General features: G+C 41.0%; 112 protein-coding genes, 2 tRNA genes and 4 pseudogenes (1 of these 118 cut by a window edge). 44 read left to right on the top strand and 74 right to left on the bottom strand.

Annotation, left to right across the window (positions count from 1 at the left end; translation table 11 throughout):
* Positions 1-129: 129 nt before the first annotated feature.
* Together FTT92_RS02670 and FTT92_RS02665 are read left to right on the top strand one after the other, a co-directional pair.
* Positions 130-579: a hypothetical protein gene (locus FTT92_RS02670; RefSeq protein WP_180171356.1), complete on the top strand. Its 450-nt coding sequence runs from the start codon at positions 130-132 to the stop codon at positions 577-579.
* A gap of 70 nt (positions 580-649) precedes the next feature.
* A complete protein-coding gene (locus FTT92_RS02665; protein WP_180023378.1) occupies positions 650-1,201 on the top strand; it encodes a DUF4385 domain-containing protein in 552 nt (183 codons plus the stop codon).
* A gap of 8 nt (positions 1,202-1,209) precedes the next feature.
* On the opposite strand, the gene FTT92_RS02660 is transcribed toward FTT92_RS02665, so the two are convergent.
* The 5 genes from FTT92_RS02660 to hemE form a co-directional block, all read right to left on the bottom strand.
* Positions 1,210-2,601, bottom strand: a complete 1,392-nt coding sequence (locus FTT92_RS02660; protein WP_180171355.1) for a diguanylate cyclase — start codon at positions 2,599-2,601, stop codon at positions 1,210-1,212.
* 107 nt (positions 2,602-2,708) lie between these two features.
* The gene (locus tag FTT92_RS02655) at positions 2,709-4,583 is read right to left on the bottom strand and encodes a DUF4105 domain-containing protein (RefSeq protein ID WP_373684092.1); all 1,875 of its coding nucleotides are present in this window, start codon (positions 4,581-4,583) and stop codon (positions 2,709-2,711) included.
* Between the two features lie 109 nt (positions 4,584-4,692).
* The gene (locus FTT92_RS02650) at positions 4,693-5,163 is read right to left on the bottom strand and encodes a DUF3015 family protein (RefSeq protein WP_078190276.1); all 471 of its coding nucleotides are present in this window, start codon (positions 5,161-5,163) and stop codon (positions 4,693-4,695) included.
* Between the two features lie 150 nt (positions 5,164-5,313).
* On the bottom strand, positions 5,314-6,105 hold the full coding sequence (locus tag FTT92_RS02645; protein ID WP_373684091.1) for a DUF817 family protein: 792 nt from the start codon (positions 6,103-6,105) through the stop codon (positions 5,314-5,316).
* A gap of 40 nt (positions 6,106-6,145) precedes the next feature.
* Entirely contained in the window at positions 6,146-7,216 is a 1,071-nt protein-coding gene (hemE, locus tag FTT92_RS02640; RefSeq protein WP_078191978.1) for a uroporphyrinogen decarboxylase, read from the bottom strand.
* A gap of 205 nt (positions 7,217-7,421) precedes the next feature.
* On the opposite strand from hemE, the gene FTT92_RS02635 reads away from it, so the two are divergent.
* Both FTT92_RS02635 and FTT92_RS02630 read left to right on the top strand, forming a co-directional pair.
* Positions 7,422-8,642: a L,D-transpeptidase gene (locus FTT92_RS02635; protein WP_078191979.1), complete on the top strand. Its 1,221-nt coding sequence runs from the start codon at positions 7,422-7,424 to the stop codon at positions 8,640-8,642.
* Between the two features lie 191 nt (positions 8,643-8,833).
* Positions 8,834-9,529, top strand: a complete 696-nt coding sequence (locus FTT92_RS02630) for a pirin-like bicupin family protein (RefSeq protein WP_180171352.1) — start codon at positions 8,834-8,836, stop codon at positions 9,527-9,529.
* Between the two features lie 28 nt (positions 9,530-9,557).
* On the opposite strand, the gene FTT92_RS02625 is transcribed toward FTT92_RS02630, so the two are convergent.
* From FTT92_RS02625 to FTT92_RS02550, 16 genes are all read right to left on the bottom strand, one after another.
* Positions 9,558-9,800, bottom strand: a complete 243-nt coding sequence (locus FTT92_RS02625) for a hypothetical protein (protein ID WP_180171351.1) — start codon at positions 9,798-9,800, stop codon at positions 9,558-9,560.
* A gap of 714 nt (positions 9,801-10,514) precedes the next feature.
* Positions 10,515-11,714, bottom strand: a complete 1,200-nt coding sequence (locus FTT92_RS02620; protein ID WP_218951549.1) for a hypothetical protein — start codon at positions 11,712-11,714, stop codon at positions 10,515-10,517.
* 102 nt (positions 11,715-11,816) lie between these two features.
* Positions 11,817-13,247, bottom strand: coding sequence for an aspartate ammonia-lyase (locus tag FTT92_RS02615; RefSeq protein ID WP_180083997.1), 1,431 nt, complete (start codon positions 13,245-13,247; stop codon positions 11,817-11,819).
* A 183-nt stretch (positions 13,248-13,430) separates the two neighbouring features.
* On the bottom strand, positions 13,431-15,071 hold the full coding sequence (locus FTT92_RS02610; protein ID WP_180171350.1) for a thiamine pyrophosphate-binding protein: 1,641 nt from the start codon (positions 15,069-15,071) through the stop codon (positions 13,431-13,433).
* Positions 15,072-15,119: 48 nt separating this feature from the next.
* Positions 15,120-16,586: an aldehyde dehydrogenase gene (locus FTT92_RS02605; RefSeq protein ID WP_180171349.1), complete on the bottom strand. Its 1,467-nt coding sequence runs from the start codon at positions 16,584-16,586 to the stop codon at positions 15,120-15,122.
* Positions 16,587-16,605: 19 nt separating this feature from the next.
* Positions 16,606-17,397, bottom strand: a complete 792-nt coding sequence (locus tag FTT92_RS02600) for an aspartate dehydrogenase (protein WP_180076850.1) — start codon at positions 17,395-17,397, stop codon at positions 16,606-16,608.
* A 9-nt stretch (positions 17,398-17,406) separates the two neighbouring features.
* Positions 17,407-18,201 (bottom strand): SDR family oxidoreductase, encoded by a 795-nt coding sequence (locus FTT92_RS02595; RefSeq protein WP_180171348.1) that lies wholly within the window; start codon positions 18,199-18,201, stop codon positions 17,407-17,409.
* A gap of 9 nt (positions 18,202-18,210) precedes the next feature.
* Positions 18,211-19,059: an alpha/beta fold hydrolase gene (locus FTT92_RS02590; RefSeq protein WP_180171347.1), complete on the bottom strand. Its 849-nt coding sequence runs from the start codon at positions 19,057-19,059 to the stop codon at positions 18,211-18,213.
* Between the two features lie 17 nt (positions 19,060-19,076).
* Positions 19,077-19,598, bottom strand: coding sequence for a cupin domain-containing protein (locus FTT92_RS02585; RefSeq protein ID WP_180076847.1), 522 nt, complete (start codon positions 19,596-19,598; stop codon positions 19,077-19,079).
* Positions 19,599-19,764: 166 nt separating this feature from the next.
* Entirely contained in the window at positions 19,765-20,988 is a 1,224-nt protein-coding gene (locus FTT92_RS02580; protein ID WP_180101931.1) for an MFS transporter, read from the bottom strand.
* 41 nt (positions 20,989-21,029) lie between these two features.
* On the bottom strand, positions 21,030-22,238 hold the full coding sequence (locus FTT92_RS02575; protein WP_180171346.1) for an NAD(P)/FAD-dependent oxidoreductase: 1,209 nt from the start codon (positions 22,236-22,238) through the stop codon (positions 21,030-21,032).
* Between the two features lie 25 nt (positions 22,239-22,263).
* Positions 22,264-23,193 carry a VOC family protein gene (locus FTT92_RS02570; protein ID WP_180171345.1) on the bottom strand — a complete coding sequence of 310 codons (930 nt, stop codon included), beginning with the start codon at positions 23,191-23,193 and terminating at the stop codon, positions 22,264-22,266.
* Positions 23,194-23,203: 10 nt separating this feature from the next.
* On the bottom strand, positions 23,204-23,968 hold the full coding sequence (locus FTT92_RS02565) for an SDR family oxidoreductase (protein ID WP_180076843.1): 765 nt from the start codon (positions 23,966-23,968) through the stop codon (positions 23,204-23,206).
* Complete coding sequence (locus FTT92_RS02560) at positions 23,961-25,025, bottom strand: aromatic ring-hydroxylating dioxygenase subunit alpha (RefSeq protein ID WP_180083981.1); 1,065 nt, start codon at positions 25,023-25,025, stop codon at positions 23,961-23,963. The genes FTT92_RS02565 and FTT92_RS02560 overlap by 8 nt, the downstream gene beginning before the upstream one ends.
* A gap of 15 nt (positions 25,026-25,040) precedes the next feature.
* Positions 25,041-25,340, bottom strand: coding sequence for a recombinase-like helix-turn-helix domain-containing protein (locus FTT92_RS02555; RefSeq protein WP_180076841.1), 300 nt, complete (start codon positions 25,338-25,340; stop codon positions 25,041-25,043).
* A 28-nt stretch (positions 25,341-25,368) separates the two neighbouring features.
* A complete protein-coding gene (locus FTT92_RS02550; RefSeq protein WP_078190446.1) occupies positions 25,369-25,674 on the bottom strand; it encodes a non-heme iron oxygenase ferredoxin subunit in 306 nt (101 codons plus the stop codon).
* A gap of 261 nt (positions 25,675-25,935) precedes the next feature.
* Between FTT92_RS02550 and FTT92_RS02545 the strand changes: the two genes are divergently transcribed.
* Positions 25,936-26,754, top strand: coding sequence for an IclR family transcriptional regulator (locus FTT92_RS02545; protein ID WP_180171344.1), 819 nt, complete (start codon positions 25,936-25,938; stop codon positions 26,752-26,754).
* Positions 26,755-27,289: 535 nt separating this feature from the next.
* On the opposite strand, the pseudogene FTT92_RS02540 reads toward FTT92_RS02545, so the two are convergent.
* From FTT92_RS02540 to atzF, 4 genes and pseudogenes are all read right to left on the bottom strand, one after another.
* Positions 27,290-27,700: pseudogene (locus FTT92_RS02540) on the bottom strand (guanosine-3',5'-bis(diphosphate) 3'-pyrophosphohydrolase); the annotation flags it as partial.
* Between the two features lie 160 nt (positions 27,701-27,860).
* A complete protein-coding gene (locus tag FTT92_RS02535; protein ID WP_180171343.1) occupies positions 27,861-28,550 on the bottom strand; it encodes a GntR family transcriptional regulator in 690 nt (229 codons plus the stop codon).
* A 2-nt stretch (positions 28,551-28,552) separates the two neighbouring features.
* Positions 28,553-32,152 (bottom strand): urea carboxylase, encoded by a 3,600-nt coding sequence (gene uca, locus FTT92_RS02530; RefSeq protein WP_180171342.1) that lies wholly within the window; start codon positions 32,150-32,152, stop codon positions 28,553-28,555.
* A 19-nt stretch (positions 32,153-32,171) separates the two neighbouring features.
* Entirely contained in the window at positions 32,172-33,986 is a 1,815-nt protein-coding gene (gene atzF, locus FTT92_RS02525; protein WP_180171403.1) for an allophanate hydrolase, read from the bottom strand.
* Positions 33,987-34,564: 578 nt separating this feature from the next.
* Between atzF and FTT92_RS02520 the strand changes: the two are divergent.
* The 4 genes and pseudogenes from FTT92_RS02520 to ribA form a co-directional block, all read left to right on the top strand.
* Positions 34,565-34,975, top strand: a pseudogene (locus FTT92_RS02520) (Fic family protein); the annotation flags it as partial.
* 360 nt (positions 34,976-35,335) lie between these two features.
* Positions 35,336-35,650, top strand: coding sequence for a transposase family protein (locus tag FTT92_RS02515; protein WP_026438152.1), 315 nt, complete (start codon positions 35,336-35,338; stop codon positions 35,648-35,650).
* A complete protein-coding gene (locus FTT92_RS02510) occupies positions 35,598-36,068 on the top strand; it encodes an IS5/IS1182 family transposase (protein WP_039254797.1) in 471 nt (156 codons plus the stop codon). Before FTT92_RS02515 ends, FTT92_RS02510 begins: the two co-directional genes overlap by 53 nt.
* Positions 36,069-36,351: 283 nt before the next feature.
* Positions 36,352-36,954: a GTP cyclohydrolase II gene (ribA, locus tag FTT92_RS02505; RefSeq protein ID WP_180171340.1), complete on the top strand. Its 603-nt coding sequence runs from the start codon at positions 36,352-36,354 to the stop codon at positions 36,952-36,954.
* A gap of 125 nt (positions 36,955-37,079) precedes the next feature.
* Here ribA and trpA read toward each other — a convergent pair whose 3' ends face one another.
* Both trpA and trpB read right to left on the bottom strand, forming a co-directional pair.
* On the bottom strand, positions 37,080-37,868 hold the full coding sequence (trpA, locus tag FTT92_RS02500; protein WP_180171339.1) for a tryptophan synthase subunit alpha: 789 nt from the start codon (positions 37,866-37,868) through the stop codon (positions 37,080-37,082).
* Complete coding sequence (gene trpB / locus FTT92_RS02495) at positions 37,865-39,076, bottom strand: tryptophan synthase subunit beta (protein WP_180171338.1); 1,212 nt, start codon at positions 39,074-39,076, stop codon at positions 37,865-37,867. Before trpB ends, trpA begins: the two co-directional genes overlap by 4 nt.
* A gap of 102 nt (positions 39,077-39,178) precedes the next feature.
* On the opposite strand from trpB, the gene FTT92_RS02490 reads away from it, so the two are divergent.
* From FTT92_RS02490 to FTT92_RS02475, 4 genes are all read left to right on the top strand, one after another.
* Positions 39,179-40,060, top strand: coding sequence for a LysR family transcriptional regulator (locus FTT92_RS02490; RefSeq protein ID WP_180171337.1), 882 nt, complete (start codon positions 39,179-39,181; stop codon positions 40,058-40,060).
* Positions 40,061-40,178: 118 nt separating this feature from the next.
* Positions 40,179-40,751 (top strand): nuclear transport factor 2 family protein, encoded by a 573-nt coding sequence (locus FTT92_RS02485; protein WP_171263815.1) that lies wholly within the window; start codon positions 40,179-40,181, stop codon positions 40,749-40,751.
* Complete coding sequence (locus tag FTT92_RS02480; protein WP_005177287.1) at positions 40,727-41,227, top strand: chalcone isomerase family protein; 501 nt, start codon at positions 40,727-40,729, stop codon at positions 41,225-41,227. The genes FTT92_RS02485 and FTT92_RS02480 overlap by 25 nt, the downstream gene beginning before the upstream one ends.
* Before the next feature lie 11 nt (positions 41,228-41,238).
* Positions 41,239-41,931: a response regulator transcription factor gene (locus FTT92_RS02475; protein WP_180024883.1), complete on the top strand. Its 693-nt coding sequence runs from the start codon at positions 41,239-41,241 to the stop codon at positions 41,929-41,931.
* Here the strand turns inward: FTT92_RS02475 and FTT92_RS02470 are convergent.
* From FTT92_RS02470 to nudC, 9 genes are all read right to left on the bottom strand, one after another.
* Entirely contained in the window at positions 41,928-43,250 is a 1,323-nt protein-coding gene (locus tag FTT92_RS02470; RefSeq protein ID WP_373683695.1) for a sensor histidine kinase, read from the bottom strand. The two genes, FTT92_RS02475 and FTT92_RS02470, sit on opposite strands and share 4 nt — an antisense overlap.
* Before the next feature lie 39 nt (positions 43,251-43,289).
* Positions 43,290-44,339, bottom strand: a complete 1,050-nt coding sequence (locus tag FTT92_RS02465; protein WP_180024884.1) for a cyclopropane-fatty-acyl-phospholipid synthase family protein — start codon at positions 44,337-44,339, stop codon at positions 43,290-43,292.
* An 8-nt stretch (positions 44,340-44,347) separates the two neighbouring features.
* Positions 44,348-45,127 carry a DUF1295 domain-containing protein gene (locus FTT92_RS02460; RefSeq protein ID WP_180024885.1) on the bottom strand — a complete coding sequence of 260 codons (780 nt, stop codon included), beginning with the start codon at positions 45,125-45,127 and terminating at the stop codon, positions 44,348-44,350.
* 25 nt (positions 45,128-45,152) lie between these two features.
* Complete coding sequence (locus tag FTT92_RS02455; protein ID WP_180171336.1) at positions 45,153-46,349, bottom strand: cyclopropane-fatty-acyl-phospholipid synthase family protein; 1,197 nt, start codon at positions 46,347-46,349, stop codon at positions 45,153-45,155.
* The gene (locus FTT92_RS02450) at positions 46,346-47,140 is read right to left on the bottom strand and encodes a DUF1365 domain-containing protein (protein ID WP_180171402.1); all 795 of its coding nucleotides are present in this window, start codon (positions 47,138-47,140) and stop codon (positions 46,346-46,348) included. The genes FTT92_RS02455 and FTT92_RS02450 overlap by 4 nt, the downstream gene beginning before the upstream one ends.
* Positions 47,141-47,149: 9 nt before the next feature.
* Entirely contained in the window at positions 47,150-48,433 is a 1,284-nt protein-coding gene (locus FTT92_RS02445; protein ID WP_180171335.1) for an NAD(P)/FAD-dependent oxidoreductase, read from the bottom strand.
* The gene (locus tag FTT92_RS02440; protein WP_180171334.1) at positions 48,430-49,416 is read right to left on the bottom strand and encodes an acyl-CoA desaturase; all 987 of its coding nucleotides are present in this window, start codon (positions 49,414-49,416) and stop codon (positions 48,430-48,432) included. Before FTT92_RS02440 ends, FTT92_RS02445 begins: the two co-directional genes overlap by 4 nt.
* 135 nt (positions 49,417-49,551) lie before the next feature.
* Positions 49,552-50,100, bottom strand: coding sequence for a lipocalin family protein (locus tag FTT92_RS02435; RefSeq protein WP_092819540.1), 549 nt, complete (start codon positions 50,098-50,100; stop codon positions 49,552-49,554).
* A 169-nt stretch (positions 50,101-50,269) separates the two neighbouring features.
* Positions 50,270-51,043 (bottom strand): NAD(+) diphosphatase, encoded by a 774-nt coding sequence (nudC, locus tag FTT92_RS02430; protein ID WP_180171333.1) that lies wholly within the window; start codon positions 51,041-51,043, stop codon positions 50,270-50,272.
* Positions 51,044-51,440: 397 nt separating this feature from the next.
* On the opposite strand from nudC, the gene FTT92_RS02425 reads away from it, so the two are divergent.
* Complete coding sequence (locus FTT92_RS02425) at positions 51,441-52,964, top strand: cryptochrome/photolyase family protein (RefSeq protein ID WP_180171332.1); 1,524 nt, start codon at positions 51,441-51,443, stop codon at positions 52,962-52,964.
* A gap of 3 nt (positions 52,965-52,967) precedes the next feature.
* Positions 52,968-53,120, top strand: coding sequence for a DUF2256 domain-containing protein (locus FTT92_RS02420; protein WP_180171331.1), 153 nt, complete (start codon positions 52,968-52,970; stop codon positions 53,118-53,120).
* Here the strand turns inward: FTT92_RS02420 and FTT92_RS02415 are convergent.
* From FTT92_RS02415 to FTT92_RS02405, 3 genes are all read right to left on the bottom strand, one after another.
* On the bottom strand, positions 53,117-53,371 hold the full coding sequence (locus FTT92_RS02415; RefSeq protein ID WP_078194347.1) for a TIGR03643 family protein: 255 nt from the start codon (positions 53,369-53,371) through the stop codon (positions 53,117-53,119). The genes FTT92_RS02420 and FTT92_RS02415 overlap by 4 nt on opposite strands.
* Before the next feature lie 158 nt (positions 53,372-53,529).
* Positions 53,530-53,931, bottom strand: coding sequence for a hydroxyisourate hydrolase (uraH, locus tag FTT92_RS02410; RefSeq protein WP_004981585.1), 402 nt, complete (start codon positions 53,929-53,931; stop codon positions 53,530-53,532).
* Between the two features lie 10 nt (positions 53,932-53,941).
* Positions 53,942-54,430, bottom strand: coding sequence for a heme-binding protein (locus tag FTT92_RS02405; protein ID WP_171263817.1), 489 nt, complete (start codon positions 54,428-54,430; stop codon positions 53,942-53,944).
* 105 nt (positions 54,431-54,535) lie between these two features.
* On the opposite strand from FTT92_RS02405, the gene FTT92_RS02400 reads away from it, so the two are divergent.
* Both FTT92_RS02400 and FTT92_RS02395 read left to right on the top strand, forming a co-directional pair.
* A complete protein-coding gene (locus FTT92_RS02400) occupies positions 54,536-55,207 on the top strand; it encodes a heavy metal response regulator transcription factor (RefSeq protein WP_005177241.1) in 672 nt (223 codons plus the stop codon).
* Entirely contained in the window at positions 55,204-56,586 is a 1,383-nt protein-coding gene (locus FTT92_RS02395) for a heavy metal sensor histidine kinase (RefSeq protein ID WP_180171401.1), read from the top strand. The genes FTT92_RS02400 and FTT92_RS02395 overlap by 4 nt, the downstream gene beginning before the upstream one ends.
* Before the next feature lie 13 nt (positions 56,587-56,599).
* Here the strand turns inward: FTT92_RS02395 and FTT92_RS02390 are convergent, their stop codons facing one another.
* The 3 genes from FTT92_RS02390 to FTT92_RS02380 are packed head-to-tail and all read right to left on the bottom strand — an operon-like array spanning position 56,600 to position 59,752.
* Positions 56,600-57,313, bottom strand: coding sequence for an ABC transporter ATP-binding protein (locus tag FTT92_RS02390; RefSeq protein ID WP_180022959.1), 714 nt, complete (start codon positions 57,311-57,313; stop codon positions 56,600-56,602).
* The gene (locus FTT92_RS02385) at positions 57,306-58,529 is read right to left on the bottom strand and encodes an ABC transporter permease (RefSeq protein ID WP_180171330.1); all 1,224 of its coding nucleotides are present in this window, start codon (positions 58,527-58,529) and stop codon (positions 57,306-57,308) included. The genes FTT92_RS02390 and FTT92_RS02385 overlap by 8 nt, the downstream gene beginning before the upstream one ends.
* Positions 58,526-59,752 (bottom strand): efflux RND transporter periplasmic adaptor subunit, encoded by a 1,227-nt coding sequence (locus FTT92_RS02380; RefSeq protein WP_120403239.1) that lies wholly within the window; start codon positions 59,750-59,752, stop codon positions 58,526-58,528. The genes FTT92_RS02385 and FTT92_RS02380 overlap by 4 nt, the downstream gene beginning before the upstream one ends.
* A gap of 590 nt (positions 59,753-60,342) precedes the next feature.
* Here FTT92_RS02380 and FTT92_RS02375 point away from each other — a divergent pair.
* Complete coding sequence (locus FTT92_RS02375; RefSeq protein ID WP_120403233.1) at positions 60,343-61,074, top strand: Fic family protein; 732 nt, start codon at positions 60,343-60,345, stop codon at positions 61,072-61,074.
* A 173-nt stretch (positions 61,075-61,247) separates the two neighbouring features.
* A pseudogene (locus FTT92_RS02370) lies at positions 61,248-62,179 on the top strand (IS5 family transposase).
* A gap of 68 nt (positions 62,180-62,247) precedes the next feature.
* Here the strand turns inward: FTT92_RS02370 and FTT92_RS02365 are convergent.
* The 7 genes from FTT92_RS02365 to FTT92_RS02335 form a co-directional block, all read right to left on the bottom strand.
* Positions 62,248-62,952 (bottom strand): nitroreductase, encoded by a 705-nt coding sequence (locus FTT92_RS02365; RefSeq protein ID WP_180171329.1) that lies wholly within the window; start codon positions 62,950-62,952, stop codon positions 62,248-62,250.
* A gap of 18 nt (positions 62,953-62,970) precedes the next feature.
* On the bottom strand, positions 62,971-64,161 hold the full coding sequence (locus FTT92_RS02360) for a hypothetical protein (RefSeq protein WP_180171328.1): 1,191 nt from the start codon (positions 64,159-64,161) through the stop codon (positions 62,971-62,973).
* Between the two features lie 55 nt (positions 64,162-64,216).
* Entirely contained in the window at positions 64,217-65,545 is a 1,329-nt protein-coding gene (locus tag FTT92_RS02355) for an MFS transporter (RefSeq protein ID WP_180171327.1), read from the bottom strand.
* A gap of 177 nt (positions 65,546-65,722) precedes the next feature.
* Positions 65,723-66,364 carry an N-carbamoylsarcosine amidohydrolase gene (locus tag FTT92_RS02350; protein WP_180171326.1) on the bottom strand — a complete coding sequence of 214 codons (642 nt, stop codon included), beginning with the start codon at positions 66,362-66,364 and terminating at the stop codon, positions 65,723-65,725.
* A gap of 12 nt (positions 66,365-66,376) precedes the next feature.
* The gene (locus tag FTT92_RS02345; protein WP_373684089.1) at positions 66,377-67,132 is read right to left on the bottom strand and encodes an Asp/Glu racemase; all 756 of its coding nucleotides are present in this window, start codon (positions 67,130-67,132) and stop codon (positions 66,377-66,379) included.
* A gap of 11 nt (positions 67,133-67,143) precedes the next feature.
* Positions 67,144-67,950: an alpha/beta fold hydrolase gene (locus FTT92_RS02340; protein WP_180171325.1), complete on the bottom strand. Its 807-nt coding sequence runs from the start codon at positions 67,948-67,950 to the stop codon at positions 67,144-67,146.
* Positions 67,947-69,089, bottom strand: a complete 1,143-nt coding sequence (locus FTT92_RS02335; protein ID WP_180171324.1) for an NAD(P)/FAD-dependent oxidoreductase — start codon at positions 69,087-69,089, stop codon at positions 67,947-67,949. Before FTT92_RS02335 ends, FTT92_RS02340 begins: the two co-directional genes overlap by 4 nt.
* A 231-nt stretch (positions 69,090-69,320) precedes the next feature.
* On the opposite strand from FTT92_RS02335, the gene FTT92_RS02330 reads away from it, so the two are divergent.
* Both FTT92_RS02330 and FTT92_RS02325 read left to right on the top strand, forming a co-directional pair.
* Positions 69,321-70,358, top strand: coding sequence for a 2,5-dihydroxypyridine 5,6-dioxygenase (locus tag FTT92_RS02330; RefSeq protein ID WP_180171323.1), 1,038 nt, complete (start codon positions 69,321-69,323; stop codon positions 70,356-70,358).
* 96 nt (positions 70,359-70,454) lie between these two features.
* The gene (locus FTT92_RS02325; RefSeq protein WP_180171322.1) at positions 70,455-70,913 is read left to right on the top strand and encodes a MarR family winged helix-turn-helix transcriptional regulator; all 459 of its coding nucleotides are present in this window, start codon (positions 70,455-70,457) and stop codon (positions 70,911-70,913) included.
* Between the two features lie 280 nt (positions 70,914-71,193).
* On the opposite strand, the pseudogene FTT92_RS02320 reads toward FTT92_RS02325, so the two are convergent.
* Together FTT92_RS02320 and FTT92_RS02315 are read right to left on the bottom strand one after the other, a co-directional pair.
* Positions 71,194-72,421, bottom strand: a pseudogene (locus FTT92_RS02320) (tyrosine-type recombinase/integrase).
* Positions 72,422-72,583: 162 nt separating this feature from the next.
* Positions 72,584-72,659, bottom strand: a tRNA-Arg gene (locus tag FTT92_RS02315).
* A gap of 188 nt (positions 72,660-72,847) precedes the next feature.
* Here FTT92_RS02315 and FTT92_RS02310 point away from each other — a divergent pair.
* The 7 genes from FTT92_RS02310 to FTT92_RS02280 all read left to right on the top strand — a co-directional run bounded on the left by FTT92_RS02310 (position 72,848) and on the right by FTT92_RS02280 (position 79,326).
* Positions 72,848-73,783 carry an ABC transporter ATP-binding protein gene (locus tag FTT92_RS02310; protein WP_180003219.1) on the top strand — a complete coding sequence of 312 codons (936 nt, stop codon included), beginning with the start codon at positions 72,848-72,850 and terminating at the stop codon, positions 73,781-73,783.
* Positions 73,780-74,553 carry an ABC transporter permease gene (locus FTT92_RS02305; RefSeq protein ID WP_111883995.1) on the top strand — a complete coding sequence of 258 codons (774 nt, stop codon included), beginning with the start codon at positions 73,780-73,782 and terminating at the stop codon, positions 74,551-74,553. The genes FTT92_RS02310 and FTT92_RS02305 overlap by 4 nt, the downstream gene beginning before the upstream one ends.
* Positions 74,553-75,371 carry an NADPH-dependent 7-cyano-7-deazaguanine reductase QueF gene (gene queF, locus FTT92_RS02300; protein WP_078191985.1) on the top strand — a complete coding sequence of 273 codons (819 nt, stop codon included), beginning with the start codon at positions 74,553-74,555 and terminating at the stop codon, positions 75,369-75,371. Before FTT92_RS02305 ends, queF begins: the two co-directional genes overlap by 1 nt.
* A gap of 17 nt (positions 75,372-75,388) precedes the next feature.
* A complete protein-coding gene (locus tag FTT92_RS02295; RefSeq protein WP_180171321.1) occupies positions 75,389-76,039 on the top strand; it encodes a hypothetical protein in 651 nt (216 codons plus the stop codon).
* Positions 76,040-76,814: 775 nt separating this feature from the next.
* On the top strand, positions 76,815-77,816 hold the full coding sequence (gene mltB / locus FTT92_RS02290) for a lytic murein transglycosylase B (protein WP_078191987.1): 1,002 nt from the start codon (positions 76,815-76,817) through the stop codon (positions 77,814-77,816).
* 286 nt (positions 77,817-78,102) lie between these two features.
* The gene (locus FTT92_RS02285; protein WP_078190310.1) at positions 78,103-78,717 is read left to right on the top strand and encodes a septal ring lytic transglycosylase RlpA family protein; all 615 of its coding nucleotides are present in this window, start codon (positions 78,103-78,105) and stop codon (positions 78,715-78,717) included.
* A gap of 153 nt (positions 78,718-78,870) precedes the next feature.
* Entirely contained in the window at positions 78,871-79,326 is a 456-nt protein-coding gene (locus FTT92_RS02280) for a DUF962 domain-containing protein (RefSeq protein ID WP_180023366.1), read from the top strand.
* A gap of 253 nt (positions 79,327-79,579) precedes the next feature.
* Here FTT92_RS02280 and FTT92_RS02275 read toward each other — a convergent pair whose 3' ends face one another.
* The 3 genes from FTT92_RS02275 to rpsB form a co-directional block, all read right to left on the bottom strand.
* Positions 79,580-80,089: a DUF3465 domain-containing protein gene (locus FTT92_RS02275; protein WP_180171320.1), complete on the bottom strand. Its 510-nt coding sequence runs from the start codon at positions 80,087-80,089 to the stop codon at positions 79,580-79,582.
* Between the two features lie 174 nt (positions 80,090-80,263).
* The gene (tsf, locus tag FTT92_RS02270) at positions 80,264-81,139 is read right to left on the bottom strand and encodes a translation elongation factor Ts (protein ID WP_180066391.1); all 876 of its coding nucleotides are present in this window, start codon (positions 81,137-81,139) and stop codon (positions 80,264-80,266) included.
* A 142-nt stretch (positions 81,140-81,281) separates the two neighbouring features.
* A complete protein-coding gene (gene rpsB / locus FTT92_RS02265) occupies positions 81,282-82,028 on the bottom strand; it encodes a 30S ribosomal protein S2 (protein WP_078190314.1) in 747 nt (248 codons plus the stop codon).
* Positions 82,029-82,235: 207 nt separating this feature from the next.
* Between rpsB and map the strand changes: the two genes are divergently transcribed.
* The 3 genes from map to FTT92_RS02250 all read left to right on the top strand — a co-directional run bounded on the left by map (position 82,236) and on the right by FTT92_RS02250 (position 85,321).
* Positions 82,236-83,063 (top strand): type I methionyl aminopeptidase, encoded by an 828-nt coding sequence (gene map / locus FTT92_RS02260; protein WP_168378021.1) that lies wholly within the window; start codon positions 82,236-82,238, stop codon positions 83,061-83,063.
* 269 nt (positions 83,064-83,332) lie between these two features.
* Positions 83,333-84,559, top strand: a complete 1,227-nt coding sequence (locus FTT92_RS02255; RefSeq protein WP_111883988.1) for a pyridoxal phosphate-dependent aminotransferase — start codon at positions 83,333-83,335, stop codon at positions 84,557-84,559.
* Positions 84,560-84,886: 327 nt separating this feature from the next.
* Positions 84,887-85,321 carry a PaaI family thioesterase gene (locus FTT92_RS02250; protein WP_111883987.1) on the top strand — a complete coding sequence of 145 codons (435 nt, stop codon included), beginning with the start codon at positions 84,887-84,889 and terminating at the stop codon, positions 85,319-85,321.
* 51 nt (positions 85,322-85,372) lie between these two features.
* Here the strand turns inward: FTT92_RS02250 and FTT92_RS02245 are convergent, their stop codons facing one another.
* On the bottom strand, positions 85,373-85,831 hold the full coding sequence (locus tag FTT92_RS02245; protein ID WP_180171319.1) for a hypothetical protein: 459 nt from the start codon (positions 85,829-85,831) through the stop codon (positions 85,373-85,375).
* 251 nt (positions 85,832-86,082) lie between these two features.
* Here FTT92_RS02245 and FTT92_RS02240 point away from each other — a divergent pair.
* Positions 86,083-86,158, top strand: a tRNA-Asn gene (locus FTT92_RS02240).
* Between the two features lie 87 nt (positions 86,159-86,245).
* The gene (locus tag FTT92_RS02235; protein WP_180171318.1) at positions 86,246-87,319 is read left to right on the top strand and encodes a hypothetical protein; all 1,074 of its coding nucleotides are present in this window, start codon (positions 86,246-86,248) and stop codon (positions 87,317-87,319) included.
* Between the two features lie 62 nt (positions 87,320-87,381).
* On the opposite strand, the gene FTT92_RS02230 is transcribed toward FTT92_RS02235, so the two are convergent.
* From FTT92_RS02230 to FTT92_RS02175, 12 genes are all read right to left on the bottom strand, one after another.
* The gene (locus FTT92_RS02230; protein ID WP_180171317.1) at positions 87,382-88,206 is read right to left on the bottom strand and encodes a DUF4198 domain-containing protein; all 825 of its coding nucleotides are present in this window, start codon (positions 88,204-88,206) and stop codon (positions 87,382-87,384) included.
* 136 nt (positions 88,207-88,342) lie between these two features.
* Positions 88,343-88,996: a tRNA-(ms[2]io[6]A)-hydroxylase gene (locus FTT92_RS02225; protein ID WP_180171316.1), complete on the bottom strand. Its 654-nt coding sequence runs from the start codon at positions 88,994-88,996 to the stop codon at positions 88,343-88,345.
* Between the two features lie 17 nt (positions 88,997-89,013).
* Entirely contained in the window at positions 89,014-89,739 is a 726-nt protein-coding gene (gene pdxJ, locus FTT92_RS02220) for a pyridoxine 5'-phosphate synthase (RefSeq protein ID WP_180171315.1), read from the bottom strand.
* A 9-nt stretch (positions 89,740-89,748) separates the two neighbouring features.
* Positions 89,749-90,465, bottom strand: coding sequence for a DNA repair protein RecO (gene recO / locus FTT92_RS02215; RefSeq protein ID WP_180007698.1), 717 nt, complete (start codon positions 90,463-90,465; stop codon positions 89,749-89,751).
* A gap of 8 nt (positions 90,466-90,473) precedes the next feature.
* Positions 90,474-90,668 carry an NF038104 family lipoprotein gene (locus tag FTT92_RS02210; RefSeq protein WP_078192000.1) on the bottom strand — a complete coding sequence of 65 codons (195 nt, stop codon included), beginning with the start codon at positions 90,666-90,668 and terminating at the stop codon, positions 90,474-90,476.
* Positions 90,669-90,699: 31 nt separating this feature from the next.
* On the bottom strand, positions 90,700-91,728 hold the full coding sequence (gene era / locus FTT92_RS02205; RefSeq protein WP_067765139.1) for a GTPase Era: 1,029 nt from the start codon (positions 91,726-91,728) through the stop codon (positions 90,700-90,702).
* Positions 91,728-92,426 (bottom strand): ribonuclease III, encoded by a 699-nt coding sequence (gene rnc, locus FTT92_RS02200; protein ID WP_111883979.1) that lies wholly within the window; start codon positions 92,424-92,426, stop codon positions 91,728-91,730. Before rnc ends, era begins: the two co-directional genes overlap by 1 nt.
* Positions 92,398-92,766: a DUF4845 domain-containing protein gene (locus tag FTT92_RS02195; RefSeq protein ID WP_078190327.1), complete on the bottom strand. Its 369-nt coding sequence runs from the start codon at positions 92,764-92,766 to the stop codon at positions 92,398-92,400. The genes rnc and FTT92_RS02195 overlap by 29 nt, the downstream gene beginning before the upstream one ends.
* Positions 92,767-92,788: 22 nt before the next feature.
* Complete coding sequence (gene lepB, locus FTT92_RS02190; RefSeq protein ID WP_180171314.1) at positions 92,789-93,616, bottom strand: signal peptidase I; 828 nt, start codon at positions 93,614-93,616, stop codon at positions 92,789-92,791.
* 21 nt (positions 93,617-93,637) lie between these two features.
* Entirely contained in the window at positions 93,638-95,455 is a 1,818-nt protein-coding gene (gene lepA, locus FTT92_RS02185) for a translation elongation factor 4 (RefSeq protein WP_111883977.1), read from the bottom strand.
* A gap of 195 nt (positions 95,456-95,650) precedes the next feature.
* Positions 95,651-96,100 (bottom strand): thioesterase family protein, encoded by a 450-nt coding sequence (locus FTT92_RS02180; protein WP_180034352.1) that lies wholly within the window; start codon positions 96,098-96,100, stop codon positions 95,651-95,653.
* Between the two features lie 119 nt (positions 96,101-96,219).
* Entirely contained in the window at positions 96,220-97,602 is a 1,383-nt protein-coding gene (locus tag FTT92_RS02175; protein ID WP_111883975.1) for a Do family serine endopeptidase, read from the bottom strand.
* Positions 97,603-97,831: 229 nt separating this feature from the next.
* Here FTT92_RS02175 and nadB point away from each other — a divergent pair, with 229 nt between their 5' ends.
* Complete coding sequence (gene nadB / locus FTT92_RS02170) at positions 97,832-99,478, top strand: L-aspartate oxidase (RefSeq protein ID WP_180132883.1); 1,647 nt, start codon at positions 97,832-97,834, stop codon at positions 99,476-99,478.
* A 51-nt stretch (positions 99,479-99,529) separates the two neighbouring features.
* On the opposite strand, the gene FTT92_RS02165 is transcribed toward nadB, so the two are convergent.
* The 6 genes from FTT92_RS02165 to pabC form a co-directional block, all read right to left on the bottom strand.
* Complete coding sequence (locus FTT92_RS02165) at positions 99,530-100,396, bottom strand: histone deacetylase (protein WP_180171313.1); 867 nt, start codon at positions 100,394-100,396, stop codon at positions 99,530-99,532.
* 11 nt (positions 100,397-100,407) lie between these two features.
* Entirely contained in the window at positions 100,408-101,376 is a 969-nt protein-coding gene (locus FTT92_RS02160; protein WP_180171312.1) for a hypothetical protein, read from the bottom strand.
* Positions 101,377-101,571: 195 nt separating this feature from the next.
* Entirely contained in the window at positions 101,572-101,991 is a 420-nt protein-coding gene (locus tag FTT92_RS02155; RefSeq protein ID WP_180171311.1) for a PaaI family thioesterase, read from the bottom strand.
* Positions 101,992-102,060: 69 nt separating this feature from the next.
* Complete coding sequence (gene tmk / locus FTT92_RS02150; protein WP_180171310.1) at positions 102,061-102,666, bottom strand: dTMP kinase; 606 nt, start codon at positions 102,664-102,666, stop codon at positions 102,061-102,063.
* A gap of 9 nt (positions 102,667-102,675) precedes the next feature.
* Positions 102,676-103,728, bottom strand: a complete 1,053-nt coding sequence (gene mltG, locus FTT92_RS02145; RefSeq protein ID WP_180171309.1) for an endolytic transglycosylase MltG — start codon at positions 103,726-103,728, stop codon at positions 102,676-102,678.
* 1 nt (position 103,729) lies between these two features.
* Positions 103,730-104,539 carry an aminodeoxychorismate lyase gene (pabC, locus tag FTT92_RS02140; protein WP_180171308.1) on the bottom strand — a complete coding sequence of 270 codons (810 nt, stop codon included), beginning with the start codon at positions 104,537-104,539 and terminating at the stop codon, positions 103,730-103,732.
* A 161-nt stretch (positions 104,540-104,700) separates the two neighbouring features.
* On the opposite strand from pabC, the gene FTT92_RS02135 reads away from it, so the two are divergent.
* From FTT92_RS02135 to FTT92_RS02100, 8 genes are all read left to right on the top strand, one after another.
* Positions 104,701-105,708: a sulfate ABC transporter substrate-binding protein gene (locus FTT92_RS02135; protein WP_180171307.1), complete on the top strand. Its 1,008-nt coding sequence runs from the start codon at positions 104,701-104,703 to the stop codon at positions 105,706-105,708.
* Between the two features lie 176 nt (positions 105,709-105,884).
* Positions 105,885-106,898: a sulfate ABC transporter substrate-binding protein gene (locus tag FTT92_RS02130; RefSeq protein ID WP_078192016.1), complete on the top strand. Its 1,014-nt coding sequence runs from the start codon at positions 105,885-105,887 to the stop codon at positions 106,896-106,898.
* Between the two features lie 33 nt (positions 106,899-106,931).
* Positions 106,932-107,537, top strand: a complete 606-nt coding sequence (locus tag FTT92_RS02125) for an alpha/beta hydrolase (RefSeq protein ID WP_180171306.1) — start codon at positions 106,932-106,934, stop codon at positions 107,535-107,537.
* 85 nt (positions 107,538-107,622) lie between these two features.
* The gene (gene cysT / locus FTT92_RS02120) at positions 107,623-108,456 is read left to right on the top strand and encodes a sulfate ABC transporter permease subunit CysT (protein WP_180007627.1); all 834 of its coding nucleotides are present in this window, start codon (positions 107,623-107,625) and stop codon (positions 108,454-108,456) included.
* Positions 108,453-109,340 carry a sulfate ABC transporter permease subunit CysW gene (cysW, locus tag FTT92_RS02115; RefSeq protein ID WP_078192018.1) on the top strand — a complete coding sequence of 296 codons (888 nt, stop codon included), beginning with the start codon at positions 108,453-108,455 and terminating at the stop codon, positions 109,338-109,340. The genes cysT and cysW overlap by 4 nt, the downstream gene beginning before the upstream one ends.
* Positions 109,341-109,351: 11 nt before the next feature.
* Positions 109,352-110,413 (top strand): sulfate/molybdate ABC transporter ATP-binding protein, encoded by a 1,062-nt coding sequence (locus FTT92_RS02110; protein WP_180171305.1) that lies wholly within the window; start codon positions 109,352-109,354, stop codon positions 110,411-110,413.
* Between the two features lie 55 nt (positions 110,414-110,468).
* Positions 110,469-111,392 carry a CysB family HTH-type transcriptional regulator gene (locus FTT92_RS02105; RefSeq protein ID WP_078190345.1) on the top strand — a complete coding sequence of 308 codons (924 nt, stop codon included), beginning with the start codon at positions 110,469-110,471 and terminating at the stop codon, positions 111,390-111,392.
* A 164-nt stretch (positions 111,393-111,556) separates the two neighbouring features.
* Positions 111,557-112,771, top strand: a complete 1,215-nt coding sequence (locus FTT92_RS02100; protein ID WP_180171304.1) for an OmpP1/FadL family transporter — start codon at positions 111,557-111,559, stop codon at positions 112,769-112,771.
* 59 nt (positions 112,772-112,830) lie between these two features.
* Here FTT92_RS02100 and carO read toward each other — a convergent pair whose 3' ends face one another.
* On the bottom strand, positions 112,831-113,541 hold the full coding sequence (carO, locus tag FTT92_RS02095) for an ornithine uptake porin CarO (RefSeq protein WP_078192021.1): 711 nt from the start codon (positions 113,539-113,541) through the stop codon (positions 112,831-112,833).
* Positions 113,542-113,915: 374 nt separating this feature from the next.
* Here carO and dapD point away from each other — a divergent pair, with 374 nt between their 5' ends.
* Both dapD and queE read left to right on the top strand, forming a co-directional pair.
* Positions 113,916-114,737, top strand: a complete 822-nt coding sequence (gene dapD, locus FTT92_RS02090) for a 2,3,4,5-tetrahydropyridine-2,6-dicarboxylate N-succinyltransferase (RefSeq protein ID WP_078190347.1) — start codon at positions 113,916-113,918, stop codon at positions 114,735-114,737.
* Positions 114,738-114,849: 112 nt separating this feature from the next.
* Positions 114,850-115,343: the 5' portion of a 7-carboxy-7-deazaguanine synthase QueE gene (gene queE, locus FTT92_RS02085; protein ID WP_180023340.1), read on the top strand. It continues 217 nt past the right edge of the window; the window shows 494 of its 711 coding nt (coding positions 1-494); it begins with the start codon at positions 114,850-114,852; its stop codon lies beyond the right edge, outside the window.

The raw sequence follows: 115,343 nt of genomic DNA, 5'->3' as shown, positions 1-115,343 counted from the left end.
TCATAAATTAAACATTTCATAACATGATTTCACCCCCCATATTCAAGATTAGTCCGTACATTGAAAACAAGATGAATCCTTTAGATTCATTGCTATTTTCTTTTTTTTTACTAACTAAGGGTGATCACTATGGTAGCCGCAAAAAAGACAACTGAAAAAGATGAGAAAAAGACAGCGAAAACTACGGCAAAAACTGCAAAAAAGAATGAGGATAAAGTAAAAAAATCAGCTAAAGCATCGAGTAAAGATTCAAACAAAGCAACAAAGAAAACTGCTGAAAACAAATCTAAGGACAGCACTTCTAAAAAAGAAGCTGCAACTAAAGATGAAAAAGTAAAAGCTAAAAAATCTGCGTCAACTAAAAGTTCGCCGAAATCTAAAGCTGACAAAAAAGAGGCCCCTAAAAAAGCCAGCACATCAAAAACAAGCACTAAAGTTAAAGATGAAAAGCCAAAAGCTGAGAAGAAAGCAACAAAAAAATCTTCAACAGCAAAGAAAACGGATGCTAAGGCAAGCAAGTCTAAGGGAGAAAGAACCAAGACGACCAAAGCCAAATCCACCAGCAAAAAGACAAAATAAAAAGTAGCCCCAACTGGGGCTACTTTTTTAGCTTAAGCTTGAAATAGAGTAAGGTTGTAATGGAGTGAATATGAATAATAAATCCATCCCCACACCTAAGCGTGTATCACGCGTTCATTCCAATAGTTTTGATTACAGTTTAGATTTTAAAAAGATAAATTTTCGCGAACACCCTGAACTTTATAGAATTGGACGTGGTGAACAAGGTGTATTACTCGTAGAGCCTTATAAATCTGAAATTTTGCCTTATTGGCGATTTGCTAATGAAGAAAAAGCCATCGAAAGCAGCACCAAAATTTGGCAACTTTTTGAAGAGTATTTGGACGCTGAAGATTTTGTCGGTGCAGATATGGCACGTAAATTTTTGCAGATGGGTTTTACACGTGCACGTCGCTATGCCAACCATAAAGGTGGTAAAAAATATGAGGGTCCAGTCCCTAATGATAAAAAAGGATTAAGTGGTGCACATGGACGCGAAGAGCTTCCAAGACAAAAAGAGGATCCCGTCAAAGCAGCTGCTGCACGAGTATTTAAACAAAAATGGGATGAAGCTAAAGTTCATCCCAAGTATGTAGAGCAAAAAGCAAAATTTTTAGATTTTCTACAAAGCAAAATTAAGTGAATATCCATTTAGGATGAAGATGATCTTGTTTGCTGATCAGTTTTAGCAACGTAAATACGGTTACGACCAGTATTCTTGGCAGCATAGAGTGCTATATCGGCAGCATCTAGTAAACGTTGATAGTCAGGATGACCATTATACTGCACACAACCAACGCTAACGGTTAAACTAAATTGCTGACCTTGTACTGTTCGGATCACTCCATTTTCAATATATTGGCGAATATTTTCTGCAACTTTCATCGCACGGTTTACATTGGTGTCCACCAAGAGTAACAAGAACTCTTCGCCACCAATACGGAATGCATAATCGCTACCTTGGCTGTAACGCTGCAAAGCTTCGGCAATAAATTTCAGTGCAAGATCACCTGCCGCATGACCAAACTTATCATTGATCATTTTAAAGTAATCCGCGTCAAAGGCTAGCAAAGACAAAGGCGTTTTATTTTGACGTGCAAAAGTAATTTCACGTGAAATAATAGTACTAAGATAACGACGGTTTAGGAGTTGCGTCAAAGAATCATTGCCTGACTCAATATATTCAGCCACCTGAAATAATTGATCGACTAAATGCTGAATTTCACGATTTAAGTCTCGAATCTGTTGAATCAAATGTTGCAGTTGATCTTTATCCGTTATTTGTGTGGTTTGCTGCGTTAGCTCATCCACTTGATAAATTCGATCAATAATTAATTGAACCTGATCTGAACCCGAAAAAGCATATGCCGCTTTATGAATAAACCACAATCCAAATTCTGATTTTGAAAGTAAGGAATGATAAAAACTGACATTTCCCGAAAAGATTTTAAACATCAATTCATTTTCCCAATTGAGCAATGAACCACGTTGTTTATCTTTATGCACTGCAACATCTTGCATCGCTGAAAATAAGCGATAATTATGCTTGGTTTCTTGCTTTTTTTCCGTATTGATCTCATAAGATCGGCACATAATTTCTGTGCTAAATCCCATAATTTGTACAATATAACTGCACATATGGAGAATATTTTGCGTATGGTTTAGCTCTAAAATTTCAAATATTTTACGTTCTATTTCACGTACACCACGCATAATCAACCATGACGGAATGCCGACACGCGCATGCACCATTCCAACTTTTTGCTGCCTTTTAACCGAAATTTCAAAATCATTATTTAGTGCAACATTAAATGTTTCTAATAACCATTTTCTTAAGGTGTCGATGAGCCTTTTTTGAATAATATCGTCTTTAAAAAATTCAGCTGACGCTGGTTCTCTCGACATTTGTTCATAAAAAACAGTAACTAAATGCTCAACATGCTTCTGGATAAATTGCAAAGCTGCAAGATGTTCATTTTCAGTATATTGATCACAAATATCTTTCCAAGTCTGACTTAGACCTGTAATACATTCTTGATTCATTCGGTGACACAAACCACAGCGATTACAAAGCTAGCAATCATACCTTGCTTTACTTACATAAAAAAACAAATTTATTTGATATTTCACATTTTATCTATTTTTAAAAATTAATAGAAAAATACATAACTCAATTTCAATTTATTCCAATCTTGATCATCTTGTTGCTGGTATTCGTATCCTAGTCTTAAAGCATTTTGTTGGTTGACGATATATTGTAATTCAGCATCGAGTTTCAGATTCCATTGATGTGTATCTTCCCAATACGGAAGCTCTGCCTGAATCAAACTATTGAATCTTTCTGACCAAATATTTTGGCAACCCAGTGTCGGCCCAAGGCCCACTCGCCATCCCTGATCAAGTGACTTGCCGCCCTGCACCTGCATTTGAGACTGTACATAACACAAATGTGTACGTTCCTGATTGGCCCAGCTATAACCAGATTGTGCTTTGAATTCAGCAACGCCATGTTGTTTCGTTTCGCTAAATTGACCTGCATCTACAGACACTTGCTGCCAGCCAAAATTAAAACCCCAAGTTAGCGGTGTTTTAAATGGCGTGATCGGATTGTAGGAGTTGACCGATAAAAAATCAAAATGATTGAGTTTGAGTTGGTCGTCACGATATTGAATCGAGCCATCCCAAAACATCAACTGCGTACCAATCCGAAAGCCACCTTGCGGATCGATCAAATCATGATAAGCCTGACGATGACCGAGTTCGATGTATTTTTCACCTTGAACTTCGCCTACTGTAGCTGAAAAATTTCGCGCATGATGTCCATTGACTGGGTCTAGACTTGGCTGCTTAGGTTCAGTCCGTTGTTTTGGTTGCGAAGATTGACTACGTAAGGCCAAGATTTGACGTAATTTAGGCTGCGTTTCTTCCGCACTCACCTTTCTCCCAATCAGTAATAAATACAGATGGTCATACGCCATTTCTAATATTTTCGCTTGCTCTACTTCATTAAACTGAGCGAGTGCTGTCGACATGTTCTCAGGTTCAATTTCAGCGAGCTTATGCGCTTCGCGTGCTAAACGATATCCATGTTGCTGCGCTTGTGACAAAAGCTGCGTTTCTAATGCAGGACGATAAACCGCTGCTTGAATCAGTTGTTCATCATTGATCGCTTTGATCGTCTCAACGGGAATGGAAGCGACTTTAAATTTCTGGGTTAAATTCAGTGTGGGGCGAACCAAATCCATTAAACCCAATAATCGATATGCACAGTTATCACTGGCGAAATAATAGGGAAAACTGACATTTTGCATTTCCCAAATATGTTTAACCAAATAACTGGTTTCTTGCTCGGTTAGTGCTAGCTCATATTCCCACAAATCACGACTTTCAAAATCACCATATTCTTTCACCTTTCGGTAGTACGGCATCAAGGAATATTCACCAGGATACTGTCCTGTTAAGCCTTTCCATGCATAAGACCAGTTATCTTCACCTGCAACTGTCGCTGCATAGTTAATGGCATAGGACACCAAATTTAGCTCTTTTTGATCTTTCGGATCGAGACGCAATAAGGTATGTCCAAACATAGAACTTGGATTACCCATAAAGTCTGTGGCGTAAATTAATGTCGCTTTATACGGCTTAATTTTCCCAAACCATTCATCAAACTCAGGGCAACTCACCACTGGTAACTGCTCTGAACGGATGGATAATTCTTGCATCAGCCACTGACTACGCGCAGGGAAACGACAACGAAAGGCTTGATTAGGTTCGGCGGGTTGAAACAGTGCAGCGACATCTGCCTCTAATTCAGCTTGAGCACTTTGGCGGCCATTTTCAGCTAAAAAATAACCTGTATAGGCAACTTCACTTTGTCCTTTATGATCTGTATATAAAAGTCGTTGCCAACTGATGTGTTCAGACAGTTTTTTTGATTGTGCAAGTTCAATATATCGCTGTAGCTCTACGGTTTTAGAGAGGTTTGGATCTACAACTTGCTGAGCATATAAGATGCTCGGAATCATAAAGGTACAAAATAAAGCAATTGATTTCATTCAGTTATATTCAAATCCATTTTTATATATTTTAGATAATAAAAAACCCTGCCAAGAGACAGGGTTTTGAAAGCATCGATTAAACGTATGCTTTAAGTACTTCATCTTTCGCCATTACGCTTTGTAATGAAGCAAGTACTTGTAGAGAAGACTGGTTTTCAGCTGAATAGATTTCAGCAAAATTTGCTTTAGACACAGCAAAGAAACGTGCTTTATCTGTTGATTGGATGTTTAAAAGCTCAGCCAAAACATTCAGGCTCTCACCTTGACCAACTGCCATATCACGAGCAAGTGATTCAGCATTTTCATTGGTAAATGTTACTGCTTGAGCAGTCACTGTACCTGTACCGCTACAACCTAAAGTACCAAAGGTAATACCAAGTAACTGGTTAGTAAAAATACCGTTGGTAGTCGCAGCTAAAATTTTAGGAATTTTACCTGATTGACCAGCCCAAACTTGAGAACCAACACCACAACCTACGTCACGGTCAGCAAAAGCAGCTGTAGAACCTAGTGCAACGACTGCAACTAAAGCTAATTTTTTTAACATAGCACTTCTCCAGGGAATTTTATTCCATTGTTTTTAATTATTAAAACATGTGTAATTTTGATTACACACCTGTAGATTAACTTGATCTTTCAGATAAGGCAAAACATTTTCATCTAAAACTTTTGGCTAAAAATAATACGTTCTTATTCACTATTTTTTGAGCAACCAAGTACCATTTTCATCACGTTTTCCAAGAATTTTGAGCACTAAAACCAAACTGAGTAATAGCAACAAATACCAAGAACCAAGTTTCCCCCAACCGACCATATGCCATGCATCGACCTGACTTGGATATAACCAAATTTGATAGAAAGTACTGATATTTTCTGCGATCCAAATCAAAAATGCCAAAATCAACAGTACTGGTAACATCGGCAACTGAATCACATGATTTTGTAATTGAAAACTGAGCTTAGTTTTCCAAAAGATCACCACACTCCAAGCAAACAAAAACATACGAATATCTGGCACAAAAAATTTGGTCATAAAATTAAGATATGACAAAACGGCTAAGCACAGCATATTGCCAAAACGCGGTAAGTTACTGAACGACACCTGATATAAACGTAACGAACGTGCAAAGAAACTCCCCACCGCCGAATACATAAAACCTGCAAATAATGGCACAGTCAGCAGTTTAAAAACCGCAGGCTGCGGATATTGCCATGAGGCAATATGTGGATGAGTCAGAAATATTTCCATCCCCATTGCAAGGATATGAAACAGTGCTATGACTTTGGCTTCCGCCCAAGACTCGAGTTTAAGGTAGAGTAAACACACTTGAATGATCAGTGCATAAAACAATAAATAATCATAACGGAAAAAGCCAAAATATTCCTGACTTCCCATTGCTGCAGTTAATGCAAAAGCGATCAGCAGTAATATCCCAAATAAGGCAGCCGAAGCTGCCTTATAAGAGAACTCAAAACATGATTTTATTATCTTGACCACGGTTGAATCCTAAACCAATTTCCCTAAAGCCTTATAAATACTTAGCACTATATTCATGTACCGTATCAATAAAGGCTTTTGGATTGGCTGGATCTACCCACTGGGTAATACCATGACCTAAGTTCGCCACATAACCGGTTTTTTCACCGTTGGCATATGCATCATCTAACATGGCACGTGTCGCTTTCGCGATTGCTTCAGGCGAACCATATAATGTTGCTGGGTCTAAGTTACCTTGCAAAGCTGCACGGCCTGCGACTGTTTGACGTGCTACATTTAATGGCGTAGTCCAATCTAAACCAAAAGCATCTGCACCCGTTGCAATCATTGGCTCTAACCATTGACCACCACCTTTGGTAAACAAAATCACAGGGACTTTGCGTCCATCCTTTTCACGCTGTAAACCTGCCACGATTTTTTGCATGTAGTTCAGTGAAAATTCAATGTATTCACGGTGTGCTAATGCCCCACCCCAACTATCAAAGATTTGTACGGCTTGCGCACCTGCATCAATCTGCGCATTGAGATATTCAGTTACCGCAACAGCCAAACGGTCTAATAAGGCATGCAGCACTTCAGGTTGTGCATACATCATTTGTTTCGTAAAACGAAAATCTTTGCTTGAACCACCTTCCACCATATAGGTTGCCAATGTCCAAGGACTGCCTGAGAAGCCAATCAAAGGAACTTGTCCGCCCAACGCTGAACGAATCGTAGTCACTGCATTCATGACATAATCTAGGTCTGATTTGGCATTAAACTTAGGTAAATTCAGTACATCTTGTTCGGTACGTACAGTTTTATGAAACTTCGGACCTTCACCTGCTTCAAAATACAGTCCCAAACCCAACGCATCAGGTACAGTCAAAATGTCTGAAAATAAAATGGCTGCGTCTAAGTCATAACGACGCAAAGGTTGTAAAGTAACTTCACAAGCAAATTCTGTATTTTTACAAAGGGATAGGAAATCACCTGCTTTGGCACGTGTTTCACGATACTCTGGTAAATAACGGCCAGCCTGACGCATCATCCAAACCGGAGTTGCATCTACCGGTTCACGTAATAAGGCACGCAAGAAACGATCATTTTTTAAGGTCGTCATTCACTTTCCCAACTTAATTCGATATTCGCATCATCATATCAAAAAGGTTGTAAATATAATAACTTCTCAAGCATTTAAAAACCGATCATGTTGAGTGCCAAAAATGATATTTACACAAAACAACTACTGCATCTCCACTTTTTTTCTGTAATACTTAGCCAGTTTTTAATACACAGTAAATGAATAATTCTTAAGGTTGAATTACATGTTCGTTCGCACCATGCTCGCACTGAGCCTAAGTTGCATATTTGCTGGTACAGCTATTGCCGCATCTACTGCTGAACAACCATTAACGCCAAAAAAAGTGACTAATGTTGCAGTTCAGGATCCCATTGATCCGTTAGCGACTGAAGCTTCATCTGCAACTAGCCAAATTAGCGCTCAAGAACAAGAAGATCTGAACCAAGCATCGCAAACTTTAGACAGCTTGCAACAATCAGAAGATGTTAAAGCCGACATCGGTGCTGCACCTGCTACAGCGACTGCTACAACTCCAACATCAACTTCGCCTGCTGCCAAAGTTGCTTGGGGTTTAAATGACCTAAATAATGCTCAGTGGTATGACAACATTGGTAAAGGTCAATTCCCTGTTTATGCACGTGCGCATGTCATGCTCAATAATGCACATGCTTCACCGGGTGCAATTGATGGTACCAGTGGTAAAAATACCCTAAAGGCGATCGCTTCATTCCAACAAATGAATGGGTTGAAACCTACAGGGACTTTAACTAAAGAAACTTGGGATGCGCTGATTGCGAAACAAGGTTCTAAACCTGCATTCATTGAATACACGTTGACTGATGCAGACTTGAAAGGTCCTTATGCAGCATCAATTCCACACGACTATGCATTACAAGCAAAAATGAAAGGCTTGTACTACACACGTGTGACTGAAATGTTGGGTGAAAAATTCCACATGGACGAAGACTTTTTGAAAAAGTTGAATCCAAAAGCGACATTTAAAAAAGCTGGTGAAAAAATCTTAGTTGCGAATATTCGTAACGAAGTTCCTGAAGATATTCACCTGATCGTTGCACATAAAGGCGCGAAACAACTTTACTTGTTTAATAGCCGCAACCAAATGATCGGTTCATTCCCGGCAACGATTGGTAGTTCAGATACACCATCGCCTACAGGTACATATAAAGTAACAGGTGTTGCACCAAACCCTTGGTACAGCTACTCACCGTCTAACTTTGTTCAAGGCAACAACAGAAAACCATTGTCTTTACCACCTGGTCCAAATGGTCCTGTTGGTAATATCTGGATTGGCTTGAGCAAAAAATCATTCGGTATTCACGGTACACCGAACCCATCTGCTATCTCTAAAACTGCGTCACACGGTTGTATTCGTTTGACCAACTGGGATGCAAATGACTTAGGTAAGAAAGTGAAATCTGGTGTGACTGTTAAATTCTTAGAATAATTTTAGTCATATTCAAAAAAGCCTGCTTCGTGCAGGCTTTTTTATAGTTGCGCCTTTATGCATAACAAAAGACTCAATCTTGGCTGAGCGTTGCAAAAATAGGATGAATTGTCGCTAAAAAACTATATATCCCTATTTAGTTCAATCCTAAAATAGGCATATGTTCAATAATTAAGATAAGGATGAATGCCATGAATGCTTTTTTACATCCAAGTGAAAACCGTGGTCACGTAAAAATGGGCTGGCTTGAGTCTAAACACAGCTTTTCTTTTGGTAACTGGTATGACCCTAAATATATGGGCATCAGTGCTCTTCGTGTAATCAATGATGATTTAATTGCTGCGCATGAAGGTTTTGGTCAACATCCGCACGACAATATGGAAATCTTAACCTGCGTGCTAAAAGGTACAATTACCCATAAAGACAGTATGGGTAATCATGGTGGGATTTCTGCTGGTGAATGGCAGCTGATGAGCGCGGGAACTGGTGTTCGTCACAGTGAAATGAACCAAGGTGATGAAGATGTTCATTTATTGCAAATTTGGATCATTCCAAACGAACGTGATGCAGAGCCGACCTATCAACAAATTAAATGTGATCCACGTGATCAACCCAATCAATGGCATTTAATTGTCGGTCCAAGTGACAATGCAGCTATGCATATTCGCCAGCAAGCGGAAGTTAAATCCGCATTTTTGACGAATGGTCAAGCTTTAGACATCCATGCAACGCAGCATATCAACTATATTCATGTTATTTCAGGTTCAGTGCAAATTGCTGAACATAAAGTTGAAGCTGGTGGTGCAATTGCCTTCTTAGAAGATAGCCAAATTGAAGCGCTTGAAGATGCTCAAGTGATTTGGTTTGATTTACCCGAAGTAAAATAATTAAAAGCCCTCAAATGTGAGGGCTTTTTTATCCAGCTTGGCTAAGGCGTTCACTGCGTTTATATAACCACATCAACACTAAAGACGGAATAATAAATCCAGCAGCCACCATGATGTCATGTAGGATTGAGGCATAAGGTTCAGCAAGCATGGCATCATGCTTCATTGGAGATGTGCATGGTGACATTTGTAGTGCCAGTAAAGCGAAGAAACTGAGCTGCCAAGTTATGTTTTCACCTTTTTGAGCATGCTTTTTATATTCATAAGCCAATATATGGCAGCAAATCCAATGTCAAAGACCTAAGATCAAGTACCCCATTCCCCCATAAGTCTAAACCAAAGACAATTTTGCAAAAATATAAGTTCATATCTGCATAATACTGAAGGATATCGTCGAAAAATGCAGAAAACATGACAAGACTCTAATTGTCGCAATATGCTTATCTTTAGCCCCAAATATGTATTTTAAAGAATAAAGCAAATTACCTCCCTCACGAGAGAGTGATCCAAATCTATAAAAGTTAAATTAAAATATAAGTATGGAAATGTTTGAAGATTTGAATTTACTTGTAAAAGGCGAAATTACCCGTTTACCTTATAAAAATTAGTAACACAAAATGCCATTAAATCATCTGACCTTGCGTACCAAAGCCTGAATAAAGTTTTTGCTATAGCCATGCTCTGCAATAGCAGCAAGCCATTATCGAGGAGATTTTGACAATTTTCTAAATTTTGATCTGCTTAGAACATGGTTTAACTAAGATAAACTGAGAGTTAAATGAACAGATGCTCAGTTAATTCATAAACGATTTTTTTTATTTTTAGTAAATCTTAAATTTAATACGCCATAGCCCTGATTTAATTTAAAACAAAGACATAAAATATGAAGATTAAATACATCTGAATGCATCTTAAGTGTTCCAATAAAAAAACCTCGATCAAAGCCATTTTGCTTTAACAGAGGTTTTAGCTTGTTGGATATCGATCAGAAGTTAAAGCCAATATTTAAATTGACGCGATACAGCCATTTATCGCTATTTTCAGATGTTGCTGAAGTAAAGCCTGTGCCATTGGTTGCCCCACCAATAATATTGGCATTTTTGCCCCAAGTATAATCTGCCCACACCATAAATGGTGTAGCGATAAACATTGCACCTGTGGTATTCATTTGCGAAGCTGACCAGTCACTGCTTTCTTTGTCTAAATAACTGTAATCATTGTAAAAACGAATGGCTTTGAGTTTACCCATATTTTGAACAGGTAATGTATATGCCAAATTGACGCTTGAAACTGTACCTTCAGAGGCAATGAAATAGGCTGGTGTTAAACCATTTGCGCCCATCAAGGTCATGTCATTACTTACACCTTCAGGGTTTTCAGCATCATATTGATAATGAATCACCGAAGACTGTAAATTCCAACGTTGGTAGTTGCTGTTGGTATGAATCCCAGCGGCATAATAACTACCTTCATCGCGGGTCGTTTTGTTATGCAATTGTGCGGCAGATACAGATATACCGACCTCGTGTTTCCCGATTTGATCATTACCGAATTTACGTACAATACGAGTATTCAGCTGATTGTGCTTATCGTTTTGATAAGCAGCTTGAAAGGGTAAATGATTCTCTGAAAGATCATCATAAGTTGCAGATTCAGGTGAATAGCGTAAATTGGTTTCCAACATACGTGGGTAGTAACCAACTTTCACATCCCATTCAGGATTGTTGTAATTCCAGTTAATCCCCGGCGCGATGTTGTTGCCATAGCCCAAGAAGAACGGGATATGATAGGTCCAACCATTTTGCGGATATGGATAAAGCGCAAATGGCTTATAGACAAAACCTGCTTCGATGCTGTTGTTTTTGTCTAGGTTATAACCCACATAGGCTTTTTCAATTGAGGTTTTTTCCTGATCTTGAATTAAATAGCTCGCATTCAAATAGGCATCACCTGATTTGCCTTTTAAGTCGATACGGAAAATATCAAAATCCAGTTTGCCTATGCCGCGTTTATCACTTGGCTCCCACTGTTCATAACGATGATTAAAACGTAAAGCTCCACCCAATTTAAACGATTGTGTGCCATCGTCGCTTTTCCACTCTAATGGATCCTCTTTGGCTTGAACGCTAGCGGCAGCTGCGCTCAAAGACAGCATCATCGCTGTTATCAATATGGTTTTATTCATCTCAAGCACCTGTCCTTATTTTGTTTTGCATGCAAAACTTTGTTTATTTCCATATTTAACTAAAAAAATTTATTTAGCAGTCACTGCGAACTTCATTTGCAATTAAGCAATGTCTTGCAGCGGTGCTTCGAAGTTTCGAACTTCCGAGATTAAATTTTCAAAAGAAAAGACTTCTTTCAATTGCTCTTCCGTCATCAATCCCTGAGACAGCACCACTTCTTGAATGGTTTTGTTTTCAGCAATACATTGTTTACCAATGGCATCACAGCGGTCATGTCCAAGAATTGGATCAAGCAAAGTCACAATGCCAACACTACGCATGACCATGTCATAGGCTTGTTGTTCATTGACTTGAATGCCTGCAAAACATTTTTCATCCAAACTGCTGATACCATGTTGAAGCAATTCAATCGATTCATTCAGTGACAACGCAATCACAGGTTCCATCACGTTCAACTGTAATTGTCCTGCTTCAGCTGCCATGCTGATGGTTAAATCATTACCCATGACTTTAAAGGCAATTTGATTAACCACTTCAGGAATCACTGGGTTCACTTTGGCGGGCATAATGGATGAACCTGCTTGCAATTCTGGTAAGCGAATTTCGGCCAGCCCAGTACGTGGACCTGAGCTGAGTAAACGCAAGTCGTTACAGATTTTTGATAGTTTGCATGCCAGACGTTTTAGGGTACTTGAAATCAGAATGAATACGCCGCAGTCACTGGTGGCTTCAACATAGTCTTCGGCGCCTTTGACTGGTAATCCAGTGAGTTCAGCTAAACGTGCCGTAATATGCTGCGCATAACCTTCAGGTGTATTCACCCCTGTACCAATTGCCGTTGCACCTAAGTTGATTTCCAATAAAAATTCACGCATTTTCTTAATCAAACGCATATCTTCATTCAGTAAAGTGGCAAAGGCTTGAAACTCTTGTCCCATGGTCATCGGAACCGCATCTTGCAACTGTGTACGGCCCATTTTCAACACATGTTTAAAATCAGCTACCTTCGCACGAATGGTTTGAATCAATTTATCCAGTGCTAAAAGCAGGTCTTCTATACGGTGATATAAACTGATCCGTAGTGCTGTTGGATAAACATCGTTGGTCGATTGGGATTTGTTGACGTGGTCATTCGGATGCAGAATCGAGTAACTCCCCTTTTGCTCCCCCAAGTATTCCAAACCAATATTGGCAATGACTTCATTACAGTTCATATTGACCGATGTACCTGCCCCACCTTGGTAACAGTCAATTGGAAATGACGCTGCCCATTGCTGTGGCTGTTCAATCAATTGATCAGCTGCATATTCAATGGCTTTAAGCTGTTGCTCACTGATTTTTTTATAATTAAAATTACTTTGTGCAGCTGCTTTTTTGACAAAGCCTAAAGCACGAATAAAATGCAGTGACTGTCCAACCGTTAAATGGGAAATTTTAAAATTTTCTAATGCACGTTGGGTATGAATGCCGTAATACGCACTAAATGGCACTTCTTTAGCACCCAGTAAATCATGCTCAATCCTTGTTTGCATATCCACTCACCTTGTTTTGCTCTACCTTAGTCTGCTGAACTCAGGTTTTATGTCCTTTGACTTTACATGTCGTCTGACTGTAACTCAGGTGCAATTCCCCTTCGGGGAAATTACACCGTTCAATTTCATTCACTTTTGTTTGATCAAAAGGGTTTTAGACTTTACTGATCCAATTCGGATGGATTAGTACAATTTCTTCTGTGGTGGACCCGCAAATTTCAATGGACCAATTGCGTTCATATCAAGCTCAATAACCGCTGGACCATTCAAATCAATGGCTTCTTTGATTGCAGTTTTAAACTCTTCCGCGCTCGCTACTTTCCAGCTCTTCACACCCATCGACTCACCCAATAAACGGTAGTCTGGAGTGTGCAATTCATTGAAGTACTGACGACCGCCAAAGTAGTTATTTTGAATGCCGCGCATCACGCCATAACCACCATCGTTCATAATCATCAGCACCATATCGGTGTTTTCTTGCGCCATCGTCGCAATTTCACCAATACCCAGCATCAAGCCACCATCACCCACTAAGCCCACAACTTTTTTGTCTGGGTTAGCAATCGATGAACCAATGGCATGTGCAAGACCCAAGCCGATTGCACCAGCCAATGAGTGGATGTTTTTGTTCGGTGTTTGTACTGGGAACAAACGGCTGCCCCAAGTACTGCCTGACATGGTGATGTCACGAACAAAAATACCGTCTTCTGGTAATGCAGCGCGCAAGTGGTCGCAAATCAATGCGTATTGATCCATTTGCGTACGCAGTGCATCTACCGCATGTTCACGCGCGGCTTTAATGTCTGCATCATAAGCGGCATCAATTTTACTCACGCCATTTAAAGCGCTGAGTACACGTGCAAAAGTATCTTTGGTATCTGCACAGACAAATTGAGAAACCTTATAGTTACGCTGCTGCGCCACTGGGTTGGCATCAATCTGGATAATATTTTCAGGGAATTCAACTGAGTAAGTCTTGGTTTCATTACTGCGCAAACGTGAACCTGCAACAATCAATAAGTCCGCCTCTTTCATCAGCTTTTCAACGGCTACAGAGTTATGGAATGCACGTAAACTGCGTGGATGATCATCTGCCAATACACCGCGTGCATGAGTAGAAGACACCACTGGAATACCCAAGTCAGCCAGCGCTTTCACTTCTTCTACTGCATTTAACGTACCGCCGCCAATCCAAATTAGTGGACGCTTCGCCTTTTTCAATGCATCTGCAATCATGTCAATTTCAGCATCATTCGCTTGCGGCAATAGCATAGCTTTTACTGGGCCAAGATTGGCTGGTAAATCAATTTCAGCGGCTTGTACATCAATTGGAATTTCTACACTTACCGGCCCCATAGGAACAGTAGTCGCAACGCGAATCGCTTCACGAATTACACCTACTGCATTGTCTGGGCTGGTAATACGAAAAGCAGCTTTACTCGATGCTTTTAAGAAGGTTAACTGGTCTTTGGTTTCATGAATAAAGCTTGCATCGCGGTCTAAATATTCACGTTCGACTTGACCGGTTAAATGCAGCACTGGGCTGCCAGCATTCATTGCTTCGATCAGTGAACCCACAGCATTACCTGCACCTGCACCTGTACTTGTCAAAGCCACACCTAAACCTTTAAAACGCGCATGCGCATCTGCCATTGTGACAGAACCAGCTTCACCACGCGCGGCTACAAAACGCATCTTTTCACGGCGGCCAACAGCATCGGCAATAGGTAAGTTATGAATAGAAATCACACCATACATACTGTCTACATTATGCTGTTCTAATACTCGAGCGATTGCTTCGCCTACATTTACACGTTCAGTCATTGTTCTTTCCTTAATTTTTTCAATTCGTTGTTTATGGGTGTTTAGCTGCTAGTCCGACCATGGATTAGCTTGCTCGTTTAACCCCAAATAAATACTTTTTTGCTGCATATAAGACAGAATGCCGAGGCGCCCTTTTTCACGGCCAATGCCGCTGTCTTTAAAGCCGCCAAATGGCGCACTGATTGAAAATTTTTTATAGGTGTTAATCCACACTGTACCCACTTCCAGCAAACGGGCAATTTTCCATGCTTTACGGTAGCTTTCTGTCCAAATCCCTGCAGCTAAACCAAAACAGCTATCGTTGGCTTGCTCGAATAAATCTTTTTCATTGTCGTATGGCATAACGACCAACACAGGGCCAAAAATTTCTTCTTGGCAGGTTTGCGCGCTGTTGCTCAAACCCGTGATGATCGTCGGTTTGTAGAAACTGCCTTTGGCAAATTCACCTTCAGTGATCGCTTCACCACCCGTAACAACCGTACCGCCTTCAGCTTTGGCTAATTCCACATACCGATGCACAGATTCCAAATGCTTTTGGTTAATGAGTGAACCCATATGTACATTTGGCTGTTCAGGATGGCCCACGCGTAAACCTTCAGTGATTTCCACTAATCGCTTTAAAAATTCGTCATAAATGGAAGCGTGAATAAACAAACGCGAACCCGCAATACACGCCTGACCTGCTGAACTGAAAATACCGTAAGCAATACCTTTGGCTGCAATTTCAATATCTGCATCTGGCAATACAATCGTTGGCGATTTTCCACCTAACTCTAAAGATGTGGTAATCAACTTTTCTGCGGCAATATGTGCCAAGTGACGGCCAGTAGAAGTACCGCCCGTAAAAGAAATTTTGCGTACCAAAGGATGTTGAGCAATGGCATCGCCAATCACTGAGCCGCGTCCAACCAACACACTCAAAATGCCTTTTGGCAATCCTGCTTCTTCAAAGATTTTTGCCAGTTCCAAGGCAATTAATGATGTCGCTTCAGCTGGTTTTAAAATCACCGCGTTGCCTGCAGCAATAGCGGGTGCTAATTTTTGTACTTCACTGGCAATTGGAGAATTCCAAGGGGTAATCGCTGCCACCACACCCACAGGTTCATGCACGCTCATGGTCAAAAAGTCAGATGCACGCTGCGTGGTCAATTCTTCATTAAACGTTTCGCAGGCTGCGGCATTAAAGCGCGCCGTTGCTGCTGCACTCATGACCAAAGCACGTGTTTCAGCTAAAGGCTTACCGTTGTCACGAGTTTGCAATTTAGATAATTCATCTACGCGGGATTCAATAATATCAGCGACACGGTACAATATTTTTGCGCGCTCATGCGGCAAAGAATTGCGCCACTCTGGCTTACGCCATGCTTGATCGGCCTTTGTAATCGCTTCTTCAACATCTTCCAACGTTGCGGTAGATATTTCCGCATTGACTGAATTGTCTGCTGGAAAAACACTTTGAATCACGTTGCCGCGGCCTAAACGCCATTCACCTGCAATATAAATTTCTTTAACCATGGCACTCACCAAATTCCTTTTAAATCTGAATCGCATCTACGCTGTTGCGGCATGCACGGATCACGCTCAATGCTGCCAATGTTGATGTTTTGGGATTGCTCTCCAAAGGCACACCAATCATTTCAATACTCATTTGACCAAACCGCCCTTGGGCAATAATGGTATGTTTGTTTTGGTTAATATGTGGATCGACCGTTAGCTCAACCATGGTTTCATCCATGCCGATACCCGCCAATGCAATGGTGGCAGCCACGTTGGCATTGGCTGGAAAATGCAATGCCGCTTCACGCGCAGTACCGGTATAAAAAACGGTGGCTTCAGTCACTTGATCTAAATCAATGAGCTTTTCTGCATAACTGCCACGCCAACTGTTTGGACTTTTGCAGCCTTTATAAGTGACCTTTTCCAATCCACCTTCTTTGGCCGCTGAAATGCCGTCAATTCCTGCAATCGCACCTGCCAGTAAATGAATGTGTGCACCCGAATGTTCAGCGGTATTTTGCAACTCTTCAAAGAAAGCGCTGTCAGCCAAAGTGCCCACAGAGATCAGGCCAATGTTCCAGCCTTTTGCTAAAACTTTCGTGGCATGTTCTTTCACCGCAGCTTGGCCTGCCACTTCAATCACATAGTCGGGCGTGCCATCACAATCGTCGATATCGGAAATGACCTGCACATCTGCGGCAAGCGCGTCCTGTACACTGGCAATACTGCGCTCTGGTACCACCACCCATTTCAATTTAAGGTCTTTGGGCAAATGGCTGCGAACCTCATTGGCCATTGCGCCAAAACCAATCATCATCAGCTGTTTCATATGCCCACCTTATAAATGCTTGTTAAAGCCGCCAGAAACATCGATTGCGGAACCTGTGGTATATGACGCCATTGGCGATGCCAAGAAAACCAAAGCTCGCGCGGGCTCTTCAGGTTTGCCTAATCTCTCCATTGGAATACCTCGTTTTTTAGCGATATTGCCAATCCATTCTTCCCACGTTTGATTTTGATCAGAACGGGCTGCAAAACGGCGTTTCCACTGTGCAGATTCCACCATGCCCAATAGGATTGAGTTGACACGAATACCGTATTGAGAAAATTCATGCGCCAATGAATGGGTTAAATTCAACAATGCTGCACGTGCAGATGAGGTCGCTATCATGTGCGGTTCAGGCTGCAATGCTAGTAATGAATTGACATTGGTAATCGATGCACACTCTGACTGCTGCAATGCCGGCAAAAATGCGCGGATAGGATGCAGTACACTGAAATATTTCAATTCAACTTCTTGCAGCCAATCTTCATCCGCAGTATTTTCGAAGTTTGAAACACGACCTTGGCCTGCGTTATTAATTAAAATATCCACGCCACCAAATTCTTTTTGAACTTGATCTGCAAATTTTTTCACATCAACTTTATCTAAAACGTTGCAAGTTGAGGTAAAGACTTTGGCATTTGGGTACCGTGATAAAACCTGTGCTTTTGACTCATTCAAACGCTGTTCGTCACGACCACACCAAGCAACTTGTGCGCCTTCGGCTACCAAAAGCTCAACCGTTGCCAAGCCAATACCAGACGAGCCACCGGTGACTACTGCTTTTTTGCCTTCTAATTGGAAGCTCATTTTCCTATCTCACATCCGTGCGTCATGTAGCGACAATAAAATTTGGTTAAATTGCGCTGCTTGATCCAAATAACTCAAGTGGCCTGCAGCGGCAATTTCGTAGCATGGATTCAACTGAAACTGATCCGCCAATGCTTGAATATCCTGTGGAGGCGTTATGCCATCCGCCATGCCTTTAATCACATGAATATTGTACTGTTCTGGGTTTAAATAACTTTGAATCGCGTCATAGGCCAAAAGATACGATGCATCCGTAAAGCCTTCTAATTGAATGTTTTGCATCACTGTTTCAATCAGCGCTAATGCCTCTGCTGAAGCATTAGCAACCAAATGCGGCCCACGTGATTGCGCCATGCCTGATGCGCCTAAGGTCTGCAGCATTTTTGGACGCTTTTCAAAGACATCCTGCTGCTTTTGTGCATCACTACCTTTATAACCCTGCGCTGCATTGGCAAGGACCACTGCATCTACCATGTCTGGATAGCGTGCATTAAAGGCTGCTGCCTGCATTGCACCTAAAGAATGACCGACCAAAATCATTTTGTTTTGATCCGGAGCTGATCCTAAGTTCAGGCCTAATGCAGTCAACATACCTTTTAAACGCTGTGCATAATCTTCTGCATTCGGCTGTTCTGCAGCTAAAGGATCTGACTGGCCATAACCCGGTGCATCCCATGCAATCACATGAAAATGATGACTCAAATTTTGCAACTGCTTGACCCATGAACCTGAACCCGAACTGATGCCATGCAGCAAGACCAGAACTTTGCCTGCGCCTGCCTCACGGTAAGATTGCTGTACACCGTCAAACTGAACGGTTTTTAATTCAAACTGTGCCAATTGCTCAACTAAAGTCATCTCTTTTCTTCCTAAAATTAACGCTTGATTTGAGACAGAGGGTGTTCAGGCGGATAGTTCGGAATCGTCGGCTTGCCAGTACCTAGCATTACGCACATTAGGGCATCTTCACTTCCTGGGTTAAATAAGCCGCGGTAAATCCCCGGTGGAATTGAAATCAAGTCACGTTCTTTTAAGCGGGTTGAAAACTTCTCGCCTTCATGTTCGATAAAAAGATCAATTTCACCACGCAGCATAAAGAACACTTCTTCTACATCGTGATGAATATGCAACGGACCTTCGCACTGCGGTGGCAAGACCATAGTTGAAAAGGTAAAGTTTTCTGCAGGCACCGTATTTCCATCATTTGCTACACCTGTTGCACCTGTCCCCATATAACGCATTTGCGCACGACGGTATTTCGGGTCGTAATCTGCTTGAAATTTGAGTGCATCATAATCGTATTGACGCGTTTCAAAGCGAGCGATGCGTCCGCCAATCCATTCTTCTAATGTTTGACCTTCAGGCTGTTTCCAAGATTCAAATTGCTGTACAGACATGATTCTCTCCTTATTTCAGCTCACTGCGATTTCATAAAAGTGGAGCTGGATCTGATCTAAATTGTTCTTACCGTCAGCACCAGTTGCTTTAAGCGTCATGACGGTCATGTATATCGGTTAAATAAAAGTAAGGGCTAATTTCTTGGCTTTAACTTTGGCTCAAGCCTTAATAACGTTTCAGCAATGGCGCGAGGAAGAAGGAACCGATCACGGCGACTGCTGCCAAGAAGGTAATGCCAATATTGAAACTACCGGTTTGCATTACGATCGCACCAATTAATACCGGTGCCGCTGCACTGGCAAAGTTACCAAGACCATTGAAAATACCGCCTGCTGTTGCGCCTACATCTGCTGTAGTAATACGTGCTAACAGTGCAAATACTGCTGCTACACCGAAGCCCCATGCCATAGCACTTAGAGACATCGCTAGAATCACCATCACAGGATCAGTTGCAATCACCATGGCATACATGAATATCCCTGCAATCAGTAAGCCACCGCTCACTTGAATCGCACGTTTGCCCATTTTGTCCGAAAGGAATGCACCAGCGACTTCACCCACTAACATCGCAATGAATGGAAGACTTGAGTAGGCACCGAATTCTTTTAAGTTAAAGCCTTTGTCTTGAATTAAGTAAGAAGGCACCCAGCTGTTTAAACCCCAGAGGTAAGTCATCAATGCAATGTTAAAGATGCACAGTAACCAGAATGAACCGTTGCTTAGCAAAGTTTTGGTATGCGCCACATGGGTACGGAAATTTACGCGTTTACCAACACCTTCCAAATCCACTGTGCGTTTCAACTGTAAGTTACCTAGGCCATACACAATCAGTATCAATACAATGAAGGTCAATGCCCCCATGACAAAGAACGTGGTGTGCCAGTCATAGTGCGCCAAAACAAATGCAGTAATCGGAAAGCCTAGGAATGCGCCAATTGGAGTTCCGAGGAGGAACATTGTCGAAGCACGCGCTTGCTGACGGTCGGTATAGGTTTGTTTCACAATGGTATAAGCCAAAGCAAACAATGGGCCTTCAGCTAAACCGAGCAGAACGCGCAGCGTCATCATCGTAGAATAATCTGTGGTGAAACCCATCAAAAACATCAATAGGCCCCAAGACGTCACACTCCAAAACAGCATTTTTTTAGGACAAAAAATATCGCCTAAAAAGCTCAGAAACATTGACGAAAAACCGTAAGCTAGCAAAAAGCTTGTCATCAGCCAGCCTAGTTTTGCCTTGTCCTGTGCAATGCCCATCGCATCTTGAAACGTTGCATCTGAAAACAAGACAGCAATACTAATTTTGTCAAAGAAAGCCAGTACCACGCAGATCATTAAAATGATCGCTGGGGTCCAATGCTTTAATCCTGTTTTTGCATCATTATCCATGGGTAAATCCTTTCATTCATGGGCTAATATTTTTTAAACGCTTATTTCAATTTCATTAAATTAAAGTCTGGATCTTGCAATTGAGCTGGATCCAATTCGCGCTGGCTGGCCATCCATCGTTTTGCCAGTTTGATTAATTTTGAATCATTCACTGCGATCATATTCAGCAGCTGTTGATTTGCATCTAAATAGAAAAAACTGATTTGCGTTTCTGTAGTTTTACGAATCACCACCTGATGAGTTTTTTCAGGCTGATAAGTCCCTAAAATCTGAATGTTGCATTGATACTGATCTGACCATAACCAAGGTATATCCTGATAGGCTGTCATCTCACCCAACATTGATTTTGCTGCAGAAATAGCCTGATTTTGCGCATTCGCCCAAGACTGAATGCAGTAACCGAGTGATGGATGAATAGCCACATCACCTGCAGCATAGATATCTACATCTGAGGTTTGTCCATATTCATTTACCACAATGCCATCTTTAACTTCGAGTTCAGCTAAAGTAGCCAATTCTTTTGCAATTTCTGCACCTGCGCCGACCACCACACAATCAAACTGTTTTAATTTAATGTCTGCATCAAATACTTCAACATGATGATCTGCAGTTTCAATCAAATGCAATTTGGTCGCATTTAAATGAATCGCTGTACCATTGCTTTCATGCAAGTGCTTGAGAAAATCAGAGACTTCTGGGCTGACACTGCGTGCGCAAAGGCGTGAACCGTATTCAAAAATTTCGACCTGCTTGCCCTGCTTACGCGCAGTCGCAGCAATTTCTAGACCAATCCAGCCACCGCCAATCACGGCAATATGTTCTGCAGCTTTAAATTTTTCTGTCAGCTTTTGGCAGTCTTGAATATCACGCATGGTGTATACATTCTGCATGCTCGACCAAGCTGAAACAGGAATACGCGCTCGGCTTCCTGTCGCAATCAGCAATTTGTCATAAGGCAAAACTTTGCCGCTTTCCAAATGCACGGTTTTATCCGCTTTATCTAGTTTGACCGCATGATCTGGCTTGTGCCAAGTCACTGAAAAATTATTCACCTGCTCCTGAGAAAACAGATTCAAGCTTTCTACTTCTGCTTCTTGTGACAGCACTTGCTTTGACAATGGTGGACGTTCATAGAACACCTGCTCTTCATTTGAAACTACGTGAATTTCACCGTCAAAGCCTTGACCACGTAAAGTATGTACTGCCCATCCTGCAGCTTGGCCTGCACCGACAATCACTATTCTGTTCATGCTGATCTCCTTATCACCATTTACCTTAGGCAGGCTTTACTTGACGGCGGGTTTCATGGTCCAAACCACCTTCAATTGCCCATTCGGTAAATAATTCCAAGCTGTGCTCTTCTACACGCGGCTGCCATGCTTCAGTTAGGTAATCATCATTGGTGTAGTACTCAAAAGCACCGCCCAATGGTGAGTTCACATACCAAAAGTAAGCCGATGATATTGGGTGACGACCCGGACCAATAAAGGTTGACCAGTCTTGACGATTCATACTTAAACCGCCGCCAATGACTTCATGAATATCACGGACCACAAATGCGACATGGTTCAAGCCCGCTGGTTTATTCGGCACGGACAATAAGAACAAATCATGATGGAAACCTTCGCCGCGGCAGCGTAAGAATGCACCGCGCTTACGGTAAGCATCGGATAAATGGAAGCCAACTTTCTCAATATAAAATGCTTGTGTCGTTTCCAAATCTGGTGTGAAAAACACCACATGACCAATGGCTACCGGTTCTGCTTTTTCATACACAGGACTAGCTGCATTCACACGCTGTATATTGCCAAATTGGTTAATGCCTTCTGTTTTTGCTTCTGGCAATGCATGCGTTATGCTTTTTTCAAACACAATGGTCATGCCGTTAGGATCGCGGCACTGCACATGCGATGCTGAACTTGCAAAACCCGGCTCATTGGCTAAATTTGCTTTTAAACTGTCAAAATCTTGATCATTTTCAACACCCCATGTTACTTCACGTAGTGTTGAACCGGCTTCAATGGCTGGCGGTAAACGTGCATCAGAGGTATCAAAAAGATACAGTTTGCTGCCATTTTGCGTTTGATATAAATCTGTACCATCAATATCTGTTGCCACCGACTTTAAGCCAAAATCAACTAAAAATGTCTTTGCCTCTTGGCGGTTTTCGACACCAAATTTAAGGACTTCAATTCCTGTAATCATGTCTTGCTCCTTAATTAAATACGAAACCGCCATTCACAGGAATATTCTGTCCGGTCACAAAAGATGATAAATCTGAAAGCAGATAAATCGCTGTGCCGTTCACATCCTGCGGAAGTTGTTGACGCTGTATTGCTCTTCCATTCACATACAAATCATGGCGTGATTGCGGGACATATTCTGTGGCTTCGACCAGTGTTAAACCTGGGCTGATGGTATTCACACAGATATTATCTGCGCCTAACTCACTTGCCATTGAACGGGTCATCGAAATAATGGCGCCTTTACTTGCAACATAAGCCATCAGCTTTGGTGCGCCCCACAGCGCTGTATCGGAAGCAATATTGATAATTTTGCCCTGCCCTGACGCTTTTAAATGTGGTACGCAAGCTTGAGAAACCAACCAAGTGCCTTTAACATTGACAGTCATCACACGGTCCCAAAGCGCTTCGTCATAGCTCATCATATCTACACCGCCCACCCCGGTCGCCAAAGCAGCACAGTTGATCAAGCCATCCAATCCACCTAAAACACCTACGGCAATTTGTACGGCATTTTGAATCGAATTTTTATCGCTCAAATCAATCATGACAGATGAGACTTTTAAGCCATTTTTCGCCAAGCTTTGCGCTTCATCATGCACTTGATCTGCCAAGATATCAGCCATCACCACCGCAGCGCCTGCTTCAGCAGCCGCTTGGGCGAAATCAAGTCCTAGGCCGCGCGCAGCTCCGGTGACCAAGATGCGCTTGCCGGCTAAAATCTGCACATTAGCCATTTGACGCTTCCTTCATTTCAATGCGATTTTCATCTTTCACTTCACGCAGCGCTAAGATTTTTTTGATTTGCTTTTCCGCCTCTTTTTTCATGAGGCGGCGTAAGCGCGATAAGCCCACATCATGCTGATAAAGGAATTCGTGTTGACGCGCATTGGGCGCCATGTTTTCTAAGATAATGCGGTCTTGTTCCAGTACATCCCAGTGCAATTGCTCAAGATGGTTACGGTACAAGAAGCGCCATACATTACGCTGCCAGCCAGAGACTTTACGGCAGCGCCAGAAAAATACGCGCGTGTTGTCGGCATCAATTGGAGTTGCAAAACCGACAATCCAAAACTCACCACCCGGACCAAAAGACTTACGGTAAGGAATCGATAAACGTAACCATGCCGCCCCCGTTTGACCATATTCAACCCAGTCAAAGTTCACACCAGTTTGACCTTCTTTTTCAAAGACGAAACCATCTTGGGTTGCGCGGTGCTTCATTTCAGCTGTACGTTCACCTTCCGCCATCGAGTGCGATGTACAATGCAGGTATGTGCCGTGCATCGGGTCCATCACGTTATCAATGGCATATTGATGATTCACTTTCCAATCTGCCATACATAGGAATGAGCTCCACTCATCACTTGACAGCTGATCGGGTAAGTTAAGTTCTGCAGGCGCTTCACTAGCATCAAGACCAAACCAAATGAAGATCGCATCATTCATTTCTTTGACTTGATATGATTTTACACAGTCGCTGCCTTTGAGCGGGCAATCATTTACTGCTGGCACATCTTCCACCACGCCGTCATGACGTACTTCTACACCGTGATACCAACAAGCAACGCGGTTACCCAAATTCCAGCCAAGCGATAAACGTGCGCCTCGGTGCGGACAGCGGTCTTCTAGTGCATGTACAGCGCCTAGCTCATCGCGCCATACCACAATATTTTCGCCTAAACGGGTAATCCCAACAGGATTTGAACCTACTTCCCAGCTTGCCAAGACTGGATACCATTGATCACGCAGACCAAGATCCAAATATTGTTCTAAATTAATTTCTGCAGTCATGATGAAATCCTTTTCTTAATAGCCTAGACGCTGCATTTCTTTCGAGAAGCTCTCAGTGGTCCAAACCTCTCCTGCTACTGTTCTAAACCCTTGCTGATTCAGTGCATCGGTTAATGCATCCAGTTCTGTCACATCGTTATTGAAGGCTTGAATTAAATGCTGCACAAAATCCAATTCATATTGGCTCGGCGCGCGGCTGCGGTTTTGCCAAACCAAATGTTCAACCTGACCCGGAATTTGAATATTGTTAATGCCTGCGTCATTCGAAGGCGTTGCGTTAATCCATTTAGCTAGCTTTTCGTTAAATGCTTTCATGTGAATATTTCCTTTTCTTCCTTCAGCCTTAGAGTTGAATTTGAACTTCACCGTTTTCAACACGTACTGGGTAAGTACATAAATCTCTGCAACCAGGGCCACTTTCCAAAGCCCCTGTTTCCAAGTTGAAAATCGCTTCATGCAGTGGGCACTCGACTGTCAGTCCTTCAATGAAACCTTCAGTAAGTAAAGCAAATGCATGTGGGCAGACGTTTTCAACCGCGAAATAATTTTCTTCGATAAGAAAGACACCGATCTTTTTGTCTTCGACTTCAACCGCTTTTGGCTCTTCATCAGCGACTTCATTCACTTTGCAAACAGATATCCAGTTCATATGCTCATCTTCCATGTTTTATATGCAAAACAATATTTAATATTTGAAACATTATGAATAGAATAATGCGTGAGCAATTTAATTGTCAATTTTTATAAATTTATATATTTCATCAAGATAGTTAAAAAACACATTTTGCAATGTTTTATTTACAAATAAATGTTTTATATATAAACATTGCGATCTGATTTTTAGGCCGCTAAAATAGCCCCAATAGGTTATTTATTTTTATATAAACTTGATCAAAGATGAGCTTGGCAAATGAATTCAATTAATAACGATGCCTCTTTAGAGAAAGAAACTGAATCTTCCAATGACGAGCGCTATTTAGTCCCAGGCTTAATTCGTGGCTTGGCCATTTTAAAATTATTCGATCAACATCATCAGGAAATGACCATTTCTGAAATCGCGGAAAAAATTGATGTAAACCGTTCCAGTGCTTTTCGTTTAATTCACACCTTGGAGCACTGCGGCTACCTGCGAAAAATGTCGCAAAAAACCTATGCGCTCAACAGCAATGTGATGGAACTGGGCTTTAACAGCTTATCTAAATCATCACTGACCGATTTGGCTGCGCCGATCATGCGCGAACTGCGTGACCGAATTAAAATTGCGGTGCATTTATCGGTCTTAGAAGGCACAGATATTGTTTTCGTCAGCAATGTTCAGTCCAATGGTCCATTTACCAGTACCGTGCATATCGGCACACGCTGGCCTGCACATGCAACGGTGATTGGTCAATTGATTTTGTCGCAACTTTCGGAAGCTGAAGTCATCAAGCGTTATGAAAATATTCAAGATTGGAAAATATTTTCGGAACGTACACCGCGTAATATTGAGGCTTTATTAGAACGACTGCGTGAAGTACGCAATCAGCCATTTATGGTGAGCTGGGGACATTTCAATACAGATATGGCCGCTTGTGCTGCGCCTATATATAGTCAGGCAAGTGGGAAAATGAGCGCTATTTTGTCGGTCAGTTGCCCTTTGAGTACTTATACAGAAGATCAATTCCGTGGAGAAGTTGCCAATACCGTCATAGAATGTGCCGATAAAATTTCAAAATTCATTTACGTCTAAATGGATGGAATCACTTTAAACATCTCGAAATCAAGCATTTTGAGATGTTCTTAAATGACGCTCAGTAGCTCAATATTTAGATAAAATTCATCAATCACTTGTGACTTCTCTTGACGCACTTGCACTTTATGTACGACCCCTACAATCTACCCAATCAGCCTTCAATTTCCACGCGATAAAAATGATTTTGCATAAAGATGCCAAACATAGAAGCAAATAATTGCCGATCTTGTTCAGCTTGAAAGATGCCCCCGAAATAGTCCCGATCTGTGGTTAAAATTAAATCTAAGAATGTTGCCTGCTTGGGAACGGCACCCTTTCTTTGGCAATATGCAAAATATGCACTGACATCTTCAAATAAAATCCACCACTCCTGTGGACTTCCAATCTGAACGCCACCTAATGAATGCTCTAGATCAAACATCGCATTAAGCAGATATTGAAAATTTTGCTTTGAACTTTGAAATTGAAATCTCGGATAATCTGTTGTTAGATTTAAATCGATCAGATGTAAATGGACGCTCCGAGCACGCTCTAATCTACTTTTAACTTTTAAATATTGTTGATAACGACGTCGATCTTTTGCTGTGACCGTTGTTAGGCGGGATAAATCCATATTGTCATACAAATCACTGAGTTTTACTTCACAAGCAATTGCATTTTTAGCAGTACGCTGCGCAGCTTGAAATCGGTTCTCACCTGCTGCTTTTGTCAGTGCCTGTATCGCATCAATAATATGCGCTTGAAAACCCATAGCGCGAAGCTCATCCGTCGTTGTCTCTGTATCTTCTAAAATGTCATGTAATACAGCAACGATTTTAGCATCGGGATGTTGCACATTTTGCATCACACGAAGTGGATGTTGAATATAGGCTTGTCCCGCTTTATCGACTTGTCCGAAATGGCGTTCAGTCACCAAAGAAATCGCGTTTTCTAAAGTTGAAATAAAGAATCTCCCCTTCGTGGTCTTTTTTTATTTTTCTCCATCATATTAACCAATGAATACAGATATTTGTAGCTCTAAGCGCTACTCGAACGACACAGATTGACTCGATAAAATGCATGTTTTCCAAGACTTCCGTAAGGTAGATCTTTTGCAAATACTTCTATGCCATTCGCGCCAACATTTCCAAAGTAATTTTTTTCACCTCTTCTTTACTTTGCTGAATATGGCTGCGCATTTTCTCCAATGCCGCTGTCACATTATGTCCAAGGATCAATTGTAAAATCTGTTGATGCTCTGCATAAGTGGCTTCAATTCGATAATCTTTAGAAAAATCTAAGCGACGAATAATACGAATTTTTTCACTCACATCCCGATGCACCTTTGCCATTTCACTATTACCGATTGCTTCAAGCAATTGGCAGTGAAATGCTTCATCTTGCATCGCTAAAGCTTTTAAATCATGCAAAAACTGCTCAGGCGGAATACACCACACATTTACTAAGTCCTGTAAAGCCTGTTTGAGTTGTTCTGGTTCCATTTTGCAGAGCTGCTCAATGGCATAGCATTCCAGCAAAATCCGTAAATCATAGAGTTCTTCATAAGCTTTAAAGTTCAGCGGCTTCACCTCCCAACCGCTACGAAAATGTACTCTTACATAGCCATCTTGCTGTAAACGGTATAAAGCCTGACGTACGGGTGTACGGCTCACTTCATACAACTCGGCAATTTCAGATTCGGTAAAACGTGCGCCCGGTTTGAGCTGGAAATCAAAAATATCGTTTTTTATTTTTTGGAAAACCAGCTCAGACAAGTTGTCTGAGCTTTTCCCAACAATGGTGGTTGTGGTCATGTTTATTCCATATAAACCAGCGGCTCACCGCTATGTACCGTTTGTCCTGCACGGCAGATAATCGCTTTCACGATACCATCATCATCGGCATAGACTGGAAGCTCCATTTTCATCGCTTCAATAATGGCTACAGTCTCACCTTTCTTCACAGACTGTCCCGCTTCGACAAAAATTTTCCAAATGTTGCCGGTCATCGATGCATTCAAGGCTGCATACTGGCTATAGTCGGTATCATCTTGCAGGATTTCCATTTCCGCAGGCGCATCAAACTCATCTTTCCAGCGTTCAACTTCAGTTGTAAATGCCTGCTGCTGCTGTGCTTTAAATTCGGCAATACTGTTCTTCTCTGTTTCCAAAAAGGCTTGATAGGCTGCAAAATCAAATTCAGTTTCTTCAATTTTGATTTCCGCCACACCATTGGCAAAGTCAGCACGGAATTGATCCAGTTCAGCTTCGGTTACTTCATAATATTTAATTTGATCAAAGAAGCGTAAGAACCATTGCTGATCGCCAAACTGTTTGTTCTTTTTAAACTTATTCCAAATAGGCAGTGTACGGCCAATCAATTGATAACCGCCTGGTGAGTCCATGCCATAGATACACATGTACATACCGCCAATACCCACTGTGCCTTCTGCAGTAAAAGTACGTGCAGGGTTATATTTCGAGCTGAGCAAACGATGACGCGGATCAATTGGCACTGCACAAGGTGCAGTTAAATACACATCGCCCAAACCTAAAATTAAATAATTTGCATCAAAAAGAATGTCTTTGACTTGCTCACGACTGTCTAAGCCATTAATGCGCTGAATGAAATCGACGTTATTTGGCAACCACGGCGCTTTGGCACAGACACTTTCTTGATAACGTTCCACAGCACCTAAAGTGGCCGAGTCCTCAAATGCCATCGGCAAGTGAATAATACGGGATGGAATTTTGATTTGGCTCAAATCCCCCATCTTATTTTCCAGCCCCAATAAGAATTGAATCAAATTCGCTTGGCTGAAACGCAATCCATCATATTTAATTTGCAGTGAACGCACACCCGGAGAAAGCTCTAAAATGCCATCAATGTTCGCTTCACGAATGAGCTGCATCAGTCGATAAACACGTAAGCGTAATGCAAGATCGAGGACATTTTCGCCATATTCCAACAAGATATAACTGTCACCTGCCTGACGATAGACCGCTTTTGGCGCATGTGCATCCGCTTCACGCACTGCCAATATCCCTTCTGGCTTGCATTCAAAATTTGCCACCGCTGACTTTTCAGGTGCTTGAGCAAAGTTTTGGATATCGGCAATTTGCTGAACTTCCAATGCATTGGCTTGTTCAACACTCATCGGATAGAAACTAATGCTGTCATCTGCCTTCAGTTGACCAATTTTCCAAAGTTCAGCTTTGGCAATCGTCACTGGGCAAACAAAGCCACCGAGGCTTGGGCCATCTTTAGCCAAAATCACAGGAAAATCACCAGTGAAGTTAATCGCCCCAATGGCATATTCACAGTCATGCACATTGGATGGATGCAAACCTGCTTCACCACCATTTTCACGTGCCCAGCTTGGTGTCGGGCCTGTTAAGCGAATGCCTAAACGGTTTGAGTTAAAGTGTACATTCCATGTTGAAGCAAAAAATTCTTCAATATATTCAGGTTTAAAGAAATCTGGTGCACCATGCGGGCCATAGAGCACACCAATTTTCCATTCTTTGCCATAGCTTGGAATACGTTCTGCTGCCAAAGCTTGCGGTGCTGCTGTTGCAATTTCCAATCCATCTAAAGGCAGACTTGGATTGACCATTTTAATCATGTCACCTGCACGCAGCACTCGCCCTGCATGACCGCCAAAATTACCCAATGCAAAGGTTGAGCGGCTGCCTAGATATTCAGGTACATTTAGCCCGTTACGGATCGCAAGATAAGTACGGCAACCCGACTCAACTTGTCCAAGTACTAATGTTTGCCCTGCTTTGATGCTGATCGGTTGCCAAAAATCGACATTCACACCATCTAGAGTCGCGCTACATGGCGCACCTGCAAGGGCTACAATGTTGTCTGCATGAAATTTTAGACTCGGCCCTTGTAAGGTAAACTCAAAGCCTGCTGCCGATTTTGGATTACCGACAATTTGATTGGCTAACTGAAATGCATAATCATCCATCGGGCCTGATGGCGGTACGCCGATATCCCAATAGCCCACACGCCCCGGATAATCTTGAATCGAACTTTGCGTGCCCGGTTGCAGCACTTCAATTACATTTGGCACATATTTAAAATCATCCAGCAGACGTGTCCAGATTTGCATATTTTCAAAGCGTGCATCTGAAACTACGGTATGTGCATAGTCTAAGTTGGTGCTGATGCCATTCAAGCGGGTTTCCGCCAAGGCTATTTTTAACTTAGCAATCGCACTGTCTCGGTCTGCCGCATGCACAATAATTTTGGCAATCATCGGGTCAAAATATTGTGAAATTTCTGTGCCTGTAGATACCCACGTATCCACACGGATGTCTTCAGGGAAATATACATCCGTGAGTACACCAGGACTTGGCTGGAAGTTTTTCACTGGATCTTCTGCATAAATTCGCACTTCAATGGCAGCGCCATTGGGCTGAATATTGCTGAGTTTTTCCCAATCTAAAGCATCACCTGCCGCCACTTTCAGCATGCATTCAATCAGGTCTAAGCCCGTCACCATTTCAGTGACTGGGTGTTCAACCTGCAAACGGGTATTCACTTCAAGGAAATACACTTCATCACGGGCAGCATCATAGATAAACTCAACCGTACCTGCGCTGCGGTATTTCACCAATTGACCAAGCTCTACAGCAGCATGGTGCAATTTTTGACGTGTTGCTTCTGGTAAGTGCACTGCAGGTGTTTCCTCAACGACTTTTTGGTTACGGCGCTGCAATGAACAATCGCGCTCCCCAAAAGCAACGACTTGACCTAAACCATCACCAAAAATTTGTACTTCTACGTGACGGGCTTTATCGACAAAACGTTCGAGGAAAACACCCGCATCTTTAAAGAATTGCTCGCCTAGACGCTTTACACTTTCATACGCATCTTTTAATGATTGTTCATCATCACAGCGCGTTAAACCAATACCGCCACCGCCAGCGGTGCTTTTCAGCATGACGGGATAGCCAATCTCTGCCGCAGATGCGAGTGCTTCATCTAAACTTGCCAATAAACCTGTGCCCGGTGTCATGGGCACATTGGCTGCCGCAGCCAATTCACGCGCACGATGCTTCAAACCAAATTCTAAAATTTGTTCAGCCGTTGGCCCCATAAAGGCGATACCATTTTCCTCACATGCACGGGCAAAGTCAGCACTCTCAGATAGAAAACCATAACCGGGAAATATTGCTTCAGCGCCAGTTTGTTTGGCTGCTTGAATCAATTTTTCAATACTTAAATAAGTCTCTGCAGGTTTGATGCCCTCAAGTGAAACCGCCACATCTGCATCTAAGACATGTTGTGCATAACGGTCTGTCTCTGAATATACGGCAACCGACTGAACACCGAGTTTCTTTAATGTACGAATCGCACGAACAGCAATTTCACCACGGTTTGCAATTAAAACTGTTTTAAACATGATTATTTCCCCGAATTTTTTAATTTGATTTTGCTGTTGTTGCTTGCAGTGATTGGATATAGGCGCGCCAGCCGCCAAATTCACTGATATTTTTTGCACCGTTTAGGCCATAAGGTTCACAAATAAAGCCTTTCACCCAACGTCCATCGGCAAGCTTGACATTGCCCATCCCTAGTGGTGTTGGAATTTCAGCAACAAATTCACCAAAGCGTGCTTTTGGAATATCCCAAAGCTCGACAATAATTTTTTGACCCGATTCCTGACGTGCTAAACCTGGTTTTGGCGGTACTGTGCCCGGCAGTGCATAGAGGGCATAATCAGCAGAAGTGGTTGTGGTTTCGACATGCACGGCTTGACGTGTTGTCAGTTGGAAATTGAGTGGCATACCTGTGAGATGTGCGCCTACCACTGCAACTCGAAAATGCTGTGCAGATGGTGCAGAAATGACTGAAGCTACTTCAGGCAATGTTTTAGCTACTGCACCGAGTGGTAATTTCAGATGGTTTTGCCATTTTTCTGCAAAGTCAGCTAAAGCCATATCATGCCAAGCAGGCGCAATGAATGTGATACCAAATGGCAAGCTGTCGGCTCGAAAGCCTGCAGGAACAGCGATGGCACTCAGGTCAGCCAAATTGGTGAAGTTGGTATAGGTACCAAAGTGGCTATTATTATCAATTGGCGATTCAGCCATTTCTGCAAGTGTGTGTATGGTTGGCGAGCTTGGCACCACTAAGGCATCAAATTGCGCTAAGGTTTGCTGAATGTCTCGAGCCAATTCTTGCTTTAAATATTCGGCGTTATAAGCATCAACCGCAGTGTACTGCTGGCCTTTTTGAATAATTTCTAAAACTGTTGGATCAAAATCTTGTACCGATGTTTCTAATAAGTCTGCAACTGCAGCAGTACGCTCTGCAACCCATGACCCTTGGTAAAGTTGGCTCGCCAATTGACTAAAAGCACTGAAATCAATTTCAGTCAGTTCTGCACCTAAGTTTTTTAATTCAATTAATGCTTGCTGAAATGCAACAGCAGATTGAGCATCGCCAAAAAAATCTAATTGTTTTGGAATGGCTAATTTTAATTGTGCGCTGAACTTTGCAGGCGCTGTAGCAGGATTCACACGTGAATAACTGTCGGTTACATCAAAACCTTCCATAACTTCTGCCACTGCAGTTGCATCAGCGACGGTTAAGGCAAAAATTGAAATGCAATCTAAGCTTTTACAAGCAGGCAATAAGCCTGTATTTGAAAAGCGACCTTTGGTTGGCTTTAAACCAACAATATTATTAAATGCTGCGGGTATACGCCCTGAGCCTGCTGTATCTGTACCAAGCGCAATCGGGACTAAACCACGCGCCACCACACTGCCTGAACCTGAACTTGAACCACCGCTTACAAAGTCAGAATTAAAAGTATTCGGCACAGCACCAAATGGCGAACGTGTACCCACTAAACCAGTAGCGAATTGATCTAAATTGGTTTTGCCTACAATAATCGCACCCGCTTGTTTTAAGCGTTGCACCACATAGGCATCTTCAGTTTTTATGTCCGTAAATAATTTAAACGCAGCCGTTGACGCAAAGCCCACCACATCAATATTGTCTTTCACTGCAATAGGCACACCAAATAAAGGTAAGGCCGCAGCATTTTTGATTTGTTTTAAAGCGTCAATCTGCGCAGTTAATTGCTCTATAGAGGCAATGGAAATCCATGCTGGATCTGCATGATCAAATTGCTCGACCAAGGCATATAATTCTTCCAATTGAATTGTGTTATTCGCGTAGCCCGCTTTCCATTCTTCTAAAGTCCAGCCTAAAGTTTTTATTGGGTTCATTGATGTGCTCATTCTTGTATCCAAGTTTGAATACTGTATTGCACACATCATGCCAAAATTAATTTTTTGTTATTTTTTAGTATGTTAATACTAAAGCACCAATCGTTTTCCTATTTTATTTAGGCAATACAAAGCGATAAGTGTTCTATTAAGTTTCCAAGCTCCACTATTTTGGTGCATGACTTTTATAATCGTGTTTTCAATAGATTCTTTTGATTTAGATGCAGATATAAATACAGTGAAATTACTATTGCCACTATTTATAAGCTTTCAATTTAGATGTTTTGTATGACTTTGAAATTAGAATAAAAAGAACTGAGAAATATTTTGAATTTTATATATAGAAAAAGATACATCAATGATGGCTAAAGCAATATTGGGCTTTGAGATTGATCGGGTTGAATAGAAAAGTAGTAATAAAAAAAAAGCTATTGATTCGCAAAATTTAGTTAAACAGTCAAAACTAAAAAATGGTGCGCTCAGCGCGCACCGTAAATACAATTTAACTAATTGTTTATTATAAATATTTAAACCCAACCCACATCATTGTACCGCAAAAAATACCGTAAAAATTCAGCATTCTAAAAAATATTGATGATGGCAATGTAGGTCATTACCACCAACGAAATATATTGATTTCAGGTGCTACGACTACCCCACCTGACTATACATTGTTGAATGACAAAATGGCTCAACTAGTCGGTTGGTACAAGTCGGAAGCGCATCAGCGTCATCCTATTGAACGTGCAGCTAAAGTACACCTGGATTTTTTATTGATGGTAATAGACGCACATCACGTCTATTGATGAACCTTAAGTTGCTGAAATCTGGATATCCACCTTGCGTTATTACAGTTGAAAAATCGCGTGGCTTACTATGAAGCTTTGGATCAGTGGATGGCTTATGACAAAACTGAAGCTTTTATCCAATTGATTTCTGAAGCAGTGATCGAAGGATTTAAACCATATCAGATAATTTTAGGAATTTAGAGTTACTCCCATTTATATATTTCTTTATTTGTACTGCTGCTTAGGACATTTTATTTATTAGAGCCTTGTTGCCTAATGCTGTTATCAAAAAATTGTTCAGCGATATAATTTCAGAATGAAGAAGCCTACACATAGAATCTATCATACAAAGAATTGACCTTACCACAAACCTAATTTTATTAACTTATTCAATAGATCTCTTTCATAAATCAAAAAACGATCTTCTTTTTGGTTAATATTTGCACTCCGGATTTCTTAGCATTCGTGCATAATCTGCGGATGAAATACATCGATTCAAACAAGCTTTCTGATCCTCAGTTCAAGTGATACACAGGCATCTCATGGTCAACTTTCTATTTGATGGTTGAGCAATTGAAGAAACATGTCCCTGCCAAAGGCAGACCGCCCAAGTTAAGCCTGGAAGACCAGGTTCTGCTCTGTCTAAGCTATTGGCGGGAATACCGAACCTTATTTCACGTTGCGACGAGCTACGGGGTTTCAGAGCCCACAGCCTCAAGAATTGTCCGTCATGTTGAAGACTGCCTGATTCGGTCCAATCTCTTTAATTTACCCAAAGATTTACCCGAGGGCGAAGGCATCGATTGGAATGTTGTGATCGTGGATGCCACAGAAATTCCAATCCAAAGGCCTAAAAAAACAGAAGAAAAGCTATAGCGGCAAGAAAAAGACCCACACTTTCAAAGTACAGGCCATCATTCATTATCAAACTCAAAAAATCCTGAGTTTATGTACGAGTCGTGGTGCCGTACATGATTTCGAACTCTTCAAACGTAACTTGAATCAGATTCCTGCAGGTGCATTTATCCTTGCGGATAAGGGTTATCAGGGAATTTATACAGTGTATCCAAATAGCTTGTTGCCATTAAAAGCAAAGAAGCGCTGTAAACTGGATTCCGAACTAAAAATCTATAATCAGGAAATCAATAAAAGAAGAATTGGAATTGAGCATGTATTTGGCAGTTTGAAAACCTTCAAAATTCTTGCTGAGCGATATCGCAATCGAGGCAAAAGACTAGCATTAAGATTCAATCTAATTGCTGGAATTTATAACTTGGAGCTGAGTGAAAAATGACTTATGAAAGAAATCTAATAAATTTAATTAACTATACAAAAAACCAACTTATCTTAAATATTGATGGTTTAGACAAGCCTCAGCTTTTGAGTGTTTTTGCAACAAAGCAGAACGCTAATAAAAATATTCTAAATAACATTTCACATAAAATTCACTATCAGATACATACTCTTTAATTGAGAGTAAAACGCTGAAATTTATAATTGTAAAAAATTTAGCCGATGCTTTTAAGATAGATTAAGTAAATCGTATCAAATATAAATTTATATAGGTGTATTCTTCAATGGCTATAGAATTTGTTTCAAAATCAAAACTACCTACTGCATTTGGCAATTTTGAAATTATAGCATTTCAAGACCAAAGTACTGGTGAAGAACATATTGCTCTTGCCAAAGTCATGAATACTATTTCTAATCAACCAGTACTTGTTAGAATTCATTCAGAATGCTTAACAGGTGATGCTTTTGCTTCATTGAAATGTGACTGTGGACCTCAATTACAATCAACCATGAAAATGATTAATGATGCAGGTCAAGGTGTGATCTTATACTTACGCCAAGAAGGTCGCGGCATAGGACTAAGCAATAAAATTCGAGCTTACGCCCTTCAAGACCAAGGACATGATACTCTTGACGCCAATTTATTATTAAATTTACCAGCAGATGCTCGTAAATATGATATGTGTACCATTATGTTAGATTATTTAAAAATAAAGAATGTAAAACTCATTACAAATAATCCCCTTAAAATTAAATCTTTAACTGATTTAGGAATTAATGTTGTTGAACGTATTCCTTTAAAAGTTGGTTTAAATATCTTTAACAAAGCTTATCTTGAAACAAAGCAAAAACGCATGTCACATCTATATGATAATAGTGATTTTTAAAAAGCGATCACTTTTAGAAAAATATCCACGTATAAAGTTCCATCTCCCTTTCGGGAGAAGGACAAGATAAAATATTGTTTTATATTCAATTATGGTTTTAAAGAAGATTTATGAAAGCTGCCTGACTATTCTTTATTTTGTCTCAGTATCTGTGCAAAAACCGTCACTTTTTCTAAAGTAGCATTCATTCCCTTATTAAAAAAAGTATCGACAAGCGCTGAGCCAATGATAATAAGATCTACTTTATTGGCTAGTGCTTTAACATGGCTTTCATTTTTGATCCCAAAGCCAATTGCAACTGGAATATTAAAAATTGGCTTAATTTCAGTTATCTTTTTCTCAAGATTAGATAGATTGAAGTCTCCTCCTGTTAAGCCATTTTCTGCAACATGATATAAAAAACCTGTCGCGCGCGCTGAAATTTGCTCTAACCTTTCAACTGGGGTCGTCGGCGCAGTCATTGCAATTAAATGCATATTTTTTTCATTTAATTGCACCTCAAATTTTTCTCGATATCCATATGGAGCATCTAAAATCAATATTCCATCTATAAGATTTTCTGTTTCAGCGATAAGTGTCTCAAAACCATATTGCATAATCGGATTTAAATAAGTCATGAAAATTATTGGTGTCTGGTCATCATGCAGCCTGATTACTTTTACCAACTCAATGGTCTGTTTTACCGTTTGACCTGCATCTAAAGCCCGAAGATGCGCTGCCTGAATGATCTCTCCATCTGCCACTGGATCAGAAAATGGAATACCCACTTCAATAATGTCAGCCCCTGCTTGACCCAATTGGCTTAACAGACGACAACTTTCTGTAAAATTAGGATCTCCAGCAGTAAAATAACAGACCAGACCGCTTCGATTTTCCAGTTTCAATTGCTCTAATTTTTGATCTAGACGGTTCATGCTGTAGCTCCTGCAAGATATTTTTTGACCGTGTTTAAGTCTTTGTCTCCTCTGCCACTTAAATTGACAATAATGATCTGTTCTGGCTGCATTTCTTGAGCAAGTTGAATCGCATATGCAATCGCATGAGAACTCTCAAGAGCAGGAATAATACCCTCCTGTCGACTTAAAAGCTGAAAGGCATTTACCGCTTCTTGATCGGTGATCGCCGTATATGTAACACGTCTTGTTTCAAACAGAAGACCATGCTCAGGACCAACACCAGGATAATCTAAGCCAGCTGATATAGAGTGCCCCTCTAAAATCTGCCCATCTGAATCTTGTAATAAATAAGTTAAATTGCCATGCAGCACACCGACTTGACCCTTGCAAATAGAGGCGGCATGTTCACCGCTATTTGTTCCTTTTCCACCCGCCTCAACGCCAAACATTTTGACATTTAGGTCTTCTAGAAAAGGATGCATCAACCCTAGTGCATTTGATCCCCCACCAACGCAAGCAACTAGAGCATCAGGCAGTCTATTTTCTTTCAGGAGTATTTGGTTTTTGGCTTCTAAACCAATAATTTTCTGAAATTCTCTCACTATGGTGGGATATGGATGAGGGCCTGCACCCGTACCCAATAGGTAATAGGTTGTATCCACATGACGAATCCAGTCACGTAATGCTTCGTTCATGGCATCTTTTAAAGTCCCACGACCTTTTTGAACACTTCTGACTTCAGCACCGAGTAATTTAATACGTTCAACATTCATTTGTTGGCGCTGAATATCTGTTTCTCCCATAAAAATGGTACATTTCATCTTAAACAGCGCGCAAACCGTTGCTGTTGCAACCCCATGTTGACCAGCACCCGTTTCTGCAATGATTCTGGTTTTGCCCATAAATTTGGCTAATAAGATTTGCCCTACACAATTATTGATCTTATGCGCACCCGTATGGTTCAAATCTTCTCGCTTGAAATATATTCGAGCGCCGCCTGCATAAGCTGTTAGGTTTTTTGCATAAAAAAGAGGGCTAGGACGACCAACAAAGTCCGTTAAAATCTGCTGATATTCAGCCCAAAATTCAGGTTTGTGCCGAACTGTATTAAAGGCTTGCTCTAATTCTTGAAGTGCTGGCATTAAGCTCTCTGGCATGTAAGATCCGCCAAATTTACCAAAAAATCCCAAGTCATCAGGACCATTACCTGTATAAGGGGTTGTCATCTCATATCTCTTTTACTATCAAAACTCGTTCGATCTTAAAATATTTTCATTTTTCTGATAATTGATATATTTTGAGCTTATGGTGTTAGAAAATTTTACAACATGAAACGCAGAACATTACCTCCGCTTAATGCCTTAAAAGCTTTCGAAGCTGTCGCCAGAAATAAAAGTTTCAGCTTAGCTGCCGAAGAATTATGTGTAACCCATAGCGCGATTAGCCATCAAATAAAGCAGTTAGAAGAATGGTTGGATAAAAAATTGTTTATTCGACATTCCTCGACCATCTCTCTGACGGCGGATGCCGAAGAATTATCGCTCGTTTGTACGCAGCTTTTTAATCGTTTAGAACAATGCGTCTTTGAGTTAACTACTAAGACATCTGAAGTAGAAGTTGTCATAGGTGCTTCTCATAGTTTTATGGCAAATTGGCTGATTCCGAGATTAGAAAAGCTCGAAGTCATTTATCCCAATATCCATATAAAATTAATGACATGTAATGACTTAAAATTGTTAGAAAAAGAGAAGGTTGATATATTTATCAATAGCGTCAGTGAGCATCATCTACTTCCCAACTTTTTGAATAAATATCTGTTATTTCCCGATAACATGGGTCCTATTTGTAATCGTGAAATAAATCTTCTTCATTCCGTAAATGATCTTTTAAACTATCCATTACTTCATACCCACTCAAATAAAAGTGCATGGCATACATGGTTTGATCAGTTTCAAATAAGCTTTTCCCCAAAATCCAATGACCGTTATTTTGATAGTCTGAATTTAATGATAGAGGGTGCCGTGTCTGGGTTAGGAATTGCCATAGCACCTCAAATTCTAGTAGAAAAAGAAATGTTAAATGGAAAGATCATTGCCCCTTTTGGTTTTATCTATTGTGACTATAATTTTTATGCAATGGTCAGAAAAAATAACGAAAATCGTGATGTTATGAATATCATTGATTGGTTAATGGCCGAAGAAAAAAGTTAAACATTTAATCTTTGATTTGAAAAATTCTATTCAATTGCTCATCTATAACGTCTATTTCACATTCTGTTCACGCTTTGCTGCCTAAGGTATAAACATACACTTCATACGGACACTGATGATGAGACTTGTAAAAACACTAATTGCTACAGCCTTATCCTTGCCGCTTCTGTTGTTAGCCGGATGTAAAAGTATTCCCAGTTATTCAGCCGATTACGCCCAATCCAGAAACGGTATTCAGGGGATAGCGCTGGATCAGGCTAAAGCTCAGGATATCGGCCTCCGCTTTACCTCAGCTTTTAATACCTTGGGCACACCAGAATTTGTGGAAAGAGCCGGATCGCTGTATGCCGACCAGCTGTTTATTAACGATACCCTATCGCAATTTTCATCCCGTCAAAATCTACTCGAGCACTTTCAAGGCATGAACAAACGGGTCAGCAAGGTCAGCGTCAAGCTGTTAAACGCTTCTTATTATCAGGACTCTGCCTACGTGCACTGGCATATGATCTATGATTTTAAAATGTTCGGCACGACCCGCAGTATGGACTCTTACGGTATCAGTGAAATCAAGATTAACGAAAACAACAAGATTATTTTCCAGCAGGATTTCTGGGACCCTGCGAATGGCCTGTACCGTTCCCTGCCTTATGTTGGAGGAGTCTACTCATGGCTACTGCCTTTCAAAAAATAGCGATTAGTACAGCGTTAGTGATGGGATGTAGCTTCTGTCCATGGGCACAGGCACAAAGCCTGAATCAATGCGGCAATGGTCCGCTGATGGTGGGTCAAAAACAGGTCGGTATGGCCAGTTATTTTGCACAAAACTGTAGCCAGTCCTGGGAAAAACAAAATATACAGATGGACTTTTCCTATACCCAGAATATTCCGGAATGGGCATTTAAACGTGCGGCCACACATTTACTGAAACGTAATGTTAAAGACGCAAAAATACATGCTCTATTCAACCCAATCACTGATTTGTATCGTCCGGTCAGATCAGGCGACCTGTACCGTTTAAAATACAATCATGCTACACAGACCCTGAGCTTATCTTTGAACCAGCAAAGTTTAGGGCAGCTTAAACATCCTCTGGCACAACAATATTTTAATATATGGCTGGGTCCCCAGCCATTTAGTGCTAAATTAAAACAGCAATTATTAAATTAGTATCTGCCGCTATGTCGAAACATTTTATCCTGATGGTTGAAGACCATTATGAACTGGCCTCTACCCTATGCGAGTTTTTGGAAGAACATGGCTTTGTGGTCGATCATGCCCGCAATCTGACTGCTGCTAGACAATTACTGAAACAGCAACGCTACCATATCTTGCTACTAGACATTAATTTGCCTGATGGTTCTGGTTATGAATTGTGCGAGTGGTTACGCAATGAAGAGGGGTTGGACTTACCTGTCTTGATGCTTACCGCTCGGGATACCTTGGATGATAAACTCAAAGGCTTCAATTCCGGCACGGATGATTATCTGGTCAAGCCCTTTGACTTTAACGAGCTGGTGGTTCGGGTCAAGGCCCTGATCAAACGCTCCCTGGGTGAAGTATCTAGCAGTCGTCTGCAAATTCATGACCTAATTTTGGACCCCGCAACACAACAGCTAACTCGAGCTGGGCAGAACATTGAATTGCCTCCGATTCAGTTTAAACTTTTGAAGCTATTGATGCGTCATTCTCCTAAAGTACTGACCAAACAGGAAATTATGATGCAGCTTTGGGGTGACGAAGAGCCAGAAAGTGATGCTCTGCGCAGTCATATCTATAATTTACGCAAAATGGTCGATAAACCCTTTGAACAAAAGCTGATTCACACCATATCTGGGATTGGTTTAAAGATTGCTTTCGAAGATGAAGCCTAATTTAGGTACACAACGACAATCAGTCCAGTGGTCATTGTCAGGTCAACATTCTGATGGGTGCCAAGATAATATTGCCTGTCAAACAGCTCCACACGCCAACCTAGCTGTTTGCATAGCTTTTGCACCAATTGCAATCCAATGCCATGCCCTTTGATTTCCAGTTGTAGCTGCTGGCCAGACAGTTCCTGAACCTTAGAATTATTAGGTAAAGGCATGCCTACCCCATTGTCAGCAATCAGCACTTTATTTTTTTCCAGAATCACATCAATTTCTGTGCCCTGTGAATAGTTCAGCGCATTGCGCAGAATATTACCAAACACCATTTTGGTCATAGATGGATAAAGTTTACGCGGCTGTTCATCGAGGTCTTTTTGCAGGTCAATCTGCATGCCTTTGTTATGACTGACACTCTCTAGATCCTGCACCAGATTGTCGAGACATTCTGAAAGCATGGTCGGTTCAGCAGTTAAAGTATTGGTGGTATTGCGGGCAATCGCCAGCAAGGTATCGACCAGCAGCTGCATGTCTTCAATGGTGTTATGCAGGCGGGTAAAGGACTTGTTGTCGCCATAGCGTGCCTGACATAGCTGCACATTGCCTTTTAAAATGGTCAGTGGCGTGCGCAGCTCATGGCTGACATCTCCGGTAAATTCACGCTCACGCTGAATAAATTCGCTTAATACCTGATGATATTTTTCCAGCGCCTGCTTGAGGTATTCAGCTTCCAGATTGGAGTCGGTGCGGATGTCCTGAAAAGGCGAAGCCTGATTTTTCTGATGTTCCCAGTCGATATGTTCCAGCGCATTGGCCAACCGGGTAATCGGGGAAAAATAACGTCGGGCCCGACGGTTCCACCACCACAATACGCTATATAGCACAAACAGGCTGACCATCAGCGGTGCCAGACCAAACAGCCAGACCAGCTTGTTGACGTTGCTTTCGCCAAACACCAGCAGCACATGCTGTCCGTCTTTTTCACCATACACGGTCATGCGCTCCTTGCCATCGACAAAATGCCGGTTCACCCCTTGCTCAAGCTGCATGTGGCGAAATTGGACTGGCGGCAGATCGCTCCAGCGGTAACCATACAGGTTTTTGGTGTCGGGCAGTTCAGCAGCCGGATTACGTTCCAGCCGCTGCCAGTAGTGTGACATTTCCTGTTCTAGCGCAGTTCTGAGCAGGGAACCCTTGATTACCCAAGCACTACAGCCAATCCCGATCACCACAGACAGGGCAATGAATCCGATTTGCAGCCAGTAGTAGCGGTTAAACACCTCACCCAGAGGATGATCGTGTTTGTCCCTGAACAGCTTTAACATTGGTGCATTCCCCGCTACCCCATCCGATTCGCCATTCAATTATACGGTTTTCTTTTTAAACAGAAAGTGACCGATCACCCACTCGCGTCCATGCTCATAACCGAACAGTTCGGCACAGGCCATAAAGAAAATCCGCCAGCGTTGCCACCAGATGGCGGCATCTACACCATAGGTCTGTTCAAATAAGGGGCGCAGCTCGTCCTGTTTCCGGTCCATGTTCTCGAGCCAGGCATTTGCGGTGCGTTCATACTGCGTGCCGGCCCATTGCCAGTGCTGCTCTAATTGCAAATGCTGCTGGAAATGTAGAAAGGTCGAAGCTGCCGGCATCAGTCCGCCACTAAAGAAATATTTCGACATCCAGTCGAATTCATTTTTCACTTCAAACGGATAATGCAGGAAACGGTGACAGAAAATATGGCACCAGAGCAGACCATCCGCTTTCAGCCAGCTGCTGATATTTTCAAACAGTTTCTGGTAATTACGTACGTGTTCAAACATTTCCACCGAAACTACGCGGTCAAAGGACGCGGGTTCCAGTTGCAGTACATTGACATCGCAGGTGATCACCGTCAGGTTCTGCAGTTTTTTCAGAAGCGCCTGTTCCTGAATATACTGGCGCTGGGTCGAGGAATTCGACACCACCGTAATGCGGGCCTTGGGATAATGCTCGGCCATATACAGACTCAACGATCCCCAGCCACAGCCAATTTCCAGAATATCCTGTCCATCTTTTAACTGTGCACGCTGGCAATAGCTGGCCAGTGCGGCTTCTTCCGCCTGATCCAGGGTGGTATGAGTATGTTCAAACAGGCTAGCGCTGTATTTCAGACGCTTGCCCAGCACCGCCTGGAAAAATGCGGTGGGCAGTTCATAGTGCTGTTGATTGGCCTTTTCGGTCTCGATGGCAATCTCGCTGTTTTTCAGCATATGCAGCACATCCATATAGCGCCGAGCTGCCAGTGCCGGGTCAAAGCGTCCTTCCTGTGCCAGACGTTTTTTGCTTAGGCTGCGAATGCCGGCGCGAATGACTGAATCGGGCAGCTTGCCACTTTCGACCAGTTTTAAAGATTGTTGAATCATAAAGTCCATGTATTTACCTACTGTTTGGGTGGCCACGGAATAAACATTGAAGTTCGTCGTTGATAGTCTTTATAGTTGTCGCCGCGATGTGCCAGCGCCTGTTGTTCACTAAAGGGAATCCCGGTGATGTAGTACAGAAACAGCCACATCAGCAGTGGATAAATCCATAATTCATAGCATCCTGCTGCCAGACCGAGCACTGGATAAGCAAACCAATGCAGCCATTCAAAAAAATAATTCGGATGGCGCGAATATTTCCACAAACCCTGATCCATGGTTTTACTTTGATTCTGTGGATCTAGCTTAAAACGGTAAAGTTGCTGATCGGCAGTGCTTTCGCCTATCAAAGCGGATAGCATGATCATGCCCGCCACAATCACAGTGACCAAAGTCCAGTCATTCCATTGCTCGGTCGAGATACTTAACAGCTTCAGCATTGGGTAAGAAAACAGTAGAGCCAATCCTGCCTGAAATATAAAAAACACCAGAAAACCAAGATGCTGATACTCCCCCATCGCTCGGCGCATGTTGGCATAACGCGTGTCTTCTTGGGTTTCACTGGCATAGCGCCGTAACAGATGCCAAGTCAGCCGTGAAAACCAGATCCCACTCGCCAGTCCCAGAAATAAGCGAACCAACATCGGTGCACTGTCAATCGCCCAAGCGGCAATAATCACATTGAGGGCAATACTGAAACTCCAAGCGACATCGACCAGCCCTGCTCTACGGTTATAGGTCACCAACACCCAGCTACAGAGCATGATAAAGACATTCAGCATCAGTAAGTTCAGCAGCATTTCGGCCCTCCTGCTTTATCTTGGCTTAGTAGGCACTGGCTTCGAACAGCAGATGTACATCACTGATCACGCCTTCGCGGAAGCCACCTTCGCAATAACACAGATAAAAATCCCACATGCGGATAAAACGCTCATCAAAGCCGAGTTCTAAAACTTGATCACGTTGGGAGAGAAAACGCTGACGCCAGACCTTTAAGGTTTCTGCATAGCTTTGACCGATATCTTCCAGATGCTTGAGACGCAGTTTTTGTTCGGACGCGGCCTGGGTCATGACGCTGATGCAGGGAATAAAACTGCCCGGGAAGATATAGCGCTTGATATAGTCCACGGTATTCAGGGCCTTGGCATAGCGGGCATCTTCAATGGTGATGGCCTGAATCAGGGCCAGACCGTTCGGTTTCAGCAGCTCACGGCATTTGCGGAAATAGGTCGGCAAATACTGCTCACCCACGGCCTCGATCATTTCAATCGACACCAGCTTGTCGTATTTGCCTTCCAGTAAACGGTAGTCTTTCAGCTGCACAGTCACGCGATGTGACAGTCCTGCTGCAGCGACCCGAGCTACGGCTTCATCATACTGTGCTCTGGAAATGGTGATGGTGGTGACCTTGCAGCCATACTGCTGCGCGGCATAAATGGCAAAACCGCCCCAGCCGCTGCCAATTTCGACCAAATGATCCATCGGTTTGAGTTGCAGTTTCTGGCAGATCAGCTCTTTTTTATAATCCGAAGCCTGTTCCAGGCTCATGCCCGGCTCTTTAAACACCGCACTGGAATACATCATGCTGTAATCCAGGAACAGCTTGAAAAAGTCATTGCTCAGGTCATAATGCTCGGCAATATTTTTGCGGCTGCCATCAATCGAATTCTTGCGCGATTTATACCAGACCTTTAACAGTAACTGGCTGGCTTTGGCCACTGCATTCTGATTCATCAGATCCAGCACATCGCGGTTACGTGCCAAAATGCGGATCACATCGACCAGATCTTCACTGCTCCAGTAGCCACGGATAAAACCTTCGGCAGCACCCAGTACGCCATTACGGAACAGTAGATCCATCAGACGGACATCATGCACCTGTATCACCGCCTGTAAATCGCTATTTTCCCCGACAGCCCCGTTCCAGACACCTTTAAAAATCAGCTGACCATGGCGTAATTTCAGCAGGTGGCGCAGTACCACCGGCAGTGTGCTTTGCTCTCCCATGAATAGTGTTTTCATCGCAATGTGTTTCCTTTTTCTTTTTTAGGATGTCGGTAAAACGGAATTTTCTTTTTCCATAAACGAAAGGCGTGCAGATAAATTCCGCTGACCATCCTGAAGGGTTCAAGAACTTTCAGTACAGCATAACGATACTGCTGTGAAGGAACCGTGATGGCATGCAAGGAAAATTTCAGGGTGGCATCGAATTGCAAGACTCCCTGCTGAAACAGCTGCATATGAATCACGTTCTGCCGATCTGAAAAGCTGAAACGCCAGCGATAATCCAGCCCCATCGGCATGAACGGCGAGACATGAAAGGACTTTTTAAAGTCAAACTGGTGACTCTGGTACGGCGCATGTTCGTCTGCATTGTTTCGGCAGTCGTGAATGTAGACCTGTCTTTCATTCCACGGTGTGTTGGTGATTTCACTCAGCACAAAAAGCAACTGGTCGGTGGCACTAAAGACCAGATAAAACACTACAGAATTAAAGCGAAAGCCGAGTGTACGTGGCAGAGCCAAGACCCGGATGGACGCGGCATGCGGTAACAGATAGTTTTCCCGCTTGATTAGCAAGCGTGCAATCTTCTGCCGAATCGAGCCACATTCCATAGTCAGAAAGTCACGCTCATCCAGGGTCAGGAAATTCCAGCGGCTAGAGGACCACAGCCAGGATTTTCGGGTAAAGGTCGAGAGTTGATCCGGATCAAACCATAAATAGGTCAGCTGGGTCTCAAAAGCATGGGCTTTGGGCAAATAACGGCGATGCCGAATTTCGGCAGCGGCGATCGCCAGTGGATAGATCTGCATCATGTGCTCCTAGGCCACCTGCTCAGTCTGCTGCAATAGCTGATCGACCACCCAGGCTGCGCTGCGCGCCCCATCTTCGTGAAAGCCCCAGCCCCAGTAGGCGCCACAGTATGAGGTGCGGTTCTGGGCATTGACCTCGGCCCAGCGTTGTTGTGCTTCAATCGCCGGGGCATCAAACACCGGATGGCGGTAATACCGCTCTACCCAGACTTTTTTCGGATCCAGGGCAAAATTAGGATTCAGGGTGGCAAAGACCTGGGTTTTGCATTTCAGGTTCTGCAGCTGGTTCATCCAGTAACTGAAACCATAATGAATGCCGCTGTGCTGGAATGGGGTATGTTCAGCAGCCTGACTCGGCGTCACATGCACATGCCAGCTGGCCCACTGGCGTCTGGATTTGGGCATGATGCGGGTATCGGAATGCACCACCATACGGTTATCCTGATAGCGGAACTTACCGAGTACATCCAGTTCCTGCGCAGAAGGGTCTTTCAGTAATTTCAGACTATCATCAGCATGGCTGGCAAACACGACCCAGTCAAAACGTTCGGTGCCCTGTGCTGTTTCAACTAGTACATCATTGGCACTGCGGGATACATGCAGAACACCCATCTTGCGGAAGGTAATATTCGCCTGGGACTGAATCGCACGAACGTAGCGAGCTGATCCCCCCTTGACCGTAAGCCATAACGGCCGGTCTTTTAATTGCAACATGCGATGGTGCTGGAAAAAGCTCACCACAAATTTATAGGGAATCTGTCCGGCTTGCTCCACCGGGCAGGACCACAGCGCTCCACACATCGGATAGAGATGTTCCTGACGGAAGGCTTCAGAATAACCATGCTGATTCAGATATTCATCAATACTGAGCTGTGCATCAACCTGCTCCACATCCAGATCTTTATTGGCGGCATAGAAGCGGAACAGATCCGACAACATCGCGCGAAAATCAGCCTTTAAAAAGTTTTGCGGTCTAAACAGCAGCGAGAATTTTTTCGATGGATTGTACTGCAAGCCCGTGACCTGATTGTTCACCGAAAAGCCCATGTCACTGCTTTGCGATTGAATCCCGAGTTCTTTCAGCATGGCGCAGAACAGTGGATAGTTGTGCTCGTTAAACACAATAAAGCCACTGTCTACTGCGACCTGTTCGCCGTCTATATTCAGCTGATGGGTATCGGTATGGCCTCCAAAGTAATTATTCTTTTCAAAGACCGTGACTTCATGCACTTTGCTGAGTTTCCAGGCGGCATACAGACCGGAAATACCTGAACCAATAATCGCAATTTTCATGGTGATTCCTTCGATTGAATCGTGTGAGTGCCTGCCGTAGCGGCTTTTTTCTGTTTCCGAGCCTGGGCAATTTTACTGGCTTCATAGACCCGTGCCGGAATCGGCTTGAGTCCCCAGACCAGCCCGAGCCAAGACATGAGTTTCAGCAGATAATAGGTGACATCAATCTGCCACCAGTAAAAGCCTTGCCGGGTGCTGCCTGCATAATAGTGATGATTGTTATGCCAGCCTTCACCCAAGGTAATAATGGACAGAAATAAATTGTTGCGGCTGTGATCTTCAGTGTCAAAATCCCGGCTGCCGTAATGATGCGCCAATGAATTGATACATAAGGTGGCATGGATGAGTAACACGGTGGAGACCATAAAGCCCCAGACCAGCAATTGCAGGCCGGAAGTGCCGAGTTGCGGCCAGGTGATGGCCAGCCATTCCCCTAGCGCATAAATCCCGCCCGCGGTCAGCAGCACCACAATTAAGCTGAAACGGTCCAGCCAGATCAGTTCCGGATATTTCAGCCAGTCTTTAATGACTTCTTTACGCGTAGCAAAGTTGTATTCATTTAAGAACCAGCCGATGTGGCTGTACCAAAAACCATGCGTCGAGGAATGCGGGTCTTGCAAGGTATCGGTATAGCGATGGTGATAGCGGTGATGCGCCGCCCACCAGAGCGGACCACGCTGCGCGCTCATGGTGCCCAGTAATACAAACAGGAACTGTACCGGACGCGAAGTCTGAAAAGTTTTATGCGATAGATAACGATGGAAAAAAGCCGTAATGGAAAACATGCGGATCAGGTAGAACAGCAGCATAAAGCCCAGCGCAAACCACGACACTCCCACCCAGAACACGGCGAAACAGGCCAGATGCAACAGAATAAAGGGTAAAATCCGCAGCCACTGAATCTTGCTGTTTTCAGCCGTCAGTGTTTCGGGCGCTGTGGGTGTAGACCAGCTGTCTATCCATCGCATCAGACTGTTCAACATGGACTCATCCTATTTTCAAGCGATTGTCTTTATTCTATTTGATGAGTGTAATCAGTCAGATATGAATTTTATGTGAAGTAAATAAAAAAAGCCGAACTGTAGAGAGACTAGGCAGTTCGGCAAAAGGGTAACAGATTAATGCGGCAATTTGATCAGTTTTGTCACGTCATAACCATAATGTTTTGCGGTTTCCAGATAGGACTGATAGGTGGCTTCATCCAGTTGCGGTTCACGCGATAAAATCCACAGATATTTATTGCTTGGTCCACCCACCAGTGCCACTTTATATTCCGGATCCACTCGTAATACCCAGTAATGACCTTTGGTAAACGGAATCCATCTTAAACCTTGCGGCAAAAAACTGACCTTCAGTTTGCTGTTGCCCGCATTTTGCGAATAGGCAACCCCTTCAGAGCTGATCAATTCGCCATTGGCAATCCGGCAACTATTCAAGACACGCATGGTCTGATCGGCATTGAGGCTATATTGCGCTGTGATATTTGAGACGCATTTACGCTGAAAATACATCGGCAAATGCGCAATTTCATACCACTTGCCTGCATACTGCTGGATATCCACCTGATCGACTGCCTGAGGCGCAGCAGTTTCTGCTCGGATCGTGGTACTTAAGCTGATGATGGCCAGTGCCGTCACTGCAAAAACAGACTTAAATCGCATGTTCATTTTTTAGCCTTGTTTGATTACAGCCTTAAGATAACCCAGCTGGATGTGAACAAAGTGTGAAGATCAAATGCTGCGATTCAGGGTCTATTGGTCAGGAAATGCCATCTGAATATTCAGGACCTAGGGCGTTAGCGCAGTTTATTTGAGAGCCCCAAACAGGATTGCTGTTTCAAAGCCACTCTTTGCTGTCATCTGCAACAGGCGTTCCATACATCACATGCTGAATCATGGCATAGGCGATACTGCCCTTGAACGGAATTTCGGGTAACTGGTCAAACTTGAAAAACTGCGCATCGCTCAGTTCATTTTCCTGAATCTGGATGTCCCCTGCATGATATTCTGCCTTGAAAGCCATCATCAGGTTGCTGGGAAACGGCCATGGCTGGCTGGCCAGATATTGAATATTCTTGATCTGCAGCCCCACTTCTTCCAGCGTTTCACGGCGGACTGCCTCTTCCAGGGTTTCCCCGACTTCAACAAAGCCGGCAATCAGGCTGTACATCTGGGTTTTGTTGCGGGCATTTTTTGCCAGCAGAATTTCATCTGTACCCCGGGTAATGATGGTAATTACACAAGGATTCACCCGCGGATACTGGTTATAGCCACAGGATGGACAGACCATGGCATACTGGCTGGCGTGCTGCTGGGTGGCGTGACCGCATTTACTGCAAAAGCGGTGATTACGGCGCCATTCCAGTAACTGTAGCGCACGGCTGGCCTGTTCAAACTGCGGTCTGCTCCAGACTTGCACCAGTTGTCTAATCGGCACCAGCTGATAACCTTGCGGCACCGGTTCGTCTTCTTTCAGGTCACGGGCAATGACCTCGCCATTTTCCGTCAGGTTCAGGTCGTGCTGCAGTCTGGCTACCTGCGGTAACTGAAAATGCTCATCCACCAGTAATTGCTGCTGTCTAAAAATATACGCTTTTGAATGCATGCTCATACAATTCCCTGATTAAAAAAAATCCCATACAGAGGGGTGTATGGGACAGAACTAAGGAAGCTTACATGGAGTAACTTCTAACCAGATACTAGGTGCAAGCTGCCTGAATTACAACCATAATAATTTGTATCTTTTTGATTAAAATCACATAATTTTCACATCACCTATGCATTAAGGAATCATGCAACGTGAGTTTCATCAACGGGTTTTAGCGTTATAGGGATGAACGGTCTGTTATTGCAGTACTCATGATTTCTGTGCAATGCCAGCGGCTCAATTGGCAGAGTTGAATTGATTCAACATGCGGGTTGATCTTTATTTTCACAAAAAAATTTTCACAAAAAATTGAACTGTTCGGCTTTACACTGCGCTCTCTTTCACTGGTTCTGAGATCGGTATGCGTTTCGGTTTAATTCTGGGTGACCAGCTTCATCATCAGCTTGCTACGCTCAAAGCGCTGGACCGTACCCGGGATGTGATCCTGATGGCCGAAGTGGTTGAGGAAGCCACCTATGTCACCCATCATCCGCAGAAAATTGCCCTGATTTTTAGCGCCATGCGTCATTTTGCCAAAGAGCTCAAGGCCGAGGGCTGGCGTGTACGTTACCATGCTTTTCAATCCGGCAGTCCGATTCGTAGCCTGCTGGATTTTGTGCAGGTACAGCAACAGCTGTTCCCCGTCACAGAACTGGTCATGACCCAATGCGGAGAATACCGCCTGCAGCAGCAGATTGAACAGTACTGGAGCCAGCATCTTCAACTGCCGGTACAGTGTCTGAATGATGAGCGTTTTTTCTGCAGTCCGGAGCAGTTCCGGCACTGGGCTAGCCGTTACCAGACGCTGCGCATGGAATATTTTTATCGGGAAATGCGCAAGCAGACCGGCTACTTGATGCAGGGACAGCAGCCGCTTGGACAACAGTGGAACTATGACAGCGCCAATCGCAAGGCATGGTCAGGCACTCCACCATTGCCTCCAACACTTCATTTTGAACGCGATCAGATTGATCTGGATGTACTGCAACTGGTTGAGCGCGAGTTTCCGCTTCACTCTGGCAGCCTTGACAACTTCCGCTGGGCCACCACACGTAACAACGCTCTGCTTGCACTTGAGCATTTCATTACCCACAGTTTGCCGCATTTTGGAGATTATCAGGATGCCATGGTTCAGGGTGCAGACATGCTGTTTCACAGCCTGCTCTCGCCTTATCTAAATTGTGGTCTGTTACTGCCCAAAGAAGTCTGTGATGCGGCAGAAGCGGCCTACTATAACGGTCATGCACCACTGAATGCAGTGGAAGGTTTTATCAGGCAGATCCTCGGCTGGCGCGAATATGTCCGTGGAATTTACTGGCTGTACATGCCTGAGTATGCCAGTCGCAATGCGCTGCAGTACTCAACACCGTTGCCACAATTTTACTGGACTGGCCGCACTCAGATGAACTGCATGGCTGAATGTTTCCGTAATACTTTTCAGCATGCGTATGCACATCATATTCAGCGTTTGATGGTGACTGGAAATTTTGCCTTATTAACTGGTATAGACCCGAAGCAGATCAGCGAATGGTATCTGGCAGTATATGCCGACGCCTATGAATGGGTAGAACTACCGAACACCTTGGGCATGGTAATGCATGCCGATAGCGGATTGATGGCCAGCAAACCCTATGGGGCTTCGGGCAATTATATCCATAAGATGTCGGATTACTGCAAACACTGTAGCTACAAGGTCAAAACCCGTACCGAACCGGACAGCTGTCCGTTCAACAGCCTGTACTGGTATTTCATGATCCGGCATGAAGCAACATTCCGTACTCATCCACGTATGGGCATGATCTATCGTCAGCTGGACAAACTGAAAGATCGGCAGAAGATTATCAGCCATGCCCAGCAGCTTCTTAGCCGGATTGATGAGTTATAAACCATGAAAAAACAGCATCTTCCTGAAAAAATCTGTATGCACTGTTTGCGTCTTTTTACTTGGCGCAAAAAATGGCAACGCTGCTGGGAGGAAGTCAGATACTGTTCTGAACGATGTAAACGTGAGTCCAGACAGCGGTCAAAATCAAACGCTTAGAAACGCTTGTATTGCCGTGAACAATAGGCCCGTATCACGTCGGGTGAACGCAGTTGCAGATGTTTGGTTTTTCGGCCGGTGACGCGTCCACGCCACATTTTAAAACTCGATGCTTTCATATTTTGCCGCATCAAGCGGATCACCGCCGCTTCATTTAAACCATACTCACATAAAATAGCTTCAAAAGGAGTTCTATCTTCCCAAGCCATTTCTATAATTCTGGATAAGTCCTCTTCAGAAAATTGATTCATACCATTCTCGTTTTTAATCATCACGAAGCGTCAATAAGCTTTATCGACTTTAATCTGACTAAAAGAATAACAATACAATCATGAATTTTTTGTGATTTTTCTCTAGTTTACGGACTCAGCACGAATAAAAGGGCTAGTTAAACTAGCCCTGTTAAGTCTTAGTTACCTCTATAAGTCGAATATCCATAAGGACTTAAAAGTAGAGGAATATGATAATGGCTGACACTTCCATCTACCTTAAAAATTACAGGAACTTCAGGAAAGAAAGTATCTTGCTTATTTTTTTTAAACCAGTCCTCAGTTTTAAAAGTAACTTTATAAATACCGGCTTCAAGCTTCTGATTTTCAGGAAACAATCCAGTAATACGGCCATTAGGACCAGTATATTGCTGATTTAACTTCACCCATTTATTCCCAGTACTTTTTTCGAGTACCACTTCGACTTGAGCTGAGGGTAGACCATTTTCTAGATTCAACACATGCACACTTAAAGGGTTAGTTTGTGCGAAAGTCATTGAGGTCAACAATAGTGTTGAAAGTGGCAATAATTTTTTAAACATGATGAATTCCTTAAGGATTGAAAATAGACTTAACAGCTGTTTCAGCGCAGTAATGGTCATTTTTTGCACCCCCTGCTCCGGCAACGCCAATGGCACCGACCACCTGATTTTCATAACTCACAGGTAGGCCGCCACCCAACAGCAGTAGATTAGATAAGGTGGTTAAATTTTTTGCATCCTTGTTTTCATTGGCATTTTGACTTAACAACATAGTCGCCGTTTTGGTCGATAAGGCGGTATAGGCTTTCTTTTCAGCTGCGCCCAAATTATGCGGTCCGACAGTTTCATGCCTGTTTGCCATTAACGTATTTCCGCCCCGATCCACCACCACCACAGCGATATTGTGCTGTATTTTTTGACACGCAGTCACCGCAGCATCCGTAAGAGTTCGTGCTGACTGAGAATCAAGTGAATAAACTTGATTGAATTGAACGGATTGTGCAAAAGTACTGCTACTCATCAGCATTACTGTTGCAATAAGCCCTTTGAGTTTGTTCATCATGATTGCCCTGAATTAAGTTTTAAAAATCTTATACAACCTGAATGATTTGAAGGATGACAATCACATTACAAAGTTGTCATCTTTAAAATGAGTCTGAACAAAATGTGTATTCTAATTATCGAAGATGAAGCGAAGATCGCCTCATATCTGGTTAAAGGGTTAAATGAATCTGGCTATGAGGCGCAATGCGTCCATTCAGGACTAGAAGGTTTGGAAAAGTTAAAGATGCATGCATATAGCCTAGTCATATTAGATGTAATGTTGCCCGATATTGATGGCTGGGCAGTCCTGAAAGTCTTGCGACAATTTTCCCAAATTCCGGTCATTTTTCTTACAGCAAAAGATCAGGTGATTGATCGGGTCAAAGGTTTGGAACTGGGCGCCGATGATTATCTGGCCAAGCCTTTTTCTTATATTGAATTACTGGCCCGAATTAAAAGTCTACTTAGGCGCCAGCAGTATGCACAGGAAAACCAATTAGAAATTGCCAATCTGAAATTGGATTTGATCCATCATAAAGTCTGGCGTAACGAGCAGTCGATAGAACTCAGTAGAAAAGAATTCAACCTTTTGCGCTTTCTGCTGCGCCATCCGAATGAAATTATTACGCGCAGGCAAATAGCTTCTGAAGTCTGGCAGATCAATTTTGATACCGATACCAATTTTATTGATGTAGCGGTAAGGCGTTTACGTAGTAAAATTGATGAGGGACATGATATAAAGTTAATTCATACTGTTCGCGGTTTGGGCTATAAAATTTCGGCAGAGAAATAATGTTGAAACCGATTCGTTCGCTAGAACTCCGATTAACACTCTTGGTTACAGGGTGTGCTGCAATGGTCTTGTGCGGTGTAGCATTTATGACCTATCTGGGTATCAACCAGATTTTAATTGCTCAGCAAGATAGGGCTTTGATTGAGCGAATTGAGCGACTGGAAATATTACTACAAGACAGTAGCAATATTGAACAGATTATCGCTCGCCCGAAGCTGTATCAAAACATGTTGGGAAATCAGGATAATTTGTTTTTATTGATTCAGGGTGATCAGGCGCTGATCAGCATTAATCCTCTTGGCATTCCTCTACCTGAATTTACCCATCAGCCCCAAATTCAATTCCAAGATTTATCGGCGCATGCTTATCCCACCCGCATTGCCTGGAAAACTATTCAAATTAATCGCCAGCCGTATCTGTTAATTGCAGGCAAACAGTGGTCTGAACGTTTAGGCATCATTGCACCTTTTCAAAAGAGCCTTGTCATTTATGTTTTCACAGGTATCTTGGCGATTTTCATCCTTTGTGCTATTGCTAGCCATCTGGGATTAAAAGTATTAAGAACCCTGCGAGAACAAACCCATGCGATAAATATTCAGCAACTTGAACAGCGACTCAATCTGCCCTATCCCCCTCAAGAGATTGCACAACTAGCCTCCGATATCAATGCCATGCTCGACCGTATTGAGCTGGGATATAGCCAGCTGAATCGTTTTTCAGAAGACATTGCGCATGAATTTAGAACACCATTGAATAATTTAATAGGACAAACCGAAATTTTACTCATGAGTGAACGCAGTCCCGTACAATATCAGGAAGTGCTGATTTCCAACCTAGAGGACTATCAACGCTTAAAAAGAATGATTGACAGCATGTTATTTCTGGCACGTGCAGATGCGCAGAAGGTTTGCTTAAACAGACAAAAAATCCAACTTCAATCCTTTATAGAAAATATCTTCAGCATTTTTGAGTATCAAGCCGAAGAACAACACTGCAATTTTGTTTTAAAGCTTGAGGCAACTGAGCTATTGGCAGATCCAGAACAGTTACAACAAGCTCTGTATAATCTGCTCTCCAATGCCCTGATTCATGGCGGCAAGCGCCGGACTATTTATGTGCATAGCTATCGAAAGATCATCAACAAACTGCCTATGATTGCGCTATCGGTCGTGACCAGTGGTTTAGAAATTGCCCCGGAACATTTGCCGCATATCTTTGAGCGTTTTTATCAGTGCAGTTCCAGCAGACAAAGCCCTCATCAAACGGGTGGTTTAGGCCTATCGATTGTGGCATCCATTTTAACGCTTCATCAGGGAATGTATCAGGCAGTCAATAGCGCAGAAGGCATCTGCTTTGAACTGCTGTTCCCAGAAGAGTAACCCACATTCGCACTCATTTCATCTCGTGTTTGGAATCACTCTGAATTCTCCCATCCACCAGATTAATGGTTCTATCACAGGTTGCCGACAATCTAGGATCATGAGTCACCAAAAGGACTGCACAGTCATGTTCGCGATGTACTTTACGAAATAATTCAAACATTTCCGCAGCAGTTTGAGTATCCAGATTACCTGTCGGCTCATCGGCCAACAATAGCGCAGGCTGAGTAATCAGTGCACGTGCAATCGCCACACGCTGCTGCTGCCCCCCAGAAAGCTCATTCGGTTTACGGTCAGCGAACTTATCTAAGCCAACGGCGGTCAATAATTCATGGGCATATTGCAACGCAAATTGATCTGGCTTGCCTTGCTTCAGCATTAATGGCATGAGTACATTATTTAAGGCAGTAAAGGCCTGTATAAGATGATGGAACTGAAACACAAAACCTATACTATTGCCACGTAACGCTGTCCGAGCCGTATCATCCATACTGCTTGTCGCCTGACCCAACAAGTACAACTCACCACGACTAGGCTGATCTAATAAGCCAAGAATATTCAGTAAAGTACTTTTGCCTGAACCAGAAGGACCAATTAATGCAGCAAAGTCATTACGTTGAATACACAGATCAATCCCATGTAATACCTCCACTTCATTAGGTTGCCCAACATTGTAGGACTTTCGTAATGCTTCTAAACGCAGTACTTCCTGAGATGGATCAAACATGACGAATTGCCTCCACAGGATCGAGTGCAGCCGCCCGACGGGATGGTATTACAGCAGCCAAAACCCCTGTCAAAGTCGCTAAGAATAATGCCGACAAGATAAGCTTGATTGAAATCGAAATATAAAACAAACCAGGACCAAACTGATTAAATCCCCAGATCAAACCATAGCTGACTACACTACCAAGCATGGAACCAAGCAGACCAAAAATTGCTCCCTGAAATAAGAAAACTCTTAAAATTTGCGCTTGTGTCGCCCCAGTCGCACGTAAAATACCGATTTCCCGAGTCCGTTGCACCACACTCACCGACATCACACTGGCAATACCAAAAGCGACTGAAATCCCCACAAAAACAATAATCATGTTGGTCGAAAGGCTCTGAGCGGTAATCGCATTCATTAATTGAGCATTGGTTTCAATCCAGCTTTCTGCTTTTAATCCTGTCAGGCGTCCGACTTGCGAGGCAATTTGATCCGCCTTAAAAATATCCTGAATCGTCAGATCAATCACGGTCACCCCACCCGGCAAATTAAGTAAAGATTGCGCCTGTTTCAAATCCAGATAAACATAGCGCGCATCCAATTCACGCACGCCCAGTTCAAATATTCCAGAGATATTCACCACCGCATTTTTCTGTTGCCCAGTATCTAACCTTAATTTGCTCCCGACTTGCACACCCAAATCTTTGGCCAATTGACGCCCAATTAATACATTATCTGCACTGACCCGTAATTCACCACTCACCATATATTGCTTTAACGGAATAATCTGTTGATAACGTTCAAGGTTGATACCAACCAATGCAACAGATTGAATTGCATCTCCGCGCTGTACAAATGCAGGACCAGAGACCACAGGAGAAACCGCAGTCAACACCGGTAAATGATCTAAAGTCCCAGTAATCTGCTGCCAATTATTAATAGAACGTAAGCGTTGTGCACGCTGATCTTCTAGTAACAACTGAAGTGTTCCTGCTGCTGGTGGCACAATATGATTCACCTCATCTGGTGAGAGCAAACGAATATGCGCTTGTGTCCCTAAAGTCCTTTCTACAATATTCGATTGTAAACCCTGAATTAAGGCGCTAATGAACACAATGACCGCTACCCCCACCGCGACGCCAATGGTAATCATCATCGACTGTGTGCGACCCTCTCGCAAAAAACTGATTGCGATGGTCCACTCGGTCCAAAGTCGCCTAAAAAAGTTTTTCAATCGAATTTCACCGGTAATTCATTTTTGCTATTTTTCTGATCCGTTTGACTCTGGAAAACACGTTTAGTTTTCTCTATTCGGACACGAGTTCCATCTTTAAGCACTGATTCTGCATCGGTAAGGACGTGATCACCTTCTTTCACTCCAGCTACAACTTCAGACATAACCAAACCACGTAAACCCAGTGTGATAGGATGACGTTGAATTTTTCTATCTCTTACTAAAATAACCATAGCCTTGTTGCCACTTATACTGCTTAAAGCATCATTTGGAATGACCAAGGTTCGCTCGCGCTTGTTGGTTTCAACATTTACCGATACCGTCATGTCTTGACGCAGAAAACCTGGGACTGGATCAACTGTTAATCGGACGTCTACTGTGCCACGTTGAGCATCAATACTTGGAGCAATAAAATTAATATGGGCAGGAAAAGATTGATTTGGATAGGCATCTGCAATCACTGCGGCTTTTTGTTGTAAAGCCAGCAGTGGTAAATTTCGCTCATCAAATGGCACTCGTATTTCAGTCGCACCATCCAGTGCAATAGTGAAGAGAGTCTGACTCGGTTGTACCAGATCCCCTGGCTCAACATTACGCGTTAAAATAATACCTGAAACTTCTGCACGAATTTTGGTCTTGGCAAGTTGCGCTTGTAGTGCAGCGAGTCGTTCGCGTAATTTTGTCTCTTCAACTTTATTTGGGGCAAGTGAAGCAACTTTTAATCGAGCTGATTCCAAATTATTACGGGCGAGTCTTTCTGCCTCTATCGATTTCTCCCTTTCCTCTGCTGATAATATTCCTGATTCGGTATTTCGTCTGCGTAACGCCTCTCTTTGAGCCTGTTCTAATTGTACTTTGGCATTCGCTAAATCAACTTCTGCTTGCGGGCGTCTAGTGGTTTCGAGTTCTTTTAATTCAGCTTCTGCCTGCCGCACTTGCGCTGAAATTTCATCAGATTTCAGTACTAAAAGAATATCCCCTCGAGAGACCCGATCTCCCTCTTGAACCAATCGCTCAAGAACAACCCCTGTAATTTCACTACCAATCTGAGTCCGAGATACTTTCTCTACCCGTCCTGAAGCGACAACTGTTTGAATCAATGGACTAGATACGACTTCATAACTAGGCAGCAATGGTCCTTGCCACCAGCGATATGTAGCAAAACTGACGAGCAAAACCAGTAGTATAATCATGATCCAAGGCTTATAGCGAATAACAAGCAATTCCATTCTCCAAGCCAGATTAAAGAAAAGTTTTTGAATCGAATAATTAATGTCTAGTTAAATATATATGAAAATTTAGTTACAACACACCAAATTAAAAAAGCACACCATTTTTATTAAATTAATTTCTCTTACTGTTATAATTTTTTCATAATATTGATTAAAAAAACAAACAAACAAACAAACAAACAAACAAACAAACAAACATAAACCTATATTTTCATATATTTCAAAATCTTATATGAAATAATAACACGTTTTAGACTTTAACATTCCAGCTATCAATAACGTAATACATAGCCATATTTAGTAAAGTAGCTGTGATGGCGTCAATTGAACTCAACTCCCAAGCTATTGATTTAATGAACCATAAAGCCAATAGCATTTTTCCTGTACCCATTTTTTACCCAAATTAGATTTAGTGCATTGAATCACAAAATTTATTTTGTTCAAATCCATTAACAGGATTTGAAATGGTGTCCCGATTTTAACACGTATGCATTCAATATTAAAAGATATGTTATAACATTACTTTTTTATATTTGTTTTTTTCATGTATCATTCAAGAGTACAACTTCAGGGTGAAAGTTATGTTTGACAATATAGATGCCTTAAAAACAAAATTAGATCAGCATCGTCCTCTTTCTCCTGCAATTGTAAAAAATCTACAAGAAGATCTTATTGTTCGCTGGACATATCATTCAAATGCAATTGAAGGCAATACACTGACATTGCTAGAAACAAAAGTGGTTTTGGAAGGCATTACCGTTGGTGGAAAAGCATTACGAGAACATTTCGAGGCAATTAACCATAGAAATGCGATCTATTATGTTGAAGATATTATTCGTAAAGAAGAACCTTTTTCTGAATGGCAGATTCGTAATATCCATCAACTCATTCTAAAAAATATCGATGATGACAATGCAGGACGTTATCGCCAACAAAACGTGTTGATTTCAGGTGCTACGACTAACCCACCCGACTATACACTGTTGAATGATAAAATGGCTCAGCTTGTCGATTGGTACAATACTGAGGCACATAAGCTACATCCTATTGAACGTGCAGCTAAAGTACATGCAGACTTTGTAGGCATTCATCCATTTATTGATGGGAATGGTCGTACATCACGCTTATTGATGAATCTCGAATTACTTAAAGCTGGATATCCGCCTTGTGTGATTACAGTAGAAAATCGTTTGGCTTACTATGAAGCTTTAGATCAATGGATGGCTTATGGTAAAACTGAAGCATTTATCCAATTAGTTTCTGAGGCTGTGCTTGATGGATTTAAACCATATCAAGTTGTATTGGGGATTTAAATTTATTCTGATTCTAGACAGTATCGTGGACAATCGATCCCTCTAAATTCTTAAAATAATTCTGTTCAAAAGCTTCAGGGCTTAACCAGCCATTTGCAGAATGCCGTCTAATTCGATTGGGCTTTGTTGCACAAAGCTGTTCTTAAGGACTTCTTCGGCAATATAATTTCCAAATGAAGAGGCCTACACACAAAATCTACCGCACAACCAATTGGCCCGCATATAACCGAGCTCTCATTAATCGTGGGAATATTGCCATTTGGTTCGATCCAAAAACACAATGGTATGCACAACCACAAGGCAAACAAGGTCGAAGTCAAACCTACTCCGACATAGCGATTCAATCGCTGTTTGATGATCAAATCTCTATTTAGACCCACTCTACGCATGGTTACTGGCTTTGTTCAAAGCTTAATTAAACTTTGCGGATTAGATTGGACAGCTCCAGATTACACTACGCTATGTAGAAGACAAAAACATATTGATATTCAAATTAGCTATCAAAAAAGTAATGATAGGCTCCATCTACTTGTCGACTCCACGGGCTTAAAGTTTTTAGGTGAAGGTGAATGGAAACGTAAAAAGCATCAGCCCAAATATCGTCGCCAATGGCGTAAACTCCACATTGGTATTGATGCTGAAACCTTGCAAATACGGGCAGTTCAGCTCACGACAAACAATGTCAGTGATTCACAGGTACTTGGTGATTTACTCGATCAGATCCCAATAGATGAGCGAAGAAATTCTGTCTATACAGATGATGCTTATGACACAAAAGATGTCGTCAAGTCATTGCAGATCTCAAGCTCATGCGGTGATTCCACCTAGAAAAAATGCGAAGCCATAGAAAGATAAAAAGACTAGCTCGCTAGAACGAAATGAATTACTTCGTACTGTTAAACATTTAGGTAGAACTTTATGGAAAAAATGGTCAGGCTATCATCAGCGAAGTTTGGTAGAAACTAAGATGCATTGCATCAAATTATTAGGCGATAAACTGAGTGTTAGGAATTTTGACAGTCAAGTCAACGAGATTCATGCACGTGTGGCCGTCTTAAATAAATTTACAGAATTAGGCCAACCTCATACCCGAGTTGTATCTTAAATTTGAGTGAATCAGTAAATTTTCAGCTTTGGAATATTTATGCAACAAAGCCGTCCAAATATGTCTTGCTATTTTAGAAACTTAACAAAGGTATCTACGTTTTCTCTTGACGTAGTATATTGATTAATTTTTTGAGATTGGTCTGCATACCCCAATGACATACCACAAATAAGAATCTCATCCTCCCCTGCACCCAAAATCGGCATGATCAACTCATGATAATCATTCCAAGATGCTTGCGGACAGGTGTCTAAACCTTGTGCTTTGGCGAGTAACATAATATTTTGCATCAGCATGGCGATCGCCATTTTTGCACCTGCTTCTAGTGCTTTGTGGGTCGTAAAAAATAAGCCGACTGGCGCATTGAAGAATTGATAATTTTTCAATTGTTGCTCATGCATGGCCTGTTTATTACCTTTTTCAATCCCTAACGTACGATACAGCCCCCAACCATTTTCACGGCGACGACGTAAATATGGGTCAAACCATTGTTCTGAATAATAAAGGTATGGTGGCTTAAACTGCTCTTTTTTAAGCTCACCACGGAAGATTGCATTGACGGAAGCAACAACTTGGTCAGTGATTCGTTGCTTGGTTTCTCCAACAACAACATAAACTTTCCACGGCTGAGTATTGGTACCAGAAGGCGCTCGAGCAGCTAAATCTAAAATATCTCGAATACATGTCTCACTCACACTTCGGTCAGTAAACGCACGCACCGAATGACGTTCTAAAATAACCTTTTCAACCGCATTCTTGAGCTGTAGCTCCATCAATTTCATCCTTTAAATTTAGAAGTTATAACCGATATTAATATTCCAGCGGAACTTCCAATCACCACTATATTCAGAATTTGCAGAGGTATAACCTGTAGAGTTTTTCGCTCCACCCAATGAGTTCACATTTTTTCCGACGCTACCATCCACCCAAATAAGAAATGGCATCGCATTAAATTGAACCCCAAAAGTGTCCATATGCGAAGCATCCCAATCTGAATTTTCTTTAAATAGCACACTGTAATCATTATAAAATTTAACAGTTTTTAAATTAGGAAAATACTTTGTCGATACAGGTTGCGTATAACCCACATTAAAAATACCAATGGTGCCTTCCGATGCGACAAAGTATGCTGGGGTTAAACCATTAGACTGCATTAATATTTTATGATCATCCACCCCTTCAGGGTTTTTTGAATCATATTGATAATGAATCGCGGAAGTCTGAAAATCCCATTTGCCATAGTTATTTAAAGCATGCAAACCAACTGCAAAATAATGCCCATCATCATCTGTTGCCTTGTTATGTAACTGGGAAACCGCACCACTCACACCAAATTCCTGCTTTCCAAATTCATAATCAAACTTTTTGGCAACACGAATATTGACCTGATTGCGCTTTTCATTGACATACGCTTTTTGGCTTGGCAATACATAATCTAAATCATCAGCAGAACCTGCTTCAGGTGCATAGCGAATACTGCCATTGCTCATAATAGGCATATAGGCAAGTGTAAAATCATAATCCTTGTTCGAGTTTTTCCAACTGATCCCTGGTGCTACACTATCAGCAAAACCAAGAAAGAAAGGTATTTGGAAAGTCCAAGCATGTTCAGGGAACGGATAAATCGCAAAAGGTTTATAGATAATCCCCGCCTGTACATCATTTTGTGCATCGACTTTATAGCCCACAAATGCATGCTCTATAGAACGCTTATGATCATCTTGAAATGCATAGCTGGTATCAAGATAAAACTGATCATATTTTCCTCTTACATTAAGTCGAGCATTGTCAAATAAGACTTTTCCATTGTTCTCACTTTCCCAATGCTCATCACGATAATTGGCGCGTATAAATCCACCCACTTCGATTGACTTTGCCCCATCCTCTGTTTGCCACTTAAATGGCGTGTCTTGCGTGGCTGCAAGCGCTTGAACAGAGGTCAAAATACCCATCATAACAACCAGATAACTTTTTTTAAGCATGACTTTCCCCTAAGCAAATAATCCCAATTATTATTTGCGCTTTTAAATCAATGATTTATTTATTGACGAGAGATTTTGGTAATGACAACACAATCAAGCAGCTGAATAACAAGCATACGGCGAAGACCATCAATGCACCTTCAGGTTTACCTGTAAGTTGAATTGCATAACCCACCAATGTGTTACTGACCAAACCCGCTAAGTTTGCGATTGAACACGCCAAAGCAAATCCAGTTGCAGCTGCTGTACCTGATAAAAAAGTTGCAGGAAGGCTAAAGAAAACAGGAATCGTACCCGTCGTTGCTATCGCAGCAATAGAGAAAAGAACCAATGTTATGACAATATCTGTACTAAACATTTGGGTAAGGAATAAAGCAACAGAGCCAAATACAAATGGCAATACCAAATGCCAACGTCGCTCTCTGTGTTTATCTGAACTACGACCAATCAACAACATTGCGACCAAACCAATAATACTTGGAATCGCAACCAACAAACCGATATGCAAAACATCGGTTACACCTGTACTTTTAATAAACGTTGGTAGCCAGAAGCCCATCGAATAAGTACATAACAACATTGAGAAATTAATCATGCCCAATTTCAAAATATTGATATTAAAAAAGCCATCTTTAAAACTACTCTTGTCTTTTGCAGACGAGTTGCTTTCTAAGTCTTTTTTCAAATTTTTATCGATAATTGCTTTTTCTTCGTCATTTAACCATTTTGCTTGTGAGAAATGATTTGGCAACATTTTAAAAGTCAAAATCCCTAACAAAACACTCGGAATTGCTTCTAAAAAAAACAGCCATTGCCAGCCTGCGAATCCGTGAACTTGATCAAAAGTTCCCATGATCCAACCTGATAATGGACTACCAATAATGACCGCCAAAGGGAGACCAATCATAAATAATGCAATGATTTTCCCACGGTAATAGGTCGGGAACCATGTGGTGAGATAGTACAAAACACCTGGTAAAAAACCTGCCTCAGCCGCACCCAATAAAAAACGCAACACGTAAAATTGCATTGGGGTAGTTACAAACATGGTTAAACCAGACAAAATTCCCCATGTAATCATAATCCGGGCGATCCAAATTTTGGCCCCGACCTTTTCCATGATTAAATTACTTGGTACTTCAAAAATGATATAACCGACAAAAAATAAACCTGCACCCAAACCAAACGCAGCATCACTTAAATGGATATCGCTCAGCATGTGCAACTTTGCTAAACCGACATTAATACGATCCAAATAAGCAGCAATATAACAAAAGCATAAAAAAGGAATTATTTTCCAAATTACTTTTTTATAAACCTGAACGTCCTGCGCAGCAAAACTCACCTGATCAGCAGATTTTGAAACAATTACATTGGTAGACATATCTAACTCCCTTTAGACAACAAACCAAATGCTGTATTGATGCTTTACAATCCATCAAACTTATTTACCAAAACAAATCCTCATCCTTTGGATTTTGATTGATCATAGGCTTTAACTTTGCATTAGCATCGCCCTTTGGTTTGCAGTCTCAAATAAATTTTATTCATTACGGTATATCTAGTTCAAAGGCGGAATACTTTGAAAATAGTTCATCGCCTCTGCTTTAGACACAACATCCCCATATTTACTATCTATATCGAATAAATTTGCTTCATGTGGTGCTTGGTGACGGTCACCAACACACTCACGAATGACAATTGTTCTAAAACCATGTTGCACTGCATCAACTGCTGAAGCACGTACACAACCACTTGTAGAACAACCAACAATTACAACAGTATCAATCCCTTGCGACACTAATACTGATGCTAAACTTGTGCCAAAGAAGGCACTTGCATACTGTTTTGTGATCACTAATTCATCACTTAGTGGTTCAACTTCAGAGCAAAACTGAGTCGCAGGGTTAGAGGCAACCATTGCTGCCATCACAGGTGATTTTTTCACCCACATTCCACCATCTAACTGGGTTTTTTCGTGATATAGAATGTTGGTATGAATCACCAACACCCCTTGATCACGTGCAAGCTGCAAAACTGCCTCAGTTTGTTGCACTGCCTGAATCACATCTGGTGCAAAAAGTGGTTGTGATTCAGTGATATAAGACTGCATAAAGTCCACTAAAAGTAGTGCTGGTTTTTTACCAAAACCAACTCTATTTCCCCATACACCTTGATAATTATCTTGCAAGTTTTGTGTCATGATCAGCTCCAACTATGCGTATGCGCCAGACAATAAAGCCCCCGCACCTGGTACAATTGGCTCAAGATCCAGTGCTTTCAACATTTGATAAGTCGTTGCAATTGCCGCTGAAATTACAGGTTTTCCAGTCAATGCTTCAACTTTTGCAACAGCTGGTAATGACTGCATTTGTACACATGCTGATAACACGATAACGTCGGCATCTTGATAATTCAGTTTTTGTACAATTGCTGGCAAATTCTCTGGGTCATGTTGTGCAACTGCGATATTGTCAGCAATTTCCAAAGCAACATAATCAAGAACCTCAAAACCTTCCGCTTTAATATAATCAACCACCAACTCGGTCAGAGGTTTCATATACGGCGTCACCACCACAATTTTCTTGGCTTTCATAACTTTTAAGCCTTCAACCAAAGCGCCAGCACTGGTGACAATTGGTGCTTTTGCATCATTATCAATGGTCACCTGATGTAAACGCTTTTCAGACTCACGGTGATAACCGATACCCATAGACATAATCGCCACTAAACAGGCGTAGCCTAATACATCAACACGAGCATCCGACAACTCAAGTGCACAACGATCAGACTGTGCATCCATTGCCGCCAACTCTTCTTTTTTCACATGCTTCATACGCATACGGCTAGAATGAAACGTAAATTTTTCAGGACGAATCAGCTGACGTGCTTTTAACATCGCTGGAATTTCAGTTTCCATCGTTGTATTTGAACTTGGTACGATCTGACCAATTTTATAAATCTTTTCCACTGTGTCCTTCCTTAGACAATTTGCTGTCCCAAAAATGTTCCAAAACCTTGATAAAAACCTTGCTCATCATCCCAAGGAATCATATGACCTGCTTGTGCTACACGGCTGACAAAAATTTGAGGATTTAAACTTTGAATTTCCTGAATATCTTCCTCCAAAATCACACCACCTTTGCCTGCAACCATTAACAATGTTGGTACTGACACTTCAGGAATATATTGATGGATATCAACTTCATGAAAATCGTTAAATGCCTTTACAATGGCAGGCAAATAACAGGTGTGAAGCCACTCAGCACGCAACTGTCTTTGTTCTAAAGTCCATGTAGGGCAATATTGCTTCATCTCTTCAGCATTCATACCGACAATAGATTGTTTAATAGAGTCCACATACCAAGGCAATTGACTTGGGTAAGCACGACGATTTGGCCCTGAAACTGGCGGATCAATCAGTACGATTTTTTTCAAACCTTGCGGTTTCGTTGCAGCACAACGAATCGCAAAACGCGCTCCCATCGAGTGACCGACAAGAAAATAATCTTGTAAATCTAACTGCTGAACAAATGCCAAAATGTCTTGTGCACATGTTTCAGTATCATATTTAAGGTGATCACCTGAGGAAGACAAACCTCGACCACGGACATCTAAAACATAAACATCGAAATACTCAGCCAATTTTTCAGACACAAATCCCCATGTAATTGCAGGACTGGTAATCCCAGGAATGAGAACCAGAGGAGCGCCTTTTCCACCATAACGGAGGTAATGTAGGCGAACAGCGTTCGCGACTACATTGGCGCCATAAAGCATCCGACTCATGCAAGTTCCTCCGCTTGGAGAGGTTGTGCATATACGTCATAGCCATATACCCAAGATGGATCTTCTGGTGATTTTAAGAATGTGTTGGCATTCGATACTTTTTGAACTTGGCTTGCACGTTCTTTACGATTTTGCTCATATAAATTAAAAGCGTGTTCGTAATTTTCTAAACCTTCTTCGAGCAAGCAACGTGTCAGCATCGCAGCATCTTCAATCGCCATACCTGCACCTTGCGCCATATGCGGTTTCATTGGATGACATGCATCGCCCAACAACACTAAACGCCCGTGACTCCAAATTGGTAAAGGATTACGATTATTTAAAGGCCACTTGGTTACATCGTCACTTGCTTCGATCATGGCCGTGATTGATGGGTGGAAATCTTTAAACGTTTCAAACAATTCTGCTTTGTCACATGGAATAAAGCTCTTGCCTTGGAAATCCCATGCTTCATGTGGCACACCCGTTACAAAGTAATACTCATCACGTTCTTTGGTAGTGCAATACGCCATAATATGACGGTCTTCATACCACCATTTCACACAATCATCTAAATTAAATTGCGATTTAAGTTTTGCTAATTTTTCACCTGAAATAATGGCACGATGCGCAACCCAACCACTATAAATCGGTGCCTCAACGCCTAAAATCGTTTCACGGATTTTAGAATTAATGCCATCTGCACCAATCACGATATCTGCATATGCAGTTGTACCATCTTCAAAGCTCAGTACTACACCTTCTTCATTTTGTTGCACATCGCTAAGACGTTTGCCGAAATGCAATTTATCTTGTTGTAATGCTTCAATTTGACGTGCATGCATATCACCACGATGGATTGTTAAATATGCCGCGCCATAGCCTGTAAGTTTCGCATCTGCGAGAACTTCACCAGTATTACCATTTCGACTGATCCACTGATCTGGATGACAACCCATTTCTTCTAAATCTTTTTCAAGCCCCATTTCTCTGAATATTTTCATAATATTCGGACCAATATGGATGCCAGCCCCTAAACGAGAAAATGCTGTCGCTTGTTCATAAACTTCAACATCAAATCCTGCTTTTTGTAGCAAGATTCCCATTGATGCTCCACCTAATCCTGCTCCAATTACCGCGATCTTTTTCGACTTGCTCATTACATATTCCTTCATACAGATGTTTCCTACTAAATAGATATACATTAGCCAAAAACTAAAGTCTACACACTTTAATAAAAAATATTAAAATTAAATTAAAATTAGATATAAATTAATGTTTTTATTAGTTTTTAAAATTTTTTTAAAATTTAATAAAAATAAATATAAATTCATATTTAAAGTGTATACTCTGTATTTTAAACAAAAAACAACTGCAATGGAGTGTCCAAGATGTCTGTCAATTCTTCTGAATTAACTCAAATGTTTGAACATGTTTTACAACTATCCAAAGTCGATTCTTCTCAAACTGTTGCCATTTTAAAAAGCCACTACTCACATAAACAAACTGTGCAATCTGCAATGGATGCCTGTATCCGATTGAATGCGAAAGTTTTTATTTTAGAACTACCGTCATTCAATCACCCAATGGCTATGGGGAATGATATGACAGCATATTGTGGTGATACTGCTTTGACTGGAAATCTTGCAGCTCAGCGCGCATTAGAATCAGTCGATCTGATTATCGACACTATGATGTTGTTACATTCACCTGAACAAGAACAAATTTTAAAAACAGGTACACGTATCCTGCTTGCAGTTGAACCCCCTGAAGTACTGGCAAGAATCCTGCCGACCTTAGAAGATAAAGTCCGTGTGCAAACTGCTGAAAAATACTTAAAACAAGCCAAAAGTATGCATGTCACATCAAAAGCAGGCACAGATTTTTATGCACCGCTTGGAATGTATCCTGCTGTGACTGAATATGGATTTGCCGATGAAGCAGGTCGTTGGGATCATTGGCCAAGTGGTTTTCTATTTACATGGCCAAATGAAAATACTGCAGAAGGTAAATTAGTTTTAAATGTCGGCGATATCTTGTTGCCTTTTAAAATGTATGTACGTGAAAAAGTCACTTTAGACATTGAAAAAGGTTTTATTACCAACATTCACGGTGGCTTTGAAGCTGAATATTTACGTGACTATATGAAATACTTCAATGATCCTGAAGTGTACGGCATCTCTCATATTGGATGGGGTTTACAGCCACGTGCACAATGGACTGCAATGGGTTTACATGATAAAAATGATGGGATGTGTATGGATGCTCGTGCATTTAATGGCAACTTTTTGTTTTCAACAGGTCCAAACACTGAAGTGGGTGGTAGCCGTAAAACGCCATGCCATATGGATATTCCGCTACGGAATTGCACAGTCAAATTGGATGATATCACCGTCGTTGAACAAGGTGTCCCTGTTGAATTGGCCTAAAAATTAAATAAAATAACGACTGAGTTTACGCTCGTCGTTATTCTATTCATTTATAATCAATATTTTCTTATTCTCAATTTTCAGGCCTACAATAAAATGAATAACTCTTCTCTTAATCATCCTCCTCATGATTACATTATTGAAAATCAAGTAGGTTATTTATTACGTCGTGTCTATTATCATCACTTGGCTATTTTCCAACAACGTTTGGATGAAACAGAACTCACGTCGGTTCAATTTGCGACGTTGTATGCAATCAATAAACTTCAGGAATGTTCCCAAAAAGCACTGGTCGATGAAACTGGGATTGACCAAGCAACCATACGAGGAATTATTCAACGCTTAAAGGATAAGAATTTTATCTCTCAAGATCCCGATCTTTTAGATAAACGCAAGGTTTTGATTCATATTACAGAACTTGGAAAGGAAAAATTAAAACAAGCAATTCCGATTGCAGAAACCATTACCGATTTAACATTAGAAGCACTCAATCCCGCAGAGAGAGTGGCTTTGCAATTTTTGCTTAGAAAAATTTTAGCTCACCCCTTAAAATAAAAAACCTTAAACAACTTTATCTTAAATTTTATTCCATTTAAATTGGATTAGCATGACTTATTATTATTGCCATTTAGCCTAATATATAAATCATCGCCATCAAGCTCACAATATCCTTTAGCCTCATCCCCCTAAGATTTAATTTTACCCAGAAATATATAAAAAAGCGAACCATTTAGACTTAAGCTTTTTCACTTGATATTACAACATATTCAGTTAGGTATTTGGTGGTGGCGTCAACTTAACTGAAACTATAACTTACTAATATTTATTAAATTAATTACTCTACATTTTTATGCGTTAATTGATCCAAATAATCAGACCATGCTTGCATCATCACTGAACGCTCCTCCAAATACTTAGTACGGTTGTACGCTCGACCATGCATATCGCGAACCTGATGTGCAAGTTGTTGTTCTATACGTTCAATAGGAAATTTTAGAACTTCATCTAATAAAGTTCTTGCCGTAGCTCTAAAGCCATGCCCTGTTGTCTCACCATTTTCAAAACCATATTGTTTCAATCGTTTATTAATAGTTGATTCACTGATGGTTTTCGTTTTATCTCGCATAGACACAAAACAATATTCGGTATATCCAGTAATGCAATACAATTCTTGGAACAGCTTCAAGACTTGATCAGACAAAGGAACAATATGTTGTAGGGCTGTCTGATTTTTGGTCTTAGGCGGTGTATAACTCCATGTTCTATTTTTAAAATCGATATCTGCCCATTTTGCTGCACGTAATTCTCCAGGACGCACAAATACATGGGGGTAAGATTTTGACTGCATAATCAATAGCAATATCCCCACGACCTGCATGTGTATTAATATTCTTTAATAGTTGTCCTAGCTTTTGCTCATCAGTAATAGCCGCTCGATGCTTAGCTTTACCCACCTTCAAAATACCGCTAATTTGGTCAGCAACATTAAATTGACATAAACCCAAAGCAATCGCATACCGAAACACCTGAGATGCTTTACTTCTCATTCGCTTTGCTGAGTCAGTCTTACCTTGTCTTTCATAAAGACGGCATACTTCCAAAATTTGAGTGGCTGTTATCGAATCAATGGGGAACTCACCAATAGCAACATAAAGCTTATCCCAGATAAACTGATTCCGACGTTGTGTACTTGATTCCAGCTCTTCAGTCTTACGGTATTCATCTGCTACTGATCTAAAACTATTATTTCGACATTGGGACTGTTTATCTTGCTTTTGAATTGCTGGGTCAATACTCTGCGCAAGCAGTTCTCTAAACTCACTTCGTTTTGCACGAGCTCTGGCCAATGTACAACTTGGATAAATACCGATAGCTATAGTGGCTCTTTTCTTAGAGATTGGGCGAATATAATCAAAACGCCAATATGCCCCACCTTTTCTATCTAACAATAAATAAAGGCCACCACCATCTGAAAGCTTAATATTCTTTTCAAATGATTTCTTTTGCATTGATATTGCAGACTTAATTTTTGAGTCAGTCAGACTGATAACTAATTTAGGCATTTTTACGGTATATTTTTGTCAGAAATGGAATGTACCGTAAAAAATACCGTAAAAGATTACGGTATCCTAAAACGCCCTCGGACATTATCGGACAATAAGTAGATATAAGTTATTAATTTTTAATAATATTAGGATTAATTCGGATATGATCAAACAAGGAAATGGTGCGCTCAGCGGGACTCGAACCCACGCCACAGGCTTCGGAGACCTGTACTCTATCCAGTTGAGCTATGAGCGCTTATTTTGGATTGCGCACATCATAACAAAAAAAACTGTAAGGTAAAGCAACTATATAGATGTTAGGCTTTTTTCTGCTTAAGCTTTATACAACGTTCTATTTATAAAATGCAGAATTCCATACGATTTACTTGGTTTATTTGCCCCGATATCGCACAATACTCACACTATTTATAGAGTGAATTATTTATGACTGATGCACTAACGTTAAAGCAGCTGTCAAAAACCTATAAAAATGGGTTTCAGGCGCTTAAAGGTATTGATTTAACAGTACCCGAAGGTGAATTTTATGCACTTTTAGGTCCCAATGGTGCAGGAAAATCTACCACGATTAGTATTATCAGTTCACTAACCCGTAAAACGTCAGGTACTGTCGAAATTTTTGGGCACAATTTAGATACCCATCCCTCGCATGCAAAGCAGTGTTTGGGCGTTGTACCTCAAGAATTTAACTTTGGTCAATTTGAAAAAACATTTGATATTTTGGTGACTCAAGCTGGTTATTACGGTATTTCTAAAAAGATAGCAGAGAAACGTGCAGAGGAATATTTAGAAAAGCTTGGCCTTTGGGAAAAACGTAGCACCCAAGCACGCATGCTATCGGGCGGTATGAAACGCCGTTTAATGATCGCTCGTGCCATGATGCATGAACCTAAACTACTGATTTTAGATGAGCCGACTGCTGGTGTTGACATTGAGCTACGCCGTTCGATGTGGGATTTCCTCACAGAAATGAACGAAAAAGGTACGTCTATTATTTTAACGACACACTATTTAGAAGAAGCTGAAATGTTGTGCCGTCGAATCGCAATTATTGATCGTGGTGTGATTAAAGAAGACACCAGCATGAAAGGTTTCCTCAGTCAGTTGAATGAAGAAACATTTATTTTCGATTTAGCCGAACCCATTGAACCGATCCATATAGAAATTATTGGTGTCCGTTTCAACTTAGTAGATCCTATCACCTTAGAAGTCACTATGGATAAAGCCCATACCTTAAATGATTTATTCCAACTCATGGAATCACAAGGTATTCAGGTTCGAAGTATGCGTAATAAATCTAACCGACTAGAAGAACTGTTTGTCCGTATGGTCGAAAAAAATCTTGAAGGTGCAGCACAATGAATTTTAACCAACTGTGTATCGCCCTCTACACCTTAGTGTATAAAGAAATTCGCCGTTTCATGCGTATTTGGCCGCAAACTCTTCTCCCACCGGCGATCACTATGAGTTTGTACTTTGTGATTTTCGGTAATTTAGTCGGTTCACGCATTGGGCAAATGGGTGGTTTTAGCTATATGCAGTTCATCGTGCCCGGCTTAATTATGATGGCGGTCATTACCAACAGCTATGCCAATGTGTCATCCAGTTTCTTTAGTGCAAAATTTCAAAAAAGCATCGAAGAATTAATCATGAGTCCAGTGCCGTTACACATGGTGCTTTGGGGTTATGTGATCGGTGGTGTTTGCCGTGGTGTTTTAGTCGGCTTTATTGTCACTGCAATGAGCCTATTTTTTACTGAATTACACCTGACTAATATATTTATAACTATATATACAGTTCTCATTACTTCGCTGCTGTTTTCTCTTGGCGGATTTATTAATGCTGTTTATGCAAAATCTTTTGACGACATTTCGATTATCCCGACTTTCGTCCTGACTCCGCTGACTTATTTAGGCGGTGTTTTCTATGCCATCTCATCATTGAGTCCTTTTTGGCAAAATCTCTCTTTAATCAACCCTGTCGTGTATATGGTAAATGCATTCCGCTACGGTATTTTGGGCCATAGCGATGTGAATGTCGGCATTTCACTGACAGTAATTACTGCATGTTGCGTTGTACTTTATGGCGTGGCGTATCATTTACTTTCTCGTGGTTCAGGAATGCGTGAATAATGAGTGTAGAACAATCCCTTTTAGGTAAAGACACCAACTACCCAACAGAATATCAACCTGATATTCTGTTTCCGATTGCACGTGCCACTGCACGTGAACAATATGCCCATGTGGAAGGCATCCGCCAAGGTACAGACTGGTGGCATGTTTTTGAAATTTCTTGGTTAAATGCTTCAGGTGTGCCTCAAGTCGCTATTGGCCGTTTAACTTTGCCTGCAAGTTCAGACAACCTCATCGAATCGAAATCTTTAAAGCTCTACTTTAATAGTATGAACTTTACCAAATTTGATTCTCAGGCAGCGTTTAAAGCAACCGTTGAAAAAGACTTATCTGCTGCAGCCAATGCCGCTGTGACTATTGATCTATTTCATGTTGATGAAGTTGAAATTTCAAAACCGCAAGGCATCTGTATTGATGACTTAGAACCCACCCAGTTAGAAAATCATCCAAATGCAGCTTTACTCGCTTTAGATGAAGATGCAGCGCAAGAAGAAGTTGAAATTCAACTTTATTCACATTTATTAAGAAGTAACTGCCCAGTCACGGGTCAACCTGATTGGGGAACGGTATTTATAAGGTATAAAGGTACTAAGCCTTGTTATCGTAGTATTCTGGCTTATATTATTTCTTACCGTCAGCATAATGGTTTCCACGAACAATGTGTGGAGCAAATGTTTGCCGATATTTGGCAACATTTAAAACCAAGTCAGCTGATGGTATATGCTGCCTATACACGCCGTGGTGGATTGGATATCAACCCTTGTCGTGTATCGGATTTAACATGGATGCCTCGCCCCATTCGATTGGCGCGACAATAAAAAAATTGAGGTTAGTGATGCCATTTTTTGGTTTTATTCCTTCTGAGGAACTTCTAAGCAGTATTCAAACTGGTCACGCGAAAAAAAATTCGAGTGAACCCCTTTATCCTTTACGTGATAAAACAGCTTTGCTGATTAATGAAGAAATCATTGGTGCAACTATATTAGCTCCTGTTCATCTGTTTCCTGCAAGCGATAAGCGCGACACAGCAGAAAAACTGGCTGGCTATGTCAAATCAACAGTCGCTGTATTGTTAAAGCAACTACTAAGTAAATCTCCGAATGATGTGGTGAAACAATCCATTGAATTTTCAGAACGAAGTTTATTTCAAGACGCGACTGGCACTTATCGTGTAGGTCTAAGTTTAGATGCAGGACTAGTCACTAACCTTAAAAATAGTTATGCGGAAATTAAATCGGGCGCAGATATCAATAAAGCTGCTTTTGGTGAACTGTATAAACAGTTTGCTGAAGCTGCAGTGCGTCATTTTATGAATGACTTTAATAAAACTCTCGATTTAGGCATGATTAAACGTAAAGCAGCCGATATCGGTTCTTCTGCTGTGATTAAAGCTATTCATATCGCGATTGATAAGATTTTCCCAAATTTAACCAAAGAAGAGCTAAGTGCCCTTGCAGAAGCACATGATGCGATGTTTAACAAATAAATCTCGCTGTTCGTCAAAACCTAGCTTTGGCTAGGTTTTTTTATGGCTAAACGCATAAAATCGAATCCCGATACAATGACTACATAGTCATGCAAACACAGTTCTAGAATTGAACAGATTTTTATTAAAAGAAAGACAGTACATTGATATCCACAATTTTTAAAAATCTACAAAGAACAGGAAGAACCTGAATATAGATCATATTTTAATGTGAGCCGTCATTTTGGCTTAAATTTCAATGCGTCCATTTTAATATTCAATCTCTTTCTTTTTTATCATTCAGTCTATATTTCTACTATATATAGCGACGTTTTCAACAGCATTGAAGCGCTGGCGAACAAAAACTATGTAATGAATAAACCACTGCTTGCATATGGGTGTTTTAGACCGGTACCTTTTTAATCCTGTCCTATAACATTGCAACTTTTGTAGCTTCTAAACAGTATTTCGCAACGCGATAAAGTTTACTCGTTCTGCGTTTTTATGACGCATGAGTTTTAGAGTCATCTTTATTTCAAATGATTTGTGAATATTTGCAAGTTATGTAAATGAATATGTCACTTTTCAATATGTTAACTGCGAAAAAACCCTTTGCTTTGTCTTTTTTTGTATATCTATTTATGAAAGCATGCGCTGTCAGTGGTATCTTAGTTGCTATTGGTAACGTTTACCTTTAATGAGCTATGAAACCAGAAGGTCATCACAATTTTCAGGATCTTTTCCCCTCGAAATTTTGTTCATACTCATCGCTAAAGCAACTGGAAATTTTTTATTTATGCTAAATCGAAATTTTTATAAAAAACTATCACATATTGCCATTATGGCCGGTTCAATTTCACTGACTAGTTTCTGTCAAGCCAACGACTTCCAATCTCATCCGGCATATGCGAGCTTTAAACAAAATGCAATGCAAACCTATGGTCTGAGTGAAAATCAAATTGATTGGGCAATGCAAGGTAGTAAAAACCTACCCAACATCATTAGCATTATGAATAGACCTGGCGAATCAAAGCCTTGGTACCAATACAAAACCAATTTTTTAGCTGAAAGCACAATTCAACGCGGTGTTCGCTTCAAAAATCAGTATGCCGACACTTTAAATCGCGCAGAACAACAATTTGGTGTGCCTCAATCCGTGATTTTAGGCATTTTGGGTGTTGAAACAGGTTATGGCAGCAATAAAGGTAATTTTATCACCCGTGATGCTTTAGCGACCCTTGGTTTTGGCTATGAACGCCGTGCGCAATATTTCCAAGATGAACTTGCTGCACTGATTGCTTGGTCATATAAAGATGGTGTTCCAACCAACTCTGTCGTCGGTTCATATGCAGGTGCTGTGGGTTATCCTCAATTTATGCCAAGTAACATTCCAAAATTTGGTGTGGACTACGATGGCAATGGTCATGTTGACCTGCGTAATTCAGCTGTCGATGCCATTGGTTCAATTGCAAATTATTTAGCAAATTATGGTTGGCAGCGTAATCAACCGATTGCTTTTGCTGCTCGCTATAGCGGAAACAACCCAGATGCTATTATTGCAAAGGATTTAAACCAGCCAACACCCTATGGTGTACTCAAGGCTCAAGGTGTAACCCCTATGAATCCATTGGTAAAAATCGATGATCTCGATTTAGTCAATGTCATCCAATTGCAAGATAGTTATGGACCAATTTATTACATCACTTATCCAAATTTTCAGGTCATTACAACCTATAACAAAAGCCGTATGTATGCGACTGCACTATGGCTTTTAGGCACTGAAGTTACCAGTCGATAAGACTGGTTTTTTCTTATAGAGCAAAAAAGTCAACAAATATTTTCACAAAAATGAGCATTTATTCGACATTTTACACACCTTGTTACATTATTGATTATTTTTTAACCAAATATTGTTAATTTTTTAGACATTTTCAAAGTATTTTAATTAAACACTAGACAGCCTATTGATGGCATGAATATTATCCATCTCGTTAAATATAGTTGCAAAAGTGAAATATCAGACGTGTTTACATGGATATCAGCGACTTAGTTGAACCAGTAAATATGCCATTGGGAGATAAACAATGCAGTCATCAATTATTAAATATGCCTTAGCGGTTGCCACGGCAGTTGCGCTAAGTCAGTCACAAGCTGAGATGGTTCAGTCATCATCATTCAATCATGATAATGACAACTCTCGTCTTGCAGCTCGTGTATTGAATAAAGAAGCTCAAAGCTTCAATTCAAACTTTACGAATTTAAGTAGCCTTTCAATCACTGAGCGTTCTGGCGACAAAATTCGTCGTCAAACAATCGCTGCTAAAATCGAAATTCCTGAAGATGAGCCTTCAGTGATTGAAAAGTTAAATACTGTTGCATCGAATACTGTTCGTAAGTTCACTCAAACAGGTACTGCTTCTTGGTACGGTCGTCAATTCCACGGTCGTAAAACAGCAAGCGGTGAAACGTTTGACATGAACGCACTTACAGCAGCACATCGTAGCCTGCCACTTAATTGCTTTATTCGTGTTACGAATCGCAATAATGGTAAAAGTGTCGTGGTAAAAGTAAATGACCGTGGTCCATTCCATGGCAATCGTGTTCTCGATTTATCTTATGGTGCTGCTAAGCAATTGGGTATTACCAGTGCGGGTACTGCAAACGTGAGTATTGAACGCGTAGACGGTCCAAATTCTTAATTCTCCAATGAAGTGACTGCATTTAACAGACCACGCTTAGCGTGGTTTTTTTATTTGTAGCCCATCGGTCTTTCAAATCTTCAGTAAAGCTGCTTTTGACCTATACCCCATTCTTGTTTATATTTGAGTCCATCTCCATGATTAAGGACTATCATGAAAACAATCAACGAATGGTTTGATGAATACAGCGAAAGTCATCAAAATAAAACCAATAAAATGATTCACTGGATTTGCGTACCCACGATTTATTTTTCAATCGTTGGCATATTGGCGCATTTTAGCGCGTTACTTACTGCTGTCTTACTTGCCTTAGCATTTATCTTTTACGCACGTTTAGACATTGTGCTTGCTGTTGCAATGGCCGCGTTAACGTTAATCATGGCATGGCTAATTTGGGTGTTACCAGTTGGATATGGCTTTTATATCGCGCTCTTTATATTCGCATGGATTGGTCAATTTTATGGCCATAAAATTGAAGGTAAAAAGCCCTCTTTTTTCAAAGATCTCCAATTCCTCCTCATTGGCCCTATTTGGTGTTTAGATACATTTGCAGGAAAAGTACTTGGTAATTGGAAAACACGCTATAAATCGCAAATAAAGAGCATTTAGAGCACGATTAATTTCATAGATCTCTTTTTCACTTATTCCACATCGGTTTTCTTCATATTCGATGCTTAAAACCTTATTGTTTATAGGTGTATTTATCTCTGGTATTTCCAATCATTTTTTCTATTTATACGACCAAAAAGCCAGTGTTTAAACACTGGCTTTTACTCAATATGATTAATCCAATTTTATGTTGATAGCTTCATCTGAATCATGATCATTTAAATGACTAAAGTTAAAAATGACTACGTGATTTTTATTGATAGGTTTTACCTTGATGCTTTAACCAACCATCTTGATGACGTCCATTCGGATCGTGATGTGTCCAATGCATCACACCCCCCTGATCTGAATATTCGTATTCACCGTAAAATTGAACTGTATCGCCTTTTTGCAAATCATCAATTCGTGGAGCAAGATCGATATTATGCGCGACCAAAAGCGTTTGACCATTATTTAAGGTCAAAATGAACTTTTGATGGCGACTACCTTCATTATCATCTCGTAGTACCGCTTTGACTTGACCTGCACCCTCAACCTGAACATTACTGAGTTTATTTTTAAATGCATGCACAATAACATCTTCAGCACTCTGCCCTTTTTGTTGAGCATCTGCAGGTTGTACTGATTCTATTTGTGGCTGTGCGTTTTGTTCAGCTGTCGTCTGAACTTGTGCAGTTTTTTGTTGTTGTAAATCAATTCCGAAATAAGCTGCTGCAAGCGCAACAATAATTCCGCCGATGGTTAAGTTTATTTTGTTTGCCATAAGATAGTTTAAATCTAAATTTTCAACTCATTATAGTCATTAATATGGATAAAAATAGGATCTGTGAACAACAATGCACACAATTTAAAGTCAGAATAGCTTTGAAATCAGTAAAGCTACAGCCATAAAAAAAGCCCTCTAAAACGAGGGCTTTTTTCTACAAATAATCAGAGATTATTTTGCAGCAGCTTGAGCAGCAGCAACTTCTTCAGCGAAAGAAAGTTCAGCTTTTTTCTCAATACCTTCACCAACTTCGAAACGTACGAAGTTAGCAACAGTAGTACCAGTTGCTTTAAGAACTTCTGCAACTTTCTTATCGTTGTCGATAACGTACATTTGGTTCTCAAGAACAACTTCGTTCAAGTATTTCTGAACTGAACCAGTTACCATTTTTTCAACGATGTTTGCTGGTTTACCAGATTCAATTGCTTTCGCTTCAGCAATTTCTTTTTCTTTAGCGATAAGTTCAGCAGAAACGCCAGCTTCGTTTACAGCAACTGGGTTGAATGCAGCGATGTGCATAGCCAAACCTTTACCAGTTTCAGCATCACCAGCGTATGCAACTACAACACCGATTTTTAAACCATGTTTGTAAACTGCAAGGTTGTCGCCTTCAACGATTTGAGCACGACGTACTTGGATGTTTTCACCGATTTTTTGAACAAGCGCGATACGAGCTTCTTCAACAGTAGCACCATCTTCAAGTTTCAATTCAGCAATTTGAGCAACGTCAGTTACACCAGCAGCAAGCGCAGCAGCAGCAACTTTAGCAGAGAAGCCAGCAAAGTTTTCGTCTTTAGCAACGAAGTCAGTTTGACAGTTCACTTCTAAAAGGATTGCTTTGTTGCCTTCTTGAGCGATAGTGATCGCGCCGTCAGCAGCAATGTTACCTGCTTTTTTAGCAGCTTTAGCTTGACCAGATTTACGAAGGTTGTCGATCGCTAATTCGATGTCACCGCCCGCTTCTGTTAATGCTTTTTTACATTCCATCATTGCAAGACCAGTACGATCGCGCAATTCTTTAACCATGCTTGCTGTAACTGCAGTCATGTTAATCTCCTAAATACGGTAGAAAATGAATTCTTTTTTAGAACAGAAACGGCCCAGAGCTGTCTCTTGGGCCGTCTGCATACATGACGCTTACTTTGCCACCATCACGTGTCGCAAAAATGACAAGCTTACGTCAAACGCATTAAGCCTCAGAAGCAGGAGCTTCTTCGCCTTTAGCTTGTGCATTTGCTTGTGATTGAGCATATTCTTTACCAGCAAGAATCGCATCAGCCATAGCAGAAGCGTAAAGAGTAACTGCACGGATCGCATCGTCGTTACCAGGAATAACGTAGTCTACGTTGTCTGGGTTAGAGTTTGTATCAACGATACCGATAACAGGAATACCAAGGTTTTTAGCTTCTTTAATTGCAATTGCTTCGTGATCAACATCGATTACGAATAATGCGTCAGGTAAACCACCCATGTTTTTAACGCCGCCAAGAGCGCGTTCAAGTTTTTCCATCTCACGAGTACGTTCTAAAGCTTCACGTTTAGTAAGTTTAGCGAAAGTACCGTCAGTAGATTGAGTTTGAAGGTCTTTTAGACGGTTGATTGACTGGCGAAGAGTTTTCCAGTTAGTCAACATACCACCCAACCAGCGGTGATCAACATATGGTTGACCTGCACGTTGAGCTTGTTCACGAATGATTGCAGAAGCTGCACGTTTTGTACCAACGAACAAAACTTTGTTCTTTTTGCTAGCCAAGTTGTTAGCAAAGTTCAAAGCATCATTTAACGCAGGAACAGTGTGCTCAAGGTTGATGATGTGAATTTTGTTGCGCGCGCCGAAGATGTATTCGCGCATTTTTGGATTCCAAAAACGTGTTTGGTGACCGAAGTGTGCGCCTGCTTGAAGAAGGTCGCGCATGCTTACGTTGTAATCTGCCATTTTCTTTACCTTAAAGTTTGGGTTAGGCCTCCATATACCCGCATTCTCCACCTAAAAAGGCACCCAGAGAAATGTGTCGATATATGTGCGGATTTTATTGCCCCATCGCACAAAGCTCGTGAAAGATATTCACGAAAAAGCATTTGATAAAATGGGCGGCTATTTATACCATAGTCACATACAAATTTCCAAAAGTTTTTAGAGATCATGAACAGTACTTACGAAGCTCCACGTCGATTAATTAAAACGCCTGACGAAATTGAAAAAATGCGCGTCGCGGGTCGACTGGCGGCAGAAGTTTTGGATATGATCAAACCGCATATTGTTCCAGGTGTGACTACCCTAGAACTTGATACGATTTGTCATGACTATATTGTCAATAAACAAGAAGCTATTCCTGCATGTTTAGGTTATGGCGCTGCGCCGGGTCGTCCAGCATTCCAGCACGTGATCTGTACTTCAGTGAACCATGTGGTGTGTCACGGTATTCCATCTGAAAGCAAAAAGTTAAAAAAAGGTGACATTTTAAACATCGATGTCACTGTGATTAAAGATGGTTACCACGGTGATACCAACATGATGTACATCGTGGGTGGTGAAACATCTATTTTAGCGAACCGTTTATGTAAAGTTGCTCAAGAAGCCATGTACCGTGGTATGGCGGTAGTAAAACCGGGCGCAACCATGGGCGATATTGGTAATGCTATTCAACAATATGTTGAATCAGAACGTTTTGGCGTTGTACGTGAATATTGTGGTCATGGTATTGGTACTGTTTTCCACGACGAACCACAAGTTTTACACTACGGTCAACCCAATACAGGCATGATCTTAGAAGAAGGCATGACCTTTACCATCGAACCAATGGTGAATGGTGGCGACTGGAAAACCAAACTTCTTGGCGATAAATGGACTGTCGTGACTAAAGATCATAGCTTGTCTGCACAGTACGAACACACGCTACTTGTAACAAAAAATGGTGTAGAAGTGCTAACTGCTCGCCCTGAAGAAGATTTATCGCGTTTTGTTCAATAAGCAAAGTATTTGAAGTATAAAATTTTATTAAAAATGGTCACACAGGTTGTGGCCTTTTTTATGCCCTTTTTTATCCGTGACTTTAAGATTTTTCCATAAAATTTGATTAAAAATTTAAGTAACTCAATGTAAATTTTCTTAATTATAGGGTTAGGATGGAATATCACACTTTTTTGCACATTGTTGATTTTGCCACTCCCCATTACTGTGCATTTAAGCTAAGATAGTGTGCTTTTTATTTTTTAATCCCTATAAGAAGGAATACTGCCGTGGACGTACGTCTGTCTGATCGTGTAAATAGCATCAAACCGTCCCCTACACTTGCTGTTACTAACAAAGCTGCTGAATTGAAAGCTGCTGGTAAAAACGTAATTGGTTTAGGCGCAGGTGAACCGGATTTCGATACCCCACAACACATCAAAGATGCTGCAATTGCTGCTATCAACAATGGCTTCACTAAATATACAGCTGTTGACGGTACTCCAGGTCTTAAAAAAGCAATTATTGCTAAATTAAAACGCGACAATAACCTTGATTACGCTGCAAACCAAATTTTGGTTTCTTGTGGTGGTAAACAATCTTTCTTTAACTTGGCACTTGCTTTGTTAAACAAAGGTGACGAAGTAATTATCCCTGCTCCTTACTGGGTAAGCTACCCAGACATGGTGATCATTGCTGAAGGTACTCCTGTAATCGTGAAATGTGGTGAAGACCAACGTTTCAAAATTACGCCTGCTCAATTAGAAGCTGCAATCACTGACAAAACTCGTTTAGTGGTTCTAAACAGCCCTTCTAACCCAACAGGTATGATCTACACTAAAGAAGAATTGCTTGCTTTAGCTGACGTACTACGTAAATACCCAGAAGTTTTAGTTGCTTCTGATGACATGTACGAACCAATCCGTTGGGACGACGAATTCTACAACATCGCAACAGTTGCACCAGACCTTTACGATCGCGTAATCGTTCTTAACGGTGTATCTAAAGCTTATGCAATGACTGGCTGGCGTATTGGCTACGCAGCGGGCCCTGCTAAACTTATTGGTGCGATGAAAAAAATCCAATCTCAATCAACTTCAAACCCAACTTCTATTTCACAAGTTGCTGCTGAAGCTGCATTGAATGGCCCTCAAGACGTTCTTGAGCCAATGATTGAAGCATTCAAACGCCGTCACGACCTAGTTGTGAAAGGCTTGAACGACATCAACGGTATTACTTGCCTTCCTGCTGATGGTGCATTCTATGCATACGCAAACATCCGTCCATTGATTCGTGCAAAAGGTTTAAAATCTTGCACAGAATTCTCTGCATGGTTATTGGAAGAAACTGGTGTTGCAGTAGTTCCTGGAGATGCATTCGGTCTTGGCGGTTACATGCGTATTTCTTATGCAACTGCAGACGAAGTACTTGTAGATGCGCTTGCACGTATCAAAAAAGCTGCTGATTCAATCGAAGGCGTAGATGCTGCGATTGCTTCAATTGCTGCTGAAAAATAATCTGCTTTTAAAAAGCTAGATTTAAAAAACCCGCGCATATCGCGGGTTTTTTATACTCATCAAAAGAATAAATAAATACTCTTCACTTCAACACGCTTTTGATCAATTTTTTTCGCGGTTCAAACTAAATAACAAAGCTCATCCAGCCCATTTGACTTCCTTCAAATCGACTTAAATATTAAAAAACCAAACGATAAAACCTAAAACTAACCTTCATATTCAAATCTTTGGTTTGCATTCTTTTTACGTTTTCAGCTATGTTATTTAAATAAGTTCCATTTTAGAACCCAAAATAACCACAAAACTAACCTATCCAGAGATCTACCAATGAACATCAAAGAAATGACTGGACTCGAAATTTTAAAGGCAATGATGCAAGGCCAAATTCCACCTGCAAGCATTAGTGAAATTATTCCAATGCAACCCAAAAAGATTGAACAAGGTAATGTAGAGTTTGTTGTAAAAGCCGATCAGCGCCATTTAAATCCACTTGGTGGTGTGCATGGTGGCTTTGCAGCAACAGTCTTAGATACAGTTACAGGGTGTGTCGTACACTCAGCATTAGAAGCTGGTATAGGCTATGGCACCATTGATCTCAATATAAAAATGTGTAGACCTATCCCTAAAAATCAAGATTTAACCGCAATAGGCCATTTAATTAATATCAGCAAAAATTTAGCAATTTCAGAAGGCAGAATTATGGATAACAATGGAAAGATATATGCTCATGCAACAGCGACATGCATGATTATACGTCCTTAATATTTTTATTTTTCTGCTCGCAATTCAATGCGAGCAGATGATGATTCAAACTTAAATTGCTGAATGTAATGCGCGAATTAATTGGCCTTCGCTTAGATCAATGCGATTACTGCCCTTTTGAAAGCAGTAATATTTTAAAGCACTATCTAACTCAACCCGAAGTTCTTGTTGTTCTGAAATAGACCATACTTTAGAACGATTTGAGCCTGATAACGCATTACCGGCCAATTGGTATAAATACAAATCTTGCTTGCGTTGCAAAGGCACACGACGGCCATCATCTTGATGTTCAAAACGTAAATGACATGGCGTGTTGATCAACCATTTTTCACTAAACCACAGTTGTAATAAATCACCCAATGCCAAGTCACGTCGACCCAAAGGCCAAACGTCAACGTACGCACCTTCCACAGGTGTTTGATATTGCTCTTGATTACTAATAATGGAAAGATATTTTTCTTGATAAAAAGAAAAATTTGAAAAAATCTGAGAAATAGTCAGCGTATTCATTCGCTTTCTCCTGTTTAGCCATTTTAGTGCTGGCAAGTTGGGTTTAAATCCACACTGTTTAAACATATGTTTAAACGCTCTGTTGTTGCATTCAGACTATCAATTGAATTTTTTCTTTGCAAGCCTAAGATTCATTTTTTCTAAAAAATCCTTCTTTTTGTTCAAATAAAAAACATCTATCACGCATTTCTCCTCATATTGGTATTTTTAGCTTGACCCTCTTCAAAATCTGCTTATAATCGCATTCAGATTCTCCAATAGCTCAGTCGGTAGAGCGACGGACTGTTAATCCGCAGGTCCCTGGTTCGAGCCCAGGTTGGAGAGCCAAATTCTAAAGCCCATTTATTTAAATGGGCTTTTTTAATGACTATGATTTACATATAATCTATAAGTCATTGTCATTAAAATAAAAAAATGTTAATTCAAGTTGATGCTGAATCAAATAAAACTGCCTTAAAACACTATCTCACTGCATTCATTTTTCTTTTAATTTTTATCAGCCCATTTGCAATTTATTTGGTGAGCTGCACACCCGAAAGTGAAATTGAGCAACATTTCAAAACGCCACCCAATTTATATAATAGTGAAACCAACACCCTTCTTGACAGCAGCCTACAATGGTTGATTCCACCTCAGCAGATTCAAAATCACAATACTATTCCGGAAAAATCTGAATCTGTATTGAACGAGATGACAGAAGGACAATATTGGTCGAGCACACCGATTACACTGCAAAACCAATCTGATCAACTGTATGTTCATATTGATTTTGCAGGTCAGCAACAAACACGAAAAGATCTTGAAATTTCGGTACTCCCGTTATGCATTGTTCAAGAAAAAGAAACGCCATGCATGAAAGCTGGGTTAAATGCAACTGGACAACTTTTTAACATCTCAACTCAAAAAAATACGAAATATTACACATTGGAAACCAATAAGTCTTGGATGTTTTATGGCCATGATTTCCAAGAAAATTATATTATTCCACCGCAAGCCACACTCAAATTTTTAGTTAAAGCCAACATCCCTGAACACTTAACCCTGCAATGGCTTCGCCTAAGCATCAGTACTAGCCCCATTGTTGAGAAACAGCAGAATTATATGCTCATGACGCAAAACAGTATGAAAATAAAATATGCACTTGCTCTATTGCCACTCTTCATATTCGCTTTGATGCACATTTTTCAAGGGTTTGAAAGCCTTCGTAATTTATCTATCGGCGCACTTTCAGCACTTTTATTTGTAATCAACACCATCATTTGGGATATCCACTATATGGTGATTGGTTGTGTGATTTTATGTTTTGCAAGTGTCTGTTATTGTTTTGAGAGCCGATATTATCGATTGCTTTATTTAACGGGTTATTTACTAATTGCAGGCTATTCGCAGCAATATTATGGCGGTTTTAATAAACACTTTTTCGCTCAAACCAGTTTAATTTTATTGATAGGTTTATCGATGTTTTATCTTGAACCTAAAGATAGCTAAATCATTTTCATAAAAAAGCTCTGCAAATCGCAGAGCTTTTTCTCATTTAACTACCCTTCGCTTTAGATCACATTAAAACTCAAAGTATATTTATATCGTTTTAATGCGTCTCCCTTCATCTCAAAAGGCTGCTGATAGTCAATTTTCAGTAAATACTGACCACGATCTGCTAGATTAAAATTTAAGTTTCCATCTTGATCAGTTTTAAGCGTTTTATAAACCTTTCCTTCACGGCTGTAATCCGTCGTTTGCTGCAAAATTTCAACCTGTAAACCCGGAACCGCTTTTTTCTGATCTAGCACTTTCAGTTGTACTGGCTCATTTTGCATAATAGCATTCGGATGAGTTTTAAATTGCACATCAAAACCATCATGCAAATGATTCACCACTTGTGTAGACGTTACACGGCGCGATACAAAAGTTTCAATGATTTCTTGGGTTTGAATACTTTTGATTTGCGACTTTTTAGACAACTCCGCTGTGTAAATAACATTTGCATTCACAGTTTTTTGAAGATCACGCGCACCATTGATTAACGCTTTCCACTGCTTTTGATCATAAGCAAAACGCGCTGTACTTCCCTGTTTTTCACCACGAATACGATACGTGCCATCCTGCTTATTTTCTAAACTATAACTGCTGACTGTTTGAGTTTTTGCCCAATCGGCATCTGTTAAATGCAGCTTATCACCTGATGGTGTATGTACATGGAAATTAAAGTTTTTAATGGCTATTTCAGAAACAAACGGATTGTCATAAAAACCAGAAAGAATGGCACTGTGATTATTAAAAGTTTGATAGTTTAGAGGCGCAACATAAGGATAATGCGCTTGAGCCTGGCCAACCGTACACAAAGCTAAACAGAGTAAAGTGAATTGTAATTTCATATTAAATAAGTGAGCTTAAATTGTTTGATTCATAGAGATCGTTTCATTTTAGATTCACCCAAGACAATTGTAAATAATTCTTATTATCATTTATTTTAAGTGCATAAAAAATCCCCCATTCTGGAGGATTATTTTATCAAGCTGCTTTGACTGGCACACCACTATGAAAGCGGAATAAATCATCTGGGCTGCTAATCAGATTTTTTTCAATTTCACGAATATGCTCAATACGCATCTGAATATCTTCTTTCGGGTTCTTTAGCTTATTGGTCGTCGCCACATCCATGGCCAATGCTAAATAGTCCTCATAATGGCGTGATTCAGACTTTAGCAAATAGCGGTAGTAACGCCCCAACTCTTCATCCACATGTGGTGCAAGCGCATAGAAACGCTCACATGACCGTGCTTCAACAAATGCGCCGATCACCAAGATATCGATTAACGCTTCTGGCTCATAAGTCCGTACTTCTTTGCGTAGACCACCTGCATACCGACCAGCACTGATTGCAGTCCATTCCTGACCACGTTTTGCCATCAGTTCCAGCACTTGCTCATAGTGCAGCATTTCTTCACGAACTAGCTGTGCTAGTTTGATTTGTAAATCAGAGAAAAAACTATAACGAAACATCAAATTCATTGCTGTACTTGCAGCTTTCTTTTCACAATTGGCATGATCCTGCATCAGGATATCCAAATTATTTAAAGCTTCATCTAGCCATGCTTTTGGTGTTTCACACCCCAAGAAGCCAATGACTGGCTTCATTAGGTCATCATAATCAATATTTGACATATACTTTACTTAAAAAATTAACGTGCGGCTTTAATCGCAGCTTTCATTTGTTTCACAGACTGTGCCAATCCAATAAACACTGCATCAGCAATAACCGAGTGACCAATATTTAGTTCATGAATTTGAGCAATGCGCGCAATCGGAGTGACATTGTCAATATTTAAGCCATGACCAGCATTCACAATCAATCCTTTAGATGCCGCATATTCAGCACCTCGAATAATACGTTCCAGCTCTGCTTTCTGCGCTTCAGGTGTTTCAGCATCTGCATATGCACCTGTATGCAACTCAATCGTAGGCGCACCACAGGCAATCGCTGCATCAATTTGAGCAAAGTCAGCATCAATAAATAATGAAACTTCGCAACCAATCGCCGCGAGTGCTTGAGTCGCGTTTTTTACATCTTCAAAATGCCCAACCACATCTAGACCACCTTCAGTCGTGACTTCTTCACGCTTTTCAGGAACAAAGCATACATGATGCGGCTGAATCTCTTTGGCAAATTCAACCATTTCATTGGTCACTGCCATTTCAAGGTTCATATGGGTTTTTAATACAGAACGCATACGACGTACATCATCATCTTTAATATGGCGACGATCTTCACGTAAATGCAGCGTAATCCCTTCCGCCCCCGCTTGCTCACAAATAATTGCGGCATTCACAGGATCTGGATAAGTTGTCCCACGTGCATTTCGTAGTGTTGCCACATGGTCAATATTTACACCAAGCAAAGCTGCCATAATTCTTTCCTAATGACGTTGAGTTTGAGAATTCTGTATCCACAATTGACGACTTTTTAATGGACGATCGCCAAGCAAGGAAGTAATCATTTGTCGGTACAACTTAGACAGTAATTGTAACTGTTCAGGATTAAATTCCCCACCTTTTTCATAATCACACATACTTAAAATATGTTGACCTGACAATGTTGCGCGTGAGGCTTTAATGACAGGTTGAAAACCTTCGTTTAAATGAAATTGATAATTTTCATGAGGCTGAATTTGCTGTTGATTTGCATCAGTTGAAAAATCCAACGCAAAACCCAACTCTTCAAGCAGCACATGCTCAAATTGTCTAAGGATTTGCCGTAAGAATAGATCTGGGTGGGCCTGGACAGACATGCATTGAAGTTTTTCCAAGGTGTGTGCATATTGAGCAAATGTCTCAGGCATCTCAACCTCTAACGGACATAGCCTCAATAAAACTTCATTTAGATAAAATCCTGAAAAAAAAGCATCACCAAAAAAGAAAATCGGTTGATTGACAATTTCGAGTTTACTAAAGTTTTTAAGTTCGGACTTACCAGATGCTTGCAAGCAAATTGGTTGATACTGGGGAGGTGGCGTTTGCCTGAGAATACCATCAATTCGACCATGCTCCTGAGTAAACAAGTGCACAATATGACTTTTTTCACGATATTTACGATGGTGAATTAAATAACCATGCAGTATCTCATTACGCATGATTTGAAATATTAATCCTTGTCTTTCTTTTTCTTGTCGTCTTCATCTTCATCCCCATCTGGAATGACTGCACCCACAACTGCAGCAGTACCTTTAACCACGCCTTTTGTGGTTTTATAAGCCACTTTGACAGGAACAGTAACGATTTTATGAATACACCCTTGTAGAAACAAAACACATGCAACTACGGCCAATACTTTCATCATTACTCTTCCCTCAAAGTTTGTTATTTAACGATTAGATATCGCTATAACCTAAGCTTTTCAATGCACGCTCATCATCAGACCAACCGCCTTTGACTTTCACCCAAAGCGTCAACATGATCTTTTGCTCGAACATTTTTTCCATATCTACACGTGCATCCATACCGATTTTCTTCAGTTTGGCACCCTTCTCACCAATAACAATGGCTTTTTGGCCAGAGCGATCGACAAAAATCGTCGCATCAATATAGGTACACGCCGCTTTAGGACGACCAGTTTTTGGATTAACTGTTGCTTCTTCTGTTTTAAACGACTCAATTTGAACCGTTAAATCATAAGGAAGCTCTTCACCCAATTGACGCATGATTTTTTCACGAATAATTTCAGAGGCAAGGAAGCGCTCTGAACGATCCGTTAATTGCTCAAGTGAATACAGTGGTGGTTGGAATGGTAAATATTTCTCAATCGTGCTGCGCAAATGATCTAAATTTGCACCACGTAATGCTGATACAGGAACAATTTCTGCAAAATTCATTAATTTTGCACGCTCTTGTATCAATGGTAATGCATGGTTTTTATTCTCTAGTGTATCAATTTTATTGATCACAAGAATCACTGGCATATCGGCATTTTTTAGCTTTTCTAACACTAAATCATCATTCTGTGTCCATTTGTCTGCATCAATCACAAACAAAACTAAGTTCACATCACGAAGTGCAGAATGTGCCGCACGGTTCATCATTTTATTAATGGCACGGACTTCTTTTTTGTGCATCCCCGGGGTATCTACAAATACCGCTTGAGATTTTTCGCGTGAGTCAATACCCACAATTTTATGACGTGTGGTCTGTGGTTTACGAGAGGTAATGGAAAGTTTTTGACCCAAAATATGGTTCATCAACGTTGATTTACCCACGTTTGGACGACCAACAATCGCCACAAACCCACTTTTAAAATCGGCTGGAATTTCAGTGCCTTGTGCACTAAAGAACTGACTAATTAAATCGTTACTGTCGCCTTGCGACTCGTGATCAGCATCTACGTGATCGGAATGAGTAGTCATTAAGACTTTTTCTCCAAAATTTCTAAGATTTCTGCCGCTACTGCCTGTTCAGCAAAGCGACGACTTGAACCTTCACCGTATTTAACAGGGAGCCCTTCAACTGTACATTCAACTTTAAAATGTTGGTTCGGAGCATCACCCTGAATATCTACAACCTCGTAAACCGGGAGAGGTTTTTTACGTGCTTGTAAATACTCTTGCAAACGTGATTTAGGATCTTTCAGTTGATCAGTTGGTTCAATATGATCTAAATATGGCACATACCATTTAAGAACAATCGGTTCCAGAATTTTTAAATCCTGACAATCGACATAGATTGCACCAATGATCGATTCAACGGTATCCGCAAGTATAGACTCACGATGATGACCGCCAGATTTCAACTCACCTGTACTCAAGATTAATTCTTGACTGAGTTTTAAGTCATTGGCAATTTTTCCTAGCGCTTCCTGACGAACCAGTGTCGCACGCATACGCGTTAAACGCCCTTCATTTTCATGCGGGTAGGCATGGTATAGATAATTAGCAATTATCATACCCAACAATGAATCGCCCAGATATTCTAGGCGCTCATAATTGTATTTATGGCTCACCGATCGGTGGGTCAAGGCCAGTTGCAACAATTCAGGTTGTTTAAACTGATAACCGATACGACTTGCTAAACGAGCTTCATTTAGCTTGGACTGAGCTTTGATCAAAACTTTTCTCGAACTTCAACACAATATCAATATTCAATAAGAAAGGTTTTCTTATTTCATAATTTTTTTCCACTCGTAAACCATTATCATTGTTTACTTGTGCAATATCTGAAAATTTAATATCAATCATATTCATATTAAATCGTTTATCCATTTCCTTTACAAATCCAGCTGGACTAATATTCTTAGGAGCACTAACAAGTTGCTCACGGATCTGACTATTAATCATCCGATCCTCAAAATATGGCCCCCATACTGCAATTGCAACCTTCGCCATAAATGCAAAACCAACTACAGCTAACATTATAGCTAAATAAGACGTTCCCCGTTGATGTCTCATTTTATATTCCTATTTTTACAGACTAATCAATACTGCCATTACGACTAAATGAAGGCAGTTTTAAACCAGGTTCCTTATGCATCCACTTGTAAAAAGCCCGTCCAGTGAGGTTTTCTTCAGGCACAAAGCCCCAAAAACGACTGTCCGCACTTTGATCGCGATTATCCCCCATCGCGAAATAGTGACCTTCAGGAACCTTAACTTCCCAATATAAACCATTTTCTGTTGAATATTTACCATTTTCAACATAGTTGATAAATGGTGCTTGGCGCGCAACATTGACGCCTTCAAGCTCACGCATGGTAAACGTATGCTTACCCATGGTTTCTTTATGATAAATCGATGTAGGTGTATCAAGTTGATCTTTTTCACGGCTAAATTCTACAGGAAATTTTGCCACCTTTTGACCATTCACACTCAGTTGACCATGATCGTAAATAATATGATCACCTGGTAAACCGACCACTCGTTTAATATAGCTGATGGTTGGTTGTGGTGGATAACGGAATACAATGACATCACCACGCTCAGGTTCACCGACATCAAGAATTTTTTTATTGACGATAGGTAAACGTACGCCATACTGATATTTATTCACCACAATAAAATCACCTGTCTCTAAAGTTGGAACCATAGAGTCTGATGGAATATTAAATGGCTCATATAAGAATGAACGCATCACCAAAACTATCGCTAGAATCGGCCAGAAATCATAAGCCCATGCGATAACGACATTTTCATTCCCCTTACCTTTGGTCTGCCGTTGCTTCCAGACAAACTTATCCAACAACCAAATTAAGAAAAAAATGACTGTGGCAGGAACAAGGATCAAATTAAAGTCAAAATCCATGAGCTCATAAACCTCTATTTATTATCTTTCTACTTTCAATACAGCAAGGAACGCTTCTTGTGGGATTTCGACGCTGCCCACTTGTTTCATACGTTTCTTACCTTCTTTTTGTTTCGCAAGAAGTTTCTTCTTACGCGATACGTCACCACCATAACATTTAGCCAAAACGTTTTTACGCATCGCTTTTACAGTTGAACGTGCAATGATTTGTGCACCAATCGCTGCTTGAATAGCCACATCGAACATTTGACGTGGAATTAAATCTTTCATTTTTTCCACAAGTGCAATACCACGATGGCGAGCATCTTGTCGGTGGCAAATCATGGCCAAGGCATCAACTTTTTCACCGTTGATTAACACATCCACCTTAACTAGAGATGAACTCTCAAAACGCACAAAGTTATAATCTAACGATGCAAAACCGCGTGAACATGATTTCAATTTATCAAAGAAATCCATCACTACTTCAGCCATTGGGATTTCAAACGTAATGGCCACTTGGTTCGCCATAAACTTCATATTCTTTTGAACGCCGCGACGTTCAACACATAAAGTCATCACATTACCCAAGTATTCTTGCGGTACTAAAATGTGACATTCAGCAATTGGCTCACGTAAGTCTTCAACTGTTGAACCATCCGGCATTTTAGAAGGACTGTCGATATAAATGGTTTGACCATTTTTCATCACCGCTTCATAAATTACGGTTGGTGCTGAAGAAATCAGGTCCAGATCATACTCACGTTCTAAACGTTCTTGTACAATTTCCATGTGCAGCATACCCAAGAAGCCACAACGGAAGCCAAAACCAAGTGCATCTGAACTTTCAGGTTCAAAGAATAATGCGGAGTCATTAATTTGCAGTTTGTGCAGCGCCTCACGGAACGGTTCAAATTCACTTGAATCGATTGGGAATAAACCTGCATAGACCTGTGGTTTGACTTTTTTGAAACCCGGTAAGCTTTCAACTTCTGGTGTAGTTGCCAAGGTAATCGTATCACCAACTGGAGCACCAAAAATATCTTTAATACCCGCGATCACGAAACCAACTTCACCTGCTTCGAGCATGTCAGTTTCTGTATGTTTCGGATTAAAAATACCTACTGAGGTGATGATGTGCGTTTGACCAGTTGATTTCATCAACATTTTATCGCCTTTACGCACACGACCTTCTTTAATACGAACTAAAGAAACCACGCCCAAATAGTTGTCGAACCAAGAGTCAACTATTAAGGCTTGTAATGGTGCATTACGATCGCCTTCGGGTGCAGGAATGACATTGACTAGTGTTTCAAGCACCCCTTCAATGCCTAGACCGGTTTTAGCTGAACACGTCGGTGCTTCAGTCGCTTCGATGCCAATAATGTCTTCAATTTCTTGAATAACACGCTCTGGCTCTGCTTGCGGCAAATCAATTTTATTTAAAACAGGTAGGACTTCTAAACCTTGTTCAATTGCTGTATAGCAGTTAGCAACAGACTGTGCTTCGACACCTTGTGCAGCATCGACAACCAACAGTGCACCTTCACACGCAGCCAATGAACGTGAAACTTCATAAGAAAAGTCAACGTGCCCAGGTGTGTCAATGAAGTTGAGTTGGTATTCTTCACCGTTAGGATGAGTGTAATACAAAGTCACAGACGTAGCTTTAATCGTAATACCACGCTCACGTTCTAATTCCATAGAATCTAGAACCTGTGCCTGCATTTCACGATCTTGCAGGCCACCACAAGTTTGAATAAATCGGTCGGCAAGCGTCGACTTACCATGGTCGATATGCGCAATGATCGAGAAGTTACGAATGTTTTTTATATCAACAGATTTTTTAGCTTGCGCCATGGGCTACCTTGGAAAAATAAAAGCGCTATACATGCAATTCTTTATGCATAGCAAAAGCCGAATAGAAATTGCCGAGGATTATAGCAGATGGATTTTTCAAAGTATCGAAAATAATGCATTGCTTTTATGCTAAGCACTTATCCTGCGTGTAGAACTTAACTAGTCTTCGCTTTAATATGAGGATTCAATTAAAAATCAGAAATCATAAGTACTAAAATCAAGCGGATTTATGCTATCTGCGATGGGTTGATAAGCTTGGGTAAATGTTGGCGACATGCGCTTTGGACGGCCTGTAGCAATTTCAATGCATGCCCACTGTGTATTGCCTGTAAATAATATCGCTTTGTCTTTAGGGCGATAAAATACGTACTGCCGAAACGAATACAATGCATTGATATCATTTAGCCAAGTTCGTAAAATAATCTCCTCACCTTCGAGCGCTGCTTTACGATATTGCACATGATGCTCAACAGCGACCATGGCATGCTTCAATTCAATATATTCTTTTAAGCCTAAACCCAAAGCTTCAATATGTGCTGTCGCGACATCTTGCATCCAACTGACGTACACCACGTTATTCACATGATTTAATGTGTCGATATGTTCAGCTTGAACTGTAATTTTTAAATCAAAGATATCGCTCATAGCGTCCTGCAAATTTTAAATTGTGGCCCACAGTCTACCCATTTTTATCTAAGGGTGAATTGCAAAAACGCTAAAGTTAAAAAACCACTCGCTTGGAGTGGTTTTCATTTAGTAAATCATTACTGAATACGCATGCCCACAATCGCACGCTGTCCCTGACGAATCAAAGAAACACGTGCAATGCTACCATTTTTCAACTCAGAAATAACTTTCACAAAATCTTCAGCATTGTTTACGACTTTATTATTAACTTGGGTGACAACATCCCCCGGCTGAATTCTCGCTTGTGAAGCAATACCACCAGCTCGTACATCTTGAATTAAGACACCGCCTTTTAGACTCAGTTGTTTTAATTCATCTGCGTTTAAGTTGCGAATTGACACCCCAATCACAGGACCTTTTTTCACAGATGTCGTTTCAGCTTTTGCAGGCGTATCATCTGGTGCTGTGATCAAGGTTGCTGAAATATTTTGGCGTTTATCATCACGCAGCACTTCAAGCTGAATACTTTGATTTGGACCTGTACGATTAAGATAATTCAGCAGTTCGCCTGTACGTGAAATTGGTGTGCCATTAAATTTCAAAATGACATCACCCACTTTAAAGCCAGCTTTTGCAGCTGGTGAATTTGGTGCAACTTGAGTAATCAAAGAGCCTTCTGGTTTTGAAAGGTTATAAGACTCTGCAAGATTACGATCGATATCTTGTAGCATGACGCCTAAATAAGCACGTGTTACCTTGCCGTTTTTCTTTAATTGGTCTGCAACATCCATTGCAACATCAATGGGAATCGAGAACGATAACCCCATATAACCGCCTGTACCACTAAAGATACGAGAATTTACCCCGACCACTTCACCAGACTGATTAAATAATGGACCACCAGAATTACCCGGGTTCAATGCCACGTCAGTTTGAATGAATGGAACCGAGGTTTCTCCCATCATATTACGCATTTTAGCACTAACGATTCCTGCCGAAGCTGAATAGTCGAAGCCAAATGGTGAACCAATGGCCAACACTGGCTCACCTACACGTAAACGGTCAACATTGCCTGTGCGTAGCTCAGGAAAATTTGAACCTTTGACCTTTAACAAAGCCACGTCAGTCCGCTCATCACTACCCACAACTGTGGCATCAATTTCACGGCGGTCATTCAGTACGATGGTGACTTTCGAGGCATCTTCTACCACATGGTGATTTGTCAATAAATAACCATCTTTACTAATAAAGAATGCGCTTCCATAACCGGTCTTTTCTTGCGGCATTTTTTGCTGCGGAATAACCACCTGATTACCGAAAAAGCGTCGTAATATTTCTGGGACTTGTTGCTGCAAAAGCTCTTCTTGACTAAGCTTTTTAACCACATTCACGCTTACGACAGCTGGGCTGACTTGTTCAACCAAATTGGAAAAATCAACAGGACCCGCTGCCTGAGTCTGCACGCTAGCAACCGTAAACACAGCCGCATAGAGTCCCTTTTGTAAATACGATTTATTCATTGTTAGCATTCACTCAATTGTGCTTATCATTTGAAATACGTTAGTTTTTATCACAATGCAAGTCTAAGCTTCGTAATAAAATGTTTGATGATTATTTATGATAAACAATCTTAAACATTCCTTAAATATTACAGATCTATGAATATTTTTCATTATTTAGTTAATTTATAGTCATTGCGTTTATAAGAAAAAACAGTTGTGATGATCGGACATTTTTTAAAATTAGCTGATGGACATGTCTAATTTAAACACGATACATCAATTTGATGTAATTATTGTGGGAAGTGGCGGTGCAGGCCTAAGTTTAGCCCTATCGCTACCAGATCATTTTAATATTGCTGTTTTAGCTAAATCGACGCTGACGGATGCCAGTACATATTATGCCCAAGGTGGTGTTGCTGCCGTCCTCGATAAAACAGATTCTATTGAACAGCATATCAATGACACCATGATTGCCGGTGCGCATTTATGTGAAATGGCGGCGGTAAAACAAACCGTTGAAGGTGGTAAATCTTCTGTCGATTTTCTACTGAATCAGGGTGTGCAATTTACTTTAGACGAACAAGAACAGTTACATCTGACACGTGAAGGTGGTCACTCTCACCGGCGGATTATCCATGCAGCAGATGCCACAGGTCGTGCTATTTCCACAACATTGGTTGAACGTGCGCAAGAAAAAGCCAATATTCATATTTTTGAAAATTTTATTGCAATCGATTTAATCACCGCACAAAAATTAAATCCTGAAACTGAAAACCGTGCTCTCGGTCTGTATGCTTTAGATGAAAAAACCGAAAAAGTACATACCTTTTTAGCACCCTTCACTGCCCTTGCCTGTGGTGGTGCCATGAAGGCATATTTATATACATCAAATCCCGACATTGCGACGGGTGATGGTATTGCCATGGCGTATCGTGCAGGCTGCCGTGTTGCCAATATGGAGTTTAACCAATTCCATCCAACCTGTTTATATCATCCTCAAGCTCGCTCTTTCTTAATTACCGAAGCGATGCGTGGCGAAGGTGCCTATTTACGTCTTCCAGATGGTGAACGCTTTATGCTGCGCTTTGATGAGCGTGCCGAATTAGCACCACGCGATATCGTAGCGCGCGCTATTGATTATGAAATCAAACGTCTAGGAATCCGTCATGTTTGGCTTGATATCACCCATAAACCTGCAGAATTTGTCAAAGAACATTTTCCAACATTGTATGCACGCTTAATGGAACTCGGTATTGATATTACCAAAGAAATGATTCCGGTGGTTCCGGCAGCACACTACACCTGTGGTGGCGTTGTGGTCGATGAAAACAGTCAGACCGATATTCCAGGCCTATATGCCATTGGGGAAACCTCTTATACCGGCCTACATGGTGCAAACCGTATGGCGAGTAACTCCTTACTGGAATGTTTCGTTTATGGCATGAGTGCTTCAGCACATATCACAGCACAGCATCAAGGGACTTATCAGGCACCTCATGTCCCAGAATGGGATGACTCGCAAGTGACTAACCCTGATGAAGATGTAGTGATTTTGCAAAATTGGGACGAGCTTCGCCAAACCATGTGGAACTACGTGGGCATTGTCAGAACGACCAAGCGCCTCCAACGTGCCCTACACCGCATTGAAATGCTTAAGCGTGAAATCACCGAGTATTACCAAGATTACCAAGTCAGTAAAAATCTGATTGAACTCCGTAACTTAGTATTGGTATCAGAAATGATTGTGCGCTGTGCAATGGAACGTAAAGAGTCTCGTGGTCTGCATTTCACTTTAGACTATCCTGAACAAGCAGACGAACTACGTAAAACGGTGTTAAGTCCACCCGATTTCACGGTTGATTGCCCTGTAGTTAATACTGAGTTAGTCTCTTAAAACTTTTAAATCAAAAAAAGCCGCACATGAAGTCGGCTTTTTTCGATTTTACTATCCATAAATACGTAGCGCAGCTTTGAAAGTTTCTAAGTGCAGATTTACAAGATCATTCATGTTTTGATAGCCCCCAGCCAATACAAACATCAGCGGAATATCTGCACGTTTAGCCAATTTAAAGACCATTTCTTCGCGTTTCTGTATCAAAGCGGTACTAAACCATGATGAGCCAAATGGGTCAGCTTGATGACAATCCATTCCTGCTTGATAAATGATTAAATCTGCACCCCATGCTTTGGCATGCTGTATTCCCTCATGTATAGCCAAGGTATATTGTGCAAAATTTCCACGATCTTTATGCACATGCCGAGTTAAAGAACGTTCATAAGTAGGACAACCAAAACGTAGCCCATAAATACTAAAGTTAAAAAGGTTCTCTAAGCGTCTAGTAAACTCAGCTGTACCATTCCCCCCATGTTGATCGCAATCGAGTACAAAGATTTTTTTATTCGGATTCTGCTGTGCCACCAAAGCCAAACCATTGAATGTGCAAAATGATCCGCCATATTCATACACTGCATGATGAAAACCCTGTGCAACATTTGCTGCAATGCCTTTTTGCAAAGCCATTTCTGCTGCCATCAACTGTCCTGCATTTATTCTCAGCACTGCATCTCGAAGCTGAGTATTCCAAGGCTTAAAACCTGAAAAGGTCGCAAGCTTAGTGGGCTGCCCTGTCATAAATGCGTCCACATAAGCAGGATCATGCACTTGGCTTAAAATTTCAGCGTCAATACACTCAGGTTCGTGTATTCGGATGTTCTGCCATTGTTCTAAAGCTGTTCCAACTGCTAATAATTTTTCCATACTATTGGTATGGGTATGAGCAAAATATTTTGGCGAAAAGCATACATCTAACATGATGGAAACACTCAAAGTTGCGCTATTGCCACATCTATTAATTGCTGAAGCTCAGTCGTACCTGGACTATACAGACCATTATCCACTTGCTGCTGAAAATGCGTACTGAATGCACGTTTTCGATTTTGTGGCGACACAGCCAAAGTCGTTAAGCGTAAAAACCACCAACCAGAAATGGCCTGATAAGGAATCACAAAACCTTTAAACTCACGATTTTGTCGTTTTTCAACTAATTGTTCAGCATCATAACTCACGGAAAAAAGTGAACCCGCTGGAATACGAACACCATTCATGAGTACAGGTTTCAAGCTGATACAAGAATGGTTATCCCCCATATTTAACTTTTCCATAAATAAGGGCTGACCGTATTCATCTACAAAAATATTAATTTCACCGCTACGTAATACACGTCGATGTGCAATTTTCAAAAAGAAATTTTCAGCCATTGGACATGAGCCAACTTTTGGCTTATCAACCAGTGCTTGCACTTCAACAATTTGGTTTTCAATCGAGGATTTTGGCAAAATCACATCTTCAATCAAGGAACAAATAAGCTGACTTTCTTCCAAATTTGCATGTTGCTGGATTTGACGCAAACTTTTTTGAAAATGCAATTCTTTCTGTAAAACCTCGTAAAAGTCTGGGGATTGTTTCAATTGCTGAATATTTTGATTTAAATTTTGATTTAAATCTAGATGACGCCAACTAGACAAATCTAAATGATAAGCACGACTTTGATCTAAAATTTTGCGTAAACCATGCGTGTCATATTGATCAAAGAGTTTGAGATCTTGAAATTCATGTGATGCACGCGGCAAATTAATATATTCAGCTAATACACGTGTGGCTTGAGTATATCCACAGCCACGTCGTTCTGTTTGATGTGAGTAATGCTCATTCAGCATTTCTGTCAATTTTTCTGACAAAGGATATGCATGCTCCTGAAAGAGCCGAACAACTTCATGTGCAGTAGCAGTCATGTATTTAACCAATCAAATCTGTGATTCAATTATAGATTTAAAATAACACTTATGAGTTAATTGATTTTTACTAAGCTATTGAAATTATGCAAATAAAAATACACTACGCAGAAAATTCACCAACCAATGCACAATTTATTTAGACAGACTGCTGCATTTTAATCCAATCTAATTGATCAACTGCATATTTTCAGTTCAATATCGCTGCGGAGGAATCGAATAGCTACCGGTAATATGAGCCACAGGCTCTTCAACACCCTCTGAATAAACCAATACCTCACCATAAATGATGCTTTTACCGACTTTAAGTAATCGACATTCTCCCCGCAAATCTTTATTCGCCTCAGGCTTCCTTAAAAAGTTAATATTCATACTTGTGGTGACTGCAAGTCCGACAATTCCAATCTCTGCAAGTATTGCCACATACAATGCAAAGTCCGCCAAAGTCATCATGGTTGGGCCAGAAATCGTATTGCCCGGTCTTAGATCTTGTTCTGTGACATGCCAAATTAAGGTCGCGGTTTGCTGTCCAACTTCTTTAATCGTGCAGTTTTTTAAACTTGGGGCAAATTCACGTTGTAAAAAATCAATAATCGCCTGCTTTCGATGCGGCATAAAAAAATCATCCATAACTTATGCTATGAATGATTTTTAAATCAAATACCTAAAGATTACTATGGCATTTTAGATCTGCTGCAAATGCAATAATGCCTGTTGAAAAACCTGTTCAGGTGTTTGCGTCGCATCAAGGCGCTTCATGCGTGCAGGCTCATTTTCATGGATTTCAGCAAAACCTGAACGCACTTTCTCAAAGAACGTTGCTTTCTCTTGTTCAAAACGGTCTAAAGCACCACGCTCTCTTGCTCTTAACATTCCTGTTTCAATCGGTGCATCAAGCCAAAAAGTAATATCCGGTATACGCGCAACAAAACTTGCATTTAAGACATTGAGCTTGTCACGATCTAAACCACGTCCTGCACATTGATAAGCAAAACTCGAATCAGCAAAACGATCACATAAAACGATTTTACCTTCTGCCAATGCAGGTAAAATCACGCGCGCCAAATGCTGTGCGCGTGCAGCATACATAAGTAACAACTCTGTATCATCACTCATTGCTTCATCATAATTGACGGCCAAAAGTAATGCACGAATTTGTTCAGCCATAGGTGTACCACCCGGCTCACGTGTAAGTACAACATTTTTACCCAAATTTTGGAAATGATCATGTAATTTACGAATGAGTGTAGTTTTACCCACACCTTCCGTACCTTCAAAGCTAATAAACATGCTCACTCCTTAGTTTTTCGCACGAATTACAGATAAATATTCTTGTACCGCGCGGTTATGGTCTTGCAAATTACTACTAAATTTATGGCCGCCATTTCCTGTTGCAACAAAATATACATTGTTAGATGAATCAGGATGCATCGCGGCTTCAATTGCTTTTTGACTCGGCAAAGCAATCGGTGTAGGCGGTAAGCCATTGATCGTATAAGTATTATATGCTGTAGGTGTACGTAAATCTTGGCGAGTGATATTGCCTTGGTATTTATCGCCCATGCCATAAATCACAGTTGGATCTGTTTGCAAACGCATCCCTTGTTTGAGACGACGCACAAATACACCAGACACTTGTTCAAGCTCACTATCAATACTGGTTTCTTTTTCAATAATCGACGCCATAATTAAGGCTTCATATTTATCTTTGTACGGTAAATTTTGAGCTCGATTAGTCCAAGCCTGATCTAAGGCTTTGATTTGTCGGTTATATAAATCCTTCAAAATTTTTCGATCAGACTCGCCTTTTGCAAAGAAATACGTATTCGGTGCAAATAATCCTTCAGGGTGTGAATACGGAATGCCGAGCTCTTTTAAGATTTCTGCATACGGTAAATGACTGATGTCATGCGTTACCAATGGGTCATTTTTTAAAGTATCAATGAGTTGCTTAAATGTCGTCCCTTCGATCACTAGAATTCGATTCATTTGCGCATTTTCAGAATTAGAAATCAACTCCATAACTTCTCGCACACTCATGCCTTCATGGATTTCATACACACCTGCTTTTAAGGTGTCATTGATCATGAACTTTTGGTACAACTTCAAAATAATAGGAAAATTAACTTGTTTCTCTTTGGCTAGTCTGTCAATAAATCCTGAATAGGTATCCCCTGCACCAATCGCCAACATTTGCTTTTTGCCTTCCACAGGATAGGCTTTAAACAAACTCGACCACAGTAAGATCGCCACAAGTACAACGATACCAAGTAGCACAACCAAACATGCTTTAAATGGAAAACCTGCTTTGGCAGATTTTTTCTTATTTGTTTTTTTAGACACGGTGGACATATTAACGAATCTGACTTAATTGAAGTGTTCGGAAAAGTTCAATACAAGCTTGAACATCTAACTCAACTCCATTCAGAGTTGATGCAATTTTCATGGGACTTAAGGCATTACAGAAAAAAACACTCTGAAAATGCGTAATTTCATCCATATTGACGTGACGTTGAGTACATGGAATCTGAAGCTGCTGCATCCGTTTTAAAATTTCTGCACGCATGACACCATGTACGCCATTATAACGAAGTTCGGGCGTAATCCATCCTTCATTTGTGCGAATAAAACAATTACTGCTCACACCTTCGACAACTGTACCTTGCACATCCGTCACTAAAGCTTCGCCCCATGGGGTTTGATCCAACTCTGCTTTGAGCATGACTTGTTCTAATCGATTTAAGGACTTTAAGCCCACCAAACTTGGCATGGTTAACCCAATAGCTTGATGTAATACACCACTTTCGACAGTTTCGTACTCAAAATCTGCAACGGTTTTGGGGTAATAAAACACCCAAACATCTGCTGGGTGCTCAGGTAAACTATAGCCACGCTGACCAATACCACGACTCAACACAATTTTTAAAGTGCCATTGACGACCTCTTGTTTACGTAACAATTTTAAAGTGTCTTCAATAAGGTTTAAATCTGCATTTAGCTTTAATCGCTCATTGCTCAGTTTTAATCGTGCAATATGCAAAGCTAAAAGTTCTATTTGTCCTTGGCGAATACGTGCCGTGCTAAAACAGCCATCGCCATAGTGAAAGGCGCGATCCAGTAAATTAACTTGTTCTATTTGCTGCGCATTTTTAAAACACTGCATACGTCGTCATCCCAATTACATCACTTTATTTTAAAAAATAATCGCTCAGCATATATTTCTTTTTTGTTCATATTAAATTCTTTTTTAATTATTTTTTCTGCATTAAAACTACAGATATTCTTGCCTCATCCAACAAAACATGTATAAAAATTGAGGACAACATGAATCTATCGAAATTAAAACTTGGGGTTTTGGCTGCATTCATTTCTGCCACAGCATTCAGTGCATCTGCCAAAGATTTCTTAAATGTGTCATATGATCCAACCCGTGAATTGTATGACAACTTCAATAAAGACTTTAGTGTTTACTGGAAAAAAACCACAGGCCAAGACATTAACTTTAAACAATCTCATAGTGGATCAGGTAAACAGGCTCGTGCTGTTATTGATGGTCTAGATGCCGATGTCGTCACTTTGGCCTTGGCTGCAGATATTGATGAAATTGCTGCACGTGGTTTAGTTGCAAAAGACTGGCAAAAGAAATTCCCACAAAATTCAACGCCGTATACGTCAACCACTGTGTTCTTAGTACATAAAGGCAACCCGAAAGGCATCAAAGACTGGGGCGATTTAATTAAACCGGGTGTCGACATTATTACCCCGAACCCAAAAACATCGGGCGGTGCGCGTTGGAACTATCTAGCAGCGTGGGCTTGGGCCAAACATCAAGCAGGTGGTAATGATACAAAAGCCCAAGAATTTGTCCGTCAAATTTATAAGCAAACCAAAGTTCTCGACTCAGGCGCACGTGGTGCAACAACTACATTCGCTGAACGTGGTATTGGTGATGTATTGCTGGCTTGGGAAAATGAAGCACATTTGGCAGTTCGTGAACAGCCAGGTAAGTTTGAGATTGTGACCCCTTCACTTTCTATCTTGGCCGAGCCGCCTGTTGCGATTGTAGAAAAAAATGCCAAGAAAGATGGCAATGAAAATTTAGCCAAAGCGTATTTAAATTATCTGTACTCACCTGCAGGTCAAACCATTGCTGCACAGAACTTTTATCGTCCACGTAATGCTGCGGTACTAGCAAAATATAAATCCGTCTTTAAACCTTTAAAATTAGTGACTATTGATAAAGAGTTTGGCGGTTGGAGCAAAGTGCAGAAAAAGCATTTTGAAAATGGTGGCGTCTTTGACCAAATCGTGAAGACCAATAATTCCAAATAATGCTTTAAATACCGAAAAGCATCGTCCTTTCGCATAAGGTCGATGCTTTTTTTTCGTAGCTACGTCTGTTATCTTTTTTATTCATATAAAATTCGTTTTTAATTATTTTTTATGCATAAAGATTGGCGCTATTCTTCACCCATGTTACAGATAAAGTAAAAATTATTGAGGTTCACATGAGTATTTCCGCAAAATTAAAATTGGGTGTTCTTGCTGCAGTCATTTCGACGGTTTCTTTTGGCGCAGCTGCAAAAGACTTCTTAAACGTATCTTACGACCCAACGCGTGAACTCTATGAAAGTGTGAATAAAGACTTCAGCAAATATTGGGAAAGCCGTACAGGTCAAAAAATTAATTTTAAACAATCTCATGGTGGTTCAGGCAAACAAGCGCGTGCCGTCATTGATGGCTTAGATGCCGATGTGGTGACTTTAGCTCTCGCAGCAGATATTGATGTGATTGCAGAAAAAGCCAAACTTTTACCTGCAGATTGGCAAAAGAAACTTCCGCAAAACTCAACGCCATATACCTCAACGATTGTATTCTTAGTCCGTAAAGGCAACCCCAAAGCAGTTAAAGATTGGGGCGATCTAGTTAAACCAGGCGTGGGTATTATCACCCCAAACCCGAAAACCTCAGGCGGTGCACGTTGGAACTATTTAGCTGCGTGGGCTTGGGCAAAACATCAAGCGGGTGGTAATGATACAACAGCTCAAGAATTTGTCCGTAAGATTTATAAAAACACCAAAGTACTCGATTCAGGCGCACGTGGTTCGACTACGACCTTTGCTGAACGTGGCATTGGTGATGTATTACTGGCTTGGGAAAATGAAGCACATTTAGCGATTCGTGAACAACCGGGTAAATTTGAAATTGTGACCCCTTCACTTTCAATTTTAGCTGAGCCACCTGTTGCTGTTTTAGAAAAAAATGCAGAGAAAAAAGGCAATCTTTATTTAGCCAAAGGTTATTTAAACTTCCTTTATTCACCACGTGGTCAGCAAATCGCAGCTCAGAACTTTTACCGTCCACGTAACGCTACAACGCTTGCACAATACGCATCAGTCTTTAAGCCACTTAAACTCGTAACCATTGATAAAGAATTTGGTGGTTGGGATAAAGTCCAAAAAGCACACTTTGAAAATGGCGGCGTGTTTGACCAAATCGTCAAAGCCAACAATGGAAAATAAGACCATTCATTGACTGAATCAGGAGAACTTGACATGACACATACAGTAATTGTCCCGGGTGTAGGCGGTAGTGAACACGCACATTGGCAATCTTGGTTACAACGTCAGCTCATGTCTAGCTCTCGTGTTCAGCAAAAAGACTGGAATCATCCTGTACTCAAGGACTGGATTAAACAATTCGTTAAAACCGTACGACCTTTACAGGGTGAAATTCAAATTGTGGCGCATAGCTTTGGTTGTTTAACCACGGTGGCAGCATTGGCCTTGTATCCAGAACTCAATAAAAAAATCAAAAATTTAGTTTTGGTTGCGCCAGCCAATCCAGCACGCTTTGGAGAAAAAGGCTTTGCACGCGACAGTACAACGGATTACAAAGCATTTTTTCATCAGCTGAGTATTCGTGTGCCGACAACGATGTTGATTAGTGAAAATGATCCTTGGCTTGGCTTTGAAGATGCAAAACAACTTGCAGGTGCTTGGAAGCTCTACCCTGTGAATATGGGCGCTGTAGGACACATTAATGTTGCATCAGGTTTTGGGCCGTTTCCTGAAATTTTCAATTACTTAATTTCAGAAAACCACATGAAACATATCAGCTTTACTGATGAAAACAAGTATTTATTTCAATTTGCTTTTTAAGTACTGAGCATTAAGCTTGTCGCAAAATCATTTATTCAATTTTGCTGACCTTTTAAGTCAGCTTTTCTCATTTTGAGGAGTCATCATGTCGCAGCGATCCCGAGTGCTGCCAGGATTTGGTCTTTCTCTAGGCTTTACCCTAGCGTATTTATCCTTAATTGTGCTCATTCCCCTTTCGGCCGTATTTATTAAATCTTTAGGTATCGGTTGGGATGGACTATGGGAAATTTTAAGCTCAGAACGTATTTTAAAATCGTTACAACTGAGTTTTAGTGCCGCCATTATTGCTGCGTTAGTCAATGTGGTTTTTGGTTTGCTCTTAGCATGGTGTTTGGTTCGTTATACCTTCCCGGGTAAACGTATTATCGATGCATTGGTTGATTTACCTTTTGCATTGCCAACTGCCGTTGCTGGTATTGCACTGACTTCGTTATATGCACCGACTGGTTGGATCGGTCAGTACCTTGAACCCATTGGCATTAAAGTCGCATATACCCCGATCGGTATTACCTTGGCTCTCATCTTTATTGGTATTCCTTTTGTGGTTCGTACTGTACAGCCTGTACTGAGCGACCTAGAAACTGAACTTGAAGAAGCAGCTTCTGCACTGGGTGCAAATCGCTTTCAGATTGTGACCAAAGTGATCTTACCTATTCTATTTCCTGCGCTGTTAACAGGTTTTGCTTTGGCCTTTGCTCGTGGTGTGGGTGAATATGGATCGGTGATTTTTATCGCAGGTAACCAACCCTTCAAGACTGAAATTGCCCCATTGATGATTATCTCTCGCCTTGAAGAATATGATTATGCAGGTGCGACCACGATTGCTGTTGTGATGCTGGTGATTTCTTTTGCCATTTTATTCTTAATTAACTTGGTTCAAGCATGGGCAAGTCGCCGTACAGGGAGAACTGCACGATGAATACGAACAGTAATGCGCTTGCGGAAAAATTACAGTCGCGTGATGCAACGCGTGAACCGACATGGGTTCGTTATACCCTGATCATCATTGCTTTAATTTTCTTCTTAAGCTGCCTGATTCTGCCATTGGTTTTGGTTTTCGTTGAAGCCTTTAAACAAGGTGTTGGCGTTTACTTCCAAGCACTGGTACATCCAGATACATTATCAGCAGTAAAACTTACGTTACTGACAGCTGTGATTGCCGTACCGTTAAACGTCGTTTTTGGTGTAGCTGCGGCATGGTCTGTTGCCAAGTTTAATTTCCGTGGTAAATCTATTTTAACCACGATTATTGATATGCCATTTTCAGTCTCTCCAGTCATTGCAGGCTTAATGTTGGTACTGATTTTTGGTACTCAAGGTTGGTTAGGCGGCTGGCTGATGGATAACGACATCAAAATTTTATATGCCGTTCCAGCCATTGTCCTTGCTACTGTGTTTATTACCGTTCCTTTTGTGGCACGTGAGTTGATTCCATTAATGGAAGCTCAAGGGACTGAGGAAGAAGAAGCGGCAATCGTCTTGGGTGCTTCAGGCTGGCAGACATTCTGGAAAGTGACACTTCCAAATATCAAATGGGGCTTAATCTACGGCGTGATTCTCTGTAATGCACGTGCAATGGGTGAGTTTGGTGCAGTTTCAGTGGTTTCAGGTCACATTCGCGGCGAAACCAACACCTTACCGCTACACGTAGAAATCCTTTATAACGAATATACCTTTAGTGCTGCTTTTGCTGTGTCTTCACTATTAGCGCTCTTGGCGATTGTGACCCTGATTTTAAAAACATGGGTTGAACTACGTCAGGAACGACAAGACAAGCGTAAAGAAGATTCACAAGTTTCTTAAGGAATGACCTCATGAGTATTCAAGTAAAAAATATTGAAAAACACTTTGGTGCATTCCATGCACTTAAAAATATCTCTTTAGATTTTCCTGATGGTCAGCTCGTTGCGCTGCTTGGCCCATCAGGCTGTGGTAAAACTACTCTGCTACGTATCATTGCAGGTCTTGAATCTGCCGATGGCGGTCAAGTGATTTTAGAAGGTGAAGATGCCACTAAAGTTCACGTCCGTGAACGTGAAGTTGGTTTTGTATTCCAGCATTATGCACTGTTCCGCCATATGACCGTATTTGACAACATTGCTTTTGGTTTACGCGTACGCCCACGTGCAATACGCCCATCTGAAGCTGAAATCAAAAAACGGGTTACTCGTTTGCTTGATCTTGTTCAGCTTGGTTTCTTGGCTGACCGTTACCCAGCTCAGCTTTCAGGTGGTCAACGTCAACGTATTGCCTTAGCGCGTGCTTTAGCGGTTGAACCGCGTGTGTTATTACTGGATGAACCTTTTGGTGCATTGGATGCCAAAGTTCGTAAAGAATTACGCCGCTGGTTACGTACCTTGCATGACGAACTCCACATCACCTCTATTTTCGTGACCCATGACCAAGAAGAAGCGCTTGAAGTGGCCGATCAAATCATTGTGATGAATAAAGGCAACGTAGAACAGATAGGCTCGCCACGTGAAGTTTATGAAAAACCTGCAACACCGTTTGTATTTGACTTTTTAGGTCAAGCCAACCGTTTTGAAGGTCAAAATAGCAATGGCCTTTTTCAAATTGGTGAAGACCGAATTTTGTTGCCACAAAATGCCAATGCACCGCAAGGCAATGTCATTGCCTTTGCTCGTCCGGATGAACTGCGTATTCATGCACAGCCGCAAGAAAATGCCATCCAAGCGATTTTTGTACGTGAGCTTTGGATTGCAGGTAAAGTCATTGCTGAACTGCATGACCGCCAAGGCAATCTGATCGAAATTTCATTAACGGCTGATGAAGCGAAAGCGCATCAATTCCGCCCAAATCAAACGGTATGGTTAAGTGCAACTAACTTGCATTTATTTGAAAACCAAGTTGCATAAAACAATAAGTTGGGGCCTTCACAAGCCCCACTTGCTTTTAAGGTAAAATAAAATTATGAATTTCCAACAATTAAGAATTATTCGAGAAACAGTACGTCAGAATTTTAATTTAACAGAAGCGTCTGCTGCACTTTACACCTCGCAGTCTGGCGTGAGTAAACACATCAAAGATCTAGAAGATGAACTTGGTGTACAGCTGTTTATCCGTAAAGGTAAACGTCTACTCGGTTTAACCGAACCAGGCCAGTCATTATTGGGTATCGTTGAACGTATGCTCGTAGATGCAGATAATATTAAACGTCTGGCAGATGACTTCAACAAAGTAGATGAAGGGACATTGACGATTGCGACCACACATACGCAAGCACGTTATGTCTTGCCGCCGATTGTGAACCAATTTAAAAAAGAATTTCCAAAAGTTCATCTAATTTTGCAACAAGCAAGTCCTGTAGAAATTACAGAAATGCTTCTTCAAGGTGAAGCGGATATCGGGATCGCAACCGAATCATTAACCAATGAAGATAACCTGGCAAGCGTGCCTTACTACAACTGGCAACACAGCATCATTACGCCTAAAGAGCACCCACTGACCCAAAAATCAAATATCACCATTGAAGATTTATCGAACTATCCAATTATTACCTATCACGGTGGTTTTACAGGTCGTTCAAAAATTGATAAAGCCTTTGAAGATTCAGGCTTTGATGTTGATATCGTGATGTCCGCACTTGATGCAGACGTTATTAAAACCTATGTTGAACTCAATATGGGGGTGGGTATTGTCAACGATGTGGCATATGACCCAGAACGTGATTACCGTTTAAAACAAATTCCTACCGATATTTTTGGTGTTAATACCACTTGGATTGCTGTTCGCAAAGGACATTTACTACGCGGTTATGGCTATGAGTTTATTTCTTTATGTTCACCAGATGCTGACATCAAAGCGTTGAAAAAAGTCGCTTACCCAGAAGACTGATACCCCAATTGACGAATTAAAGAGGACACATGCTGTCCTCTTTTTTATTGGTAAATTCATATTTTATCTAAGTTTTCTTGGTTTTATTTTTAATTGTGATTAAAATACGTTCAACATAATAAAAATTAAAACTTCATTACTTCCGACCCATAAGCCAGAACTTTATGAAAAATCAATTCGTCGCAGTGGCAGTCGGTATCGTCTGCCCCATACAAATCATGTATGCAGCAGGGATAGAAAACTCAGATCAATCGATCTCGGCCTTTTTTGAACCCGGAAATTATACTGAAGCCAGTTTCGCTTATGTTGATGCTCAAATTGACGGGAAAGTACAGAACCAAGCTTCAATTAGTCAACTAGGCGTAACTGATTTTTCTACAGGGAATCTTGCCCATCAACAATTTTCTGGGAAATTAGCACTCAAAATTCAACCACATGAAAGTATTTCTGCGGGAGTAATTTATGAGCAACCTTTTCATACTGATATCAGTTATCAATATAGTCCTCGCTTACCAGATAGCTCAAATATCGATATTGAAAGCGCCGATATTAACTTTAGAACGCATAACCTAACTGGACTGGTAGGCTATCAACCCAATAATAATTGGAATATTTATAGCGGTTTAAGCCTACAAACATTTAAAGGTGATTTAAAAATTTCTGGGCAACAATATGCTGCTCTCAATGGCTACCATGCCTATTTTAAACAAGATGAAGCGCTTGGTTGGCTGCTCGGTTTAAGCTATCAAATCCCTGAATATGCTATTAAAACTAGCCTAACCTATCGTTCAAAAATCAAACATGAAAATAAGACCTCTGAATCAACTTTATATTCAAATGGTCCTTTTCAATTAGTACCAGAAACCCATACCTCCATTCAAACGCCACAAAGCGTCAATTTTGAATTTCAAACAGCCATTAGCCCACACAATGTTGTTTATGGCACAGTTCGGTGGATTAATTGGAAAGATTTCAACATTCAGCCACCGCAGTTTAATGCCGTGCTTCAATACGCAGCACTCGATCAACAATACCGTGATTTAGCTGATATCCAATTGGTGGAATATCAGAAAGATCAATGGTCAGGAAAGTTAGGGATTGCACATCAATTGAATCCGAATTGGCTCGCTGCTGCAGAGTTTATTTGGGACAACGGGACAGGAAATGCAGCGTCTACCTTAAACCCAAGTGATGGCTATCGAGGTTTAGGTTTAGGTATGATGCATAAATTTAACCCGAACAATTTTCTAGCGACTGGCCTGTATTATATGAAACTCTCAAAACCATCGAATACTGAAACATCTCATATTTCAGGTCTTGCAAGTGTCTCAGACAATGATGCCATGATCTATGGTCTGAAATTTGGTCACAGATTTTAAACGCTTTCTAAAAACAAAAAAAACGAGCCGAAGCTCGTTTTTTTTGTTTCAGTAAGAACTTACCAATGGTAGCTCACACCTACTTTACCTACTGGAAGCCATTCGTATTTGTCATCTTGTTCGATGCTACGTTCATGGTCAGCAAGTAATTCGCGGTCAGCAGGAGTACCACCAACAGCCGTTAATTTTGCAGTTGGGTTACCAGTGTAATAAGCACCTACTTCACCGAATACGCCCCAGTTTTTATTCAATTTTGGTGCAAAACCAAGACCTAGGTATGGTGCGATATCGTTATCGTAAGATACTTTACCGTTTAGACGTTCGAAAGAAGTTTCTTTACCATCAATTTCGATTTCACCGCTTTTCGCTGTAGATTTCAAGCCATATTCAGTGTCGATATAACCTACACCCGCAGCAACATAAAGACCTTGAGCCCATGGATTAGCACTTGCACCCCAAGGACGTACTTCTGCATTTAAGTAACCAACTTTGTTATCCATATCCATGTCGTATTTTACGCCATCTACAGATAAGTCATCTGACCATGAAATATCACCACCGTTATAACCTAAAGCAAGGCCGACGTATGGGTTCGCAGTCCAAAGTAACGCACCACCATAACCAGTCGTACCCACTTCTAGACGAGCGCCAGTTGGGATAAGTTGGTTTTGATCAAATGCATAGCCATCATGAACTACAGAGGTATCTGCCATTGCAGTACCTGCAGCAGTAAGTAGAGCAGCTACTGTTAATAAACGTAATGATTTCATGTGTTTCTCCTCAAAATAAACTGTTATTCAGATTTTACAGACTTGTTATATGGCACATGTTAAAAGGAAACACAGCTCAACATTTATGCAAATTTACTGATTTTTTGTTAACTTTTGATACATTTAGATTTTAATATTGATTAATAAAGAGTTTTTGTTTCATTCTTTTAAATATAATAATGATTCTTGAGAACAATTCTGTATATTTTGCGTATTTTTTATACAAACCTTATGAAAATGCTAAATTCATCACTCTTAATTTCTTGGTTTTAGTGCTTGCTTAATAATTAATTCCGATCCTAGGCCGATTTACCATCTATTTTTAACTCGATATAGTGTAAAATCTTGGAAAATTTTTTTCTGGATGGAAGAACATGTCTCAGCTTTCAACAATCATTGAACAAGCGTTTGAAGACCGTGCTAATTTCACTGCAGCTGACTGTCCTGCTGAAGTACGTGCAGCAGTAGAAGAAGTGATCGCTGGCCTAGACAACGGTACATTACGTGTTGCTGAAAAAATTGATGGTGAATGGATTGTTCATCAATGGGTGAAAAAAGCCGTTTTGCTTTCATTCAAATTGAACGACAACAAACCAATGGAAGCTTGTGACTTACGCTTCTATGACAAAGTTGATACTAAGTTCTCTGACTGGACTGAAGAACAATTTAAAGCTGCTGGTGTACGTGTAGTACCACCTGCTGTAGCACGTAAAGGTTCTTTCCAAGCAAAAAATGTTGTATTGATGCCTTCATATGTCAATATTGGTGCATATGTTGACGAAGGTACTATGGTTGATACATGGGCAACCGTTGGTTCATGTGCTCAAATTGGTAAAAATGTTCACTTATCTGGTGGCGTTGGTATTGGTGGCGTTCTTGAACCACTTCAAGCGAATCCAACAATTATTGAAGATAACTGCTTCATCGGTGCACGTTCTGAAATCGTTGAAGGCGTAATCGTAGAAGAAGGTTCTGTGATTTCTATGGGCGTATTCATTGGTCAATCGACTAAGATTTATGACCGTGAAACTGGCGAAATCCATTACGGTCGTGTTCCTGCTGGCTCTGTTGTGGTTTCTGGCAGCCTGCCTTCTAAATGCGGTAAATACAGCCTATATGCTGCAGTAATCGTGAAAAAAGTTGACGCGAAAACTCGTGCGAAAACAAGCTTGAACGAATTATTACGCGAAGACTAAGTTTTATTTCAGCGGAGCATTCGTGTTCCGTGGAGCTTCTATCGCTCCTCGTCTCTACGGTTAGCAATAATCGTAGAGATTTTTTGTTTTTTTATATCTGGTTAATTTTGTTATGAGTACCCTTCGATCTTCCGCTATTCCTGTTTCTGATCCGTCTGCGGGTTTACGTATTACGGAGATTTTTTATTCATTGCAAGGTGAAGCCAATACCGCAGGTTTGCCTACGGTCTTTATCCGCTTAACGGGCTGTCCGTTACGTTGCACTTATTGTGATACAACCTATTCGTTTGAAGGTGGTGAACGCCAATCATTAGAAGAAATTATTCAAACTACTTTAGATTTTAAAACCCCTTATATTTGCGTGACGGGTGGTGAGCCGCTTGCTCAACCGAACGCCCTTCCCCTCATGACTCGTCTGGCCGATTTAGGCTGCGAAGTCTCATTAGAAACCAGCGGTGCTTTAGATGTCTCTAAAGTTGATCCGCGTGTTTCTAAAGTTATGGATTTAAAAACCCCAACTTCGGGTGAAGTTGCACGAAATTTGCTTAGCAACTTCGATCATCTAACTCAACACGACCAAATCAAATTTGTGATTTGTAACCGTGA

The organism is Acinetobacter sp. YH12023, assembly GCF_013420135.1.
In the GTDB taxonomy this organism is placed as follows: Bacteria; Pseudomonadota; Gammaproteobacteria; order Pseudomonadales; family Moraxellaceae; genus Acinetobacter; species Acinetobacter amyesii.
The sequence above is the reverse complement of the archived record's forward strand: the minus strand, read 5'-3'. Positions and strand labels throughout refer to the sequence as shown.

Excerpts from the sequence above, each read along its gene's own strand:
- FTT92_RS02155 (WP_180171311.1), bottom strand. The coding sequence starts at position 101,991 with ATGCCGCATCGAAAGCAGGCGATTATTGATTTTTTACAACGTGAATTT.
- FTT92_RS02210 (WP_078192000.1), bottom strand. The coding sequence starts at position 90,668 with ATGATGAAAGTATTGGCCGTAGTTGCATGTGTTTTGTTTCTACAAGGG.
- uraH (WP_004981585.1), bottom strand. The coding sequence starts at position 53,931 with ATGTTTAAAAAATTATTGCCACTTTCAACACTATTGTTGACCTCAATG.
- FTT92_RS02560 (WP_180083981.1), bottom strand. The coding sequence starts at position 25,025 with ATGACTGCAGAAATTAATTTAGAACAATATTTGGATCTTGGTCTGCGT.
- FTT92_RS02650 (WP_078190276.1), bottom strand. The coding sequence starts at position 5,163 with ATGTTAAAAAAATTAGCTTTAGTTGCAGTCGTTGCACTAGGTTCTACA.
- FTT92_RS02440 (WP_180171334.1), bottom strand. The coding sequence starts at position 49,416 with ATGTTGAACAGTCTGATGCGATGGATAGACAGCTGGTCTACACCCACA.
- FTT92_RS02615 (WP_180083997.1), bottom strand. The coding sequence starts at position 13,247 with ATGCAAACAAGGATTGAGCATGATTTACTGGGTGCTAAAGAAGTGCCA.
- FTT92_RS02390 (WP_180022959.1), bottom strand. The coding sequence starts at position 57,313 with ATGTTTGATCCATCTCAGGAAGTACTGCGTTTAGAAGCATTACGAAAG.
- FTT92_RS02670 (WP_180171356.1), top strand. The coding sequence starts at position 130 with ATGGTAGCCGCAAAAAAGACAACTGAAAAAGATGAGAAAAAGACAGCG.
- FTT92_RS02295 (WP_180171321.1), top strand. The coding sequence starts at position 75,389 with ATGCCATTTTTTGGTTTTATTCCTTCTGAGGAACTTCTAAGCAGTATT.
- FTT92_RS02335 (WP_180171324.1), bottom strand. The coding sequence starts at position 69,089 with ATGAGCAAGTCGAAAAAGATCGCGGTAATTGGAGCAGGATTAGGTGGA.
- FTT92_RS02245 (WP_180171319.1), bottom strand. The coding sequence starts at position 85,831 with ATGAATACGCTGACTATTTCTCAGATTTTTTCAAATTTTTCTTTTTAT.
- mltB (WP_078191987.1), top strand. The coding sequence starts at position 76,815 with ATGCTAAATCGAAATTTTTATAAAAAACTATCACATATTGCCATTATG.
- FTT92_RS02135 (WP_180171307.1), top strand. The coding sequence starts at position 104,701 with ATGAATCTATCGAAATTAAAACTTGGGGTTTTGGCTGCATTCATTTCT.
- FTT92_RS02595 (WP_180171348.1), bottom strand. The coding sequence starts at position 18,201 with ATGAGCTTCCAATTAGAAGGCAAAAAAGCAGTAGTCACCGGTGGCTCG.
- FTT92_RS02465 (WP_180024884.1), bottom strand. The coding sequence starts at position 44,339 with ATGGACTTTATGATTCAACAATCTTTAAAACTGGTCGAAAGTGGCAAG.
- tsf (WP_180066391.1), bottom strand. The coding sequence starts at position 81,139 with ATGACTGCAGTTACAGCAAGCATGGTTAAAGAATTGCGCGATCGTACT.
- FTT92_RS02635 (WP_078191979.1), top strand. The coding sequence starts at position 7,422 with ATGTTCGTTCGCACCATGCTCGCACTGAGCCTAAGTTGCATATTTGCT.
- FTT92_RS02415 (WP_078194347.1), bottom strand. The coding sequence starts at position 53,371 with ATGAATCAATTTTCTGAAGAGGACTTATCCAGAATTATAGAAATGGCT.
- hemE (WP_078191978.1), bottom strand. The coding sequence starts at position 7,216 with ATGACGACCTTAAAAAATGATCGTTTCTTGCGTGCCTTATTACGTGAA.
- FTT92_RS02585 (WP_180076847.1), bottom strand. The coding sequence starts at position 19,598 with ATGTCTGTACAGCAATTTGAATCTTGGAAACAGCCTGAAGGTCAAACA.
- era (WP_067765139.1), bottom strand. The coding sequence starts at position 91,728 with ATGACTACTCATTCCGATCACGTAGATGCTGATCACGAGTCGCAAGGC.
- FTT92_RS02535 (WP_180171343.1), bottom strand. The coding sequence starts at position 28,550 with ATGACCACAACCACCATTGTTGGGAAAAGCTCAGACAACTTGTCTGAG.
- FTT92_RS02435 (WP_092819540.1), bottom strand. The coding sequence starts at position 50,100 with ATGAACATGCGATTTAAGTCTGTTTTTGCAGTGACGGCACTGGCCATC.
- FTT92_RS02230 (WP_180171317.1), bottom strand. The coding sequence starts at position 88,206 with ATGAAATTACAATTCACTTTACTCTGTTTAGCTTTGTGTACGGTTGGC.
- FTT92_RS02105 (WP_078190345.1), top strand. The coding sequence starts at position 110,469 with ATGAATTTCCAACAATTAAGAATTATTCGAGAAACAGTACGTCAGAAT.
- trpA (WP_180171339.1), bottom strand. The coding sequence starts at position 37,868 with ATGAACCGTCTAGATCAAAAATTAGAGCAATTGAAACTGGAAAATCGA.
- FTT92_RS02250 (WP_111883987.1), top strand. The coding sequence starts at position 84,887 with ATGAACATCAAAGAAATGACTGGACTCGAAATTTTAAAGGCAATGATG.
- FTT92_RS02665 (WP_180023378.1), top strand. The coding sequence starts at position 650 with ATGAATAATAAATCCATCCCCACACCTAAGCGTGTATCACGCGTTCAT.
- FTT92_RS02600 (WP_180076850.1), bottom strand. The coding sequence starts at position 17,397 with ATGAAACAGCTGATGATGATTGGTTTTGGCGCAATGGCCAATGAGGTT.
- trpB (WP_180171338.1), bottom strand. The coding sequence starts at position 39,076 with ATGACAACCCCTTATACAGGTAATGGTCCTGATGACTTGGGATTTTTT.
- FTT92_RS02480 (WP_005177287.1), top strand. The coding sequence starts at position 40,727 with ATGGCTACTGCCTTTCAAAAAATAGCGATTAGTACAGCGTTAGTGATG.
- FTT92_RS02590 (WP_180171347.1), bottom strand. The coding sequence starts at position 19,059 with ATGACTTTAGTTGAGCAATTGGCACAGTTTGAATTAAAAACCGTTCAG.
- FTT92_RS02660 (WP_180171355.1), bottom strand. The coding sequence starts at position 2,601 with ATGAATCAAGAATGTATTACAGGTCTAAGTCAGACTTGGAAAGATATT.
- FTT92_RS02620 (WP_218951549.1), bottom strand. The coding sequence starts at position 11,714 with ATGAATAAAACCATATTGATAACAGCGATGATGCTGTCTTTGAGCGCA.
- FTT92_RS02475 (WP_180024883.1), top strand. The coding sequence starts at position 41,239 with ATGTCGAAACATTTTATCCTGATGGTTGAAGACCATTATGAACTGGCC.
- FTT92_RS02515 (WP_026438152.1), top strand. The coding sequence starts at position 35,336 with ATGGTTGAGCAATTGAAGAAACATGTCCCTGCCAAAGGCAGACCGCCC.
- FTT92_RS02565 (WP_180076843.1), bottom strand. The coding sequence starts at position 23,968 with ATGGCTAATGTGCAGATTTTAGCCGGCAAGCGCATCTTGGTCACCGGA.
- FTT92_RS02350 (WP_180171326.1), bottom strand. The coding sequence starts at position 66,364 with ATGACACAAAACTTGCAAGATAATTATCAAGGTGTATGGGGAAATAGA.
- FTT92_RS02605 (WP_180171349.1), bottom strand. The coding sequence starts at position 16,586 with ATGGTTAAAGAAATTTATATTGCAGGTGAATGGCGTTTAGGCCGCGGC.
- FTT92_RS02555 (WP_180076841.1), bottom strand. The coding sequence starts at position 25,340 with ATGAAAGCATTTAACGAAAAGCTAGCTAAATGGATTAACGCAACGCCT.
- queF (WP_078191985.1), top strand. The coding sequence starts at position 74,553 with ATGAGTGTAGAACAATCCCTTTTAGGTAAAGACACCAACTACCCAACA.
- FTT92_RS02470 (WP_373683695.1), bottom strand. The coding sequence starts at position 43,250 with ATGTTAAAGCTGTTCAGGGACAAACACGATCATCCTCTGGGTGAGGTG.
- FTT92_RS02610 (WP_180171350.1), bottom strand. The coding sequence starts at position 15,071 with ATGACTGAACGTGTAAATGTAGGCGAAGCAATCGCTCGAGTATTAGAA.
- mltG (WP_180171309.1), bottom strand. The coding sequence starts at position 103,728 with ATGTCCACCGTGTCTAAAAAAACAAATAAGAAAAAATCTGCCAAAGCA.
- FTT92_RS02330 (WP_180171323.1), top strand. The coding sequence starts at position 69,321 with ATGTCTGTCAATTCTTCTGAATTAACTCAAATGTTTGAACATGTTTTA.
- FTT92_RS02110 (WP_180171305.1), top strand. The coding sequence starts at position 109,352 with ATGAGTATTCAAGTAAAAAATATTGAAAAACACTTTGGTGCATTCCAT.
- lepB (WP_180171314.1), bottom strand. The coding sequence starts at position 93,616 with ATGGATTTTGACTTTAATTTGATCCTTGTTCCTGCCACAGTCATTTTT.
- cysW (WP_078192018.1), top strand. The coding sequence starts at position 108,453 with ATGAATACGAACAGTAATGCGCTTGCGGAAAAATTACAGTCGCGTGAT.
- FTT92_RS02285 (WP_078190310.1), top strand. The coding sequence starts at position 78,103 with ATGCAGTCATCAATTATTAAATATGCCTTAGCGGTTGCCACGGCAGTT.
- ribA (WP_180171340.1), top strand. The coding sequence starts at position 36,352 with ATGGCTATAGAATTTGTTTCAAAATCAAAACTACCTACTGCATTTGGC.
- lepA (WP_111883977.1), bottom strand. The coding sequence starts at position 95,455 with ATGGCGCAAGCTAAAAAATCTGTTGATATAAAAAACATTCGTAACTTC.
- FTT92_RS02420 (WP_180171331.1), top strand. The coding sequence starts at position 52,968 with ATGAAAAAACAGCATCTTCCTGAAAAAATCTGTATGCACTGTTTGCGT.
- atzF (WP_180171403.1), bottom strand. The coding sequence starts at position 33,986 with ATGAACCCAATAAAAACTTTAGGCTGGACTTTAGAAGAATGGAAAGCG.
- FTT92_RS02365 (WP_180171329.1), bottom strand. The coding sequence starts at position 62,952 with ATGGAGCTACAGCTCAAGAATGCGGTTGAAAAGGTTATTTTAGAACGT.
- pabC (WP_180171308.1), bottom strand. The coding sequence starts at position 104,539 with ATGCAGTGTTTTAAAAATGCGCAGCAAATAGAACAAGTTAATTTACTG.
- FTT92_RS02325 (WP_180171322.1), top strand. The coding sequence starts at position 70,455 with ATGAATAACTCTTCTCTTAATCATCCTCCTCATGATTACATTATTGAA.
- carO (WP_078192021.1), bottom strand. The coding sequence starts at position 113,541 with ATGAAATCATTACGTTTATTAACAGTAGCTGCTCTACTTACTGCTGCA.
- FTT92_RS02575 (WP_180171346.1), bottom strand. The coding sequence starts at position 22,238 with ATGAACAGAATAGTGATTGTCGGTGCAGGCCAAGCTGCAGGATGGGCA.
- FTT92_RS02310 (WP_180003219.1), top strand. The coding sequence starts at position 72,848 with ATGACTGATGCACTAACGTTAAAGCAGCTGTCAAAAACCTATAAAAAT.
- uca (WP_180171342.1), bottom strand. The coding sequence starts at position 32,152 with ATGTTTAAAACAGTTTTAATTGCAAACCGTGGTGAAATTGCTGTTCGT.
- FTT92_RS02235 (WP_180171318.1), top strand. The coding sequence starts at position 86,246 with ATGTTAATTCAAGTTGATGCTGAATCAAATAAAACTGCCTTAAAACAC.
- dapD (WP_078190347.1), top strand. The coding sequence starts at position 113,916 with ATGTCTCAGCTTTCAACAATCATTGAACAAGCGTTTGAAGACCGTGCT.
- FTT92_RS02130 (WP_078192016.1), top strand. The coding sequence starts at position 105,885 with ATGAGTATTTCCGCAAAATTAAAATTGGGTGTTCTTGCTGCAGTCATT.
- FTT92_RS02455 (WP_180171336.1), bottom strand. The coding sequence starts at position 46,349 with ATGAAAACACTATTCATGGGAGAGCAAAGCACACTGCCGGTGGTACTG.
- FTT92_RS02550 (WP_078190446.1), bottom strand. The coding sequence starts at position 25,674 with ATGAACTGGATATCTGTTTGCAAAGTGAATGAAGTCGCTGATGAAGAG.
- FTT92_RS02630 (WP_180171352.1), top strand. The coding sequence starts at position 8,834 with ATGAATGCTTTTTTACATCCAAGTGAAAACCGTGGTCACGTAAAAATG.
- pdxJ (WP_180171315.1), bottom strand. The coding sequence starts at position 89,739 with ATGGCAGCTTTGCTTGGTGTAAATATTGACCATGTGGCAACACTACGA.
- FTT92_RS02355 (WP_180171327.1), bottom strand. The coding sequence starts at position 65,545 with ATGTCTACCAATGTAATTGTTTCAAAATCTGCTGATCAGGTGAGTTTT.
- map (WP_168378021.1), top strand. The coding sequence starts at position 82,236 with ATGAACAGTACTTACGAAGCTCCACGTCGATTAATTAAAACGCCTGAC.
- FTT92_RS02655 (WP_373684092.1), bottom strand. The coding sequence starts at position 4,583 with ATGATTCCGAGCATCTTATATGCTCAGCAAGTTGTAGATCCAAACCTC.
- nadB (WP_180132883.1), top strand. The coding sequence starts at position 97,832 with ATGGACATGTCTAATTTAAACACGATACATCAATTTGATGTAATTATT.
- cysT (WP_180007627.1), top strand. The coding sequence starts at position 107,623 with ATGTCGCAGCGATCCCGAGTGCTGCCAGGATTTGGTCTTTCTCTAGGC.
- FTT92_RS02545 (WP_180171344.1), top strand. The coding sequence starts at position 25,936 with ATGAATTCAATTAATAACGATGCCTCTTTAGAGAAAGAAACTGAATCT.
- nudC (WP_180171333.1), bottom strand. The coding sequence starts at position 51,043 with ATGAGCATGCATTCAAAAGCGTATATTTTTAGACAGCAGCAATTACTG.
- FTT92_RS02580 (WP_180101931.1), bottom strand. The coding sequence starts at position 20,988 with ATGGATAATGATGCAAAAACAGGATTAAAGCATTGGACCCCAGCGATC.
- tmk (WP_180171310.1), bottom strand. The coding sequence starts at position 102,666 with ATGTTTATTAGCTTTGAAGGTACGGAAGGTGTGGGTAAAACTACACTC.
- FTT92_RS02490 (WP_180171337.1), top strand. The coding sequence starts at position 39,179 with ATGAAACGCAGAACATTACCTCCGCTTAATGCCTTAAAAGCTTTCGAA.
- FTT92_RS02195 (WP_078190327.1), bottom strand. The coding sequence starts at position 92,766 with ATGAGACATCAACGGGGAACGTCTTATTTAGCTATAATGTTAGCTGTA.
- FTT92_RS02405 (WP_171263817.1), bottom strand. The coding sequence starts at position 54,430 with ATGAACAAACTCAAAGGGCTTATTGCAACAGTAATGCTGATGAGTAGC.
- FTT92_RS02340 (WP_180171325.1), bottom strand. The coding sequence starts at position 67,950 with ATGAGTCGGATGCTTTATGGCGCCAATGTAGTCGCGAACGCTGTTCGC.
- FTT92_RS02175 (WP_111883975.1), bottom strand. The coding sequence starts at position 97,602 with ATGAATAAATCGTATTTACAAAAGGGACTCTATGCGGCTGTGTTTACG.
- FTT92_RS02125 (WP_180171306.1), top strand. The coding sequence starts at position 106,932 with ATGACACATACAGTAATTGTCCCGGGTGTAGGCGGTAGTGAACACGCA.
- FTT92_RS02100 (WP_180171304.1), top strand. The coding sequence starts at position 111,557 with ATGAAAAATCAATTCGTCGCAGTGGCAGTCGGTATCGTCTGCCCCATA.
- FTT92_RS02305 (WP_111883995.1), top strand. The coding sequence starts at position 73,780 with ATGAATTTTAACCAACTGTGTATCGCCCTCTACACCTTAGTGTATAAA.
- FTT92_RS02165 (WP_180171313.1), bottom strand. The coding sequence starts at position 100,396 with ATGTTAGATGTATGCTTTTCGCCAAAATATTTTGCTCATACCCATACC.
- FTT92_RS02280 (WP_180023366.1), top strand. The coding sequence starts at position 78,871 with ATGAAAACAATCAACGAATGGTTTGATGAATACAGCGAAAGTCATCAA.
- FTT92_RS02425 (WP_180171332.1), top strand. The coding sequence starts at position 51,441 with ATGCGTTTCGGTTTAATTCTGGGTGACCAGCTTCATCATCAGCTTGCT.
- FTT92_RS02275 (WP_180171320.1), bottom strand. The coding sequence starts at position 80,089 with ATGGCAAACAAAATAAACTTAACCATCGGCGGAATTATTGTTGCGCTT.
- FTT92_RS02180 (WP_180034352.1), bottom strand. The coding sequence starts at position 96,100 with ATGAGCGATATCTTTGATTTAAAAATTACAGTTCAAGCTGAACATATC.
- FTT92_RS02460 (WP_180024885.1), bottom strand. The coding sequence starts at position 45,127 with ATGCTGCTGAACTTACTGATGCTGAATGTCTTTATCATGCTCTGTAGC.
- FTT92_RS02445 (WP_180171335.1), bottom strand. The coding sequence starts at position 48,433 with ATGAAAATTGCGATTATTGGTTCAGGTATTTCCGGTCTGTATGCCGCC.
- FTT92_RS02485 (WP_171263815.1), top strand. The coding sequence starts at position 40,179 with ATGAGACTTGTAAAAACACTAATTGCTACAGCCTTATCCTTGCCGCTT.
- FTT92_RS02450 (WP_180171402.1), bottom strand. The coding sequence starts at position 47,140 with ATGCAGATCTATCCACTGGCGATCGCCGCTGCCGAAATTCGGCATCGC.
- FTT92_RS02360 (WP_180171328.1), bottom strand. The coding sequence starts at position 64,161 with ATGCTTAAAAAAAGTTATCTGGTTGTTATGATGGGTATTTTGACCTCT.
- FTT92_RS02570 (WP_180171345.1), bottom strand. The coding sequence starts at position 23,193 with ATGATTACAGGAATTGAAGTCCTTAAATTTGGTGTCGAAAACCGCCAA.
- FTT92_RS02160 (WP_180171312.1), bottom strand. The coding sequence starts at position 101,376 with ATGACTGCTACTGCACATGAAGTTGTTCGGCTCTTTCAGGAGCATGCA.
- rpsB (WP_078190314.1), bottom strand. The coding sequence starts at position 82,028 with ATGGCAGATTACAACGTAAGCATGCGCGACCTTCTTCAAGCAGGCGCA.
- FTT92_RS02510 (WP_039254797.1), top strand. The coding sequence starts at position 35,598 with ATGCCACAGAAATTCCAATCCAAAGGCCTAAAAAAACAGAAGAAAAGC.
- FTT92_RS02225 (WP_180171316.1), bottom strand. The coding sequence starts at position 88,996 with ATGTCAAATATTGATTATGATGACCTAATGAAGCCAGTCATTGGCTTC.
- FTT92_RS02400 (WP_005177241.1), top strand. The coding sequence starts at position 54,536 with ATGTGTATTCTAATTATCGAAGATGAAGCGAAGATCGCCTCATATCTG.
- FTT92_RS02375 (WP_120403233.1), top strand. The coding sequence starts at position 60,343 with ATGTTTGACAATATAGATGCCTTAAAAACAAAATTAGATCAGCATCGT.